The 87112-nt window shown below is 67.4% G+C and carries 72 protein-coding genes and 6 pseudogenes; 41 read left to right on the plus strand and 37 right to left on the minus strand.

Annotation, left to right across the window (positions count from 1 at the left end):
* Positions 1-290 precede the first annotated feature (290 nt).
* Together ACJH7A_RS16185 and ACJH7A_RS16190 are read right to left on the minus strand one after the other, a co-directional pair.
* Positions 291-578: pseudogene (locus tag ACJH7A_RS16185) on the minus strand (transposase); the annotation flags it as partial.
* A gap of 105 nt (positions 579-683) precedes the next feature.
* Positions 684-1340 (minus strand): MspA family porin, encoded by a 657-nt coding sequence (locus ACJH7A_RS16190; protein WP_406802336.1) that lies wholly within the window; start codon positions 1338-1340, stop codon positions 684-686.
* Positions 1341-1832: 492 nt separating this feature from the next.
* Between ACJH7A_RS16190 and ACJH7A_RS16195 the strand changes: the two genes are divergently transcribed.
* A complete protein-coding gene (locus ACJH7A_RS16195) occupies positions 1833-2153 on the plus strand; it encodes a transposase (protein ID WP_406802337.1) in 321 nt (106 codons plus the stop codon).
* A gap of 94 nt (positions 2154-2247) precedes the next feature.
* Here ACJH7A_RS16195 and istB read toward each other — a convergent pair.
* Both istB and istA read right to left on the minus strand, forming a co-directional pair.
* Positions 2248-3186, minus strand: a pseudogene (gene istB / locus ACJH7A_RS16200) (IS21-like element helper ATPase IstB).
* Positions 3187-3233: 47 nt separating this feature from the next.
* A pseudogene (gene istA, locus ACJH7A_RS16205) lies at positions 3234-4852 on the minus strand (IS21 family transposase).
* 169 nt (positions 4853-5021) lie between these two features.
* On the opposite strand from istA, the gene ACJH7A_RS16210 reads away from it, so the two are divergent.
* Positions 5022-5219 (plus strand): hypothetical protein, encoded by a 198-nt coding sequence (locus ACJH7A_RS16210; RefSeq protein ID WP_061006803.1) that lies wholly within the window; start codon positions 5022-5024, stop codon positions 5217-5219.
* 548 nt (positions 5220-5767) lie between these two features.
* Here ACJH7A_RS16210 and ACJH7A_RS16215 read toward each other — a convergent pair.
* The 6 genes and pseudogenes from ACJH7A_RS16215 to rpmF all read right to left on the minus strand — a co-directional run.
* Positions 5768-6666: pseudogene (locus ACJH7A_RS16215) on the minus strand (IS256 family transposase); the annotation flags it as partial.
* A gap of 275 nt (positions 6667-6941) precedes the next feature.
* The gene (locus tag ACJH7A_RS16220; RefSeq protein ID WP_133763292.1) at positions 6942-7466 is read right to left on the minus strand and encodes a molybdenum cofactor biosynthesis protein B; all 525 of its coding nucleotides are present in this window, start codon (positions 7464-7466) and stop codon (positions 6942-6944) included.
* Positions 7467-7486: 20 nt separating this feature from the next.
* Positions 7487-8902: a S1C family serine protease gene (locus ACJH7A_RS16225; RefSeq protein ID WP_406802338.1), complete on the minus strand. Its 1416-nt coding sequence runs from the start codon at positions 8900-8902 to the stop codon at positions 7487-7489.
* Positions 8903-9013: 111 nt separating this feature from the next.
* Positions 9014-10501, minus strand: coding sequence for a HAMP domain-containing sensor histidine kinase (locus tag ACJH7A_RS16230; protein ID WP_133426650.1), 1488 nt, complete (start codon positions 10499-10501; stop codon positions 9014-9016).
* Between the two features lie 53 nt (positions 10502-10554).
* The gene (locus ACJH7A_RS16235; protein WP_020099048.1) at positions 10555-11241 is read right to left on the minus strand and encodes a response regulator transcription factor; all 687 of its coding nucleotides are present in this window, start codon (positions 11239-11241) and stop codon (positions 10555-10557) included.
* 78 nt (positions 11242-11319) lie between these two features.
* The gene (rpmF, locus tag ACJH7A_RS16240; protein ID WP_061005745.1) at positions 11320-11496 is read right to left on the minus strand and encodes a 50S ribosomal protein L32; all 177 of its coding nucleotides are present in this window, start codon (positions 11494-11496) and stop codon (positions 11320-11322) included.
* Positions 11497-11737: 241 nt separating this feature from the next.
* On the opposite strand from rpmF, the gene ACJH7A_RS16245 reads away from it, so the two are divergent.
* The 7 genes from ACJH7A_RS16245 to ACJH7A_RS16275 all read left to right on the plus strand — a co-directional run bounded on the left by ACJH7A_RS16245 (position 11738) and on the right by ACJH7A_RS16275 (position 20757).
* Positions 11738-13438 carry an acyclic terpene utilization AtuA family protein gene (locus ACJH7A_RS16245; RefSeq protein WP_346416137.1) on the plus strand — a complete coding sequence of 567 codons (1701 nt, stop codon included), beginning with the start codon at positions 11738-11740 and terminating at the stop codon, positions 13436-13438.
* Positions 13435-14583: an acyl-CoA dehydrogenase family protein gene (locus tag ACJH7A_RS16250; protein WP_061005709.1), complete on the plus strand. Its 1149-nt coding sequence runs from the start codon at positions 13435-13437 to the stop codon at positions 14581-14583. Before ACJH7A_RS16245 ends, ACJH7A_RS16250 begins: the two co-directional genes overlap by 4 nt.
* Positions 14580-16175 carry an acyl-CoA carboxylase subunit beta gene (locus ACJH7A_RS16255; RefSeq protein ID WP_061005711.1) on the plus strand — a complete coding sequence of 532 codons (1596 nt, stop codon included), beginning with the start codon at positions 14580-14582 and terminating at the stop codon, positions 16173-16175. Before ACJH7A_RS16250 ends, ACJH7A_RS16255 begins: the two co-directional genes overlap by 4 nt.
* Before the next feature lie 8 nt (positions 16176-16183).
* Positions 16184-18142, plus strand: coding sequence for an acetyl/propionyl/methylcrotonyl-CoA carboxylase subunit alpha (locus ACJH7A_RS16260; protein ID WP_406802339.1), 1959 nt, complete (start codon positions 16184-16186; stop codon positions 18140-18142).
* Positions 18139-19302 carry an acyl-CoA dehydrogenase family protein gene (locus ACJH7A_RS16265; RefSeq protein WP_406802340.1) on the plus strand — a complete coding sequence of 388 codons (1164 nt, stop codon included), beginning with the start codon at positions 18139-18141 and terminating at the stop codon, positions 19300-19302. Before ACJH7A_RS16260 ends, ACJH7A_RS16265 begins: the two co-directional genes overlap by 4 nt.
* Before the next feature lie 12 nt (positions 19303-19314).
* Positions 19315-20082, plus strand: a complete 768-nt coding sequence (locus ACJH7A_RS16270; protein ID WP_212812963.1) for an enoyl-CoA hydratase family protein — start codon at positions 19315-19317, stop codon at positions 20080-20082.
* 90 nt (positions 20083-20172) lie between these two features.
* Positions 20173-20757, plus strand: a complete 585-nt coding sequence (locus ACJH7A_RS16275; RefSeq protein WP_133426623.1) for a DUF1707 domain-containing protein — start codon at positions 20173-20175, stop codon at positions 20755-20757.
* Positions 20758-21028: 271 nt separating this feature from the next.
* Here ACJH7A_RS16275 and ACJH7A_RS16280 read toward each other — a convergent pair whose 3' ends face one another.
* Together ACJH7A_RS16280 and ACJH7A_RS16285 are read right to left on the minus strand one after the other, a co-directional pair.
* Positions 21029-22996: a VWA domain-containing protein gene (locus ACJH7A_RS16280; RefSeq protein ID WP_406802341.1), complete on the minus strand. Its 1968-nt coding sequence runs from the start codon at positions 22994-22996 to the stop codon at positions 21029-21031.
* On the minus strand, positions 22989-24383 hold the full coding sequence (locus ACJH7A_RS16285; RefSeq protein ID WP_133426621.1) for a sigma 54-interacting transcriptional regulator: 1395 nt from the start codon (positions 24381-24383) through the stop codon (positions 22989-22991). Before ACJH7A_RS16285 ends, ACJH7A_RS16280 begins: the two co-directional genes overlap by 8 nt.
* A 76-nt stretch (positions 24384-24459) precedes the next feature.
* On the opposite strand from ACJH7A_RS16285, the gene ACJH7A_RS16290 reads away from it, so the two are divergent.
* Positions 24460-25476 (plus strand): alpha/beta hydrolase, encoded by a 1017-nt coding sequence (locus ACJH7A_RS16290; protein ID WP_406802342.1) that lies wholly within the window; start codon positions 24460-24462, stop codon positions 25474-25476.
* 11 nt (positions 25477-25487) lie between these two features.
* On the opposite strand, the gene ACJH7A_RS16295 is transcribed toward ACJH7A_RS16290, so the two are convergent.
* Entirely contained in the window at positions 25488-26393 is a 906-nt protein-coding gene (locus ACJH7A_RS16295; protein WP_406802343.1) for a LysR family transcriptional regulator, read from the minus strand.
* 83 nt (positions 26394-26476) lie between these two features.
* On the opposite strand from ACJH7A_RS16295, the gene ACJH7A_RS16300 reads away from it, so the two are divergent.
* Positions 26477-27895, plus strand: coding sequence for a malate:quinone oxidoreductase (locus ACJH7A_RS16300; RefSeq protein ID WP_406802344.1), 1419 nt, complete (start codon positions 26477-26479; stop codon positions 27893-27895).
* Positions 27896-27958: 63 nt separating this feature from the next.
* On the opposite strand, the gene purH is transcribed toward ACJH7A_RS16300, so the two are convergent.
* From purH to sfnG, 5 genes are all read right to left on the minus strand, one after another.
* Positions 27959-29527 (minus strand): bifunctional phosphoribosylaminoimidazolecarboxamide formyltransferase/IMP cyclohydrolase, encoded by a 1569-nt coding sequence (gene purH / locus ACJH7A_RS16305; RefSeq protein ID WP_406802345.1) that lies wholly within the window; start codon positions 29525-29527, stop codon positions 27959-27961.
* A gap of 1 nt (position 29528) precedes the next feature.
* On the minus strand, positions 29529-30176 hold the full coding sequence (gene purN, locus ACJH7A_RS16310; RefSeq protein WP_318987233.1) for a phosphoribosylglycinamide formyltransferase: 648 nt from the start codon (positions 30174-30176) through the stop codon (positions 29529-29531).
* A gap of 9 nt (positions 30177-30185) precedes the next feature.
* Positions 30186-31703 (minus strand): DUF6350 family protein, encoded by a 1518-nt coding sequence (locus ACJH7A_RS16315; protein WP_073694329.1) that lies wholly within the window; start codon positions 31701-31703, stop codon positions 30186-30188.
* 76 nt (positions 31704-31779) lie between these two features.
* Positions 31780-32733 carry a DUF5336 domain-containing protein gene (locus ACJH7A_RS16320; RefSeq protein ID WP_073694328.1) on the minus strand — a complete coding sequence of 318 codons (954 nt, stop codon included), beginning with the start codon at positions 32731-32733 and terminating at the stop codon, positions 31780-31782.
* A 129-nt stretch (positions 32734-32862) separates the two neighbouring features.
* Complete coding sequence (gene sfnG, locus ACJH7A_RS16325) at positions 32863-33993, minus strand: dimethylsulfone monooxygenase SfnG (protein ID WP_212812982.1); 1131 nt, start codon at positions 33991-33993, stop codon at positions 32863-32865.
* 185 nt (positions 33994-34178) lie between these two features.
* Between sfnG and ACJH7A_RS16330 the strand changes: the two genes are divergently transcribed.
* The gene (locus ACJH7A_RS16330; RefSeq protein ID WP_212812984.1) at positions 34179-35030 is read left to right on the plus strand and encodes an LLM class F420-dependent oxidoreductase; all 852 of its coding nucleotides are present in this window, start codon (positions 34179-34181) and stop codon (positions 35028-35030) included.
* A gap of 80 nt (positions 35031-35110) precedes the next feature.
* Here the strand turns inward: ACJH7A_RS16330 and ACJH7A_RS16335 are convergent, their stop codons facing one another.
* Positions 35111-36640 carry an acetyl-CoA acetyltransferase gene (locus ACJH7A_RS16335; RefSeq protein WP_212812986.1) on the minus strand — a complete coding sequence of 510 codons (1530 nt, stop codon included), beginning with the start codon at positions 36638-36640 and terminating at the stop codon, positions 35111-35113.
* Between the two features lie 175 nt (positions 36641-36815).
* On the opposite strand from ACJH7A_RS16335, the gene ACJH7A_RS16340 reads away from it, so the two are divergent.
* The gene (locus ACJH7A_RS16340; protein WP_346416180.1) at positions 36816-37928 is read left to right on the plus strand and encodes an ATP-binding protein; all 1113 of its coding nucleotides are present in this window, start codon (positions 36816-36818) and stop codon (positions 37926-37928) included.
* A 3-nt stretch (positions 37929-37931) separates the two neighbouring features.
* Positions 37932-39017: a MarR family transcriptional regulator gene (locus ACJH7A_RS16345; RefSeq protein WP_346416131.1), complete on the plus strand. Its 1086-nt coding sequence runs from the start codon at positions 37932-37934 to the stop codon at positions 39015-39017.
* 134 nt (positions 39018-39151) lie between these two features.
* Here ACJH7A_RS16345 and sucD read toward each other — a convergent pair whose 3' ends face one another.
* On the minus strand, positions 39152-40054 hold the full coding sequence (gene sucD / locus ACJH7A_RS16350; protein WP_020099021.1) for a succinate--CoA ligase subunit alpha: 903 nt from the start codon (positions 40052-40054) through the stop codon (positions 39152-39154).
* Positions 40055-40069: 15 nt separating this feature from the next.
* The gene (gene sucC / locus ACJH7A_RS16355) at positions 40070-41233 is read right to left on the minus strand and encodes an ADP-forming succinate--CoA ligase subunit beta (RefSeq protein WP_318987225.1); all 1164 of its coding nucleotides are present in this window, start codon (positions 41231-41233) and stop codon (positions 40070-40072) included.
* Positions 41234-41502: 269 nt separating this feature from the next.
* Between sucC and ACJH7A_RS16360 the strand changes: the two genes are divergently transcribed.
* Together ACJH7A_RS16360 and ACJH7A_RS16365 are read left to right on the plus strand one after the other, a co-directional pair.
* On the plus strand, positions 41503-42597 hold the full coding sequence (locus ACJH7A_RS16360; RefSeq protein ID WP_406802346.1) for a M23 family metallopeptidase: 1095 nt from the start codon (positions 41503-41505) through the stop codon (positions 42595-42597).
* A gap of 3 nt (positions 42598-42600) precedes the next feature.
* Positions 42601-43332: a hypothetical protein gene (locus ACJH7A_RS16365; protein WP_406802347.1), complete on the plus strand. Its 732-nt coding sequence runs from the start codon at positions 42601-42603 to the stop codon at positions 43330-43332.
* Positions 43333-43398: 66 nt separating this feature from the next.
* On the opposite strand, the gene pcrA is transcribed toward ACJH7A_RS16365, so the two are convergent.
* Positions 43399-45738 carry a DNA helicase PcrA gene (pcrA, locus tag ACJH7A_RS16370; RefSeq protein ID WP_406802348.1) on the minus strand — a complete coding sequence of 780 codons (2340 nt, stop codon included), beginning with the start codon at positions 45736-45738 and terminating at the stop codon, positions 43399-43401.
* A 232-nt stretch (positions 45739-45970) separates the two neighbouring features.
* Here pcrA and ACJH7A_RS16375 point away from each other — a divergent pair, with 232 nt between their 5' ends.
* Complete coding sequence (locus tag ACJH7A_RS16375; RefSeq protein ID WP_020099016.1) at positions 45971-46264, plus strand: chorismate mutase; 294 nt, start codon at positions 45971-45973, stop codon at positions 46262-46264.
* A 248-nt stretch (positions 46265-46512) separates the two neighbouring features.
* Here the strand turns inward: ACJH7A_RS16375 and ACJH7A_RS16380 are convergent, their stop codons facing one another.
* Positions 46513-47961, minus strand: coding sequence for an NAD-dependent succinate-semialdehyde dehydrogenase (locus tag ACJH7A_RS16380; RefSeq protein ID WP_406802350.1), 1449 nt, complete (start codon positions 47959-47961; stop codon positions 46513-46515).
* Positions 47962-48011: 50 nt separating this feature from the next.
* On the opposite strand from ACJH7A_RS16380, the gene pgi reads away from it, so the two are divergent.
* Positions 48012-49676, plus strand: coding sequence for a glucose-6-phosphate isomerase (gene pgi / locus ACJH7A_RS16385; RefSeq protein ID WP_406802351.1), 1665 nt, complete (start codon positions 48012-48014; stop codon positions 49674-49676).
* Between the two features lie 130 nt (positions 49677-49806).
* On the plus strand, positions 49807-50247 hold the full coding sequence (locus tag ACJH7A_RS16390; protein WP_406802352.1) for a hypothetical protein: 441 nt from the start codon (positions 49807-49809) through the stop codon (positions 50245-50247).
* Between the two features lie 58 nt (positions 50248-50305).
* On the opposite strand, the gene ACJH7A_RS16395 is transcribed toward ACJH7A_RS16390, so the two are convergent.
* Complete coding sequence (locus ACJH7A_RS16395) at positions 50306-51055, minus strand: SDR family oxidoreductase (RefSeq protein ID WP_406802353.1); 750 nt, start codon at positions 51053-51055, stop codon at positions 50306-50308.
* A 60-nt stretch (positions 51056-51115) separates the two neighbouring features.
* Here ACJH7A_RS16395 and ACJH7A_RS16400 point away from each other — a divergent pair, with 60 nt between their 5' ends.
* Positions 51116-51661: a chorismate mutase gene (locus tag ACJH7A_RS16400; protein WP_406784709.1), complete on the plus strand. Its 546-nt coding sequence runs from the start codon at positions 51116-51118 to the stop codon at positions 51659-51661.
* A gap of 1 nt (position 51662) precedes the next feature.
* Here ACJH7A_RS16400 and ACJH7A_RS16405 read toward each other — a convergent pair whose 3' ends face one another.
* Both ACJH7A_RS16405 and ACJH7A_RS16410 read right to left on the minus strand, forming a co-directional pair.
* The gene (locus tag ACJH7A_RS16405) at positions 51663-52136 is read right to left on the minus strand and encodes a zinc finger domain-containing protein (RefSeq protein WP_346416179.1); all 474 of its coding nucleotides are present in this window, start codon (positions 52134-52136) and stop codon (positions 51663-51665) included.
* Between the two features lie 147 nt (positions 52137-52283).
* Positions 52284-52526: pseudogene (locus ACJH7A_RS16410) on the minus strand (DNA-formamidopyrimidine glycosylase family protein); the annotation flags it as partial.
* Between the two features lie 40 nt (positions 52527-52566).
* On the opposite strand from ACJH7A_RS16410, the gene ACJH7A_RS16415 reads away from it, so the two are divergent.
* Positions 52567-54351, plus strand: a complete 1785-nt coding sequence (locus ACJH7A_RS16415) for an FUSC family protein (protein ID WP_406802354.1) — start codon at positions 52567-52569, stop codon at positions 54349-54351.
* A gap of 51 nt (positions 54352-54402) precedes the next feature.
* Here the strand turns inward: ACJH7A_RS16415 and ACJH7A_RS16420 are convergent, their stop codons facing one another.
* Together ACJH7A_RS16420 and cobF are read right to left on the minus strand one after the other, a co-directional pair.
* Positions 54403-54798, minus strand: coding sequence for a phage holin family protein (locus tag ACJH7A_RS16420; protein ID WP_406802355.1), 396 nt, complete (start codon positions 54796-54798; stop codon positions 54403-54405).
* A complete protein-coding gene (gene cobF / locus ACJH7A_RS16425; protein WP_406802356.1) occupies positions 54795-55541 on the minus strand; it encodes a precorrin-6A synthase (deacetylating) in 747 nt (248 codons plus the stop codon). The genes ACJH7A_RS16420 and cobF overlap by 4 nt, the downstream gene beginning before the upstream one ends.
* Positions 55542-55656: 115 nt before the next feature.
* On the opposite strand from cobF, the gene ACJH7A_RS16430 reads away from it, so the two are divergent.
* A complete protein-coding gene (locus ACJH7A_RS16430) occupies positions 55657-56853 on the plus strand; it encodes a diiron oxygenase (protein ID WP_406802357.1) in 1197 nt (398 codons plus the stop codon).
* A gap of 59 nt (positions 56854-56912) precedes the next feature.
* Positions 56913-57788 carry an LLM class flavin-dependent oxidoreductase gene (locus ACJH7A_RS16435; protein ID WP_318987168.1) on the plus strand — a complete coding sequence of 292 codons (876 nt, stop codon included), beginning with the start codon at positions 56913-56915 and terminating at the stop codon, positions 57786-57788.
* Positions 57789-57794: 6 nt separating this feature from the next.
* On the opposite strand, the gene ACJH7A_RS16440 is transcribed toward ACJH7A_RS16435, so the two are convergent.
* Entirely contained in the window at positions 57795-58157 is a 363-nt protein-coding gene (locus tag ACJH7A_RS16440; RefSeq protein WP_212813011.1) for a DUF5709 domain-containing protein, read from the minus strand.
* A 99-nt stretch (positions 58158-58256) separates the two neighbouring features.
* On the minus strand, positions 58257-59417 hold the full coding sequence (locus ACJH7A_RS16445; protein ID WP_212813013.1) for an acyl-CoA dehydrogenase family protein: 1161 nt from the start codon (positions 59415-59417) through the stop codon (positions 58257-58259).
* Positions 59418-59510: 93 nt separating this feature from the next.
* Between ACJH7A_RS16445 and ACJH7A_RS16450 the strand changes: the two genes are divergently transcribed.
* The 3 genes from ACJH7A_RS16450 to rnhA are packed head-to-tail and all read left to right on the plus strand — an operon-like array spanning position 59511 to position 61191.
* Positions 59511-60089, plus strand: coding sequence for a TetR/AcrR family transcriptional regulator (locus tag ACJH7A_RS16450; RefSeq protein WP_020099003.1), 579 nt, complete (start codon positions 59511-59513; stop codon positions 60087-60089).
* The gene (locus ACJH7A_RS16455; protein WP_212813014.1) at positions 60086-60718 is read left to right on the plus strand and encodes a VOC family protein; all 633 of its coding nucleotides are present in this window, start codon (positions 60086-60088) and stop codon (positions 60716-60718) included. The genes ACJH7A_RS16450 and ACJH7A_RS16455 overlap by 4 nt, the downstream gene beginning before the upstream one ends.
* Complete coding sequence (gene rnhA, locus ACJH7A_RS16460) at positions 60715-61191, plus strand: ribonuclease HI (RefSeq protein WP_212813016.1); 477 nt, start codon at positions 60715-60717, stop codon at positions 61189-61191. The genes ACJH7A_RS16455 and rnhA overlap by 4 nt, the downstream gene beginning before the upstream one ends.
* Before the next feature lie 45 nt (positions 61192-61236).
* On the opposite strand, the gene ligD is transcribed toward rnhA, so the two are convergent.
* A complete protein-coding gene (gene ligD, locus ACJH7A_RS16465; protein WP_406802358.1) occupies positions 61237-63477 on the minus strand; it encodes a non-homologous end-joining DNA ligase in 2241 nt (746 codons plus the stop codon).
* Positions 63478-63523: 46 nt separating this feature from the next.
* Here ligD and ACJH7A_RS16470 point away from each other — a divergent pair, with 46 nt between their 5' ends.
* The 4 genes from ACJH7A_RS16470 (at position 63524) to ACJH7A_RS16485 (ending at position 68286) form a co-directional block, all read left to right on the plus strand.
* Positions 63524-64372, plus strand: a complete 849-nt coding sequence (locus tag ACJH7A_RS16470) for a Ku protein (protein ID WP_318987163.1) — start codon at positions 63524-63526, stop codon at positions 64370-64372.
* Positions 64373-64616: 244 nt separating this feature from the next.
* The gene (locus tag ACJH7A_RS16475; protein ID WP_318987178.1) at positions 64617-65408 is read left to right on the plus strand and encodes an SDR family oxidoreductase; all 792 of its coding nucleotides are present in this window, start codon (positions 64617-64619) and stop codon (positions 65406-65408) included.
* An 11-nt stretch (positions 65409-65419) separates the two neighbouring features.
* A complete protein-coding gene (locus tag ACJH7A_RS16480; protein ID WP_406802359.1) occupies positions 65420-66496 on the plus strand; it encodes a diacylglycerol kinase in 1077 nt (358 codons plus the stop codon).
* Between the two features lie 125 nt (positions 66497-66621).
* Positions 66622-68286 carry a hypothetical protein gene (locus tag ACJH7A_RS16485; RefSeq protein ID WP_406802360.1) on the plus strand — a complete coding sequence of 555 codons (1665 nt, stop codon included), beginning with the start codon at positions 66622-66624 and terminating at the stop codon, positions 68284-68286.
* 68 nt (positions 68287-68354) lie between these two features.
* Here ACJH7A_RS16485 and ACJH7A_RS16490 read toward each other — a convergent pair whose 3' ends face one another.
* Positions 68355-69242, minus strand: a complete 888-nt coding sequence (locus ACJH7A_RS16490; protein WP_406802361.1) for a LysR family transcriptional regulator — start codon at positions 69240-69242, stop codon at positions 68355-68357.
* Between the two features lie 74 nt (positions 69243-69316).
* On the opposite strand from ACJH7A_RS16490, the gene ACJH7A_RS16495 reads away from it, so the two are divergent.
* The gene (locus ACJH7A_RS16495; RefSeq protein ID WP_406802362.1) at positions 69317-71857 is read left to right on the plus strand and encodes an AAA family ATPase; all 2541 of its coding nucleotides are present in this window, start codon (positions 69317-69319) and stop codon (positions 71855-71857) included.
* 73 nt (positions 71858-71930) lie between these two features.
* On the plus strand, positions 71931-73166 hold the full coding sequence (locus tag ACJH7A_RS16500; RefSeq protein WP_406802363.1) for an Nramp family divalent metal transporter: 1236 nt from the start codon (positions 71931-71933) through the stop codon (positions 73164-73166).
* Here the strand turns inward: ACJH7A_RS16500 and ACJH7A_RS16505 are convergent.
* From ACJH7A_RS16505 to ACJH7A_RS16515, 3 genes are read right to left on the minus strand one after another with little or no spacing between them, the layout of a single operon-like run.
* The gene (locus tag ACJH7A_RS16505; RefSeq protein WP_267324939.1) at positions 73156-74358 is read right to left on the minus strand and encodes a lysine N(6)-hydroxylase/L-ornithine N(5)-oxygenase family protein; all 1203 of its coding nucleotides are present in this window, start codon (positions 74356-74358) and stop codon (positions 73156-73158) included. The two genes, ACJH7A_RS16500 and ACJH7A_RS16505, sit on opposite strands and share 11 nt — an antisense overlap.
* A gap of 10 nt (positions 74359-74368) precedes the next feature.
* The gene (locus ACJH7A_RS16510; protein WP_212813029.1) at positions 74369-75178 is read right to left on the minus strand and encodes a GNAT family N-acetyltransferase; all 810 of its coding nucleotides are present in this window, start codon (positions 75176-75178) and stop codon (positions 74369-74371) included.
* A gap of 46 nt (positions 75179-75224) precedes the next feature.
* Positions 75225-76739: an MFS transporter gene (locus ACJH7A_RS16515; protein ID WP_406802366.1), complete on the minus strand. Its 1515-nt coding sequence runs from the start codon at positions 76737-76739 to the stop codon at positions 75225-75227.
* A 64-nt stretch (positions 76740-76803) separates the two neighbouring features.
* Here ACJH7A_RS16515 and ACJH7A_RS16520 point away from each other — a divergent pair, with 64 nt between their 5' ends.
* The gene (locus ACJH7A_RS16520) at positions 76804-77625 is read left to right on the plus strand and encodes a TIGR03621 family F420-dependent LLM class oxidoreductase (protein ID WP_212813033.1); all 822 of its coding nucleotides are present in this window, start codon (positions 76804-76806) and stop codon (positions 77623-77625) included.
* Here ACJH7A_RS16520 and ACJH7A_RS16525 read toward each other — a convergent pair.
* Positions 77606-79294 carry an alpha/beta hydrolase gene (locus ACJH7A_RS16525; protein ID WP_212813035.1) on the minus strand — a complete coding sequence of 563 codons (1689 nt, stop codon included), beginning with the start codon at positions 79292-79294 and terminating at the stop codon, positions 77606-77608. The two genes, ACJH7A_RS16520 and ACJH7A_RS16525, sit on opposite strands and share 20 nt — an antisense overlap.
* Before the next feature lie 143 nt (positions 79295-79437).
* On the opposite strand from ACJH7A_RS16525, the gene ACJH7A_RS16530 reads away from it, so the two are divergent.
* From ACJH7A_RS16530 to ACJH7A_RS16550, 5 genes are all read left to right on the plus strand, one after another.
* On the plus strand, positions 79438-80088 hold the full coding sequence (locus ACJH7A_RS16530) for a TetR/AcrR family transcriptional regulator (protein ID WP_212813037.1): 651 nt from the start codon (positions 79438-79440) through the stop codon (positions 80086-80088).
* Between the two features lie 22 nt (positions 80089-80110).
* The gene (locus tag ACJH7A_RS16535) at positions 80111-80668 is read left to right on the plus strand and encodes a type 1 glutamine amidotransferase domain-containing protein (protein ID WP_060999312.1); all 558 of its coding nucleotides are present in this window, start codon (positions 80111-80113) and stop codon (positions 80666-80668) included.
* A 22-nt stretch (positions 80669-80690) separates the two neighbouring features.
* Positions 80691-82835, plus strand: a complete 2145-nt coding sequence (locus ACJH7A_RS16540; protein WP_406802364.1) for an MDR family MFS transporter — start codon at positions 80691-80693, stop codon at positions 82833-82835.
* Positions 82836-83183: 348 nt separating this feature from the next.
* Positions 83184-83567 carry a heme-binding protein gene (locus ACJH7A_RS16545; RefSeq protein WP_212813041.1) on the plus strand — a complete coding sequence of 128 codons (384 nt, stop codon included), beginning with the start codon at positions 83184-83186 and terminating at the stop codon, positions 83565-83567.
* Between the two features lie 2 nt (positions 83568-83569).
* On the plus strand, positions 83570-85150 hold the full coding sequence (locus ACJH7A_RS16550; protein WP_406802365.1) for an FAD-dependent oxidoreductase: 1581 nt from the start codon (positions 83570-83572) through the stop codon (positions 85148-85150).
* A gap of 11 nt (positions 85151-85161) precedes the next feature.
* Here ACJH7A_RS16550 and ACJH7A_RS16555 read toward each other — a convergent pair whose 3' ends face one another.
* The gene (locus tag ACJH7A_RS16555) at positions 85162-85500 is read right to left on the minus strand and encodes a MerR family transcriptional regulator (protein ID WP_406775486.1); all 339 of its coding nucleotides are present in this window, start codon (positions 85498-85500) and stop codon (positions 85162-85164) included.
* 259 nt (positions 85501-85759) lie between these two features.
* Between ACJH7A_RS16555 and ACJH7A_RS16560 the strand changes: the two genes are divergently transcribed.
* The 3 genes and pseudogenes from ACJH7A_RS16560 to ACJH7A_RS16570 all read left to right on the plus strand — a co-directional run.
* Positions 85760-86047, plus strand: a complete 288-nt coding sequence (locus ACJH7A_RS16560) for a hypothetical protein (protein ID WP_406775487.1) — start codon at positions 85760-85762, stop codon at positions 86045-86047.
* 380 nt (positions 86048-86427) lie between these two features.
* A complete protein-coding gene (locus ACJH7A_RS16565; protein WP_212813049.1) occupies positions 86428-86631 on the plus strand; it encodes a hypothetical protein in 204 nt (67 codons plus the stop codon).
* Between the two features lie 253 nt (positions 86632-86884).
* A pseudogene (locus ACJH7A_RS16570) lies at positions 86885-87112 on the plus strand (hypothetical protein); the annotation flags it as partial.

Below are 87112 nucleotides of genomic sequence, written 5' to 3' on the forward strand. Positions count from 1 at the left end.
TGAAATCACCCTCCTATCAATGACGGGGGTCAAAATTCACCCGTCGACAGGGGGTCAGTTTTCAGGCGTCGTCAACAGGTTCGCTTGCGCTGCACCTTCTGACCTTGCTCGACAAGCCCGCACCGTCTGGCAGTACCGGCACGGCTCGCCTTCTCGGGGCCGCTTGCCACCGCTCACCGTCGTTCCCGGCGATCGGCTGCCCCGATGCTTCCTCAGGCCGCTGCGACGACCCGAAGGAGACGGTCTCTCACCGCCTCTCGATATACCCAGCGCCTCGTGGCGCACAGCTCCCCCGCGAAGAAAGTTGTCGCCGCTTTCAGAATCGCGACATCCTCACGTAGCCTTCGGTTTTCAGCCCTCAGCCGCTTGATTTCCTCGTTCTCCTCCGTGGTGACACCGGGTCGTTGACCATCATCGATCTGGGCCTGCACCACCCAGCGCCGCACCGATTCCTTACCCACCCCAAGCTGACGGGCCACCGCTTCCGAAGCGGCGGTCAACGACGAGTACTCCTGCTGATGCTCGGTCACCAGCCGCACCGCCCGCTCACGCAAGGCAGGATCGATTTTCTTCGGCATGCTGCTCATCCTTCCGGACTCAAACAGCAGCGGCATCAAACCTGGGGCGGTTCAGTCCCACCCCGTCAGGGGTCAACCCCAGGTGTGCACGAAAGTCGGGGCGATTCAGTTCATGTTCCAGGGTTCGCCGTAGGTGGTGACGCTATCACCGGTCTTGGCGATCAGCCGGGCGAAGGGACGCAGAAGAACACCGCCGGCGGCGCCAGTGACCGTGCCATGGGCATTCGAGACGGCAACAGCACCGGCCGGGCCGGACACGTCCACCGAGAACGTCGCGACTTCCTGGATACCCGGACCATTGCCCAGGTCAGCAGAAATCGACACACCCGGGAATAGGTTCGGCGTGATGATGCCACCGGAACCGCTGCCGATGGTGCCCGGGAAGAACGTCGCCGGCGTCACATCATCGAGCAGGATGTTCGGTGTGGTGTAACTGAAATTGATCCCCACACCCAGCGACCATGGGAAACCAATCTGATAACCCAACTCCAACGTGCCCGCGAACCCGTCACAACCCGTACCAGCGCAGTTGTACTTGGCCCGGCCCGAATGGAACCACTCACGCGTCAACCGGTTGCGATCCAGAGGGAACACCCCGTTGAGGAACGTGTCCCACTGCTGCACCGTCAACGTCCGATCCTGACCATCGACCAGGCTCAGCTCATTGTCCAGACCCGCATGGGACGTCCCTGCCCCCGCGCCCAGGAACGGCGACGACACCGCCGCTGCCATCGCCAACAGCACCCGACCAACCACCCTCATGCTCTCCCCAACCTAGCCGGTGGCGCTAATACGCCATCCGTGCAACGGTCGCAAGATGTCCATATGTGTCCGATGGGCGAATTCGCATGTTGCTCTTGCCAATTCCACATCATTGAACACGAAATTCATGGACGGTTCGCGAGCTGGTGGCGGTGGAGCGGGTCAGGAACGTGCGGCCGGGGGTGGCGTCCCGGAAGGCGACCGGGTGGTGGTGGCCTGGGTGAATGCCAGCTTCCATGGAACCTCCGTCAACTAAGTGAAAATTGTTTTCATTAATGGCTGCCGACGATACCCGACACCCAAGGGCTTGTCGAAAATCGTTTCCAATAGGCGGCGCCTCAATGACCTCACGTGGCATGCCGTCCGCCGGTAACGTTTCCACCGTGCCGGAAGCGGCGACGGATGAACTGGCCTCGCTGGGGTTCTTCTCCAGTTGATCCGCCCCTGAACTACCCCAGGTTTTGTTCCGATCCGTATTGGAGGATTGGAATCATGCCGAAGCAGTATCGGCCGGAGATCCGGCACAAAGCGGTCCGCTTGGTGGCGGCGGTCATGGAGGAAGACTCGGTGCTGACCGAGTACGAGGCGATCCGCCGGGTCGCGGCCAAGATGCATGTGGCCGAGGAAACCGTGCGCCGGTGGTTGCGTAAGGCTCAGGTCGACGCTGGCGAGCGTACGGGCACCACCAGCGCCGAGCATGCGGAGATCCGTCGGCTCAAGTGTGAGCTCGCCGAGGCCTGCCGGGCCAACGAGATCCTCAAAGCCGCGTCGGCGTTTTTTGCCGCAGAGCTCGACCGCCCCACGACGAAATGATCGCGTTCATCGACACCTATCGCGGCCAGTTCGGGGTTGAGCTCATCTGCCGCACCCTGGGTGCCACACTCGTGGGCTGGATCACCTCGCGTGGCTATCGTGCCGCCAAATCCCGTGCAGTATCGGCACGTTCGATCAGCGACGCGCAACTGGTCGACACCATCAGGACCCTACACAAGCAGAATTTCTCGGTGTATGGGGTGAAGAAAATGCATGCTGTCGCTTGCCAAGGTGATGGGACCACCTGATTGCCAGGGGGATGGGACCACCGTGGCGCGTTATTGAGGATGCTCGTTGGCCTGGTCTGGGTCAAGCTGGCCGGGCGGGTGCGTTGGCGGTAGGACGGTCCTTCGATGACCAGGGTGTGGGCGGTGGCGGTGAGGCGGTCGATCGCTGATTGAGCCAGCAGGGTGTCGGCGGTCATGGTCAGCCATTCGGCGGGTTCTCGGTTCGAGGTCACGATGGTGGTCTTGGCGCGGTGGCGTTCGACGATGATTTCGTAGAAGTCGCTGGTCTCGGTGGCGCCGAGCGGGCGCAGGGCGAAGTCGTCGATGATGAGGACGTCGATGGCGGTCAGGCGGCGGATTTCGGTGTCGACGGTGTTGTCGAGGCGGGCGGCGCGCAGCCGGGTGAACAGTTTGTCCGATCGGGCGAACAGTACGGTGTGGCGTCGTCGAATTGCCATGTGCCCCAATGCTGTTGCCAGGTGTGTTTTGCCGACGCCGACGGGGCCGAGGATAATCGCGGATTGGCCTGCGTCAAGGAATCGCAGGGAGGTCAGGTCCCCGAGCAGGGTGCGGTCATAGCGCAAGTCCTCTTGTGTGGTCTAGGTGTCGAACCGCATGCTCGGGTCGAGTCCGGCCTTGGCGGATCGTAGTGCCGCGGAACGGGATTCGCGTCGGGTGACCTCGTCGGCGAGCAGTGTTTCGAGGAACCCGATGTGGCTGAGCTTGTGTTGACGGGCCAGGGCGGCGCGGTCGGGCAGTGTGTCGGCCAGGGCACCGAGTTTGAGGGTCTTCAGTAGCCGGAGCAGGTCGGTGCCGACCGGGTCTGCGGCGCTGCGGGGGGGTGCTGGTCATGTCAGTTCTCCTCGGCGGGGGTGTTGGGGACAATGGTCAAAGTGTTTGTGGTGGTGGTGAATTCGGCTGGATCGCGGGCGAATCGGGTGGCGCCCTGCCCGACGGCTTGTGGTAGTGCCGGGGCGGTGTTCTCGGTGGCCCGCTCCAGCATGGAAGCGATCTTGTTGACCGAGACGACATCGAGCTCCAGTGACAGCGCGCACGCCGCCTCGACCCGGTCGGCGCCGTAGCGGCGCACCAAGCCCTGCAGCCGGTAGACGGTGCGCATCCGGGTCCATGGCAGCGGGTCATCCAGGATGCGTTCGGCGTAGATCCCGATGTTCGGACCGGCCGCGGCGCAGGTGGCGATCAGCGCGGACAAGTCCCGCAGTGCGTACCCGGCCTTGTGCTCGGGCAGATCGTCGCGGTCGGTGCTGCGCCCCCCTGGGCGTTGGCGGGGATGGATTTCACCAGTGTGCCGCGGTGGTAGAACTTGACCAGCTCACTGTCGGCACGCACATCCAGCGTGGTGCCGATCCACTGCTCGGGCAGCGAGTACAACGCTTTGCCGACCTCGGCGTGAAAATCCTTGTGCACCTTCACCTGTTTGAACACCGGTACGTCGTAGGCTCCCGGCGCCGGCAGCAGCACCGGGGCTTCCTCGGCGGTGAACACCTCCAGTGGGCGCGCGCAGGTGGTGCCGTGGATACGGCTACCAGCGGTCCGTGCGCACCACGTCGCCGCGGCCTGCTGCGCCGCATCGAGACTGGTGAAAGTCTCACCGTCCCAAAAGTTTCGGCGCACATGCTGCACCACGCGTTCCACCCGGGGTTTGTCTTTCGGGGACCGCACCCGCGCCGGGTCGGTGAGGAACCCGGCATGGGCGGCGTAGTCGAGCCACCCCTGGGTGAATCGCGGATTGAGCGCGTCCGCGGCGGCGATCACCGGTTTCAAGTTGTCGGGGATCAGCACCGCGAACACACCCCCGAAAAACGCCCACGCCGCCTGGGCGCCGGCGATCACCGCGGCCAGGGTCTGCGAATAGGACAGCCACACGAACATGTGACGGGAGTACACGGCGGTGAAGATCAACGCATGCACCCGCCGGCGCCGTCCATCGGTGGCGTCGGTGAGCATCCCGAGATAGCCGAAATCGATCTGGCACTCGATCCCCGGGTCACCGTCAGCGACCCGCACGGTGGTGTCTTTGCGGCCGAAACCGCAACGCTCACTGGCGAATCGGTGCAATGTGCGATACGGCACCACACAGCCCTGCCGGGCTAACAGGGTATGGATCTTGGTGACCGTCAACGGCCGCTGCTCACCCTTACCGGCCACCCACGCGCGGATCTGCTCCTCGAACGCGACGAGTTGCTCCCACGCCGCACCATGGCCGTTCAGACGGGCCGGACGCACCGCTTCGGCGACCGCCCCGACCAACCCGTCATCGATGGCGCTCACGTCGTCACTGCGGCGTAACCCGGCCGCCTGGGCGGCCTCGACGTAGCGGCGCACCGTTTTTCGGTCCACGCCGCAATGAGCGGCGATGGTGCGGTATCCAGGTGCGGGCAGCCCCGCCACCCCCAGCCACACCCGAAGTACTTCCCTGATCTCGTTCACACTGACCTCCCGAAAAGCCATGCCGCCGACCTCCGTGACTTGCGCTGTCACGGCGATCGAACGAACAAATGAAGGGACCACCGACGCGGCGCGCCGGTGGTCCCATAACCGGCAATCCAGGTGGTCCCATCACCCTGGCAAAAATCAGATCAGAGTGGTCCCAAGCTCATGGCAGGCGACACATGCTCTGATGCGGCGGGAAGGCTACGCCGTCGGCCGTGAACAGACCCGCCGGCTGATGCGCCTGGCCGGGGTACGCGGAGTGCACCGCGGGCGGCGGGTGTTCACCACCCACGTCGATCCTGATCTGACCAAACCGAAGGACCTGGTGAAGCGCAATTTCTTTGCCACCCAACCGAATCAGCTGCGGGTGGTCGACATCACCTAATGGGAGAGTCGGATTTCGTTCCGACACGCAGGAGGCGAACCGGCAGGGGTCACTGAGATTTCATCGATCCGGGCGCAGTCTGGCCGGTGAGCTGCCGGCAGGTGATCACTGCATGTGATGACACGGACGCGTCAGAGATCTCTTATGTAGACGGTGACCCTGCCGGTCCGCCACGAGGTACGTGATCGGCTAGTGAGATGCCGCGCCATCGAGCGCTGTCCATTAGGTCGCCGCACCAGCCTCGAGCTCAACGAAGGAGAACACGCGGCAACTGGAACGGAGACAACTACATGACGCTGACCTGCGGGGTCGACTGGGCCGAGGTGGTGCTTGGCCAACGGCCAGATGTGGGACGACATCGCTGCCTGGCCACACCGAGAGCAGGAAAATCCGGCCGCTGCTTGACAACTCACTCGCGTGGGATGTCTACGTCCGATTGGCCGGCGGGGCGTTCGTGGACACCGCGTTCGCCATCGACGCCTACGCCGGGCGGATCGTGGGCTGAGAATGCGCCACCGGCAACACCGACATATTGGTGCGGACCACCATCACCCAGGCCGCAGCACTGCGGGTTGTTCGAGTGCTTCCTTCCAGTTGGTGACCACCTGCCCTTCCACGAGGCGTCCAGGGGCTGTGCGGCCCTGTTTCTGGCCGCGTTCCTTGGCCCGCTCGGCGGCGCGTTTGTCTTCGATGTTGCAGATCGCCAGCCACAGCAATTTGACCACTGCGGCGTCGTTGGGGAACTGGCCGCGGTGCTTGATGATCTTGCGCAACTGATATTCAACGACTCGATTGAGTTGGTCGTGTAGATCACCCGGCGCAGCTCGGGCGGGAACGCCAAAAACGGGATGAACTGCTCCCATGCCCGTTCGAAAACCATTGTCACCGTTGGGTTCTTCTTCCCCAGCTCCGAGGCGGCGAACGCGTCCAACTCGACGCGGGCAGCGTCGGCATCGGCTGCGGTGTAGATCGGCTTGAGCGCCGCGGCCACGGCCTTGCGGTCGGCATAGGACACGAACCGCAGCGCGTTGCGGAGTCAGGTGCACCACGCAGGTCTGCACCGCGGCCTGCGACCAGGTCGCGGCGATCGCCTCCGGAAAGCCCGTGAGCCCGTCGCAGCACACGATCAGCACGTCCTTGACACCCCGATTGGCCAGGTCCGCGCACACCGACGCCCAGAACGAGGCACCTTCATTGGGCTGGACCCAGATCCCCAGAACGTGCTTGACCCCGGCCATATCCACGCCCACCGCGATGTGCGCGGCCTTGTTGCGGGTGTGGCCACCGTCTTTGACCTTCACGATCATCGCGTCGAGGTAGATCACCGGATACAGCGGCTCCAACGGCCGGCGCTGCCAGGCCAGCACCTCATCGGAGATCTCTCGTCGACGATCTTGGAGATCGTCTCATGCGACACTTCGGTCCCGATCGTCGACGCGAGGTGAAATGTTGTTCAGCTGTGGTGCGGCGGGACGTTTTCCCGTAGCCAGCGATCCCGGTCACCCTCCCCGACCGGGGAGGGTTCGTTACATTCGTCCCGGGTAACGTCCGGCAAAACGTCGCCGAACACCTTGTTAACTAGGTCGCGAGAGGGCTGTGTATCGCTCATCACAGCCCTCCCACAGTGTGATCAAGCTCACATTTTTGCCAAATTGAAGGGTCCAGGTGAGACGAACTCATGACCACTCCGTTCGACCTACGAGCCCCAGCGGGGCTCAGCTATCAGATGTCGAGGCTCGACAGCTGCGCGATGATGTACGCCGCCAACGGCCCCAGCGTCGCCATGCCGTCGCGCACCGACGCACGTGAGCCGGCGATGTTGACCACCAGCGTGCTTCCCGAGACTCCGGCGAGGCCACGCGAGAGCCCAGCGTCCGAAATACCTGCGGCGAGACCCGACGAACGCAGCGCCTCGGCGATACCGAGCAATTCGCGATCGAGCATGGTGCGGGTGGCTTCCGGCGTGACATCACGCGGGCTGACGCCGGTGCCACCGACGGAGATGACCAGATCGACGCCGCCGATCACGGCGGTGTTCAGGGCGTTGCGAATCTCGATCTCATCGGCCGGGACCACGACGACGCCGTCGACGAGGAAGCCGGCCTCACCGAGCAGTTCGGTGACCAACGGGCCGCTGTGATCCTCTTCGCCGTGCGCGGTCCGGTCGTCCACGACCACGACGAGCGCGCGCCCGGCCAATTCCCCTGCCTGTTCCATGCCTGTCACCGTATATCCCGCCTCTGACATCGAACTCGGCCCTGCACTCATCACTGTTGCGCCTTTCCCAGGGTCACCTGAACGGTCTGCGGTTTGCCCGCGGTGTCGAGGTAGGTCAGCGTGACCTTGTCGCCGGGCGCCTTCGAGCGCACGGCGGCCACCAGCGCGTCGGCGCTGCTGATCACCCGGTCGTCCACCTTGGTCACCACCACACCACTCGGCAGACCGGCCGACTGGGCCGCCCCACCGTTGGTGACGTCGACGATCTTGGCCCCGTCGATGGCCTTGTCATTACCCACCTGCACGCCGAGCGACGCATGGCTGGCGATGCCGTTCTTGATCAGCTCGTCGGCGATGCGCTTGGCCTGGTCCACCGGAATGGCGAAGCCCAGGCCGATCGAACCGCTCTGCGACTGGCCGGAATCCCCGCCGAGCGTCGCGATCGCCGAGTTGATGCCGACCAGCTCGCCGCTCATGTTGACGAGCGCGCCACCGGAGTTGCCGGGGTTGATCGCGGCGTCGGTCTGGATGGCGTCCAGCACGGTGTTCTGGTTCTTGGCATCGCCGCCGGCGGCGACGGGGCGATTCAGCGAGCTGATGATGCCCTCGGTCACCGTGCCCTGCAGACCCAGCGGCGAACCGACGGCCACCACCTGCTGGCCCACCACCAGGTTGGACGACGATCCCAGCGCGATGGGCGTCAGGCCCGAGACGCCCTTGGCCCGCACGACTGCGATGTCACTGCTCGGATCCGTCCCGACGATCTGGAACGTCGCGGTGCTACCGGTGTTGAACGTGACCTTGGTCTGCACCGGCGGAGCCCCGGGCGGCGGGGCGTCTTTGGCACCGGCCACCACGTGGTTGTTGGTGAGGATGAGCCCGTCGGCGGACAGGATGATGCCCGAGCCCTCCTCGGAGGCCCGGCCCATGTCGGTCTCGAGTTTCACGACACTGGGCACCACCTTGGCGGCGACCTGCTCCACCGAACCGATCGGCGCATTCCCGGCGTGCTGTCCGCGCGCCGAACCGCCCAACGAGGTCGAGCTGCTCGAGTAGTCGGGCTGCGCCAGCATCACGATGCCGCCGCCGATACCCGCGGACACCAGTGCCACCGCCGCCATACCGGCGATCAGAGTCCCTGTGCGGGAACGGTTTTGCGGCCGGGGCGCGATCGAAGGCCGGCCGTTCGGCGACCCGTTGCGATAGGGGTCGTACGGCTGCGTGCCGTACTGGCCCGTCGAGTACTGGCCGGTGGTGTACGAACCGGTCTGGTGCTGCCCCGTCTGGTACTGACCGGTCGAGTAGCTGCCCGTGGGGTACTGCCCGGTGTTCTGTTGCTGGCCGGCGTAGCGCCAGTCGTACGACGACCCCTGCTGCGGCGACGCGCCGTAGCCGGGCGAGGACTGATAGGAATCAGGACGCCGACCGGACTCGGGCTGCTGCGAGTACCTCGGGTGATTCGTCATTACTGGTCGACACTCTTCCTGTATTTCCGATCCGTTGCCGGGACAACGAACGACATGACCGCACGGTGCCCATTCGGGCTGAGAATCCACTGAGACACCACAGGCCGCACCCTAGACTTCCTCCCCCGTCCGGGCAGGTTCATTTTCCGTGGTCACGCCCGTTACGTCCAGCCCAGAAGGTCGGTGTGTTGCGGTGACGCCTGAGGGTCGTCCCGGCAACACGAGATGGATCGACGTGCCCGGTGGCGTCCCGCCCGGCACGGTGTCCTCGATCCGCAGTGCGCCACCGTGTTTGAGCACAACCTGCTTCACGATGGCCAGTCCCAGACCGGAACCGGGCATCGCGCGCGCCGTCGTCGACCGGTAGAAACGCTCGAACACCAGCGCCCGCTCCTGCGGCGGTATGCCGGGGCCCCAGTCGGAGACCACCAGCTCCGCGTGCGTCGGGTTGATGCGCGCGAGCCGGACCCGCACCACCGAGCCGGCCGGACTCCACTTGGCAGCGTTGTCGAGCAGGTTCAGCACCGCCCGGGACAACCCCGCCCCGTCGCCGTACACCTGCCAGCCGGCGATGTCGACGTCGAAGTCAATGTCGTTGCGGCGGCGGCGAACTCGTTCCAGACTGCGCTCGACGACCTCGGCCATCTCGACGGGCTCGTGGACCGTCACCGCGGCGTCGTCGCGGGTCAGGTCGACCAGGTCGCCGACGAGCGTGGACAGCTCCTCGATCTGGGCGATGACGTCGGACTGCAGGCCCGCCATCTCCTCCTCGGGGAACGGCGGCGCGCCGGGTGCCATGGCCGCCATCAGCAGTTCGACATTGGTCCGCAGTGACGTCAGCGGTGTGCGCAACTCATGCCCGGCATCCGACACCAACCGGGCCTGCCGGTCTCTCGACTCGGCGAGCGCCCGCAACATCATGTTGAAAGCCTCTGTCAGCCTGGCCAATTCGTCATTGCCGTACACCGGGATGGGGCGCAGATCATCGGTGCGGGCCACGCGTTCGGTGGCCTCGGTCAACCGGGCCACGGGTCTCAGCCCGGTCCGCGCGACCGTGCCACCGGCGATCGCGGCGACGGCCATGCCGATTCCACCCACGATGAGCAAAATGGTGCCGAGGCGTTTGAGCACCTGGCTGGTGGGCCAGAGGTTCTTGGAGATCAGCAGCGAATTGCCCGACTGCAGGTGGACCGCCAGCACGCGCTGATAGTTGGTGGTGCGCAACGACATCAGGAGCTTGCCGGCGATGACGTCCTTCTCCGGCGTCCCGAGCGGCAGCGTCTGCCCCTGCTGATTCGCGGTGAAGATCGACTGGCCCGGGATGACGTACATCGCGTTGACGTCCGAGTAGGCGGTGCCCTCGATGGCCTTGCCGGGGTCGACGGCCAGGGAACCGCTCTCGATGAGCAGTTGCGCGCGGCTGTGCAACTGGTTGTCGATGTCGCCGTACAGCGCCTTGGACACCACCACGTACACCGCGACCGACATGAGGACGACGACCATCGCCACCATCGACATCGCGAGCAGCATGACGCGCCATTTCAGCGACACCGAGCTGGCGTCGTGTTGCACCGTGCCGTCCGGCGTCGTCGCCGGCATCTGCGGCACTTCCCGCATCTTCCGATCCACGGTTGCGCGAAGCTTGTCGAGCATCAGGGCGGCGTCTCACGCAGCACGTAACCCACGCCGCGCACGGTATGGATCAGGCGTGGTTCTCCCTCGGCCTCGGTCTTGCGGCGCAGGTACCCGACGTAGACCTCGAGGGCATTGCCCGACGTCGGAAAATCGAAGCCCCACACCTCTTCGAGGATCCGGCTGCGGCTGAGTACTCGGCGCGGGTTGTGGATGAGCATCTCGAGCAGCGAGAACTCGGTGCGGGTCAGGCTGATCGACCGGGACCCCCGGGTGACCTCGCGGGTCACCGGATCGAGGCTGAGGTCGGAAAACGTCAACGCCGCCGACTCGGCGCCGTCGGCGGGGCCGGTACGGCGGAGCAGGGCCCGCATCCGGGCCAGGAGCTCCTCGAGCGCGAAAGGCTTCGGCAGGTAATCGTCGGCACCGGCGTCGAGGCCGGCCACCCGCTCATCGATCGAGTCACGGGCGGTCAGCATCAGCACCGGAAGGTCGTCACCGCTGCTGCGCAGCTGACGGCAGACACCGCGCCCATCCAGCCGGGGCATCATGTCGTCGAGCACGACAGCGTCGGGCCGGTCGCTGGAGATGCGCTCCAGCGCCTCGACACCGTCTTGCGCCAGTTCGACCGAGTACCCGTTGAAAGTCAGTGACCGACGCAGTGATTCGCGTACAGCGCGGTCATCGTCGACTACAAGGATTCGCACAGGCACAGTCTCACCCCACCATCTGAGAGCGGACTGAGAAGACGCGCCACGCGGGCGCGAGAAAAACCGTCAGTCGGTTCAGGCGCGGCGGTCGAGGTCGATCAGACCCAGACGCGCGGCCTTGAGCAGGCGACGCGGCACCTTGTGTGCCTGACCTGCGACGTTCACGTTGACCAGGCCAGTGGCCTCGGCCTTCCACTGCGCGCGACGGCTACGGGTGTTCGAGCGCGACATCCTGCGCTTGGGCACAGCCATGATGTGCACCTCTCTGACTAAACGGAATTGCTTGCGGTCGGCCGCGTCGCGAACAAATAGGGCCTGGGGGCGCTCTATTGCTTCTCGCGTGCGCAGCGATTGCACCTCAGGATAGCCGTCGACCTGCGTAGGCTCCAAAACGTCGCCCCAACCGGGCAACACGCAACCCCCAGCCCCCTTGACTCGGTACCGCTAGTACCGACTAACCTCCCTACCGGTTGGTTGAACGACGGGAGTGTGTGTGACATCACCAGCAGTCCGGATCGGTAACTGCTCAGGGTTCTATGGCGACCGGCTGGCGGCGATGCACGAGATGCTCGCCGGGGGGGAGCTGGACTACCTGACCGGCGACTACCTCGCCGAGCTGACCATGCTGATCCTCGCGCGGGACCGGGCCAAGAACCCCGACCTCGGGTACGCCAAGACCTTCCTGCGCCAACTGGAGCAGTCCCTCGGCCTCGCCCTGGACAAGGGCGTGAAGATCGTGGCCAACGCCGGCGGCCTCAATCCGGCGGGCCTGGCAGCAGCGGTACGCGCCCTGGCCGACAAGCTCGGGCTGTCGGTCAACGTGGCACACGTCGAGGGCGACGATCTCGTGGCGCGCGCTGACGAGCTCGGCTTCGGCACCCCGCTGTCGGCCAACGCCTACCTCGGCGCCTGGGGCATCGTGGACTGCCTGAAGTCCGGCGCCGACGTCGTCGTCACCGGCCGGGTCACCGACGCCTCGGTGATCGTCGGACCGGCCGCCGCCCACTTCGGCTGGGCCCGAACCGACTACGACGCACTCGCCGGCGCCATCGCCGCCGGCCACGTCATCGAATGCGGCATGCAGGCCACCGGTGGCAACTTCAGCTTCTTCACCGAGATTCCCGACCTCATCCGCCCCGGTTTCCCGCTGGCGGAGATCTCCGCCGACGGGTCGTCGGTGATCACCAAGCACCCCGGCACCGGCGGACGCGTCAGCGTCGACACCGTCACCGCGCAGCTGCTGTACGAGATCACCGGCGCGCGTTACGCCAACCCCGACGCGACCCTGCGGGTCGACTCGCTGGAGCTGACGTCCGACGGCGCGGACCGGGTCCGCATCTCCGGCGTGCGCGGCGAGGCGCCGCCGCCCACGTTGAAGGTGTCCCTCAACAGCATCGGCGGCTTCCGCAATGCCGCGTCGTTCATCCTCACCGGCCTCGACATCGAGGCGAAGGCCGATCTGCTGCAGCGCCAGCTGGAGGCCGGCATCACGCAGCGCCCGGCCGAGTTGCAGTGGACGCTGGCGCGGACCGATCATCCCGACGCCGACACCGAGGAGCGCGCCAGCGCGCTGCTGCACTGCGTGGTGCGCGACCCCGATCCGGCCAAGGTCGGCCGCCAATTCTCCGCAGCGGCAGTCGAACTCGCGCTGGCCAGCTACCCGGGCTTCACCACCACCGCGCCCCCGGGCGACGGCCAGGTGTACGGCCTGTTCAAGCCCGGCTACGTCGACGCGGCCCTGGTGCCGCACGTGGCAGTACTGGCCGATGGCACCCGCACCAACATCGCGCCGTCCGCCGAGACGGTGACGCTGGGACCGGTCGACGATCCGGCGCTGCCGGAACCCCTGCCCGCCGGGCCGGTCCGTCGCGCACCGCTGGGCACCATCGCCGGGGCCCGCAGCGGCGACAAGGGCGGCTCTGCCAATGTCGGGGTCTGGGTCCGCACGGACGACCAATGGCGTTGGCTGGCAAACGCATTGACGGTCGAGAAGCTGCGCGAGCTCCTGCCCGAGGCAGCCGAGCTGCCCGTGACCCGACACCTGCTGCCCAACCTGCGCGCCATCAACTTCGTCATCGAGGGCATCCTCGGCGAAGGCGTCGCGTATCAGGCCCGATTCGATCCCCAGGCCAAGGGCCTCGGGGAATGGCTACGAACCCGCCATCTCGACATCCCGGAGGAACTGTTTTCGTGAGCATCTGGACCACGCCCGAACGTGACGCACTGCGAAAGACCGTGCGCGCGTTCGCCGAACGCGAGATCCTCCCCCACGTCGACGAATGGGAGCGCAGCGGCGAGCTGCCCCGTTCGCTGCACGAGGCAGCCGGTGCCGCCGGACTGTTGGGCGCCCAGGCGCCCGAGTCCGTTGGCGGCGGGGGCGGCGACGGCGCCGACGCCGTGATCGTCTGCGAGGAGCTGCATTACGCCGGCGTGCCCGGCGGCGTCTTCGCGTCGCTGTTCACCTGCGGCATCTCCACGCCGCACATGATCGCCTCCGGCGACCAGCGACTGATCGACACCTACGTGCGACCGACGTTGCAGGGCAAGATGATCGGCTCCCTGGCCATCACCGAACCCGGCGGCGGCTCGGACGTCGGGCACCTGACCACCCGCGCCGACCGCGACGGTGACGACTTCATCATCAACGGCGCCAAGACCTACATCACCTCGGGTGTGCGTGCCGACTATGTGGTGACAGCGGTGCGCACCGGAGGCCCTGGCGCAGCGGGTGTTTCGCTGATCGTGGTGGACAAGGACACGCCGGGCTTCACCGTCAGCCGCAAGCTGGAGAAGATGGGCTGGCGCTCGTCGGACACCGCCGAGCTGTCCTACGTCGACGTCCGTGTCCCGGCCGCCAACCTGGTCGGGCCCGAGAACTCCGGCTTCCTACAGATCGCCGGCGCCTTCGTCTCCGAGCGGGTCGGCCTTGCCGCGCAGGCGTATGCGAGCGCGCAGCGCTGCCTGGACCTGACCGTGCAGTGGTGCCGGGACCGGGAGACGTTCGGCCGGCCGCTCATCACGCGGCAGTCGGTGCAGAACACCCTCGCCGAGATGGCGCGGCGCATCGACGTCGCCCGGGTGTACACGCATCACCTGGTCGAGCGGGAGCTCGCCGGTGAGACGAACCTGATCGCCGAGGTCTGTTTCGCGAAGAACACGGCCGTCGAGGCCGGTGAGTGGGTGGCCAATGCGGGCGTCCAGTTGTTCGGCGGCATGGGCTACATGGCCGAGTCGGAAATCGAACGGCAGTACCGCGACATGCGCATCATCGGCATCGGCGGCGGCACCACCGAGATTCTCACCTCGCTGGCTGCCAAGACGTTGGGATTCCAGTCATGACCGCCCTCAAATCTCGGCTCGACACCGCGGCGGCGGGCTACACCGAAGCAGCCGCGGCGATGACGGCCAAGCTCACCGAGCTGGATGCCGAACACGCCAAGGCGCTGGCCGGAGGCGGCGCGAAATACGTTGACCGCCACCATGCCCGCGGCAAGCTGACCGCGCGCGAGCGCATCGAGCAGCTCGTGGATCCGGACTCGCCGTTCCTGGAGCTCAGTCCGCTGGCTGCGTGGGGCAGCGACTTCGTCGTCGGGGCCAGCCTCGTCACCGGCATCGGTGTCGTCGAGGGCGTCGAGTGCCTGATCGTCGCCAACGATCCGACCGTCAAGGGCGGCACGAGCAATCCGTGGACGCTCAAGAAGATCCTGCGCGCCAACCAGATTGCCCGCGAGAACCGGCTGCCGGTGATCTCGATGGTCGAGTCGGGCGGCGCGGATCTGCCCACGCAGAAGGAAATCTTCATTCCCGGCGGCGCGATGTTCCGCGACCTGACCCGGCTGTCGGCGGAGGGCATCCCAACCATCGCGTTGGTGTTCGGCAACTCGACCGCCGGCGGCGCCTACATCCCCGGCATGTCCGACCACGTGGTGATGATCAAGGAACGCTCCAAGGTGTTCCTGGCCGGCCCGCCGCTGGTCAAGATGGCCACCGGCGAGGAATCCGACGACGAATCCCTCGGTGGCGCCGAAATGCACTCCCGCACCTCGGGTCTCGGCGACTACTTCGCGCAGGACGAGCTCGACGCCATCCGCATCGGCCGGCGCATCGTGGCCCGGCTGAACTGGCGCAAGCAGGGCCCGACGCCGGCGCCGGTGGTGCCGCCGCTGTATCCCGAAGACGAACTGCTGGGCATCGTCGGCGCCGATCTGCGCATCCCGTTCGATCCGCGCGACGTCATCGCCCGCATCGTCGACGGCTCGGACTTCGACGAGTTCAAGCCGCTGTACGGCTCGTCGCTGGTGACCGGCTGGGCCAACCTGTGGGGCTACCCGGTCGGCATCCTGGCCAACGCGCGCGGCGTGTTGTTCAGCGAGGAATCACAGAAGGCGACCCAGTTCATCCAGCTGGCCAACCGGTCCGACACGCCATTGCTGTTCCTGCACAACACGACCGGCTACATGGTCGGCAAGGCGTACGAGGAAGGCGGGATGATCAAGCACGGCTCGATGATGATCAACGCCGTCTCCAATTCGAAGGTGCCACACATCTCGCTGCTCATCGGCGCCTCCTACGGCGCCGGCCACTACGGCATGTGCGGCCGGGCCTACGACCCACGGTTCCTGTTCGCCTGGCCCAGCGCGAAATCCGCGGTGATGGGCGGCGCGCAGCTGGCCGGCGTGCTTTCCATCGTCAGCCGCGCGGCCACCGAAGCCCGCGGCGGCCAGGTCGACGAAGCCGCCGACGCGGCACTGCGTGCCGCCGTCGAAGCGCAGATCGACGCCGAGTCGCTGCCGGCGTTCCTGTCCGGACGGCTCTACGACGACGGCATAATCGACCCCCGCGACACCCGCACCGTGCTGGGAATGTGCTTGTCCGCCATTGCCAATGCGCCGATCGAGGGGACGTCGAACTTCGGCGTCTTCCGGATGTGAGTAGCTCCATGATCACAAAAGTCCTTGTCGCCAACCGCGGCGAAATCGCCCGCCGGGTGTTCGCCACCTGCCGCCGGCTCGGCATCGGCACCGTCGCGGTGTACACCGACCCCGACGCCGCCGCCCCGCACGTCGCCGAGGCCGACGACCGGGTGCGGCTCGAGGGTCGCACCGGTTATCTCGACGCCACCCAGCTGATCGCCGCGGCCAAGGCGTCCGGCGCCGACGCCATTCACCCCGGCTACGGATTCCTCTCGGAGAACCCGGATTTCGCGGCGGCGGTGCAGGACGCCGGGCTGACGTGGATCGGCCCGCCGGTGGCCGCCGTGCAGGCCATGGGCTCCAAGATCGAGGCCAAGAAGCTGATGTCGGCGGCCGGCGTTCCGGTGCTGACCGAGCTGGACCCCGACACCGTCACCGCAGACCAACTGCCGGTACTGATCAAGGCGTCCGCCGGCGGCGGTGGTCGCGGCATGCGGGTGGTGCGCGAATTGTCCGCGCTACCAGCCGAAGTCGCGGCGGCGCAGCGCGAGGCCCAGTCCGCGTTCGGTGATCCGACGGTGTTCTGCGAGCGCTATCTCGCCAGCGGTCACCACATCGAGGTCCAGGTGATGGCCGATGCGCACGGCACGGTGTGGGCCGTCGGCGAACGCGAATGTTCCATCCAGCGCCGCCACCAGAAGGTCATCGAGGAAGCGCCGTCCCCGCTCGTGGAGCGGACGCCGGGCATGCGCGCCAAGCTGTTCGAGGCGGCCCGGCTGGCGGCCACCGCGATCGGGTACACCGGCGCCGGCACCGTCGAGTTCATGTCCGACGGAGGTGGCGACTTCTTCTTCCTGGAGATGAACACCCGACTGCAGGTCGAGCACCCGGTCACCGAGGAGACCACCGGGCTGGACCTTGTCGAACTGCAATTGGATGTGGCCGACGGCGGTGTGCTCGCGGCGGAACCGCCCGCGACGCACGGACATTCGATCGAGGCCCGGCTCTACGCCGAGGACCCGGCCAAGGACTGGCAGCCGCAGGCCGGGACGGTGCACCGGTTCGACGTACCGGGCGTCCGGACCGAATTCAGCCTTCTGGGTCGGGCCGGAACGCGCGTCGACTCCGGCATCGTCGACGGTTCGGTGGTGTCGGTGTTCTACGACCCGATGCTGGCCAAGGTCATCTCGTTCGCACCGACCCGCGACCGGGCGGCGGCGATCCTCGCCGACGCGCTGTCCCGGGCCCGCATCCACGGCCTGCGCACCAACCGCGACCTGCTGGTGAACGTGTTGCGGCACCCCGCTTTCCTGGCCGGTGACACCGACACCGCGTTCTTCGACACGCACGGACTGGCCGAGCTGGCGGCCCCGGCGGACACCGACGTCACGCTGGCCGCTGTCGCCGCGGCCCTTGCCGACGCCGCGCACAACCGGGCCACGGCAACGGTTTTCGCCGCCGCGCCGAGCGGCTGGCGGAACCTCGCGTCGGGCTACCAGAACCGTTCGTACACCGACGCGGCCGGGGCGGAGCACCAGGTGCGGTACCGGTTCACCCGCGACGGCGTCGACCTGCCCGACCGGGACGACGTCACCGTGGTGACCACCGACCCGGCTCGGGTGGTGTTGTCGGTCAACGGAGTTGAGCGGTCGTTCGACGTCGCGCGTTACGACGCCGACGTGTTCGTCGACTCCTCCGCCGGTGCTGTGCACCTCGTCGCTCAGCCGAGGTTCCCCGACCCGGACTCCGCGGTGGCCCAAGGCTCCCTGCTGGCCCCGATGCCTGGGCTGGTGGTCCGGGTCGGCGCGGCCGTCGGCGACGCGGTCACGGCCGGCCAGCCGCTGATCTGGCTGGAAGCCATGAAAATGGAACACACGATCGCCGCACCGGATTCCGGTGTGCTCACCGAACTCAACGTGCAACCCGGCCAGCAGGTCGATGTCGGCGCTGTGCTGGCCCGCGTAGAAACCCCCGAAGGAGAATGACCGTGTCTTTCATCGAAACCGACGAGCGCAAGGCGCTTCGTGAGGCCGTCGTCGCCATGGCGTCGAAATTCGGCCAGGACTACTTCCTGGAGAAGGCCCGCGCCGGACAGCACACCGACGAATTGTGGTCCGAGGCAGGCAAATTGGGCTTCCTCGGCGTCAACATGCCCGAGGAGTACGGCGGCGGTGGCGCCGGCATGTACGAGCTGAGCCTGGTCATGGAAGAGATGGCTGCCAATGGCTGTCCGCTGCTGATGATGGTGGTCTCGTCGGCCATCAACGGCACCATCATCTCGAAGTACGGCACCGAGGAGCAGAAGAAGCGCTGGGTCCCGGGCCTCGCGGACGGCTCGTTCACCATGGCGTTCGCGATCACCGAACCCGATGCCGGCTCCAACAGCCACCGCATCACCACGACGGCCCGCCGCGACGGCGGCGACTGGATTCTGTCCGGCCAGAAGGTCTTCATCTCGGGCATCGACCAGGCCGACGCCGTGCTGGTCGTCGGCCGCACCGAGGACCACAAGACCGGCAACCTCAAGCCGGCGCTGTTCGTTGTCCCGACCGATGCGCCGGGCCTGAGCTGGACCAAGATCGAGATGGAGATCATCAGCCCCGAGAGCCAGTTCCAGGTGTTCCTGGACGAGGTGCGGCTGCCCGCCGATGCGCTCGTCGGCTCCGAGGACGCCGCGATCGCGCAGCTGTTCGCGGGCCTGAACCCGGAGCGGATCATCGGTGCGGCCATGGCCGTCGGCACCGGCCGGCTGGCGATCCGCACCGCGACCGAGTACGTCAAGACCCGTCAGGTCTGGAAGGTGCCGATCGGTTCGCACCAGGGCATCTCGCACCCGCTGGCGCAGATCCACATCGAACTCGAGCTGGCCAAGCTGATGATGCAGAAGGCCGCCACGCTGTACGACGCCGGTGATGACTTCGGGGCCGCCGAAGCCGCCAACATGGCCAAGTACGCCGCCGGTGAGGCCTCGGTGCGCGCGGTCGACCAGGCCGTGCAGTCGCTCGGCGGCAACGGCCTGACCAAGGAGTACGGCATCGCCGCCGCGGTCACGGCTTCGCGACTGGCACGCATCGCTCCGGTCAGCCGTGAGATGGTGCTTAACTTCGTGGCGCAGACCTCGCTGGGTCTGCCTCGCTCGTACTGACAGGGAAGTCTCATGACCGCACTGGTCCACTACTCCGTCGATAACGGTGTCGCCCGGTTGACGCTGGACTCACCGCACAACCGCAATGCCATGTCGACCGCGCTGGTGGACCAGTTGCGGCAGGGCCTCACCGACGCCGCTGATGATCCGGGGGTGCGCGTCGTGGTCCTCGGCCACACCGGCGGCACCTTCTGCGCCGGGGCCGACCTCAGCGAGGCTGCCGGGCGCGATCCGGGAGACCTGGCCACGGCCCGCGCACTGGAGGCGGCCCGGTTGCTGCGGTCGATCCTGGAGCTGCCGGTTCCGGTGATCGCCGCGATCGACGGTCACGTCCGGGCCGGCGGCATGGGGCTGATCGGCGCCTGCGACCTGGTGGTCGCCGGCGCTGCCAGCACCTTCGCCCTCACCGAGGCCCGGATCGGGGTGGCGCCGTCGATCATCTCCCTGACGCTGCTGCCGAAGCTGACGGCCCGCGCGGCCGGCCGCTACTTCGTCACCGGTGAGAAGTTCGGTGCCGAGGAAGCCGAGCGGATCGGCCTGGTGACCGTCGCGACCGACGACGTGCCGGCGACGGTGGCGAAGCTGACGGACGAGATCACCAAGGGGTCACCGCAGGGTCTGGCCACATCCAAAGCGCTGACCACGGCATCGATCCTGGCCGATTTCGACCGCGACGCCGAAAAGCTGGCCAAGCAGTCGGCGGAGTTGTTCGTCTCCGACGAGGCCCGGGAAGGCATGCTCGCCTTCCTCCAGAAGCGGCAGCCGAACTGGAATAAGTGATCCACATCCCGTAACGGATCCGACATCGATGCGGCCACAGTTTGCAACATCAGCCTTGCAAGTCCCTGTGATCGTCGTAGGCTCGAGTTGATGAGCACCCCAGGTTCGCGCGCACAGATGCGCGTCGTCGATACCGACCGGATACAGGTCGCTCACCTCCTCAGCGACGCGGCCGCGCAGGGACGCCTGCCCATGTCCGAATACGAGGACCGGCTCAACCGCGCCTACTCGGCGCAGACGTACGCCGAGCTGTCGAAATTGAGCGACGATCTGCCATACATCACCACTGCACCGTGGGAAGCGGGCGGCGAATGCCACCCCGCGCCGTCGACGCTGCTGCTGGCGATCATGAGCGGATTCGAGCGCCGGGGCCGCTGGAATGTGCCGCAGCGGCTGACGTCGTTCTCGTTGTTCGGTGGCGGTGTCATCGATCTGCGCTACGCCGATTTCACCTCGCCGGACGTCGAGATCCACTCCTACTCGATCTTCGGCGGGCAGACCATCCTGCTGCCGCCCGAGGTCAACGTCGACGTGCACGGCGTCGGCGTCATGGGCGCGTTCGACCACCTCGGTCAGCAGGGCACCCCCGGCGCCCCGCGCGTCACCATCCGCGGCTTCTCGCTGTGGGGCCGCGTCGGCATCAAGTGCAAGAAGCGCAAGCCGCCGACCACTTAGCTCACTTCCCGCGAGCTCTCATTCCCGCGAGCTCTCATTCCCGCGAGCTCTCATTCCCGCGAGCGGCCGTGTTTGTACGCAACACGCCGCGATTGGCGTGTACTTTGGGGCCGCTCGGAGGCGACGAGCGTGCGCTCAGGTACAGGTGCGGTGGCGTGTCGCGGTACAAACACGGCCGCTCGCGATGAAGTGGTTACCCTCGCGTGAGGTGGTTGACCCGCCGCGAAGTGGTTACCCTCGCCGTGAAGTGGTTGCCCTCGCCGTGGAGTGGTTACCGACGCCGACGCCGCGAGCGGAGGTAGTCGCCGACCACCGCAGCCCCAAGCCCGTCGAGCTCGGGCACGACGACGCGGCCTTCGACGCGCCGGGCCACCTGATCGATGAACCGCGCCAAGCCGGGATCGCTGCCCAACCGGAAGATGGTGATCTGCGCACCCAGCCGGGCCACCTCGTCGAAGCTGCGCACCGTGAAGGCGATGGTGCGCGGGTGCGGCGGGTAGTCGAAGAACGTCTCGGTGCCGTTGCGGTACTGCTCGAGGTGGGCCGTGGGCTCACCGTCGGTGACGACGAGGACGACCGGCTGGGCGTTGGGATGACGCCGCAGATGCCGGCCGGCGAGCAACAGCGCGTGGTGCAGGTTGGTGCCCTGTTCGTAGACGCCTTCCAGCCCCGTCAGTTCGGCCGCCGAGACAGTGCGGGCATGGCGACCAAAAGCAATGATCTGCAACGCATCCGACCGGAACCGGGTGCTGACCAGGTGGTTGAGCGCCAGGGCGGTGCGCTTCATCGGGAGCCACCGGTTCTCCATGACCATCGAGAACGAGGTGTCCACCAACAGCGCCACCACAGCCTGGGTGCGGGTCTCGGTCTCCGAGATCTCCACATCGTCGACGGTGATGCGCAACGGCCCGTCCTGACCCGTACCCGCTTGTCGCAGTACCGCATTGGTCAAGGTGCGGGTGACGTTCCACGGCTCCGTATCGCCGAACTGCCACGGCCGGGTGGCCCCGGTCAGTTCGCCTGCGGCACCGGCGCGACGGGTGTCCCGCTCGCCGTGACGGCCGGAAAGCTGTTGCGCCACATCGCGGAGCGCTGCCTGACCCAACTGTCGCATCGCCTTGGGCGACAACCGCCACTGCCCATCGGAACCACGGTCCAGGAAGCCCTGGTTCATCAGGGTGCGTTCCAGTTCCGCGAGGGCGCGGGCGTCGACGGCGGCCTCGTCTCCCAATTGCCGGGCGAGCATGTCCAGATCGACATCGTCCATCTGTGCACCGGCGTAGCTCTGCGAAAGTTGTTCCGCCAGTTGCTCCAGCTCGGCGATGTCCTCCATCGCCTGTGCGGCCTCCCCCATGCCCAGCGGGTTGTTTCCGGTGAAATTCCGCTCGCCGGTCCAGTCCTCACCCGGGCGCGCGGCCTGCAGATTGGCATCGAGCCGGTCGAGCGCGTTCATCAACGACGGTGACCCGAATGCCTGCTGCGCCAACGCATCCAACTCGGCGCGTTGATCGGGTGAGAGGCTGTTGCGGAACCGCTGCGCGGCGGCGGCCCGCTTGGCCAGGGAGTCCAGCAGGTCGTCGACGTTCTGTGGATTCTCGGGAAAGAACTGGCCGTGCTTGGCCATGAAATCCTGAAAATCCTGTTGGGTGTCTTCGCCGTTGGCGTGCTTCTCCAGCAGGTTGTTCAGGTCGTCGAGCATGTCATTGACGGCTTGACGGTCCTCATCGGTGGCGTTCTGCAGCGCATCTTTCATGCCGGCGAATCGCTGGTCCAGCATCTCCCGGCCCAGCAGATCCTTGATCTGCTCGTACTTCTGCCGGGCTTCGGCCGATCGCCAGTCGTATTCGGACAGCTCCTGCACTGCTTTGGCCGGTGACGGCGACAACGACTCCAACTGCAGTTCGCCGAACCGTGCGTCGTCATCGAGCGCGCGGGCCAGTTCCTTGCGCTCGGCGAGCACCGCTTCGTCGAGCAGCTTCTTGATCTCCTGCAGGGTGCCGTCAAGGTTGTTGCGCGACAGCAACTCCCGACGACGCCGGTTGGCCTCGGCGGCCAGTCGGTCGGCGCCGCGCATGTTCTGGGTGCCACGGCGCAGCAGCTCGGACAGGGCGCGCCGGGGCGACGCGCCCTCCATGACGTCCTGCCCGATCTGCTCCAGCGCCTCCCGCAGGTCGACGGGCGGCGCCAGCGGGTCGGGCCCGCCGGTGTAGCGCGAGTACCGCGAGAGGTGGTTAGCCATATACCGTTTCGCCGTCGTCGGAGGTCTTGTCGATGCGCTTGGCCAGATACAGCGCTTCCAGCGCCAGTTCGACGGCCGCCGCCCGCTCGCCGTCGGACTGCGCGCCCAGCCGGTCGGCGATGGCATCGATCACCGGCAGGTCCGGCAGCGCGGCCAACACGTCCTTGGCCGACACCCGCTCGCCCGTCGTGACCGGTGAATCGCCTTCCACCGCGGCGACCAACGAACCGACGTCGATGCCGCCGAGCAGCCGCTGCGCGGTGTCCGCCGTCGCGCGCCGCAGCAGGTGCTCCAGGACGGCCTGTTCGCGGCCTTCCTCACCGGATTCGAATTCCAGCTTGCCGCGTAGGACGCCGATGATGGTCTGCAGATCGACCACGCGAGCGACCGGATCCTGTTCACCCAGAATCGCGGAGCGGTGTTGGGCCGCGGCGCCGACGGTCTCGGCCGCCGCGATGGCGAAGCGGGCCGAGACGCCCGACCGCTGATCGATCGACTGCGACTCGCGCAGGTACCGGGCGAACCGGGCCAGGATCTGCAGCAGGTACTCCGGGACCTCGGCAGCCAGGTGCGCTTCCTGCCTGATGACGCCGACCTCCGCGTCGAGCTCGAGCGGGTAGTGGGTGCGGATCTCGGCGCCGAAGCGGTCTTTCAGCGGCGTGATGATGCGGCCACGGTTGGTGTAGTCCTCGGGGTTGGCGCTGGCCACCACGAGCACGTCCAGCGGCAGGCGCAGCGTGTAGCCGCGCACCTGGATGTCGCGCTCCTCCATCACGTTGAGCATGGCGACCTGGATGCGCTCGGCGAGGTCGGGCAGCTCGTTGATCGCGACGATGCCGCGGTGCGCCCGCGGGATGAGGCCGTAGGCGATGGTTTCCGGGTCACCCAGACTCCGCCCCTCGGCCACCTTGATGGGGTCGATGTCGCCCACGAGGTCGGCGACGCTGGTGTCGGGCGTCGCCAGCTTCTCGAAGTAGCGCTCGCTGCGGTGTTGCCAGGTGACCGGCAGGTCGTCGCCGGAATCCGCGGCCCGGCGGATCGACTCGGGCGTGATCGGCGAGTACGGGTGCTCACCCAGTTCCGAGCCCGCGATGACGGGCGTCCACTCGTCCAGCAGACCGACCAGACCGCGCAGCAGACGGGTCTTGCCCTGGCCGCGTTCGCCGAGCAGCACGACGTCGTGTCCGGCGATCAGCGCGCGCTCCAGTTGCGGCAGGACGGTGTCCTCGAAGCCGAAGATGCCGGGCCAGACGTCCTTGCCGTCAGCCAGCGCTGCCAGCAGGTTCTCGCGAATCTCGGTCTTGATGCCCCGCTCACGGTGGCCTGAAGCCTTGAGCTCGCCGACGGTCCGCGGCAGGTCGGCTGGAAGGTCGTTAGGTGATGTCACGACCTCCACGCTACGACGGTGCACGGTGAGCGGCAGCCCCTTGGGCTCCGGAGCTTTACCCAGTACCCTCGGTATCGTGAACTCGCTCGACTGGACTCACCGCCCCACCGACCTCGAGTTCGGCCCCGCCGCGTGGCAGAGCCGACTGCTCGGCGGGCTCACCGCGGTGTTCGTCCGACCGGTAATCGCCCTGCTCACGCTCATCGGCCTGGTCGTCAACCGGTTCCATCCGGAACTGGTCCAGCGCGGCCGCTACGACATCATCGACGGGCCCTTCCGCGCGTTCCGCGCCCTGCCCGGCACCACGGTGACCCCGATCAAGCTCGACGACTGCGACGCCGAATGGATCGTCGCGCCGCGCGCCCAGGGTTCCGATCGCGTGATCATCTATTTCCACGGTTCGGCGCTGATCACCCTCGGGCTGAACTCGCACCGGCGGTGGGCCAGCAAGCTCTCGGCCGCGACCGGCGCGCGGGTCCTGAACGTCGGCTATCGACTGGCGCCGCAGGCGCTGATCGAGGACGCCATCGCCGACGGCGTGTGCGCCTACCGCATGGTGCTGGGCGCGGGCGTCGACGCGAAGAAGATCGTCTTCGCGGGCGACTCCGCCGGCGGCCTGATCGCGACCGGCACGGCGCTCGCGGCGCGGGACGCGGGCCTGCAGGTACCCGCCGGCCAGATTCTGCTGTCGCCGCTGACGTCGTCCGACATGAACTTGAAGTACAACGCGATGCTCGAACACCGCGACGTGCTGTTCCCGTTCATGGCGGTGAAGTACCTCTACGACGTCTTCGCGACCAAGAACGGCACGCACCCGGTGCCCGAGATGCCGACCGAGGCCGACCTGCACGGCCTGGGACCGACGCTCCTGCAGGTCGGCAACAACGAGATGCTGCGCAACGACTCGTTCGCGCTCGCCGACGCGTTGCGGGCGGCAGGAGCGCAGGCGTGGGTTCAGGTGTGGGACAAGGCGATGCACATGTTCCAGCTGAGCTTCGACGTCAACCCGGACGCCCGCAAGGCCGTCGACGAGATCGTCGACTTCTTCGAATACGCCACGACCACGCAGCAGTCCGGCGAGGTCGCGTCCTGATTCACGCGGCGTCAGCGGTTGTGGGCGGCCTTGGCCGCCCACTCCGTACGCAGGAAGGCCAGCAGCCTGCGCGCTGCGGGAGTGCCGGCGGTCGGCGCCCACGCCAGCGCGATCTGTCGCTGATAGTTGTTGGGCGTCAACGGGATTTCCCGGACCTTGCGTGAGGTGTGCTCGTCGTGCGGCAGCAGCGCGATGCCCATCCCCCGGCCGACCAGCTCGCGGATGGTCGAGAATTCGGTGATCTCCACGGGCACGTGCGGAACGAAACCCGCGTCACGGCACCAGCTTTCCGTCGCCTGACGCAGGTGATAGCTGGCCTGGTTGGCGATGAAGGTCTCGTCGCGCAGTTCGTCCAGCCGAAGACGACGACGGGCCGCGAGCGGATGGGCCGCCGGTAACACGGCCCGGATGTGTTGTCCGCCGATCACCACATGTTCGACGCCGTCGGGCGGCGGGATCACCACGGCGACGTCGAGTGTTCCGGCCTTCAGATCCGCGGCGAGTTCACTGCCGTGCGCCTGCTTCATCTGCAGCCGGATTCCCGGTGCGCGCCGGTGGAATTCGGTGACCAGGTTCGGCACCACGCCGGCCCCCATCGTCAGGGGGAAGCCGAACCGGATGGTCCCGTGTTCGGGGTCGGCTTCGCCGGCGATCGTCTCGACCGTCGCTTCGAGCTCGCGCAATGGGCGCCGTGACTGTTCGGCAAGCTGCACCGCGACCGGTGTCAGGCGCACCGTCCGCCCCTCCTGGGTGAGCAGCCGGACACCGAGCATCTTCTCCAAGGCGTGGATGCGCCGACTCATCGATGACTGCGGAATACCCAGGCTGTCGGCGGCACGGGTCATGTGCCCGCCCTGGGAGTCGAGCTCTTCGAGCGCCCGAAGCTGCGGCGCGAGCAGGCTCATCCATTGATCCATATTCGGATGATAATCGCCTGAACATTCATTGGACGGATCGAATTCTCGGGGGTGATGCTGGAGTAACGAGACAAGGAGCAACCATGAACACCGTTGAACCGGAAGTCGCCGACGTCGTCCTCATCGGTGGCGGCATCATGTCTGCCACCCTGGGCGCCATGATCAGCACATTGGAACCACAGTGGCGCATTGTGTTGGTGGAGCGGGCATCCGACATCGCCACGGAGAGCAGCGGGCCGTGGAACAACGCCGGCACCGGCCACTCCGGCTACTGCGAACTCAACTACATGCCCGATCCCGAAGACGGCAGCGCGCCCGCGCAGATCGCCGCACAGTTCCAGTTGTCCCGCCGCTGGTGGGCACATCTGGTCGAGCAGGGCCTGCTGGCCCCGGCGACTTTCGTCCACGGCACGCCGCACATGGACGTGGTGTTCGGCGACCACGATGTGGCCTACCTCCGGCGCCGATTCGAAACCCTCAGCTCCGATCCGCTTTTCGCCGATCTGGAATTCAGCGACGACCCCGCGATCATCGCCGAATGGGCCCCGCTGGTGATGGCGGGCCGCGATCCGGCGCAACCGATTGCGGCGACCCGCCACCCCGGCGGCACCGATGTCGACTTCGGAGCGCTCACCCGCGGACTGACCCGCATCATCACCTCGAACGGCGGTGAGGTCCGGCTCGGCCATGAGGTGCGCCGGCTACGCCAGGACCCGGACGGCACCTGGTTGGTCGGCGGCCGACGTACGGAGTCGCACAACAGGTTTCAGCTGAGGGCGCGCCACGTGTTCGTCGGAGCCGGTGGGTTCGCCCTGCGGCTGCTGCAGCGCGCGCACGTTCCCGAGGTCCGCGGCTACGGTGTGCTGCCCGTCGGCGCAGCGTTCCTGCGGTGCGCGCAACCCGACGTCGTCGCACAGCACGATGCCAAGGTGTACGGCCAGGCAGCGATAGGAGCCCCGCCGATGTCGGTGCCGCACTTGGACAAACGCGTCGTCGACGGCAAGGGCTACCTCATGTTCGGCCCGTATGCGACGTTCAGCACCAAGCTACTCAAAGGCGGCAGGCTCACCGACTTCTTCACCACACTGCGGTGGCACAACCTGCATGTGCTGGCCGCCGCGGCCCTGCAGAGCCTGACCCTGGTGCGCTATCTGATCGGTGAGCTGCTCACCCCGCTCGGCGGCAAGATCAAACAGCTGCAACGGTTCTACCCGGAGGCCGACCCCGGCGACTGGGAGCTGATACCGGCCGGACAGCGGGCCCAGCTCGTCACACCGGACCCGAAGCGCGTCGGCGTGTTGCAATCGGGAACCGAGCTCGTCACGTCGGCCGACGGCACCATCGCAGGACTGCTGGGCGCCTCTCCGGGAGCCTCGACCGCCGTGCCGATCATGCTCGGCCTCCTGCAGCGGTGCTTCCCCGAGCGCTGGGCCGCCTCCTGGCAGTCCCGCATGAACGATGCCGTGGCCCCTCGGGACACTGCAGCGCTGCTCAGCCTCTGAACGGCGAATGGCCAGGTTTGCCCGGATCATCTCCGTGCGAACCTGGCCATTCAGCCTGTGAATCTAGTGGGCGAAGTGCCGCGCCCCGGTCAGGTACAGCGTGATGCCCGCAGCCGCGGCGGCCGCGGTCACTTCGTCGTCACGGACCGAACCACCCGGGTGCACAATGGCTTTCACGCCGGCGTTGGTCAGGGTCTGCAGACCGTCCGGGAACGGGAAGAACGCGTCGGAGGCAGCGACGGCGCCCTTGACGCGGTCACCGCCCCGCTCGACCGCCAGCCGCGCCGCGTCGACGCGGTTCACCTGGCCCATGCCGACGCCGACGGTGGCCCCGTTGGCAGCGACCACGATGGCGTTCGACTTCACCGCGCGGCACGCGCGCCAGGCAAACACCAAGTCGGCCAACGTCTCCGGGTCCGCCGGGCTGCCGGTCGCCAGGGTCCAGTTCAGCGGGTCGTCGCCCGTGGCATCGAGCGCGTCACGCTGCTGCACCAGCAGGCCACCGCTGACCTGACGGAACTCGGTGCCGCCGGGCTGCGGTTCGCTCGCCACCAGGATGCGAATGTTCTTCTTGCGGCTGAGGATTTCGACGGCGCCCGGCTCGAAGGCGGGAGCGACGATCACCTCGGTGAAGATGTCCGCGACGGTCTCGGCCATCTCCTCGGTCACGGCCGTGTTGGCCGCGATGACACCACCGAACGCGCTCAGCGGGTCGCACTCGTGGGCCTTGCGGTGCGCATCGGCAACCGAGATCGACGACACCGCAATGCCACACGGGTTGGCGTGCTTGATGATCGCCACGCAGATGTCCTCGTGGTCGAACGCCGCCCGCCACGCCGCGTCGGCGTCGGTGTAGTTGTTGTAGGACATCTCTTTTCCGTGCAGCTGCTCGGCCTGGGCCAGCCCCGGCCAGCCGGCGTCGTCGCTGTAGAGCGCCGCCTTCTGGTGCGGGTTCTCGCCGTAGCGCAGCACGTCAGTGCGACGCCATGTCGAACCGAGCCACGCGGGCATACCGGCGGCGGACGCCTCGTCGTCGCCGGGCACCAGCACCGACCCCATCCAGGATGCGACGGCCACGTCGTACTCGGCGGTGTGACGGAAAGCCAACGACGCCAACTTCTTCCGCTCTTCGAGCGTGAAACCGCCATCCCGGACGGCGGCCAGCACACCGTCGTACCCAAGCGGGTCGACGACGACGGCGACGCTGGGGTGGTTCTTGGCCGCAGCGCGGACCATCGACGGGCCGCCGATGTCGATCTGCTCGACGCACTCGTCCTCGGAGGCGCCCGACGCCACGGTCTGCGTGAACGGATACAGGTTCACCACAACGAGTTCGAACGCCTCGACCCCGAGCTCATCGAGCGCGGCGAGGTGCTCGGCCTTGCGGGTGTCGGCCAGCAGGCCGGCGTGCACGCGCGGGTGCAGCGTCTTGACCCGGCCGTCCAGCACCTCCGGGAAACCGGTGACCTCTTCGACGGGAGTCACCGGGATACCCTCGGCAGCAATGGTTTTCGCTGTCGAACCGGTCGACACCAGGGTCACCCCGGCCTCGTGCAGCCCGCGGGCCAGCTCGGCCAGGCCGGTCTTGTCGTACACGCTGATCAGCGCGCGCCGAATCGGTCGTCGCGTCATCCTATTGCTCCTCACCGCGGCACCCGATGGCCGCCTTTCGCCCACTCCACGTCACACCGCGGAGGGCCACCGCGGCGATCACATCTACCAACAGTCGTCGTTCGACGACTTTGATCCGCTCATGCAGCGACGATTCGTCATCGTCGTCGCGTACCGCCACCGGCTCCTGTGCCAGGATCGGGCCGGTATCGGTGCCGTCGTCGACCAGGTGCACCGTGCTGCCGGTGACCCGAACCCCGTAGGCGAGGGCCTCGGACACCGCGTGTGCGCCCGGAAACGACGGCAGCAGCGCCGGGTGGGTGTTGAGCACCCGTCCCTGGAAGCGCGCAAGAAATGCAGGTCCGAGGATCTTCATGAACCCGGCCGACACCACCAGATCCGGCTCGTGGGCCGCGACGGCGGCAGTCAACGCCGCGTCCCAGGCGGCCCGGTCAGCGTGGTCACGCAGCCGCGTGGTGAACGTCGCCGCCCCGGCGGCCGCCCCGATCTGCAGTGCCGGGCAGTCACGGTCCGCGCCGACGGCCACGACGCGCGCCGGGTAGTCGCCGACCGCCGCGGCAAGCACAGACTCGAGCAGCGAACCGGTCCCGGACGCCAGGACGACGAGCCGCGCCGGCGCAGTCGGGGGCACATGGACCGGTAGCTGCACGGGAGCAGCCTAGTGGCCGTCGTCGTCGACCACGAAATGCGCCTCAGGGTCCTCGTCCGGGTCGAAGGTGACGTGCTCACCGATGCGATCGGTGGTGCCGGATTGATAGGCCTCCGCCGGTGCCGGGGTCATGTCCGGTTCCGGACGTGCCGGCCGGCGTGGTTCGGCGGGTTTGGGCGCGGGTTCAGCATCCGGCTCCGGCGCAGTCTCGGCGGCCGGCTCGAATGCCGGGCCACCGGCGAAGTGCGAGTCGTCGTCCCCGTCCGCCGGGGCGGCCGACACGTCACCGATCAGCTTCTCGGTCACGGGCTCGTCATCGTCGACGACGTCTGCCGCCTCATCTTCGTACGGTTCCTCGTCAACCGGCGGGGCCGGCGCGACGGGTGCCGGCCGGGCCGGACGGCGGGTCAGGCCGCCCGCCATGGCCACCGTGAGACCGCCGATGGAGATGAACCACAGGAAAACCGCAGGCCCGAACGTCGTCTGATCGACGCCGAGCTCACCGAAGTTGCCCAGGCGACCACTGCCTGCGACCGCAAGCAGGACCATCATCACCGCAGCCAGGAGCGACGCCACCGCCAACTTGGCGAATGCAATCGGCCACGGGGCCGGGCGCCGCGAACACTGCTGGCCCACCGCCACGGCCGAGGCCGCCGCGATGATCAGCAGCGCCACCCATACCGGGCCCAGCGGAGGCGACGGCACGGCGGCGAGTACCGGCACGGCGGGCACATCACCGCCGAGCACCGTGAAAGAACTGAACGTGGCCAACCCCACGTGCACGCTCGAACCGACGGCCACCGCGGCGGCGCCGACCATCACGTTCGGGATGTACAGCGCAGACAGCACGGTCAGGCTGAGCTGGCCGAACACCGAATCGGTGATGCCGAAGAGGTCGTGCATGGTCGACCAGTGCACGACCATCGAGCCGACCGCGACCAATCCCGACAGACCGAGCAGCGCCAACACGCCGGCGACGGCCCCGCGCAACGCCTCCGGGAGCCAGTCCGGCAGGTGCGCATCGGTCAGCAGCCGTCCCTGCAGGCGCGAGCCGACACCGATGGCCGCGCCGACCGCGTGCACCGCCAGGACGCAGCCGAATGCCTGGAGGGCACTCGGGGTTTGCAGCTCGGTGAGCACCGACGACGCATCGTGGATCACCGCGATCGCGATCGCCGCGATCAGCAGTGGTCCACCGAGCGCCGACGCGACGATCCACCGGACCACGAACCAGGACGCACCCGGCCGCGTCGCCGCGGCCGTGGTGCGGGCCGTGCCCCAGACCATCGCCAGCAGCGGGGCCAGGGGCATCACGCCGAGCTCGGCGCCGCCGATCGACACCGGGACGCCGTGCACGCCCAGCCACATGCTGGCCATCGCGCCGAACGCGCCGGTCAGGTCGCTGTTGGCGATGACCAGCTGGATCAGCACCAGCGCGGCGATGATCGCCAGGGCGATGCCCGACGGGCCGAACGCAACCCGAAGCAGGTCACGCGCCTGACGCGTACCGACTGGTCGGTTATCCACTAGCTGGGTCACTCCTCGCGAGGTCGTCACTCGCGTGCCGCGAGCGCCCTAGCGATTATGACGAAGCCGGACCCGATTACTGCGGAGCCGGGGGTTGCTGGAAGGTCGTCGTCGGCTCCGAGCCGGATCCCGTCGAGCCCGGAACGCTGGGCGACGAGGTGAACGACGACGATCCGGCCGAGGCCTCGGACGCCGACGGACCCTGGCCCGACGACTGCTGCGGGGACGACGACTGGCCGGCCGACTGCTGCGGCTGACCGAAGGCCGGGAACCCGGTCGGCGGGGTCGGCGGACCCGAGTCGGCGCCGTGCTGCGACGCGCTCTGTGCGCCGGTGTAGCCGCCGATGGGACCGTTCTGGGACTGCGGCTGGTAGCCACCCTGCTGGCCGAAGTGCTGGCCGGTCTGCTGGCCGTACTGCTGCTGAGGCTGCTGGCCGTAGTACTGAGCCTGCGGGTTGTAGCCCTGCGCCGGTCCGCCGTAGTTGTACGGATCGGCCTGCGGACGCGGTGCGGGCGGCTGGATGACGCCGGCGTCCAGCAGCAGCGCCCCGACAGCGCTACCGGCCTGCAGCACCGACAGCGCGAGCACGACATAGAGGCCCCACTCGACCTCGATGCCCTTGGGCGCCTGCACGATCTCGTTGATCACCAGCAGCAGGGCCAGCACCGCGAGGATGGCGACCCACGACTTGAAGCTCTTCTGCTTGGGCAGGAGGCTGACGCCGGCGAGCAGCGCAGCCAGCACGGCGACGACGATCGGCGCCTGGGTCAGGATGCTGCCGGTGCCAGCATCCAGGCCTCCCGCACCCAACTGGGGCGCGAAGTTGAAGCCGAAGATGAGCAGGCCGAGCGCCGCGACCGCGATGGTCAGGTACTCCGGCAGTTTGCTCGGGCCGGCCGGCGCCGCAGGCGCAGCCGGGATCTGCTCGGGCAGACGGTTGAACTGCTGGGTCGGCCCGCCGTACTGGTTGCCGTACTGGCCGGGCTGCTGGGCGGGCGGGTAGCCGGGGTTACCGGGCTGGTACGTCATGACCTCTCCTGTACCTGTCGACTCGACCAACCACGCTAGCGCACTTCACTGAGGTCGCCCCGCATCAGTTCGACCCGCAGTGCACCGCCCTGACCGGCCGCGACGGTCCTGAGCAAACTCGCCGAGCCGTCACGCCGGGACGCGGATCGGCGCCTCCGCGGCGTCCTGTTCCGCCTCCTCGATTTCCCGCACCAACGGCAGCACCTTGGCTCCGAAGTACTCGATCTCCTCCTGGAAATGCAGGAAGCCGCCGAGGATCAGGTCCACGCCCCGTTTGCGGTAGGCAGCAATCCGTTCGGCGATCTGTTCCGGAGTTCCGATCAACTTGGTACGAAAACCGTCGTTGTACTGCACGAGGTCGTCGAAGCTCGAATCCGCCCACATGCCCTTCTTGTCACCGGTGGAGTTGCCGGCCTGCTGCACGGCCTGGCGGAATCCCTCGACGGCGGGCCGGTTGGCCTTCGCGACGATCTCCTTGAGGACCTCTTTCGCCTCTTTCTCGGTGTCGCGCGCGATGATGAATCCGTTCAGCCCGAAGCGGACCTCCCGGGCAACCTGACGGGCGTGGTCGCGGACGTCGACGACTTGCTCGGTCACGCCGTCGAAGTCCTTGCCGTTGGAGAAGTACCAGTCGGCGTAGTAGCCGCCGTTGCGGCGCGCCGCACTCGAGTTGCCGCCCTGGAACAGTTCCGGGTTGGGGCGCTCCGCCGTGTTGAGCGGCTTGGGCTTCAGCGTGAAGTCGTGGATCCGGTAGAAGTCGCCGCGGAAGTCGACGTCGTCCTCGGTCCAGATCTTGCGCAGCACCTGGAGGAATTCGGCGCTGCGGCGGTAGCGCTCGTCGTGTTCCAGCCAGGGCTCGCCCAGGTGCGTGAATTCGTCCTTGAACCAACCGGAGACGACGTTGACGGCGAAACGACCGTTGGAGAGGTGGTCGGCCGTCGCTCCCAGTTTCGCGAGCACCGCCGGCTGCCAGAGGCCGGGGTGAACGGCCGCAATGACTTTCAGCCGTTCCGTTGCCAGGAGCAGCGCGAGGCTGAAGCTCGTCGACTCGTGCTGATATTCGGCGCCGTAGCTGGCCTCGTACCGCACCTGGCTGAGGGCGTACTCGAAGCCGTTGTTCTCTGCGGTCTGCGCGAGCTTCTTGTTGTACTCGTAGTTCCAGTCGGTCCGCTGCTCGATGTCACTGGTCACCAGGCCGCCGCTGACGTTGGGCACCCAGTAGGCGAACTTGACGTGGTCGGCGATGCGTTCGGTCGTCATGGGCCCATGTGAACAAGCAAGCCCAGCCACCGTCGTGGGTAACGTTCGCGATGAAGTTATCTCCGGATCGGTTCACCGGCGCCCAGCGGCTGCACCGTGTCGGAAATTCCCAGGTAATGGGCCCACTTCGGCATTCTTGGCACCCACTCTTGCGCCCCATACTGAAACACGTTCTAATTCACCGTATGGACTACGGGCTCGTACTTTTCACCAGCGACCGCGGCATCAAGCCCGCCGCCGCCGCCAAACTGGCCGACGACCACGGCTTCACCACCTTCTATGTGCCCGAACACACGCACATCCCGATCAAGCGCCAGGCGGCCCACCCCACCACCGGTGACGAGACGCTGCCAGACGACCGCTACATGCGGACGCTGGATCCGTGGGTCGCGCTCGGCTCCGCCGCATCGGTGACGTCGCGGGTGCGGCTGTCGACCGCGGTGGCGCTGCCTGTCGAGCACGACCCGATCACTCTCGCGAAATCGATTGCGACACTGGATCATCTGTCCGGCGGCCGCGTCTCGGTCGGCGTCGGATTCGGTTGGAACACAGACGAACTCCAGGACCACAACGTCCCGCCGGCCCGCCGCCGCACCATGCTGCGCGAGTACCTGGAGGCCATGCGCGCGCTGTGGACCCAGGAAGAAGCCGAGTACGACGGCGAATTCGTGAAGTTCGGTCCGTCGTGGGCCTGGCCGAAGCCGGTCCAGTCGCATGTGCCGATCCTGGTCGGGGCGGCCGGCACCGAGAAGAATTTCAAGTGGATCGCCAAGTCGGCCGACGGCTGGATCACGACACCGCGCGACTTCGACATCGACGAGCCGGTCAAGCTGCTGCAGGACACCTGGGCCGCGGCCGGACGCTCGGGTGCGCCGACCATCGTCGCGCTGGACTTCAAGCCGGACGCCGACAAGTTGGCGCACTGGAAGAAGCTCGGTGTGACCGAGGTGCTGTTCGGGTTGCCGGACAGTGACGAGGCCACCGTGTCGGCGTACGTCGAGAAGCTGGCGAAGAAGTTGAGCGACTTCGGGATCTGAGGTTCTGCCGCGCCGAGATTGACGAATTGGTCGCTAATCTCTTGCAAGAACGACCATTTCGTCGATCTCGGCAACCAAGATCAGGCCATCACAGCCCGATTACCCTCGTCGGTCGAGGTGACGACGATCTTTGCGCCCAGCGGCTCGCCGTCGCACAGCAAGGCCATCAGTTCGGCATCGGTCGTGGTAGCCAGGAACCGGCTCCCGTCGGCGTCAAGGCGCCCGATGATGATGCCCGTGTTGGGAGTCCAGTCGTATCGGACGGTGTAGGTCTCGATGGTCGCGGGGCCGTTCGCATGCTCGGTGACGGCGATCGTCGGCCACGACGCGACCTCTGCGCACAATTCGGCGCTGTTGTCGGCGACCCAATCGGCAGGTTCGGTCGAATAGATGCCGACCGAGAACTTGCTGGCGATGCCGCCGTTCGCGCCCACCAATGCGAATTCGCCTGGGGCTTCCCGCATTCGGGTGACCGCTTCAGCGATGCCATGCAGCGAGTAGTTGTTTCCCGGGCCGCCGAAGTACGGCAGGCCGCCGGTCAATGTCAGACCCCGCGGATCGTCGGTCGCCAGGCCGACGCCGTCACAGATGTTGAACACCGGGAACGGGAAGCAGCTGTACAGGTCGAATGCCGAGACGTCGTCGATTCCAATTCCGGCCACCCGCAACGCTTCCTGCACGGCCAGCACTGATGCCGGGCTGGCACCGACATCGGTACGGTCGAGCAGCTTCTGCTCCTTCATGTCCGCATGACCACGCAAGTAAACCCACTTGGATTCCGGCACACCGAGTTTGCGCGCCGACTCCACGGACATCAGCAATGCGGCCGCACCCATGTTCACTTGGTCGCGGGCCACCATCAGCCGCGGGTAGGGGTCGCAGATCATCCGGTTCTTGTCGGTGACGGTCACCAGCTCGTCGACGGTGCGCTCCACCGGCGCCGACGAATACGGATTCTTGGCCGCGACTTTCGACATCGGGGCGAACAGCTCCCCCATCGCCTGTCGGTAGTCCTGCACGGACAGGCCAAGCCGTGCCCGCCGGGCGTTCTCCAAGAGGCCATACTGCACCGGCGCACCGATCAGCCCGTGCCGGACGGTGTACTCGTCGAAGATGCCGTCGTACCCGTAGCCGCGGTCCTCGAGCTGGCCGTCGATGGTCTCCGAGTGATCGGGCTTGTCATCCCGACCCTTGAAGTAGCGGATGCTGGACGTGTTTTCCGACCCCATGATCATCACGACGTCGGCGCGGCCGGCCACGATCTCGCCGGCGAATTCGGTGATCAGGTGTTGCGGGCTCTGCCCGCCGATGACTTCGAGCACGGCGCGGGCGGGATCAGCGCCGATGCGCTGCGCCACGGAGCGCGGGTAGTTGTTCGATTTGCCGAGCGGCGCCGGAACGTGGCCGGAGATCTCGAACTGCCGGGTGCCCGCGACTGTGTCGATAGCCGCGGCAACTGCGGTGACGTCGGCTCCGGTGTCCTGCAGTGCCGCCTGCGCGGCTGCCGCCGCGAGGTCGACCGAGGACATGCCGCGGTAGTCGGGGTCCTCAAGGCGCTCGGTGAACTGACCGACGCCCACGATCACCGGCGTACGCGGATCGACACCCATTACAAACCTCCAGACAACTGTTAATTCGACAGGCTAACCGATTGGGAGGCGACCGCGCATGACGGGTAGCTGGGCATTTACGCCAGAGCACACGTACAACAATTCAAACGTACAACTATCTAGACGTACAGCTAATTCGACGTACAATTGCCAGATGAATTGGCCCATCAGACCCATGTCCCTCGTGGTCGGCGGCGTCGTCCCGCCCGAGAACGTGGTGGGCCGCGTGCGCGAGCAGCAGGAAATCCTGGCCAGCCTGCCCGACGGTGGCGCTGCTCTCGTCGGCGACCGTCGGCACGGCAAGACGTCCCTGGCCCGACTCGTCGCGCACACCGCGCGGCTGCAGGGCCTGACGGTCGTCTCGGTCAGCGCCGAGCGGCAGACCTATGCCGAGTTCGTCACGGCTCTCGCCGCCGAGCTCGGCCGCGTCGACAACGCCCTGCGCCAGGAGGTCGACCGTTGGAAGGTCGCGGTTGGCACCGGGCCGTTCAAGTTCGAGCGGGTTCGCGCCGACGCCGCTCTCGACGATCTGTTGCAGCGCGCCGTCGCCCGCACCAAGGACGGCCCGTTGGTGCTGTTCATCGACGAGGTCACCGTGCTGGCCCGGAACCTCGAACGCGAAAAGCCGGGCGGCGGAGACGCGTTCCTGCACCTGCTGCGCCGGTTCCGCCAGGAACACTCCGGCCGCCTGGCCACCGTCCTGTCCGGTTCCATTGGCTTCCACCATGTCTCGGAAGACGCGCTCAGTTCGGTCAACGACATCCGCAAGGTCACGGTCGGCCCGATCCGCCACGACCATGCCACTTACCTCGCCGAGTGCCTGCTGCTCGGCGTGAACGTCCGGACCACCGACCGACATCTGGTCGCGGAATCCATTGCGGCGGCGGCAGAGAACGTGCCGTATTACATCCAGCACCTGGTCGCGGGCGCGGCACGAGAAGGGTCCGTCAAACCGGACCGCATCGCGGAGCTACTGTCCGCCGCCATCACCGATCCGCACGATCCCTGGGACCTGCGGCACTACCGCGACCGGCTGCGCAACTACTACGGCGACGACGCCCCTGCCATCGCCGGACTGCTCGACATCTACGCCCATGCCCCAACCCCGTTGAGTGTCAACGCAACACTGCAGTTCCTGAAGACCGAGGGCTCACCCATCACCGATCGCGACCAGTTGGTTTCGTTCATCGAGCGCCTCGAGCAGGACCACTATCTGCGTCGCGTCGGCGACGACGACTGCTTCGCCTCCGGCCTGGTGCAGTCGGCTTGGCGAGCCATGAGGCGGTAGGCCATGACCCACCCTGCGTTCTCACCTGGCACCGTCGACCCCGACGAACTCGACGCCCGCACCGTCGGCCGCGGGCCCCTGCTGAAGCGGTTGACGGATCGCATCGTCAGCTCCGCGCAGGACGGCTCCCGGCCGCACACCTTGCTCATCGCACCTCGCGGCGCTGGTAAGACCCACACGCTTCGGGTCGCGATCCATCGCGCGCTGAAACACCGCAAGGCCGCCAAAGCCACACTGCTGCTGACACTTCCCGAGGACGCCCTGGCCATCGGCAGCTATCCGGACCTGCTCGTCGAACTGCTGCGCACGCAGGGCTCGGAAATACTCGGACGAGCCCAGGAGCTTCGCGGCGACGCACTGGAGCTGGAACGGGAAATCCTCGACCTGGCCGCCGGCCGTATGGTGTTGGTCGCGATCGAAAACGCCGACCGCATCTTCGACGCCATCGGCGAGGCGGGCCAGGGCAGTTTTCGCGCCTGGGTCGAAACATCCACCGCCGTCTTGGTTTTCGCGACGTCTCCGGCGCTGTTCCCGGCAGTCTCGTCCCGCACCCACCCGTGGTACGGCTCGTTCATCATCGAGGAACTACCCGACCTCGCGGACACTGACGTCGCCGAGTTCCTCACGCAGCACGCCCGCGATCGCGGATTGGCCGCGTACGTCGAGACTTCCGAGGGGCGGACCAAGGTCGGCGCGACCGCCCAGATCATCGGCTGGTCACCGCGTAACTGGCAGATCATCGCCGAGACCGTCGACCGCGCCGCACTGGAAAGCGTCACTCCCGCTGCCGACGCGGTATTGGAACAGCTGACGCCGCATTATCAGCAGTTGCTGTGGCAGCTTCCGGCCGGCGAACAACGCCTGATCGTCGAACTGGCCCGCGCCGACGGCGCCCGCACTGTCACCGATCTCTCTGCCGCCGTGGGCATTTCGAACCAGTCGGCGTCAGCGGCGCTGGGCCGCCTCACGGCCGGCGGCTGGGTCCGCGCCGCCAAAGCGGACTCCGGCGACCGTCGCGCCACCTGGTACGACCTCTGCGATCCACTGCTCCGGCACTACGTGCACTACCGCGAGCGCCGCCAGCGCTGACGCGGCCAATGTGCAGCCAGAGCGCCCCACTGCCGGGATCTGCGATCTGTTTGCACACTCGCATCGTCAGCCGCATTCGCGCGAAACACAACAGGCCCCCACCAGAAGGTGGGGGCCTGTTGCGCAGAAAGAAATTACAGCGACTGCAGGATCTCGCGAGCCAGTGCAGCGGTGGCCGACGGGGTCTTGCCGACCTTCACGCCGGCAGCCTCGAGGGCTTCCTGCTTGGCGGCGGCGGTGCCCGACGAGCCCGAGACGATGGCGCCGGCGTGGCCCATGGTCTTGCCCTCCGGAGCGGTGAAGCCCGCGACGTAGCCGACGACCGGCTTGGTGACGTTGGCCTTGATGTAGTCGGCGGCACGCTCTTCGGCGTCGCCACCGATCTCGCCGATCATCACGATGACCTTGGTCTCGGGGTCCTTCTCGAACGCCTCGATGGCGTCGATGTGGGTGGTGCCGATGACCGGGTCGCCGCCGATGCCGATGGCGGTCGAGAAGCCGAAGTCACGCAGCTCGTACATCATCTGGTAGGTCAGGGTGCCGGACTTGGAGACCAGACCGATCGGGCCCTTGCCGGTGATGTTGTTCGGCGTGATGCCGACCAGCGCCTCACCGGGGGTGATGATGCCCGGGCAGTTGGGGCCGATGATGCGGGTCTTCTGACCCTTCTCGACGTTGTAGGCCCACGCGTACGCGCTGTCCTGCACCGGGATGCCCTCGGTGATGACGACCAGCAGCGGGATCTCGGCGTCGATGGCCTCGATGATGGCGTCCTTCGAGAAGGCCGGCGGCACAAAGGCGATCGACACGTCGGCGCCGGTCTCCTTCATGGCCTCGGCCACCGTGGCGAACACGGGCAGCTCGATGTCGTTGCCGTCCTTGTCGACGTGCGAGACCTTGGTGCCGGCCTTGCGGGCGTTCACGCCACCGACGACCTGGGTGCCGGCCTTCAGCATCAGCTTGGTGTGCTTGGTGCCCTCACCGCCGGTGATGCCCTGGACGATGACCTTGGAATCCTTGTTCAGGAAGATAGACATAAGTTGTTGGCTCCCTTACTTGTTCGCCAGCTCGGCGGCTTTGTCGGCACCGGAGTCCATGGTCTCGGCCTGGATCACCAGCGGGTGGTTGGCCTCGGCCAGGATGCGGCGGCCCTCTTCGACGTTGTTGCCGTCGAGACGGACGACCAGCGGCTTGTTGGCCTCGTCGCCCAGCATTTCCAGGGCCTTGACGATGCCGTTGGCGACGGCGTCACACGCGGTGATGCCACCGAAGACGTTGACGAAGACGCTCTTGACCTGGCTGTCGCCCAGGATGACGTCCAGACCGGCGGCCATCACCTCGGCCGAGGCGCCACCACCGATGTCCAGGAAGTTGGCGGGTTTCACGCCGCCGTGGTTCTCGCCGGCGTACGCGACGACGTCCAGCGTCGACATGACCAGGCCGGCACCGTTACCGATGATACCGACGGCGCCGTCGAGCTTGACGTAGTTGAGGTCGTGCTCCTTCGCCTTGAGCTCGAGCGGGTCGGTGGCTTCCTTGTCCTCGAACTCAGCGTGGCCGGGCTGACGGAAGTCGGCGTTGGCGTCCAGGGTGACCTTGCCGTCGAGGGCGAGAATCTGGTCGTCGGGGGTGCGAACCAGCGGGTTGACCTCGACCAGGGTGGCGTCCTCGGCGACGAAGACCTCCCACAGCTTCTGGATGGTCACGGCTGCGGCGTCGAGCACCTCGGCGGGCAGGTGGCCCTTCTCGGCGATCTCGCGGGCGAAGGCCAGGTCAACGCCCTTGACGGCGTTGACGGGAACCTTGGCGAGACGCTCCGGCTTGGTGGCGGCGACCTCTTCGATCTCCATGCCGCCCTCGACAGAGCACATGGCCAGGTAGGTGCGGTTGGCGCGATCGAGCAGGAAGGAGATGTAGTACTCCTCCGCGATGTCGCTGGCCTCCGCGACGAGCAGCTTCTTGACGATGTGGCCCTTGATGTCCAGACCGAGGATGTTCTGCGCGTGCGTGAGGGCGTCCTCCGGGGTGGCGGCGTACTTCACGCCACCGGCCTTGCCACGGCCACCGACCTTGACCTGCGCCTTGATCATGACGGGCTTGCCGATCTCTTCGGCGATCGCCTTGGCGTCATCGGCGGACTCGGTGACCCGGCCCGGTGTAGTAGGGACGTTGTGCTTGGCGAACAGCTCTTTCGCCTGGTACTCGAAGAGATCCATGAGCTCTGAGAAATCCCGTTCTGTCTGCGTTGACGGTTGAATTCACTTCAGCATTGGGCCGCACTGGCTCGCTCGGCACTTTAGCCACGTACTAATGAGTAGCCAGCACCGCCTACTACCCATGTGGTACATCTCACCTGAGAGCAACCAGTGAGGCAAATCACAGTTCCCGGCCAATGACATCTATAGGTTGCCAATCGGTTCTGATTTTCAGTACCGTCATGGGCGGTCTCGGTAACGGTACGGTCACGGAGCAAAGGAATTTTCGGTTGGCTGAGCACGATTCGTCGGTAACTCCCCTCGGAGAGGCGACGAACGCCGGCAACACTGAGAACGCTGCCCGCACCACCATCAAGCTATCCCGCGCTGTGAGCCCTGCTGAAGTGACCGACATCATCCCGTTCAACGAGTTCGGTGACCTGCACGATCTGGACCTCTCCGAGAGCGCGTTCGACCGCGATTCCCGCGTCAACGCCGCCCCCGAGCTCGACGATCTGAACGACACCGACGACGAGACTCCCCTGACTCTGACTGTTCCGGCCGAATTCCGGCAGCCCGAGGGCGCGCAGCGCCTCTCCGCGAGCGCCTACCGCGACAGCCACACCGACACCAGCAACGGTCTCGACGACACGGACGTCATCGATCTGCGCGCGAGCCGTGGCACCCATCGCAAGCCTGAGCCCGTCAATGGCGTGAAGGGCCGCCTGGTCGCCGCCGCCATGGCCGTCGGCGCCACCGCTGCCGCCGGGTACTCGATGATGACCAGCGCCGACCAGCCGACCAGCACGAAGCTGGCCGCCGACCAGGTCGTCCGCGCGGACGGGTCGACCGGATCCTCGGACGGCATCCAGATCGTCAACGTCGAACCCGCCGCCGCGTCCGGCGCGGTGCACGCCCAGGAACTCGCCAACGGCGCGGCGTTCGCGCAGGAACGCGCCGAGCGCGAAGCCCGGCTGGCCCGCCCGCTGTTCGTGATGCCGACCAAGGGCGTGTTCACCTCCGGCTTCGGTTACCGCTGGGGCGCGTTGCACGGCGGTATCGACATCGCCGGCCCGATCGGTACGCCGATCGTCGCCGTCTCCGACGGCGTCGTCGTCGCTGCAGGCCCGACCGCTGGTTACGGCGCGTGGGTCAAGGTCCGTCACTCGGACGGGACCGTCACGCTGTACGGCCACGTCAACACCTGGGTCGTCTCGGTCGGCCAGCGGGTTTTCGCCGGCGACCAGATCGCCACCATCGGCAACCGCGGCAACTCGACCGGCACGCACTGCCACTTCGAGGTGCTCATGGGCGGCAGCCAGCGCATCGACCCCGTGCCGTGGCTGGCACAGCGTGGCCTGAGCCCGGGTAACTACGTCGGCTGATCCGTGACGGACAACAACGCCGACGGGCCAGCCCAGACGCATTCGTCCGACCCCACCCAATCTTTCGGACGTCACTCTGACGACGAACCCAGAACGGGGTTGATCCGGCGCGCGCCGACGGGAGCCTTTCCCGTCACCGACGCACCGCCCACCAGCATCATCCGCCGCACACCCACTGGTTCGATACCCGTCGTCGACGCTCCTCAAACGAGTGTCATCGAGCCCGCGACCGGTCTCATTTCCGCCGAGCCCGCGACCGGCCTGATCCGGGCCGAGGATGCCCCCGCGACCACGTTCATCCCGGCCTCGGGCCCCGCTCCGGCAGCGGCTCCCGAGTCGGCTCCGACGCCGACACCGAAGCCGCCGCCCGGGCCGTTCGCCGCCTGCGCCACTGCCACGGCGTGCATCTTGAGTGGCTGGGCGACGGCCGTCATCGCCACTTCACTGATCGCCGGGTGGTGGCGCACCGATCCGCTGTTCTGCGTCGCCATCGGCTTCCTCGCCGCCGTCGGCTGCGGCGCCACCATCGGCGGGCAGATCGCCGTCCTGCTGCGGCGCCGCACGGGCCGGGTCGTGGTGGTGGTCGGCGCCTTGGTGACGCTGGTGATCTTCGCCAGTTTGTTCGTCGCCGGGGCCAAACTGCCGCCGATCGTCTACGGCATCCCGGTGCTGCCGATCGCCAGCATGGTGCTCGCGATGCTGCCCGTTACCGGCCGCTGGTGCACCAAAACCTGACGCGCCGAAGCGAATCCGGCTAAAAATCAGCGAGATCGCACCGTCCGACTTTCGCGCGCGCCGACGCTAAAGCTTCTGTACCGGAGCGTGGTTGTGCATCAGTTTGACCCGGCCGGAGCTGCCGAAGTCGATGAGCGACATGGCCGATTCGCCGACACCACTGACCTCTTCGACGCGGCCCAGGCCGTACTTGTCGTGCGTGACACGGTCACCTGGCGAGAGCACCACCAACGGCTTGTTGCGGTTCGGCGCCGGCCGCATGGGCGACGGACGTCCACCACCGAGGCCACCACCCGATCCGCCGGACCCGTAACCCCGCGGCGCCGACAGCGATGGTGGCGGCTCGATGCGACGCCAGTCGATGAGCTCCTGCGGAATCTCCTGCAGAAAGCGCGATTCCGGGTTGAGCATGGGCTGCCCCCACGACGAGCGCACCTTGGCGCGGCTGAGGTACAGCCGCTGGCGGGCCCGGGTGATGCCGACGTACGCCAGCCGGCGTTCCTCGGACAATTCGGTCGGGTCGCCGAGGGCCCGCATGTGCGGGAACATGCCGTCTTCCCAGCCGGTCACGAAAACCACGGGGAATTCGAGGCCTTTGGCGGTGTGCAGCGTCATCATCGTGACGACGCCGTCGCCGTCCTCGGGGATTTCGTCGGCGTCCGCCACCAGCGAGACCCGTTCCAGGAACGCGGCCAGCGCTCCGGTGTCGGCGACGTCCTCGTCCAGTTCCTCTTCCTGCAACGCCTGCGCGTTGGCCAGGTCGGTGCTGAATTCGTGTGCGACGCTGACCAATTCGTTCAGGTTGTCGAGCCGCGCCTGGTCCTGCGGGTCGCTGGACGCTTCCAGTTCGCGGCGGTAGCCCGTGCGGTCCAGCACCGTCTCGACCAGGTCACCCAGCTCGCCGTCGAGCCCGCCGCGCAGGCTGTCCATGAGCTCGACGAAACTGGCGATCGCCTTCTCCGAGCGGGAGTTCAGCATCGGCACCCGGCCCTCGGCGGCGGCCTGCAGCGCGTCACTGAAGCTGGCGCCGGTGTTCTCCGCGTACACCGCCACGCAGGCCTCGGCGCGGTCACCGATGCCGCGGCGGGGGGTGTTGAGGATGCGCCGCAGGCTCACCGCGTCGCCGGGATTGTCCAGCACCCGCAGGTACGCGACGATGTCGCGAATCTCCTTGCGCTCGTAGAAGCGCATGCCCCCGACGACTTTGTACGGGATGCCGGCCCGGATGAAGATGTCCTCCACGGACCGCGACGAGTTGTTGGTGCGGTAGAACACCGCGATGTCGCCGTAGCTGTACTTGGTGTCGATACCGCTGCCCTTGGTGGTCAGCGTGTCGATCTCCTCGGCGATGAACCGGGCCTCGTCGTGCTCGTTGTCGGCGACGTAGCCGACGATCAGCTCGCCCTCGCCGGCGTCGGTCCACAGCTTCTTGTCACGGCGTCCGGCGTTGCGGCTGATGACGCCGTTGGCGGCCGACAGGATGTTCTGCGTGGAACGGTAATTCTGTTCCAGCAGAATGGTTTTCGCATTCGGGAAGTCGCGCTCGAAATCCTCGATGTTGCGGATGGTCGCGCCGCGGAACGCGTAGATGGACTGGTCTGCATCACCCACGACGCACAGTTCGGCGGGCGGGACGTCGTCGGCGCCTTCGGGCGCGTGGTGCCCGACGAGCTCGCGCACCAGCACGTACTGGGCGTGGTTGGTGTCCTGGTACTCGTCGACCAGGATGTGCCGGAAGCGCCGCCGGTAGTACTGCGCGATCTGCGGAAAGCTCTGCAGCACAGCGACGGTCTCGCCGATCAGGTCGTCGAAGTCCATGGCGTTCGCCGCCCGCAGCCGGCGCTGGTATTCGCCGTAGACCTCGGCGACGATCTTCGGCAGGTCCTCGTCGGCCTCCGACGCCTCCGACGCCGCCTGCAGCGGGTCGATCAGTTCGTTCTTCAAGTTCGAGATCGCGGTCGCGAGCATGCGCGGCGAGTACCGCTTGACGTCGAGGCCCAGGTCCTTGCCCACCATCATCAACAACCGGCGCGAGTCGTCGGCGTCGTAGATGGAGAAGTTGGAGTTGAGCCCCGGGAGCAGCGAGGCCTGGTTCCGGAGGATGCGGACGCAGGTGGAGTGGAACGTCGACACCCACATGGACTTGGCGCGGGGGCCGATCAACTGGACGACGCGCTCACGCATCTCGGCGGCGGCCTTGTTGGTGAACGTGATGGCCAGGATCTGGCCGACGCCGACGTCGCGGTTGGCCAGCAGGTAGGCGATGCGCCGGGTCAGCACGGCGGTCTTGCCCGAGCCGGCGCCGGCCACGATCAGCAGCGGCGAACCCTCGTGCAGAACCGCTGCACGCTGCTGCGGGTTGAGGCCGTCCAGAAGCTGATCGATGTCGGGGGCTGTGCTCGTCATATCAGCTCAAACTTACCGCCGGGGTGCGACAAGCCACGCATTTCCCCGGTCGCTTCGGTCGCCTCTTTGCGCTGGCACCGGCCGGGATGGCACACTCGGAGCGTGCTCAATGCGCAGCAGCGATTTTTCTACGGGTACCGGACGCCGGTACCCGGGGTTTAGCTGCTTCCCTTCAGCCCCGTGGTCCGCATCCGGATCCGGGGCTCGTTTGTTGTGTGAGGCCTGAATTCGGATGACACCAGAATCCACCAACAGCGAGGAAACCATGTCGACCGAAACTGAACTCCCCAACATCGACGAGCTCCGCCTGGAGATCGACGAGCTGGACGCCACCATCCTGGCGGCCGTCGCCCGTCGCACCGAGGTCTCCAAGATGATCGGCAAGGCCCGCATGGCCTCCGGCGGCACCCGGCTGGTGCACAGCCGCGAGATGAAGGTCATCGAGCGCTACAGCGAGCTGGGCCCCGAGGGCAAAGACCTCGCCATGCTGCTGCTGCGTCTCGGCCGCGGCCGCCTCGGCCACTGACCTCCGCTCACTGACCAAACTTCCCGCACCAAACTTCCCGCGAGCGGCCGTGTCTGTACGGCGACACACCGACTTCGGTGTGTGCTTTGCGCACGTTGGCGCCTGGTGAGCGGCCGTGTCTGTACGGCGACACACCGACTTCGGTGTGTGCTTTGCGCACCCTCGCGGCCGGTGAGCGGCCCCATTTGTACAAGCAACCACGGCGTGTTGCGTACAGACACGGCCGCTCGCGCCAAGGGTGAGGGGCGTCAGGGAGTCAGGGCGATGTACTTGGTGTCGAGGTACTCCTCGATGCCTTCGGTGCCGCCTTCGCGGCCGAAGCCTGACGACTTCACCCCGCCGAACGGCGCCGCCGGGTCCGAGATGACGCCCCGGTTGACGCCGACCATGCCGGACTCCAGCGCCTCGGACACCCGCAGCGCCCGGTCCAGCGACTGCGTGTAGATGTAGGCCGCCAGACCGTACTCGGTGTCGTTGGCCGCAGCGATCGCCTCGTCCTCGGTGTCGAATCCCGTCACGGGAGCGACGGGCCCGAACACCTCCTCCTTGAGGATGCGGGCATCGGCAGGGACGTCGGCCAGGACCGTCGCGGGATAGAAGTAGCCCGGACCGCCCGGGGCCGTGCCGCCGACGGCGACGGTCGCGCCGCGCGACACCGCGTCGGACACCAGGTCGGTGACGGTGCCGAGCTGCTTGGCGTTGATCAGCGGGCCGAGCGTCGCGTTCTCGTCCAGGCCGTTGCCGAGGGTGAACTCGCTCATCCGCTGTACCAGCTTCGTGGTGAACTCCTCCCGCACCGCGTTGGCGACGTGGAAGCGGTTGGCCGCCGTACAGGCCTCGCCGCCGTTGCGCATCTTGGCGAGGATCGCGCCGTCGACAGCCGCATCGATGTCGGCGTCGTCGAACACCACGAACGGCGCGTTGCCGCCGAGCTCCATCGACATGCGCAGCAGCTTCTCGCCACCCTGTTGCACGAGCGCCCGGCCGACGCCCGTCGACCCGGTGAAGGTCAGCTTCCGCAGCCGGCCGTCGTCCATGAGCGCCTTTGTCAGTTCACCCGGGCTGGTGGTGGGCAGCACGGACAGGACGCCCTTGGGCAGGCCGGCGTCGGCCATCAGCTTGGCCAGCAGCAACATGGTCAGCGGCGTTTCGGCGGCGGGCTTGACCAGCATGGTGCAGCCGGCCGCCAGGGCCGGGCCGATCTTGCGGGTCCCCATGGCCAGCGGGAAGTTCCACGGTGTCACCGCGTAGCACGGGCCGACGGGCGACTTGGTGACGACGATGCGCCCGGTGCCGGCCGGGCTCGGGGTGTAGCGGCCGCCGATACGGACGGCCTCTTCGGCGAACCAGCGGAAGAACTCGGCGCCGTATTTCACTTCGCCGCGGCTCTCGGCCAGCACCTTGCCCATCTCGAGCGTCATCAGTGTGGCCACGTCCTCGGCGCGGGCGGTGATGGTCTCGAACACCGACCGCAGGATCTCGCCGCGCTCACGCGCGGGGGTTGCCGCCCACTCCTTTTCGACGGCTGCCGCGGCATCGAGTGCGGCGACGCCGTCCTGCGGGGTGGCGTCGGCGACGTGGGCGATGACGTCCTCGGTAGCCGGGTTGAGCACTTCGAATGTGGATTGACCGGCGCGCTCCTCACCACCGATCCAGAGGCCAGTCGGGACAGACGACAGCAGCGCGGCGATGTCCATACACCCATCATGTACGGCGGCGTTTCCTACGTCACACTAGGGTTTGAGGCATGGCTGATCACTCCCCCGCTGCCGACATCTCGACCACCTCAGCCTGGGAGGCGCTCACCGCGCACCACGCCGCGGTCGAGGCGACCACGCTGCGCGAGCTGTTTGCCGACGACCCGGACCGCGGCCGCGAGCTGACGCTGACCGTCGGCGACCTGTACATCGACTACAGCAAGCACCGGGTGACCAGGGAAACCCTTGCACTGCTGCTGGATCTGGCCCGTGCGGCCGGCCTCGAGGAGCGGCGCGACGCGATGTTCGCCGGTCAGCACATCAACACCTCCGAGGACCGCGCCGTGCTGCACACCGCGCTGCGGCTGCCGCGCGGCGCCTCGTTGGTGGTCGACGGCCAGGACGTCGTCGCCGACGTGCACTCGGTCCTCGACGAAATGGGCACCTTCACCGACCGGCTGCGCAGCGGTGAGTGGACCGGGGCCACCGGTCAGCGCATCACGACCGTCGTCAACATCGGTATCGGTGGTTCCGACCTGGGACCGGTGATGGTCGACCAGGCACTGCGCCACTACGCCGACGCGGGCATCACGGCGCGCTTCGTGTCGAACGTCGACCCGGCCGACCTGGTGGCCAAGCTCGACGGACTCGACCCTGCCACAACACTTTTCATCGTCGCCTCCAAGACGTTCTCGACGCTGGAGACGCTGACGAACGCCACTGCCGCCCGGCGCTGGCTCGTCGCCGCGCTCGGTGATGACGCCGTCGCCAAGCACTTCGTCGCGGTGTCGACCAATGCAAAGCTGGTGTCGGAGTTCGGCATCGACACCGCGAACATGTTCGGTTTCTGGGACTGGGTCGGTGGCCGCTACTCGGTGGACAGCGCCATCGGGCTCTCGGTGATGGCTGTCATCGGCAAGGAGCGGTTCGGTGAGTTCCTGGCCGGCTTCCATCTGGTCGACGAGCATTTCCGCGCCGCGCCGCTGGAGGCGAACGCGCCGGCGCTGCTCGGGCTCATCGGCCTGTGGTACTCGGATTTCTTTGGCGCACAAGCACGTGCGGTGCTCCCCTACTCCAATGACATGGCCCGCTTCGCCGCTTACCTGCAGCAGCTGACCATGGAGTCCAATGGCAAGTCGGTGCGCGCCGACGGCACGCCGGTGAGCACCGACACCGGCGAGATCTTCTGGGGCGAGCCGGGAACCAACGGCCAGCACGCCTTCTACCAACTGCTGCACCAGGGCACCCGGCTCGTGCCGGCGGACTTCATCGGCTTCAGCGAGCCGACCGACGACCTGCCCACCGCCGACGGCACCGGCAGCATGCACGACCTGCTGATGAGCAACTTCTTCGCCCAGACGCAGGTGCTCGCGTTCGGCAAGACCGCCGACGAGATCGCCGCTGAAGGCACGCCGGCCGACGTCGTCCCGCACAAGGTGATGCCCGGAAACCGGCCCACCACTTCGATTTTGGCGACCAAGCTGACGCCGTCGGTGGTCGGTCAGCTGATCGCGCTGTACGAACACCAGGTCTTCACCGAGGGCGTCATCTGGGGCATCGACTCGTTCGATCAGTGGGGCGTCGAACTCGGCAAGACCCAGGCCAAGGCCCTGCTGCCGGTCATCACGTCCGAGGCCGCGCCGGCCCCGCAGTCCGACAGCTCCACCGACGCCCTGGTGCGCCGCTACCGCACCGAGCGCGGCCGCACGGCGTAGCTGGGGCCCTGGCGAGATTTCCTAGGGAGATCCCTTATTTCGCGCAGCCCCGGAGATTCATAGCGTTTGACATGGGCAGGGACCCACCGACACCGCACGGAGTCGGCCCAGCGGACCTGGAGGAACGCACATGTCACGTTCGATTGCGCAAGGAACGGCCGCTCCGGCGGTGTTCGCGGTGATGGTCGCGGGTCTCGGAGGTATCGGCCCCGCGGCCGCGATACCGATGGTGCCGCTGGTGCCGCCATGCGGCCTCCACCACTACTGGCACTTGCCGGATCTTCTGACCATCCACCAGGACAACGACCTCGACGTGCTCGTGACGTTCGAAGGAGGCACACCAGCCCGTGCCCAGTACACCGCCAAAGATGGCCGACTCATCACCGGTCGTGGCGATGCGGAGCGGCGCGGCGAGACAAGCGACTTCCAGTTCGCGATTCGATGGCGCGAAACCGGCGGCTCAAACAACTACAGCGTGCACATCGCCGATGACGGCTCCATGAGCGGCAGCACGATCAACGAGCACTTCGTCAGCAACTACTGGACCGGATCGCCGAAAGCGACGTGCTGACCGCACCCACCTACGCCCCGTTTCCGTGGCGGCGTTCTGCCGCCACGGGCAGAGGGCGTCAGGCGAAGTACTTGGTGAACCGCGGCGGCACCAGCTTCATCACCTCGACCAGCGGCCACCACGGCCAGCCGGGGACGACGGCGCGGCCCTTCTCCTTCTCGATTGCGTCGACCATGGCCTTCACGCCGGTCTCGTTGTCGACCATGAGCATCGTGGAGCCGGCTTTCGCGGTCATCTCCGACTCGATGTAGCCGGGCTCGAGGACCGTGACCTTGATGGGTCCGGACGGGTACTCGGCACGCAGCGACTCACCCAACGACGTGACGCCGGCCTTGCTCGCCGCATACGCGGCCTTGAACCCGGGCACCCCGACATTGCCGAGCACCGACGACACCAGGACCAGATGGCCGCGGCCCGCGGCCTTGAACATCTCCAGTGCCGTTTCGATCTGCACCAGCGCCGCAACGAGATTCGTCTCGATGGTTGCCTTGTTGGCCCACAGCTTGCCACCGCCCAGCGGGTAGCCGTTGCCGATGCCGGCGTTGACGATGACGCAGTCGATACCGCCGAGTTGGTCGGACAGCTCCTCGAACACCTTGGGCACCTGGTCGTGGTCGTTGACGTCCAGCGCCGCGATGGCCACCGTCACCCCGGGGTACTGCGCCGTCAGTTCGGCCTTCAGTTCTTCCAGGTTGTCCAGCCGGCGAGCGCACAGCGCGAGGTCGCGGCCCTTGGCGGCGAACTGCCGGGCCATACCGGCGCCCAGGCCCGAGCTCGCGCCGGTGATGAGGATCTTCTGCCGAGTCATGCCTGCAGCGTAACCAACTCGACACCTGTCAAGAAAGGTTGCATGGTGCAGGATCGAAGGATGAAGCTCGCCGCCCTGTTGATTGCCGCCATGGGCATGACGTGGCTGCCGCTCGCCCACGCCGACGACGATCAGCTGTTCCGGCTGGTTGACACCGCCGCCCAGCGGCTGCAGACCGCCGATCCGGTGGCCGCCGTCAAGTGGATCAGCGGCGGCTCGATCGAGGATCCCGCACGGGTGCAGCAGGTGCTGAATGCGGTCGGCGCCCAGGCCACCGCGTCCGGCGTCGACCCGGTGTTCGTGCGGCAGGTGTTCACCGATCAGATTCACGCCACCGAGGGCATCGAGTACCTGCGGTTCAGCCAGTGGAAGTTCGATCCGGCCGCGGCTCCCACCACCGCCCCGGATCTGTCCGAATCACGCACGGCGATAGACGGTTTCAACCGCACCATGGTCGCCGAGCTGGCGGCACACCAGAGTGTCCTGCACGGCCCTGGATGCCCGGGTGCGGTGGACGCCGCTCGAACACAAGTCACCGAGCAACGGCACCTCGACCCGCTGTACCAGCAGGCACTGGTGGCGGCGACCAAGAACTACTGCAACTGAATCACTTGAGCAGTTTCGACATCCGCCGGTCGGCCAGCACCTTGCCGCCGGTCTGGCACGTCGCGCAGTACTGAAAAGACTTGTCCGCGAAGGACACTTCCCGGACGGTGTCACCGCAGACCGGGCACGGCAGCCCGGTTCGGGCATGGACCCGGAGCCCAGAGCGCTTCTCCCCCTTGAGGGTTGCCGCCCCCTGCCCGACCGATCGGGTCACCGCATCGGTGAGCACCGAGATCATCGCGTCGTGCAGCGCACTCAGTTGTTCGGGCGTCAGCTTGCCCGCGGTCGCGAACGGCGAAAGTTTGGCCACATGCAGAATTTCGTCGCTGTAGGCGTTGCCGATCCCGGCGATCACGCGCTGATCGGTGATGACGTTCTTGATCCGGCCGGTGTTGCCGGCCAGCACCGCTGCCAACTCCGCCGGCCCGAGCGATAGCGCGTCCGGACCCAGCGTGGCGATCTGCGGCACGGCCAATGGATCGTTCACGAGCCAGACCGCCAGCCGCTTCTGGGTCCCCGCCTCGGTGAGGTCGAAACCCGGTGCCTCACCCGGCTTTCCGAGATGCACCCGCAGCGCGATCGGGCCCTTGCCCGGTTTCAGCGGCGCGGCCGCCAGCTTCTCCGACCAGCGCAGCCAGCCCGCCCGTGACAGGTGGGTGATCAGGTGCAGGTCGCCGACCTGCAGCCCCAGGTACTTGCCCCAGCGGTTGGCGCCCGTCACCTCCTTGCCGTACAACGCCGTCGGCGGCGGGTCGAAGGTTTTGAGCACCGACAGGGCGGAGACGTCGACGCGGCCCACCGGCAGTCCGACCGCATGACGACGCAGGTGATCGGCGAGCGCCTCGACCTCGGGAAGTTCCGGCATGGGTTCAGGCTAGCGACTGGATGTACCGCATGCTGTACACATGGCAGACCGCTCGGCGCCCGCCCCGGCCACCAATCCGCTGCGACGCATGCTGGTCATCAACAGCGTGCCGCGTCGCTGGCCGTTCGCACTGCGGGCGTCGATCTGCATGGTGGTGCCGATTCTCGCCGGGTGGGCGGCAGGAGACGTGCCGGCCGGGCTGGTCGCCACCATCGGTGGTTTCACCTCGCTGTACGGCAGCGGACGGCCGTATCTCAACCGTGCGATGTATCTCGGCGCCATCGCGGTCTCGTTCGCGGTGGTCGTGGCGCTCGGCGACTGGGCGGCGGCAACCCCGTGGTCGGCGGTTCTCGTGGTGAGCGTCATCGCGATGGCCGCCGTACTGATCTGCCAGGCCCTGTCGGTCGGACCGCCCGGCGCCTACATGCCAGTGCTGGCGTGCGCGGCGGCGGTCGGGATCGCGGCCGAGCACCTGAGTCCCTGGCGGCTGGGTGCGCTGGTACTGGCCGGCGGCGCGTTCGCCTGGGTGGTGCACATGGCCGGCGTACTGGTCCGCCCCCGCGGGCCCGAGCGCGCTGCGGTGGCCGGTGCCGCCGAAGCGGTGGCCACCTACATCGAAACGTCTTCGCCCGATGCGCGGCACCGCGCCGCTCAACTCTTGCACGAAGCGTGGATCACGCTCGTCACGTTCCAGCCGGTGCACCCCAAGCCTGACGACACCCTGTATCGACTGCGGATGACGAACCGCCGACTACATGTACTGTTCGCCGAGGCCATGGCTGCCGCCGATCACGGCCGGCCGCTGTCCGTCGACAGCGCCGCACTGGCCCGGCAACTGGGCACGGTGCCCGACGACATCGGCGGCAGTTTCGCGGGCCTGATCCCGCTCGGGCGGCCGTCCGTCGCGACGCTGCTGCGCCGGGCGATGACGCCGGGGGCTCCCCCGCTGACCGCGGCCCTGCGCACCGCGGTCGCCGTCGCGATCGCCGGAACCGTCACCGTCGGCCTGAACATGGACCACGCGTACTGGGCGATGGCGGCGGCAGTGCTGATGCTGCACCAGGGCTTCGACTGGCGGCGCACGGTGCAACGCGGCCTCGAACGCACCCTGGGCACGTGGCTCGGCCTGGTGCTGGCCGGGGGCATCTTGATCGCGGCACCGGGTGGACCGTGGCTGGCCCTGATCGTCGGTACGTTGCAGTTCGTCATCGAGATGTTCGTGGTGCGTAACTACACCGTCGCGGTCATCTTCATCACGCCCGCGGCCTTGACCATCGCGTCGGGCGGACACCACATCGCCGACGTGCCCGCCATGCTGCTCGCCCGCGGTATCGACACCGTGATCGGTTGCGCGGTGGCACTTCTGGTGTTGTGGGTGACGCGGCGCGGCCATCCCGCGGCGCGCCCCGCCGAGTCGATCGCGGCCACGCTGGATGCGGTCGCGGTCGTGGTCGGACATCTGGCCGCAGGTCAGGTGACCACCGATCAGGCCCGCAACGACCGTCGCGATCTGCAGGTACGGGCGATGGCCATGCTTCCGGTGTACGACACCGCCATCGGCGGATCGAGCCGCAGTCGGGTTGCGGCAGAACGACTTTGGCCGATCATCGTCGCAACCGAGCAACTGGCCTACCGCACACTCGCCACTGCATGGGCCACGGAGCAGTCCGAAGCACCGTTCACCCCCGCCGACGCCCAGCGACTGACCGCGACGCTCGGCGATCTGGCCGACGCGGTGCGCACCGGACGGCCGGCAGCCGAGATCACCGAGCCACCGGCGTTCGGCGCCAACGAGTTACACGCGATCCGGGCGTCCCTGACGTAGGGATTTGTGCACGTTTTTCCGCGGTCGGCGCGGAAAAACGTGCACAAATCCCTAGCTCTCGATGGCGCGCTGCACCAGACCCAGCGCCCAGCCGACGATTGACAGCAGGATCGCCGCCCAGATCGCCGTGAACCAGAACTGGTCGATCCCCAGGCCCCAGTGGGTGGTGTTCTCGGTGATCCACGAGGTGATCCACAGCATCCAGGCGTTGATGACGATGTGGATGAGGCCGAGCGTGAGGATGTAGAGCGGGATCGCGAACAGCTGCACGATCGGCTTGATGATGGCGTTGACCAACCCGAAGACGAACGCCACCACCAGGATGATGCCGACTCGCCCGAGTTGAGTGGCGCCCACCGGGAAGACGAAATAGATCCCCGACACCATGCGCGTGACCAACCACAACGCCAGGCCGGTCAACCCAGCACGAACCAGCAGCGATTTCATGCTGTCGATTCTGCCCGCAGCAGGTAGGTGTCCATGATCCAGCCGTGCCGCGCCCGGGCGTCGGCCCGCTCCCGCGCGATGCGTTCCCCGACCTCGCCGACGGTCCCGGCGATCAGCATCTCGTCCGGGGTGCCGAGGTAGGCGCCCCACCAAATCCGCGTCTGCGGTGGGCATTCCAGGAACGAGCACTCGCCGTCGAGCATCACCACCGCGGCCCCCGCCAGCCCGTGCTCACGCAGCTGACGCCCCGTCGTGATGAGCACCGGCTCGCCAATGTCGTTGAGCGGGATGCGATGTCGAGCGGTGAGCGCCTGGATGGCGGTGATGCCGGGGATGACGTCGAACTCGAACTCGACGTGTTCGGCGACGCGGTCCAGGATGCGCAGCGTGCTGTCGTAGAGCGACGGGTCGCCCCACGCCAAAAAGGCGCCCACGCCATCCGGCCGCAGTTCGGTCTCGATGGCCTGCGCCCACAGCCGGGCCCGCGCGGCATGCCATTCGGCGACGGCCTCGTGGTACTCGCGATCTTTGGCCCGCTTGGGATCGGGCAGTGCCACGAACCGGTAGCCGGGGTCTTCGATGAAGCGCTCGCAGATCAGCCGGCGCAGCGCGACGAGATCGTCCTTGGTGTCGCCTTTGTCCATCGCGAAGAACACCTGCGTGTCGTTGAGCGCCGCGATGGCTTGGGCGGTGACGTACTCCGGGTCGCCGGCGCCGATACCGATGACGTGGATTGTGCGCATCCGCGAAGGCTAGCGGCCTGAGGCGGCCGCAGTTTTATCCAGTACCGCAGGTATTGACTACCTCTGGTATCGGACGTAGCTTCGGATTACGGACACTTTCGAAGGGATGTCAACGATGACAGCTTCGGTCAAAGGCCAGACGACGCGCGCGGAATTCGCCGAACGCCTGCTCAAAGGCTCGGTACGCAAGTCTTACGCGCCGATCGTCGACATCGACTGGGACGCGCCGATCGACCCGGACAAGTACTTCCTGCCGCCGAAAGTGGTGTCGCTGTACGGCACCCCGCTCTGGGAGTCGATGAGCCGGGCCGAGCAGATCGAGCTGTCACGCCAGGAACTGGTGAACACCCTGTCGGCGGGCATCTGGTTCGAGAACATCCTCAACCAGGCCCTGCTGCGCAAGGCGATGCATCAGGACCCGACGGCGAGTGCCACCCACTACGAGCTGACCGAACTCGGCGACGAGACCCGCCACATGGTGATGTTCGGCAAGGCCATCGAGAAGGTGGGCGCCGACCCGGTACGCCCCAAGTGGTACCAGCGCACCATCATCAACATGCTGCCGTTCGCGTTCCAGGGCTCGGTGCTGTGGGTGGCGGCGCTGATCGGCGAGGAGATTTTCGATTCACTGCAGCGGCAGATGATGGACGATCCCGAGCTGCAGCCGATGGTGCAGCGGCTCATGCGAATTCACGTCACCGAGGAGGCCCGGCACATCCAGTTCGCCCGCGACGGCCTGCGCAAGCGGGCGCCGGAGATGTCGTGGGCCAAGCGCTTCTGGATCGGTAACCTCAACGGCGTGGGCGGCCTGTTCTTCCGGTTCCTGTTCACCAACAAGGTGCAGTACCGCCGCGTCGGATTGGACGCGCGCGCCGCGCGCCGGATGGCGCGGACCTCGCCGCACCGGATCGAGACGCAGATCGCCGGGTTCGCGCCGCTCGCGTCGTTCCTGGAGGAGGTTGGACTCCTCGGCCCCATCGCGCGGCGGTTGTGGCGGCGGAGCGGATTCCTGCCGGGCGGTCCCGTGGCGCCTGCCGCGCGGGCGGAAATTGCGGAGGCCGAAGACCTGTACGACGGACCCGCCACGATCGACGGCCGCGACGTCCGGGTCCGGCTGGCCGGGCACCTCGATCCGATCGACGGCCAGTACCACTGGCGGGGAACGGTTTTCGAGACGCTCGACGAGCTGCCGCGCACTGCCGTCACCGTGACCGTGGGTGAACGTACCGCGACGGCGCGCGTCACCGAGCGCAGCCAGCAGGGCGGCTACGCCATCAGCGGCACGGGGTTGCCGCCCTTCCCGCTGAACTGACGACCACTGAATGGGCCGTACCCGGCCCATGAAACTAGAACACGTTCTAGTATCGCTTCATGAGGTTCACCTACGCCGAAGCGATGACCGACCCGTCCTACTACATCCCGCTGGCCAAGGCGGCGGACGAGGCCGGCTACCACGCGATGACCATCCCGGACAGCATCGCGTACCCCTTCGAGTCCGACTCGACCTACCCGTACACCGCCGACGGCAGCCGCGAGTTCCTCGACGGCAAGTCGTTCATCGAGTCGTTCGCCCTGATCGGCGCCCTCTCCGCGGTCACGACCAAGCTGCACTTCAACATCTTCGTGCTGAAGCTGCCCATCCGGCCGCCGGCGCTGGTGGCCAAGCAGGCCGGCTCGCTGGCCGCGATGTTCGACAACCGCCTGGGCCTGGGCGTGGGCACCAGCCCGTGGCCGGAGGACTACGAGGTCATGGGTGTGCCGTTCGCCCGCCGCGGCAAGCGCATGGACGAGTGCATCGACGTCATCCGCGGCCTGACGCAGGGCGACTACTTCGAGTACCACGGCGAGTTCTACGACATCCCCAAGACCAAGATGACGCCGGCGCCGACCAAGCCGGTGCCGATCCTGGTCGGTGGCCACGCCGACGCCGCACTCAAGCGCGCCGCCCGCAACGACGGCTGGATGCACGGCGGCGGCGATCCCGCCGAGCTCGACCCGCTGCTCAAGAAGCTCGCGCAGTACCGCGAATCCGAAGAGCGCATCGGGCTGTGCGACGAGTTCCAGATCCACGTCATCTCGATCGACGGCTTCACCGTCGACGGCGTGAAGCGCCTCGAGGACAAGGGCGTCACCGACGTCATCGTCGGCTTCCGCGTGCCCTACATCATGGGCGAGGACACCCAGCCGCTCGACGAGAAGATCAAGCACCTGGAGATGTTCGCCGAGAACGTCATCGCCAAGGTCTGAGCGCGACTACTCGTCGATGACGTGGACCGCGGCCTCCTCGGCGGAGGCCGCGCTCCCGTCGATGCCGACGTCCCCCGCGAGCAGCTCGCCGTCCTGCTCGCCGGCCACGAGCCGGCCGGACCGCTGGTCACCGACCTCGTCTTCGCCCCACTGCTCGTCGGGATCGTCACCCTCGTCAAGTTGCAGCGCCGGGTCCGGCTCTTCCTCGGCGAGCAGTTCGTCGAGGGTCTCGTCATCCCGGGGCTCGCGCCACTTGTCCGGCGGCGAGTAGCCCTCGTCCAGCAGGTCATCGACACCGCGGTCGATCAGCATGTCCTCCTGGGTCAGCTGATCCTCATCGTCGACGCTGTACTCATCCGAGGCACTCATGTAATCACCTTGCCACGGATCGCCAAGTCTGGCGAGCAGTCCCCCAGCGGGAGGTGCCCCCAGTTCGCGAGCGGGAAGTGCCCCGGCTCGCTGGCTGGATCACAGCGTGCGGCTGATGATCTCCTTCATGATTTCGCTTGTGCCGCCGTAGATCTTGTTGACGCGTGCCGCGGCATACGCCCGGCCGATCGGATACTCCATCATGTAGCCGTACCCGCCGAAGAACTGCACACAGCGGTCGACGACGGCCACGGCCCGGTCGGCGGCGATCAGCTTGCCCATGGACGCGATCGCCGGATCGTTGTCGCCGTCGATCAGCGACTGCACGCAGTAGTCCACCGTGGTCTTGATCGACAGCACCTCGGCCTTGAGCTCGGCGAGCTGGAATCGGTTGTGCTGGAAGTTGATCAGCGGTTTGCCGAAGGCCTCGCGCTGCTTGGTGTACTTGATGGCCTCCAGCACCGCGGCCTCGGCCATGCCGGCGCAGATCGATCCGATGACGAGCCGCTCGCGGGCCAGCTGCGACATCAGCTGGTAGAAGCCCAGGCCTTCCTGCTCACCGAGCAGGTTGGTGACCGGCACGCGCATGTCGGTGAAGAACAGCTCGCGGGTGTCCTGGCCGTGCTGACCGACCTTCTCCAGCACCCGGCCGCGCTCGAAGCCCGGCAGGTCGTTGACCTCGGCGACGATCAGCGACACCCCGGCCGCACCCTGCGTGGGATCGGTCTTGGCGACGATCACCACCATGTCACACAGAGATCCGTTGGAGATGAAGGTCTTTGAGCCGTTGATGACGTAGTGGTCGCCATCGCGGATGGCGGTGGTGCGGACGGCCTGCAGGTCCGAACCGGTGCCCGGCTCGGTCATCGCGATGGCCAGCACCGTCTCGCCACTGATGATCTTCGGCATCCAGCGGGCCTTCTGCTCCGCGTTGCCGTAGGTGTCGATGTAGTGCGCCACGATCGGCGAGTGCACCGACCAGCCGGAGGCCGAATCATGGGCCAGCGCAAACTCTTCGGCCACCACGGCCGAGAACCCGAAGTCACCGCCCGCGCCGCCGTACTCCTCTGGCAGGTCCAGGCCGAGCAGGCCGGCGTCGCCGAGCTTGTTCCAGAACTCGCGGTCGACCTGGCGGTTCTTGGCCCACCGCTCCTGGTTGGGCGTGGCCTCCTTGGCCAGGAACGCCGCCGCGTGCTGACGCAGCTCGCGGTGCTGGTCGGTCTCCCAGCTGGCCCGGTACTTCGGGAAGAGCTCTGACATTGGTCCACCTCGCTAAATTCTGCGCGCTATACAACTGTATAGGCCCCTGTTCATGTGTACAGTACATTGATCCGGTTGCCGATGGGAGGTCTGATGGTTGATCCGAGGGCAACTGTCGACGACCTGACAGCCAAAGCGCGCATCCGAAACACCGCGCTGGACCTGTACGCCAAACACGGCGAAGACCGAATCTCGTTGCGCGCCATTGCCGCCGAAGCCGGCGTCGCGGTCGGCCTGGTGCAGCACCACTTCAAGACCAAGGCCGGCCTGCGGAACGCGGTGGACCAGCTGGTGGTCGACTACTTCGCGGGCGCCCTGGCCGAGGTGCCCGAAGACGCCTCCACCGCCGTGCGCGACGCCGCCGTCCGCGACATGCTGCGGGCCAATCCGGCGGTGGTCGACTACGTGCGCCGGGCCCTGCTGCAACCGAACGTCGCCGACAGCCACCTGGTCGACGTCATCGTCGACCTCACGCAACGCGAGGTCCGCGCGGCCCGCAAGACCGGTCGCGCCTCGACCACGCGCCGCGAGAACACCCAGGTCGTCGCCGTGCTCGCCCGGCAGATGGGCGAACTACTGTTGGCGCCCATGGTCGACGCGGTGTGGGCACGGGTGGCGCCGGATACGAAACCGCCGCGACTCCGGGTGACGGTCGACGAGGCCGGGCAATGACCGTCACCGTCGATGAGTTCGAGGTCGCCGACCCCGCCGACGCGTGGACCGCGGCCGGCTTCACCGTCGACCCGGACGGCGTATGCCGGGTCGGCGGCGTCCGTATCCGGTTGGTCGGACGTGAACGCGGCACGGGCATCGTCGGATGGGCACTGCGCGGCGTGCCGTCCGACCAGCCGCTCGACGGCATCCCCACCACCAGCTCGGACACGCCGCCGCCGATACCCGCCGAGCACCCCAACGGCGCCGTATCGGTCGACCACGTCGTGCTGCTGTCACCCGATCTGAAACGGACCGTCGCGGCGCTGGCGGCCGTCGACGTCCATCCGCGCCGCGAACGGGACGGCGAACTGGGCGGCCGGCCGATGCGGCAGATCTTCTTCCGGCTGGGCGAGGTGATCCTCGAGGTCGTCGGGTCGCCCGGCGCCACGGGCGACGGCCCGTCTACGTTGTGGGGTCTGACCTACGTCGTCGACGACATCGACGCCACCGCCGCCTCCTTCGGTGACCGCACCGCGCCCGTCAAACCGGCGGTACAACCCGGACGCCGGATCACCACGCTGCGGCATCACGAATTCGGGATGTCGGTCCGCACGGCGATGATCTCGGCACCTATTCTCAGCCGATGAGCGACTCCGCTACCGATGACGTCGTGGTGATCCACACCGACGGCGGCTGCCGCCCCAACCCCGGCCCCGGCGGCTGGGGTGCGGTGCTGCGCATGCGCCATCACGTGCGCGAAATGTTCGGCGGTGAGGCCGGTGAAACCAGCAACAACCGCATGGAGCTGATGGCGCCGATCATGGCGCTCGAGGCGTTGACGCGGCCCGTCGTGGTGCACCTGCACACCGACAGCACCTACGTCCGCAACGGCATCACCAAGTGGGTGTACGGCTGGGAGCGCAACGGCTGGATGACGGCGTCGAAGCAGCCCGTGAAGAACGTCGATCTGTGGCAGCGGCTGCAGGCGGCCTGCGCCCGGCACCAGGTCGAGTGGTTCTGGGTGAAGGGGCACTCCGGCATCACCGACAACGAGTTGGCCGATCAGCTGGCGACGCGCGGGCTGGAAGAGGCCGTCGCCGCCGCACTCTGCCTGCCGTGATTTGTGCACGAAAATCCGCGCCTGCCGCGGAAAATCGTGCACAAATCACTCCCAGGTGACCTCCCCCGGCGTCTTGTCGGGGCGTAGGCCACGCCAACTGGGCTGACGCAGCCGATTGTCCGAGGTGCGCTCGCTGTAGCGCACCTCGCCCACGAGCTCGGGCCGCACGTAGGTCACGCCTTTGGCATCCACGGTGGAAAGCGGTGCGGTAAAAGGTGATTCGCGGGTCTCGAGCGGCTTGAGCATCGCCTTCAGATCAGCCAGCATCTTGTCGGTGAACCCGGTACCGACGCGGCCGACGAACTGCAGGCCGTCGTTTTCGGGAACTCCGATCAGCAGCGCCCCGATACCGCTGGTGCGGCCGCCCTCCCCGGCCCGCCAGCCGCCGATCACCACTTCCTGTGTGCGCCAGAACTTGTCCTTCACCCAGGCCTCCGACCGCCCCGGCCGGTAGCCCGAATCCCATTTCTTCGCCACCACCCCTTCGTAGCCGCGCTCATCGGCGAACTTCAGGGGGTCATCCGCCGGCAGCAGTGGCGGTACCGTCAGCGCGCCGTCAGAGGCCAGGGTTTCCAACAACTTTCGCCGGTCCCGGTACTTCGCGCGGGTCAGGTCGCGTCCGTCGAGGGACAGGATGTCGAAACACCAGAATTCGATGTGGCTGCCGGAACCGCGGTTCTGCATGGCCTGGAAGCTCGGCACACCGTCCTGCAACGCCACCACCTCGCCGTCGAGGATCACGTGGTGGTCGGCGAGATCGGCTGCCAACGACTGCAGTTGCGGGAATTCTCCCGTGACGTCACGGCCGCTGCGAGCGGTCAGCCGAATTCGGCCGTGGTCGGCGTCGACCAGGAGCCGGTAGCCGTCCCACTTTCCTTCGAAGGCCCAGTGGTCCGGAGACAGCCGGCCCACCGAGCCGTGCGTGGCCAGCATGGGTTGCAGCCGTTGCTCTTTCATCCGGCGCACCAGCCAGTTCTTACCTTCGGTCTGGATCAGCACGTAGCGCCCGGAGACCCGGCTGCCGTGGAGGTTGACGATGACCTCGCCGTTTTCGCCTGGGTCCCGGAACTTTTCGGTGTCGTAGGTGCCCGAATCCCAGATCGTGACGTGCCCGCCGCCGTATTCGCCCTTGGGGATGTCGCCTTCGAAGGTGGCGTACTCCAGCGGGTGGTCTTCGGTGTGCACCGCCAGGTGGTTGACGGTCGAGGTGTCCGGAAGGTTCTTCGGGACAGCCCAACTGACCAGCACGCCGTCGCGTTCGAGCCGGAAGTCGTAGTGCAGCCGGCGGGCGTGGTGTTCTTGGATGACGAAGCGGTTGTTGAGACCCGATGCGGGCGGGGCCGCGGGCACCGGCTCCGGCGTGCGACCGGGGTCCCGCATGCTGCGGTAGGTGGTGAGCCGGTCGGCCACCGGCGCGTCGCCGTCCATGTCCGCGAGCAGATCGCCGTCGCCGGCCAGGCGGGCCAGCACCTCGTCGAACCGCAGCTGGCGTAACTCGGGATCGTCGAGTTCCTCCCAGGTGCGCGGCGCGGCCACCGTCGGCTCGTCGCGGCCGCGCAACGAGTACGGGGCCACCGTCGTCTTGGCCGCGGAGTTCTGGCTCCAGTCCAGGAACACCTTGCCGGCCCGCAGACTGCGGGTCATGGTCGCGGTGACCAGCCCACCCATCGACGATTCGAGTTGCTGGGCAACACGTTTGGCGACAGCCGACGCACCGCGGGAGCTGACGGGCGAGGCCAGCGGCACATACAGGTGTAAACCCTTACTGCCGCTGGTCACCGGATGGGCCTCCAGATCCATGCCGGCGACGAGTTCGCGGACGGCACGCGCCACCTCGCACAACTGCGCCATCGTGACACCCTCGCCCGGATCCAGGTCGAACACGATGCGTGTCGCGGGCCCGGGCGCCGGGGCCTCGCCCGGCCCGCCGCCCCCACCGACAAAGCGCCATTGCGGCACATGCACTTCCAACGACGCCTGTTGGGCGATCCAGGCCAGCCCCTCGGGCGTGTCGATGATCGGATAGACGGTGGTTCCGCTGCGATGCGTGATGGCGCCGCGCTCCAGCCACTCCGGCGCCGACGACGCCAGCTGCTTCTCGAAGAACGGCTGCTGCGCAACACCATTGGGCCACCGTTTACGGGTGACGGGACGGCCCGCGATGTGCGGCAACATCGCGCCGGCGACGGCGAGGTAATAGTCGAAAACGTCGGCCTTGGTGGTGCCGGTCGCCGGATAGAGCACCTTGTCGGGGTTGGTCAGCCGCACCCGTCCGAATTGCTCCACACCTCAAGTATCCAAGCCACGGCGCGATCATGGGCCATACTGGGGTATGCGGTCCATCTGGAAGGGGTCAGTCGCCTTCGGTCTGGTCAATGTGCCGGTGAAGGTGTACAGCGCCACTGAGGATCACGACATCAAGTTTCATCAGGTGCACGCCAAGGACAACGGCCGCATCCGATACAAGCGGGTGTGCGAGGTCTGCGGCGAGGTCGTCGAGTTTCGGGATATCGCCAAGTCTTTCGAATCGGAGGACGGCCAGACCGTCATCATCACCGACGAGGACATCGCCACGCTGCCGGAAGAGCGCAGCCGCGAGATCGAGGTCGTCGAGTTCGTCCCGGCCGAGCAGATCGATCCGCTCATGTACGACCGCAGTTATTTCCTCGAGCCGGACTCGAAGTCCTCGAAGTCGTACGTGCTGCTGGCCCAGACGTTGGCGCAGACCGACCGCGTGGCCATCGTGCATTTCTCGCTGCGTAACAAGACGCGGCTGGCGGCGTTGCGCGTCAAGGATTTCGGCAAGCGCAACGTGATGATCGTGCACACGCTGCTGTGGCCCGACGAGATTCGCGATCCGGATTTCCCGGTGCTGGACAAGGAAGTCGAGATCAAGAAGGCCGAGCTGACGATGGCCGGCCAGGTGGTGGACTCGATGACCGAGGACTTCCAGCCCGAGCAGTTCCACGACACCTACCGCGAGCAGATGGAAGAGCTCATCGAAGCCAAGATCGCGGGCGGCGAGGCGTTCACCACCGAGGAAGCGGCGACCGAGCTGGACGCGACCGAGGACGTCTCCGATCTGCTGGCCAAGCTGGAGGCCAGCGTGAAGTCGCGGAAGTCCACCGCCAAGGCCGGCTCGAAGTCCGGCGCCAAGTCCAGCGCGAAGTCGCGGTCCTGAGCGGTCGGCGGTCTCTCACCGGGGCCGCCCGCGCGTCCTACGACGAACGTGTCGCTTTTGTCTGGTTTCGCCCGCCGATCCGGTCCAAACCCGCACGCTCGCCATAGCACCCCACGTGTACGTATCAGCCGGAGCGGTCAACGCATTCGCAGCAATTGAAACGTGTTCTAGAAATTCGTTCCCGCGGCGTCCCAAACTTGCTAGCGTGCCTAACAACGACCACGACGACGCGAGTGAGGCACACGTGATTCTGGACAGATTCCGGCTCGACGACCAGGTAGCGGTGGTGACCGGCGCGGGCCGCGGCCTCGGCGCGGCCATTGCCGTCGCATTCGCCGAAGCCGGTGCTGACGTGCTGATTGCCGCGCGGACCGAGTCTCAGTTGCACGAGGTCGCCGCGCAGGTCGAGGCCGCCGGCCGCAAGGCGCACGTCATCGCCGCCGACCTCGCCCACCCGGACGAGACCGCCAAGCTCGCCGCCGCGGCGGTCGAGGCGTTCGGCCGACTAGATGTCGTCGTCAACAACGTCGGCGGCACCATGCCCGGGCCGCTGATGTACACCTCGCCGCAGGATCTCAAAGACGCCTTCACCTTCAACGTCGCCACCGCGCACGCGCTGACACAGGCGGCGGTCCCGCTGATGCTGGAGCACGCCGGCGGCGGCAGCGTCATCAACATCACCTCGGCCGTCGGCCGGCTGGCGGGCCGCGGATTCGCCGCGTACGGCACCGCCAAGGCGGCACTCGCGCACTACACCAAGCTCGCCGCCATGGACCTGTGCCCGAAGATCCGGGTCAACGGCATCGCGCCCGGCTCGATCCTGACCTCCGCGCTGGACATCGTCGCCTCCAACGAGGCGTTGCGCGACCCCATGGAGAAGGCCACCCCGATGCGCCGCCTCGGCGACCCGGAGGACATCGCGGCCGCCGCGCTGTACCTGGCCTCCCCGGCCGGCGCCTATGTCACCGGCAAGGTGCTGGAGGTCGACGGCGGCCTCACGTTTCCCAACCTTGATCTCCCCATCCCGGACCTGTGAGGAACGTCTGCATGCCCATCAAAGTCGCCGCAGTCGGCACTGGCAACGTCGGCCGCCATGCCCTGACTCAGCTAATCAATGACCCCGCCTACGAACTGACCGGCGTCTGGGTGTCCTCTGCCGCCAAGGCCGGCAAAGACGCCGGAGAGCTTGCCGGACTTGATATTTCGACCGGCGTCACGGCCACCGACGACCTCGACGCCATCTTGGCGAGCAAGCCCGACTGCGTCGTCTACACGGCGATGGCAGACAACCGGCTGCCCGAGGCGCTGGAGGACTACCGCCGCATCCTGGCCGCCGGGATCAACGTCGTCGCCAGTGCGGCGGTGTTCCTGCAGTATCCGTGGCAGGTGCTGCCCGCCGAACTGATCGCGCCGCTCGAAGACGCCGCGCAACAAGGCGGTTCGTCGCTGTTTGTGAACGGCATCGACCCGGGCTTCGCCAATGACCTTCTCCCCCTTGCCCTCATGGGCACCTGTCAGAGCGTCGAGCAGGTCCGGTGCATGGAGATCGTCGACTACGCCACCTACGACAGCGCGACGGTGATGTTCGACGTGATGGGCTTCGGGAAGCCCATCGATGAGTTACCGATGCTGCTGCAGCCCGGCGTGCTGAGCCTGGCGTGGGGTTCGGTCGTGCGGCAGTTGGCCGCGGGTCTCGGCATCGAACTCGACGAGGTGACCGAGACGCACACCCGGGTGCCCGCGCCCGAGGACTTCGACATCGCGTCGGGCCACATCCCGGCGGGCACGACGGCAGCCATGCGGTTCGAGGTGCGTGGCATGAAGGACGGCCACCCGGCCGTCGTGCTCGAGCACATCACCCGCCTCCGTGACGATCTCTGCCCCGACTGGCCCCAGCCCGCGCAGGAGGGCGGCTCGTACCGCGTCGAGGTGACCGGCGAGCCGTCGTACGCCCTGGACCTGTGCCTGAGCAGCGGCAAGGGCGACCACAATCACGCCGGACTCGTTGCCACCGCTGCCCGCGTCGTGAACGCGATCCCGGCGGTCGTGGCCGCCGAGCCGGGCCTCCGCACGACGTTGGATCTGCCGCTCATCACCGGGAAAGGGCTGTACCGGCGCGTCTGACGCCGTCGAAAATAGAGTCATTCGTCGCTAGCGGGCGACCCACCTCTCGAAGCCAGAATCAGGGCGAACTTACGCGAAAGTCAGTTCGCCGAATGTCCGATTCTGAGCCTTTGAAAGGGCCCGCCATGCACACCGCCGCTCGACCGTTCGCTTCCGTCGGCGTGTCCCTGGCCGGGGCCGCGGCTATCGCCGTCGCCCCGGTCATGGCGCCGACCGTCAGTACCCAGATTCACCACATGGAAGCTCAGATCGAGCGCACCGCGGTACGTCTGACCGCCACCATCAACCCCTTCGAGGCGTACGCGCAGGCGTTCAACAACACCGTCGCCAGTCTGCAGACCATCGTGAGCACGGCACAGACCAACGGGCCGACGCCGATCCTGACCGCGGCCCTCAACAACCAACTCGCCGCGCTGCAGGACCTGCTGAAGCTGGTGTCGTCGCCGGGTTCGGTCAAGGTCGACCCGACTCCGCAGCCGGCGGTGCCGTTCGCACCGGCGCCGCCGCTGTTGAACGCGCTGGGCAGCACCCTCGGCCAGATCGGGACCAACCTGACGACCGCCGTGCCACCGCTGTTGGCGGCCGCCGTCAACGATCTGACGAAGGGCAACGTCGAGGATGCGACGAATCAGCTGCTCCTGGTCGGGCTGAACGCGCTGATCCCGCTGACCAATCTGCTGGCGCCGGCGCTCAACTCCATCGCCTACCCGCTGCAGGGCCTCGTCAGCGCGATCGACAAGCTCGGCCCGCTGGGCGTCATCGCCGCCAACCCACTGCAGAACGCGGTCAACGTCCTCAACACCCTGAACCAGGGCTTCGGCGGGCTGCAACCGTCGAACGCCCTCGTCATCGTCGGCGGCCTCCTCGGCCCGCTGATCCAGGCGCCTGCTGCGCTGGGCGCCGCCGTGCAGGACGTCATCGACGCCACGCGCACCGGCGATCTCGGCAAGGTCGCCACCTCGCTCATCTCGATTCCCGCCACCGTCCTCAACGGTGTCCTCAACGGCGGCTACGGCCCGGACCTGTCGACCGTGATCGATACCGGGCTCCCCGGCGTGCCGCTGTACGCGGGCGGGCTGCTGACCTCGTTCGGCATCAACATCGGTGACGGACCACTGGGCTTCACCGTCAATCTGCCCGGTCCAGTGGCCGCGCTGCAGCTGCTGCAGAAGCTGGTTGCGGGTGCGCTCAAGCCGCCGCCGATCACGACGACCAAGACGGCGGCGGCCAACGCCGTTCCGGCCACCGATGCGACGACGATCGCCCTGCCGGCAGCGACCACCGTGAAGGCGCTGCCCGCCAAGGCAGCAACGGAGACCGCACAGCCGGCTGACCGGCCCACGACGAAGACCGACACCACGAAGACGGATACCCCGAAGACGGATCCGACCAGCTCGGCGGACACCGCCACGAAACCGGCTGTGACAAAACCGGATTCGTCGACGGGTACCGGCGCGGATGGCGGCAAGGACACCGCGACCGACACCAGCGGCGCGGCCAAGCCCGCGGACACCAGCGGCGGCACGTCCGGCAACAGCGGAACCGCAGCCACCGGCACCGGCAGCGGCAAGACGCCCACCACGGGACAAGGCAAGGGCGCTGACCACGCCGCAGGTGGGGACTCCTCGTCCGGCGCCGACGGCGGCGACACCAAGGCCGGCACCAAGGGCAGCACCCCGGGCGGAACGAAGACCGAAACCAAGCCGGCCAAGACCGGAACCAAGAAGCCCGCCAAGGCATCCCACGATGCCGGGCACACCAAGGAGAGCACGGGCACGCACGCCAAGTAGCAGTCGAATGTTGGCTTGTGGTCGAGGATCTCGACGATCGTCGACCACAAGCCGACACTCCCGACGAGCTAGCCTGGCGCCGCCTGGATCAGCATGTCGGCCAGGGCCGCGGTGGCCGGCGTCAAGCGGTCCCTGGGCTGCGAGGCCAGATAGACCTGCCACCTGACAGATTGCCGCAATTCGATGGCGCGCAGATCGTCGAACTGTGCGCATTCCGACGCGGGCATGAAGGTGGTCCCGAGCCCCTGGCGAACCAGTTCACCGATGACGGAGAAGCCGGCAGGAATCACATGGACGGGACGCGATTGGACGCCTGCGGCCAGAAAAGCGTTGTCCAGCAAGGACCGGAAGCCCCAGTCGGGTGGGAACCCGATCAGGTCCTCCCCCGCCAGTTCGAGCAGACCGGCCACGTTCTGGGCTGCCATCGGGTGATCGTCGCGGCACACGAACACCATCGGTTCCTCGAACATCAGCCGCATCTCGAGCTGTGGCGGGAATCTGTTGGGCACCGAGACCAGCGCCAGGTCCAACGAGCCGTCGACGAGTGCCGAGAGGTATGCCGAGGCGCCAGATTGATTGAGTTGCAATCGAAGTCGTACAAAGGGGTGCTCTCGATGGAACTCTCCGAGCACCTGGGCGACATTCATCGGCCCGTAGGAGATCAATGACCCGAATTCGACGCTGCCCATCAGCCGGCCGCGACTGGACGCGACCGATTCGGCGGCTGAGCCCGCGACGCGCAACAGTTCGTGCGCCTGGGCGAGAAATCGTTCGCCGGCGACCGTGAGTTCGATCTGCTGACGGGAGCGATCGAACAACTGCACACCGAGCTCACGTTCCAGCTTCGCGATCGATGTCGAGACGGCGGACTGCACGACGTGGACGCGGCGGGCCGCGCGGGTGAAGCTGCGCTCGACGGCGACCGCCACGAAATGCTCCACCTGCCGTAACTCCACGCGCCAGATTATCTACGGCGTAGATGGAACTTATCAATATCTGTCGTTAGACGTGCTGACCGATCGGATGTCTCATGGTGCGTGTGAATACCGCGTCGACGCAGCTGATCGGCCGCGACGCGGAACTCACGGTCCTGCGGAACGCCATCGCCACACCACCGCACGGGCAGGTGATCGTCATCTCCGGGGCCTTGGGCTCGGGCAAGACGTCCCTGCTCACGATCGCCCAGCAACAAGCAGCCGCGTCGGGTCATCGCGTCCTCGGGATCGCCGGATTACCCGGAGAGACCGGCACTCCGCTGGGCGGCCTGCACCGGCTACTGCGGGCGTTGAACGGCGCCGAGGCCAACCCCTACGGGCGTGCCGACATCATCGAGACCCTTTTCAGCACACCACTGTTCGGCGATCAGATCCACACCGCGCGACTGGCCACGGCGCTGCTCGAACTCTTGGACGCGGTGCCGCGGCGACAGCCGGTCCTGGTCACTGTCGACGACGCGCATTGGCTCGATGACCAATCCCGCAGCGTCCTCTTGTTCGCCGCCCGACGCAGTGCCGGCCGCCCGGTCACCGTGGCGCTGACCCTGCCCGACACCGTCGCGGCAACGGGTCTGGCAGGCCGATCCGCCGTCGAAATCCCGCTCAAACCAATGAATCTCGATCAGTCGCTCAGGCTGTTGGAGGCGCAACCCACACCGCCGAGCGGAGTCCTGCGCGAGCAGATCGTGAAGCAATCCGCGGGTAATGCCGCGGCGATCATCCACTTTTCCAGTGCGACCGCCGGCCCGGCGGCCATGGCCGGCCAGGCCCCGGACCCCCTGCCCCTGCCGATCAACGTGCAAGCCATCTACGCGCAGCATCTGGCGCATCTGCCCGCGGCCACGCGTGCGGCGCTCGTCGTCGTCGCCGCGGCGTCCGCCGCAGATCTGCGCGTGCTGCCCCCGGGCGCGCTGGCCGACCCGGCTGCCCTGGCGCCGGCGGAGACCGCGGGCATCATGCGGATCGAGGCGGCGCGCATCAGCCCCGTCAACCCGCTCATCCGCTCCGCGGCCTACTACGGCGCGCCGCTGACCGCCCGGCAGGACGCACACCAACTCCTGGCCGATGCGCTGAATGCGTTGCCGCAGCGCAAGACTTGGCACCAGGCCCATGCCGCGTCCGCCACCTCGCGCAGTCCGCATGACCGGATTCGCGCACTGACCGCCCACGGGATGGCGATGATGTGGAACGACGGGCGGGCCGCGGCCGCGTCGCTGCTGGCCGCGGCGGACGACGCGCTCCAGCTGGAACCCGCACTGACCTGGGAGCCGCTGCGTGTGGCGGCCGCCGCGGCCTTCCTGTCCGGTGATCCGGCCGCCTATCAGGACACAGCGAAAACGCTTCAGCGACTTGATGACTCGATACCGGCGGCCACAAGGAGCTCATCGACGTCACGGCTGTGGGTCCGGGCGGTGACCGACGCTCCGCGCGCACGCGCCGAGTTGGCGTCTTTCAGCACCCGGCCGATCGACGGATTCGGAGTGCTGGATTTGAGCCTGATCGGGCTCGCCGCCGGGGTCACCGACGAGTCAGAGCTCGGCATCCGGACGCTACGTGCCGCCCAATCCCTGATGACGCAACATGATTCGACGACGGGGCATGCCCTCACGACGGCGATGCTGGCGTGGTCGTGCGTCGACACCGGGCGCTGGGACGAGGCGCTTCGCATCACGGGCCACTTGCGCACGCTCGGGGCCGTCAGTGATCAGCCGTTGGTCACCGCCACCGGGGACCTGATCAGAGCAACGGTCACCGCGCGGCGCGGCGACACCACGTCCGCGCGAGATCAGCTGACCGCTGCCCTCGATGTGCTGGATTTCCACGACAACCGCCTGCACTCTGCGCGGGCACACCACGTCCTCGGGTTGATCAATCTCGTCGACGGCAACGATCTCGGGGCCTACGGCCATCTGGCCGAGCTGTTCACCGACTCCGGTGCACCGCTGCACCCGCACGTCTCCTTCCCCGCCCTCGTCGACTACGCCGAGGCGGCCGTGCGGACGGGCATGGCCGAGGACGCGCGACGCCGATTCACCGCAGCACTGGACCACCTCCCACAGCCGCACTCCACGCGCGTCGACCAGGTGGTGAACCATGCCTCGGCCCTGCTCGGCATCGGGAACCCCGGCGACATCCTGGCCCGGACCCTGGCCGACACCGCGGGTGAACGGTGGCCGTTCGAACGCGCGCGGGTGCAACTCAGCTACTCGGGGTGGCTTCGGCGCAGCCGACGACGCAAGGAAGCGCGCCGGCACATCTCCGCCGCACTGGCGACCTTCGAAACGCTCGGTGCCAGACCGTGGCTGGACATCTGCGCCCGGGAGCTGCGGGCGTCCGGCGTCCCGACGACAACACCGGCGCTGCCGGCCACCGGGCGGTTGAGTCCCCAGGAGCATCAGGTCGTCTATCTGGCCGGCCGCGGTTTGACCAACCCGCAGATCGCGGCGCGACTCCAACTCTCGACGCGCACGGTTTCCGGATACCTCTACCGGTCATTTCCGAAGCTGGGCGTCACCAGCCGGCATCAGATCCGCGACATCCCGCCGCCGCCTGACGGGCACTCGAGCGCGGGCTGACCAGGTTTCCACAATCACCAGATTTCGGCTAACCTAACTTTTCTATTCGCAAACCCGGATAGAGAGTGAGTGCATGCTGACCGAGACCCGCGCACCGTCGCGCTCGTCGCGCCCGACCTGGTCCCTGTTGGGTCCCGCGTTCGTCGCTGCCATCGCCTATGTGGATCCGGGCAACGTCGCGGCCAACATCAGCGCCGGCGCGAAGTTCGGCTTCCTGCTGGTGTGGGTGATCCTGTTGGCCAACGTCATGGCCGGCCTGGTGCAGTACCTGTCGGCCAAGCTCGGCCTGACGACCGGCCGTTCCCTGCCGGAGCTGGTCGCCGAGAACTGCCGCACCCCAACCCGGCTGGCGTTCTGGATACAGGCCGAAATGGTGGCCGTGGCAACCGATCTCGCCGAAGTGGTGGGCGGCGCCATCGCGCTGCAGCTGTTGTTCGGGCTGCCCATGCTGGTGGGCGGCGTGATCACCGGCGTGGTCTCCATGTGCCTGCTGTCGGTACAGAACCGGGGCAGCCAGCGCGCATTCGAACGGATCATCGCGGGACTGCTGATGATCATCACCATCGGCTTCCTCACCAGCCTGATCGTCGACCCGCCCGCGCCCGGCGCCGTGCTCGGCGGCGTGGTGCCGCACTTCGCCGGACCCGAGAGCCTCCTGCTGGCCACCGCGATCCTGGGTGCGACGGTCATGCCGCACGTCGTCTACCTGCACTCCGGCCTGGCCCGTGACCGGCACGGGAAGCCCGAGTCCGGCGCCCCGCTGCGCCGCATGCTGCGCGTCACGCGCTTCGACGTCGGCCTGGCGATGGTGGTCGCGGGCGCGGTGAACCTGTCGATGTTGCTGGTCGCGGCAACGCACCTGCAGGGGGTGGCAGGCACCGACACCATCGCCGGCGCGCACGCCGCCGTCGGCCATGCCCTGGGCCCGGCGGTCGCGCTGTGCTTCGCGGTCGGCCTGCTGGCTTCGGGCCTGGCGTCGTCGTCGGTCGGCGCGTACGCCGGCGCGATGATCATGCAGGGCCTGCTGAACCGGTCGTACCCGCTGTTGCTGCGGCGCGCCGTCACGGTCATTCCGGCGTTGGTTGTGTTGGCCATCGGATTCGACCCGACACGCGCGCTGGTCATCTCCCAGGTGGTGCTGTCGTTCGGCATCCCGTTCGCGCTCATCCCGTTGGTCCGCCTCACCAGCAACCGTGCCGTGATGGGCGAGAACATCAACCACCGCATTGTCACGACACTGGGATGGGCTGTGGCCGTGCTGATTTCGGTGCTGAACGTGGTGCTGATCTACCTGACCGTCAGGGGCTGATCGCCGCCGCGATCTCGCCGCCGCGGACGGCGACGTTCGACAGCAGCGTCGCACCGAGCCCGTGGCTGTGCTCGACGGTCGCGCCGTTGAGGTAGATGTCACCGGGCGCGCCCGGCCGGGCCACCAACTTGTAGTCACGGGTGGCCAGTGGGCGGCCCTGTTCATCGAACTCGTAGCAGGACGCCAGCTCGCCCAGGAACGCCGGCACATCCATCGGCGCATAACCGGTCGCGTAGACCACGGCATCGCAGCGCACGGTCTCGGTCGTGTTGTCGATGAGGTTGCGCACGCCGAGCCGGACCTCCGCGTCGTCTTCGTCGGCACCGGTGACGCGGCAGGCGCGGTGCAGGAACAGCCGGCGGGCCCCGCTCACGCGTTCGTCGTACTCGCGCTCGTACAGGTCAGCAATGAGGTCGACGTCGACCGCGGAGTAGTTGGCCGACCGGTGGTAGTCGAGCAGCCGCTGACGCTCCGCGCTGTCCGCGCCGTAGAACTCGTCGACCGCGGCGGGATCGAAGATGCGGTTCACGAAGGCGCTGTCGTCGGCGAGGCTGTACCCGTACCGGCCGAACACCGCGTGCACCTCGGCGCGCGGGTAGGTGCGATGGAGGTAGGAAACCACCTCGGCGGCACTCTGCCCCGCGCCCACCACGGCGAACCGGCCGCGTTCCACCGGACCGAGGGCAGCCACAGCACTGAGCAACTGGTGGCTGTGCCATTGCCGCAGACTCGGGTGCGTGCTCGGCGGCAACACCGGATGCAGGCCCGTACCCAGCACCAGGACGCGCGTCGAGATGGTCTCGCCGGGTTCCAGCCGCACCCCGAAACCGTCCTCGTTTCCCGTCACCCCGACCACGCGGTGGCCGTAGCGCACGTCGGCGGCGAACTGATCGGCGGCCCACTGCAGGTAGTCATGGAACTCGTGCCGGCTGGGAAACACGTCATGGCGGCCGATGAAGTCGACGAGCCGGCCCCGGGCACTCAGGTAGTTCACGAACGTGAACGCGCTCTGCGGATTGCGCAGCGTCGCCAGGTCTTTGAGAAAGGGGATCTGCATCCGGGTGCCGGGTAACAACATGTCGCGGTGCCAGCCGAACCGCGGCTGGGCGTCGACGAAGCGGCCGCGCACGCCGCGCTCGGCCAGGGCCACCGCCAGCGCCAGGTTCGACGGCCCGAACCCGACCCCCAGCATGTCGGCGGGCTCAGGTCTGGACATGGTTGCGGGTGAGCCGAGCAAGGTAGAGCTGATGCACCATGTCCCGATTGATCAGCACCACGAAGTCGGCCATGTCGAATTCCAGGTCGTACGACGGTTCCCCACAGATCACACCGCCGATCCGCAGGCTGCCGGCCACCATCGGCGGAATCCGCACCCGACCGGGATCGGGCAGCTCGGCGAGGGGTATTCCGTTGACCTGCACCGGGTTTCGTGGTGTCACGCGAAACTCCGGCGGCGCCGGATGCTGCCGGTACGCCCGGTCGAGAACGCCGCGCACCAGCGCACCACGCGAACCGCCGTCCGCCATGCGCACCGAGAGGCTGCCGATCGCCCACTGGTAGCCGGTGAGTTCCTGGTAGCGCAGGATGCCGGCCCACAGCATCGCCATGACCGCGCCACTGCGATGGTCGGGATGCACGCTGGCCCGGCCCAACTCGACCAGCGACGGCCGCAACGCGTCGATGCCGGCACCGAGCTCGAAGTTGGTGTCGGTGAAGATGCCGCCGGCCGCCCGCGCGCCGTCCGGGGGCACTAGCCGATAGCAGCCGACGATCGCCCCGGTCTGTTCGTCCCGGGCCAGCAGGTGATCGCTGTAGGCGTCGAAGCGGTCGATGTCGATCATCTCGCCGGTGCGCGGTCCGCGAATCGCTTGTGGCAGTGCGGCCCCCAGCTCTTCGGCGAACGTCTGGTACCGCAGGCGCTGCGCCGCTTCGATCTCATCGGGGTCGTCGGAGATGACGATGCTGTAGCGGCCGGAATCGGTCGCTGGGATGAGAACAGCAGCGCCGAACATAAGATTCGAAACTATCCGCATTGCGGCGCGGCCGTAGCAACTTCGGCTAATCCACAGACTCTGCACGGATTGTTTGCCGGGTGCCAGTCCGGATGAGCAGCGCCACGAACAGCGTGGCCGTGGTGGCGGCGAGCGCGGCAGCGGTCAACGCGGACTGCAGGCCGGCGGCACTGGCTTCCCGTGCGAGCGTCGCGAGCGCGGGGCGCAGCCTGTCGGGCACGGCCTCGAGCGCCCGCAACCCGGCGCCGGCCGCCAACCCGTCACTGAGCTGCCGGCGCGCTTCGGCGCCGAGTCCCGGTACTGCGGAAAGCCGAGACGTGGCAAGGTCGCCCGCGTGTCGGCTGAACAAGGCTCCGAGCCCGGCCACGCCGGCCAGAATCCCGACCTGCCGCGCCGTGCTGACCGTCCCCGTCGCCATCCCGGCGTCGGCGACCGGCACGAAGCGCAGCGCCGCGTCCGACGTCAACGCGGACAGCCCGCCGAGTCCCAGCCCGGCCACGACCGACCCCGAGACGAAGTGCGTCCACGTCGTGTTCGCGTTTACTGCGGTCATCATCCACATACCCGCGGCAATCAATGCGACGCCGGCCGGGATGGTGGCGGCCACCGGTATCCGCCGCGCCGCGACCATCGCCATCGGGGCACCCAGGACGATGGCCAGCGTCAGCGGCAGCGAGCGCAACCCGGCCCCAAAGGGACTGAACCCCAACGTGTTCATGAAGTACAGCGCCAGGTAGTTCGTCGACGCGATCAGCGTCCCGGTCGCGGCGAACGCGGCCAGGGAGACACCCGCGAAACCGGGACCGGCGAGCAGCCGCACGTCGAGCATCGGCTCGGCCAGGCGGGACTCGCGCAGCCCGAAGGCGGCCAGCGCGACGACACAGAAAGCACTCAGTCCCAACATGATCGGGCTGCCCCAGCCGAAGTGGTTGCCCTCGATCAGCACGTACACGCCCGCGAACAGCGCCGCTGTCAGCACCACCGTGCCCCAGATGTCGACCGGACGGGACCGCGGGACGACGCTTTCGGGGACAGCGAAGATGACGATGTACAGCGCGACCACGCCGACCGGCAGGTTGATCAGAAAGATCGACGGCCACCCGTACGCGGTGACGAGCGCACCGCCCAGCAGCGGCCCGACGGCACCGCCCGCCCCCATCGCCGCTCCGTACGCCGCGATGGCGCCCGCCCGCTGCCGCGCATCGGGGAACGCGGCCGCGAGCATCGGCAACGACACCCCGAGCAGCACCGCGCCGGCCGCGCCCTGCACTGCCCGCAGCCCGTTGAGCGCATCGATGTTGCGGGCGAGCGCGCACCCGGCCGACGCGAACATGAACACCACGAGGCCACCGAGGTACAACCGCCGCCGTCCCAGCCGGTCCCCCACCGTCGCCGCCGTGAGCAGCAATCCGGCCATCGGCAGGGCGTACGCGTCGACGACCCACTGCAATCCGGACAGCGGCGCGTGCAGGGCAGCCTGCATGTCGGCCAATGCCGCGGCGACGATCGTCATGTCGAGCAGCAGCATGAACACCACCACGCAGACCGCGGTCAGTGTCAGTCTGGGGCGCACACCTGCAGTTTGCACCGGCGTGCACGCCCCGCGCGTCCGTAAGGTCGAACCCATGACGAGAGATTTCCGTTTCGGCGTCGGCCTGCGGCACACCGACAGCCGGTCAGCGGTCCAGGAGGCGGCGCGCCGCGGTGAGGGCCTCGGCTACGACGTCCTCCTGGTGCCCGACCATCTGGGCGCTCCGGCGCCGTTTCCGGTGCTGGCGACCGCCGCCGCGGCGAGCAGCACGCTGCACCTGGGCACCTTCGTGTTCAACGCGTGCTTCTACAAGCCCGCGCTGCTGGCCCGCGACATCGCGGCCATGCGCGACCTGACCGAGGGACGTTTCGAGACGGGCCTCGGTGCCGGGTACGTCAAGGAAGAGTTCGATGCCGCCGAACTGCCGTTCCCCAGTGCCGGGAAACGGGTGGAGTACACCGCGCACGTCACCTCGTATCTGCGCACCCACCTGCCCGAGGTGCCGGTGATGATCGCCGGTGCCGGCGACAAGCTGCTGACGGTCGCCGCCCAGCAGGCACAGATAATCGGGCTGACCGGCGGCGGCCCGCCATCCGCCGACCACGACCCGCTCGCTGAGCGAATCTCGTTCGTGCGCAACGCCGCCGGCGACCGGTTCGATGAGCTGGAGCTGAACCTGGCCATCACCGCGGTGCCGACCGACGGGTCCGGGATACCGAACCTGTCCATGACCCGGCGCTTCCAGCCCGACCTCAGCGACGCCGAGTTGTTGACGACACCGGGCGCCCTCAGCGGCAGCACCACCGACATGGCCGACCGGATCCGCGACCTGCGGGATCGCTACGGGGTGAGCTACTTCATTGTCCAGCAACAGCATTCGGAGGCCTTCGCGAAGGTCATCGCAGAACTGCGCTGACGGCGCGCGCAGGGCTCGGCTGCGCCATGGGCTCGTAGACGGCGAACTGCAGCACGGTGTTGAGGATCAGCTGCGCGAGGCCGTCCCACGGCGTGGCCTGCACGGGCCGAGTGGACGCGAACGGCAACGCCACCGCGGTGGCCGGTCCGGCTTTGGTGTCGATCGTGATGGTCTGCCCTGGCGCGCCATAGATTCCGGTCTGGGTACCGGCGAACATGTCGTTGATCCAGCCGATGGCGAGCGTCTTCTCGGCCTCGATATTCGGTGACCGCGAGAAGCCGGCCACGACGTACTCGGCGAATTGCAGCACGGGGTTCGCGCCCTGCAGCGCATCGATGTGCCGGCCCCCGACCAGCATGACCCCGTTGAACTGCCCGGGCCGAGCCGCTTCGAGCTCCCGCCCGACCAGACCGTCGATGTTCCATACATACGGCTCGGACGAAATGTCGTAAATCGGGCGGTAATTGGCGCCGCTCAGCTTCTGCAGCGCGGCGGGCACCACACCGTTCAGATCGACCGAATCCATCAACACCACCCCCTCCAGATTCGCGACCGCACCGTTGTCCACCATGCGGCCGGCGGCCGAACTCACCAGCGCGCCGCCGAGCGAATGGCCGACCAGGATGAACTTCGTGGGTAGCGTCACCTCGTGTCCGGCTGCGGCGCCGGCACTTTCGGTCAGTGACGCGCGATCACCGGCGAACAGGTCGGCCACCGCCTGCTGGTCTGCCGAACCGCCGAGCCACCGCGCCTTGGAATCAAACGCGTTGGAGGACAACGTCGGAGCCACCACGATGCTGTTGGTGCCCTGCGCCAGTGCGGCCAGCGTGTAGCTGTACATCGGGGCGACGGCCATGAAGCCGTGCTGGAAATAGATCACCCGGGTCGCCGAATCCGCGTGCTCCGGGAAATACCAGTTCGCCTGGACCTTCTGCCCGGTGCCCGGCATGGCCAGGCTGGACACCTTGACCGTGACTGTGCTGCCCCGCGGCAGCACCGGCGGGCCGGCGAACGCGAGCATGGCGCTGCCGATCACGTTGAACACGAACGACCCGATGACGTTGATCAGGCTGGGCCGTGCGGTTTTCACCGCCGCGGTCGGGGTGTCGGTGGTCGTGGCACCGGTGGTCACGGCGCTCGTGGTCGTGGCGCTGGTGGTCGTGGCTGCGGCTGCCGCCGTCTTGACCACGGCACTCGGCTGCGATGCCGTCGCTGAAACCGGTTGCGCAGCGGAGACGGCTGGAACCTGAGACCGCTTGGCCGGCAACGCGTTCGGAAGCTTCACCGCCGGCAGTGTCGGCTTGGGTCGAGCCGCCTGCGCCCGGACCGCTTTCTCCGGCGCGGTGGGTCGCGTCACCGAGGCCTTGTCGGGCGCGCCCTTGTCGGGTTTGGTGGCGTCTTTGGCCTTCTTGGTCCGCGAGGAATGGTCGGCGGACTTGCGCGCATGCGGATCAGTCGCGGGCTTCGACTTCCCGGCCGGCGCCGCCCCAGCCTGTGACGCCGTCCCTGCCGGTGACGTCGTCGGCTGCGAAGCGGTGGGGTGCGACGCGTCCCCCACGCTGTGCGCGGCACCGGATGCATCGTCGGCCCACACCGGCGCCATCGGCAGCCACAGCGCCAGACACCCCGCGGCCAGCATCACCCAAACCGCTCTCGACCACCCCGTCATCAACCGCACGCTAGCCCGCAGCGCGGCGCGTGGGAGGAAAATGAACAAATTGGTTCAGATGTTGCATTAGCGCACGGGGCGCCCCACTTGCCTGCGGCATACTGGTGATCCCCATCGCTCCCAATCCCCGACAGGACAGTCGAGTGTCAGCACCGCAGCGCAGGCCCCGCGGGCGTCCGGTCGGTGGCGGCAACAACACCGAGCAGGCCCGGCAGGTACTGCTCGACGCCGCGGAGCAGTTCTTCATCGACGGTGGCAGCGGGACCTTCACCATGGAGGTCATCGCCGCCGAAGCCGGCTACTCGCGCAGCGCGATCTACCGGCAGTTCGCCACCCGGAAAGAACTGATCGCAGCGTTGGTGCAACGCACCACCCAACGGCACATGCTGACGATGCTGCAGCAGGTGGCCGCCGACGCCACGCCGGTCGATCTGCTGATCGACAGCCTCGTCATCGTCGCGACGCAGCTGGTGCACGATCCACTGCTGCAAACCATCGCCGACCAGACGCCCGACGGCGCCGTCGCCATGCTCATCGCCAACGACGGCTCGCTGACCAGGACGGTCCAGTCGATGGTCGAAGGCATGCTCGCCAACAGCACGACGGGCCAGTTCCGGCCCGGCCTGCATCCGCATGACCTTGCGCAGTTCCTCATCTCGACGGCACTGAGCCTGCTGCTGGACGTGGTGCCCGGCAGCAGCGATCCGACGGTGGCGCGGAACTACCTCCGGACCTTCGTGTTGCCGGCAATTGTCGACAGTCCCCCACCGGCGACGCGCGTGTTTCCGGAGTAGCCGACACGGGTAGCCCACCCAGGTGCTCAAGGAACTGCAAGGCCGCCGGATCGCCATCCTGGCCGCCGACGGGGTCGAGAGAGTCGAGCTCGAGGAACCGCGCGCCGCGGTGGAGGAGGCCGGCGGCGCCGTCGAGGTGTTGTCGATCAAGGCCGGTGAAATCCAGGCCCGCAATCACGACCTCGAACCGGCGGGCAGCATCGCGGTGGACCGCACCGTCGGTGAGGTGCGCGTCGACGCATTCGACGCGCTGATCCTGCCGGGCGGCACGGTGAACCCCGACAAGTTGCGGGTCGACGACACCGCGGTGGCGTTCGTCGGCGACTTCGTGCGCTCCGGCAAGCCCGTCGCCGCCATCTGTCACGGCCCGTGGACCCTCGTCGAGGCCGATGTCGTGCGCGACCGCAAGGTGACCAGCTACCCGAGTGTGCGCACCGATCTGCGTAACGCCGGGGCCACCGTCGTCGATGAAGCAGTGTGTATCGACGGCAATCTCATCACCAGCCGTTCGCCCTCCGATCTACCGGCGTTCTGCGAGGCCATCACCGAGGCATTGGCGAGCAGTCCGGCCCAGACCTGAGGTCAGCCGGCTCATGACAGCCATGACCACACAGAACCCCGCTGAGGTGCCGGACGCAGCTCCCGGTATCCGCCAGCGCAACTTCGTCTTCCTGGCCGTCGTCCTCGGGATGCTGCTGGCCGCGCTCGACCAGACCATCGTGGCGACAGCCCTGCCGACCGTCGTCGCCGACCTCGGCGGCGCCGGCCATCAGTCCTGGGTCGTCACCAGTTACCTGCTCGCCTCGACGATCGTGACCGCGGTGGTCGGCAAGCTCGGTGACATCTTCGGCCGCAAGAAGGTGTTCCAGGTCGCGATCCTGCTGTTCCTGGCCGGCTCGGTCCTGTGTGGGCTCTCGGGATCGATGGGGATGCTCGTCGCGTCGCGGGCACTGCAGGGCCTGGGTGGTGGCGCCATCACCGTGACGGCCGTCGCGGTGATCGGTGAGGTCATCCCGCTGCGCGAAAGAGGCAAGTACCAAGGCGCTTTGGGCGCGGTGTTCGGTGTCACGACCGTCGTCGGCCCGTTGCTCGGCGGGCTGTTCACCGACCATCTGGGGTGGCGGTGGGCGTTCTGGATCAACGTGCCGGTGGCGGTGGTGGTCATCGGGATCGCGGCAGTTGCCATACCCGAACTGGCGCGCGCCGGGCGACCCGTCGTCGACTACGCGGGCATCGTGCTGGTCGGCCTCGGCGCTGCCGGCCTGACGCTGGCGACCAGCTGGGGCGGCACCACGTATGCCTGGGGCTCGGCGACGATCATCGGATTGTTCGTCGCCTCGGCCGTGGCCATCGCAGGCTTCGTCATGGTGGAACGCCGTGCGCCCGAACCGATTCTGCCGATCCGTCTGTTCGCGAACCCGGTCTTCACGGTGTGCTGTGTGCTGTCGTTCGTCGTCGGGTTTGCGATGCTGGGTGCGCTGACGTTCCTGCCGACCTACATGCAGTTCGTCGACGGTGTTTCGGCAACCGCGTCCGGGCTGCGGACCTTGCCCATGGTGGCCGGTCTGCTCGTCACCTCGCTGGGCAGCGGCGCGATCGTGGGCCGCACAGGGCAATACCGGATCTTCCCGATCGCCGGTACGGCCATCATGGCGCTGGGGTTCGTGCTGCTGTCACGGATGGACGCCGACACCTCGACGCTGACCCAGTCACTGTTCCTGCTGATCCTCGGCACCGGTATCGGGCTCAGCATGCAGGTGCTGATTCTCGTGGTGCAGAACACCGTCGACTTCGCCGACCTGGGTGTCGCCACCTCCGGTGTGACGTTCTTCCGCACCATCGGAAGTTCCTTTGGTGCCGCGATTTTCGGCTCGATGTTTGCGAACTTCCTCGGCGACAGGGTCCCGTCGGCCATGCGATCGAGCGGCGCGCCACCCGACGCGGCGACGTCCCCGAAAGTGCTGCACAGCCTTCCGCACGACACCGCCGCCCCGATCATCAACGCCTACGCCGATTCCCTGAGCCAGGTGTTCCTGTTGGCGGCGCCCGTCGCGATCGTCGGCTTCGTCCTGGCGCTGTTCCTCAAACAGGTGCCGCTGCGTGACGCTGCCGCCAGTGGCAGCACCGACATGGGCGAGGGCTTCGGCATGCCGACCACCGAGTCGCCGGAGAAACTCATCGAAGTCGCCGTCGGCCGGTTGTTGCAGCGCAGCAACGGCATCGATCTCGAAGCCGTGGCCCGCACCACGAACAGCCGCCTGGGGACGGCGCAACTGTGGGCACTGATGCTGATCTACCGCTATGCCTCAGTGACCGGGGCCGCGGATCTGCTCGACATCGCAGACGATCGACGGGTGCCACGTCAGGTCCTCGAACCGACCTTCGATCGCCTGGTGGCCACCGGATTCGCGACGCACTCCGGAACCGAATACTCGCTGACGCCGGCCGGTTCCGCCGAGGTGGGTGCGGCCCGCAACGTGATCACGAGTTGGATCACCGAAACCCTCACGCAGTCAGACGAATTCCAGGGCGTGCCCGAGCGCATCCATGTCCAGAGCGCGCTCGAGCGCATCGCCCGTGGTCTGCTGACCGAACGGGAGTCGGCCCGGCCGGAGCGGCGGCCGACGAAACTCGGTCCGCCCCAACAGTTTATCGCCGAGCAACCCACGACCCGCATGCGCGCGGCGCGGCCCGACGAACCCCCGACCCGGCCGTTCCGCCCCCACGCGACGCTGCCGCGCGGCTGACCGGACCGGCGTCGTCCCCACACATGGTGGCCGGGACGGTCCTGTTTGCAGCTGAACCGTCCCGGCGGTGCCAGTACGGAGCGACCGGGCGCCCGGATCTGTGGACCGGAGAGAGCGACGGCGATGTCTGAGCCACTCCGGCGGGGCGTCGCGATCGGATCCAACTGACGGTGGCTGAATACCCGCTCGGCCGCTTTGAAACACGCACTGTGGATGAGAGACAGCAAAAGCCGATGGGTTCAGATTCGCCACCGCGGGTATATGACGACCGACGCCTGGCGGATGCCGTCCAGCCGTAACGGCCGATCTGCGTTCCAGTCGGCAACGAAACACCGAGGAGGACATGTCATGACGCTTTCAACTCGACTCGCGGGCCTGATCCCGGTACTGGCCGCCGTACCGGTGTGTCTGAGCCTGGTCACCCCCGCGACGGCCGTCGCAGAAACCGACTGCAGCCCGGAATCTGTTGCGAACACCGTCAGTTCGGCCACCGGCGCGGCGAGCAACTACCTGACAGCGCATCCGGATGCCAATCAGGTTGTGGTGGCGTCGTATTCGCAGCCGCGGCCGGTGGCGTCGGCCAATCTCCGGGCCTACTTCACGGCCCACCCCCAGCAGTACCAGGACCTGCGCGGAATTCTGGCGCCGATCGGTGACACTCAGCAGCGGTGCAACGTGACGGTGCTGTCACCCGAAATGGCCTCCGCCTACGCCGAATTCATGGCCGGCTAAGCATGGCGGTGACCGGACCTCCCGAAGGTTGCCACCTGACCTCGTTGTGGTTGGCCGACCGTGAGATGTCGCCGTCCTCGTCGCCGGCGCCGGAGTCGACCGACATGGCGTCTCCCGCCGACGTGGTCGTGATCGGCGCCGGCATCACCGGGCTGACCACTGCCGTGCTCCTGGCCCGGGCGGGTAAGAACGTCACGGTTGTCGAGGCACGGCATGTGGGTGCCGGCACGACCGGCAACACCACCGGCAAATTGAGCGTCTTGCAGGGCAGCAAGCTGGCGCGCATCGCCGCCAAGCACAACGCGGATGTGCTGCGCGACTATGTCCGCGGCAACGCCGAGGGGCGTGACTGGCTGGTGCGGCATTGCGAGAACCACGCGATCCCGTGGCAGGCCGAAGCCGACCACGCCTACGCCCAGACGTTCTCCGGCGTCGCCACCGCGCGCGACACGTTCAGCGCCTGCCAGGAAGCGGGATTGACGCAAGCGCAGTGGGTCGACTCCGCCGATGTGCCGTTCCCCTTCCATGGCGGCGTGCGGCTACCCGCACAGGCGCAGCTCGACCCGATGCCCCTGCTGAACAGTCTGGCGGTGGAACTCGAGAGCCACGGCGGCACGCTGCTACAGGGTGTCCGCGCGCTGTCGGTGGCCGACGACGGCTTGGTGCGCGTGGCATTGCAGGCCACACATCCGACGGTCGACACCGCCGGTTCCGACATGTCGGTCACGGCGCACCGGTGCATCCTGGCGACCGGAACGCCGATCCTGGACCGCGGCGGCTTCTTCGCGCGGCTGACGGCGAAACGCTCCTACTGCTTGGCATTCGACATCACGCGCGAGGCGACGGGCGGCATGTTCATCTCGGTCGATTCGCCCACCCGGTCGGTGCGTTACGCGCCATCCGCGAGCGGTGAGAAGCTCATCGTCGGTGGCGCCGGCCATCCGGTGCGCCGCGCCCACGCGCCCGCCCACGACGTGGCCGAGCTCGCCAAGTGGGCGGAACTGCACTACCCGGGTGCCCACCCGACGCACTTCTGGTCGGCCCAGGACTATTCGCCCATCGACGAGTTGCCGTACGTCGGACCACTACTCCCGGGCTACGAAAAGATCCGGGTGGCAACGGGTTTCGACAAGTGGGGGCTGACCAACGGCGTCGCGGCGGCGCTGGTCCTGGCCGCGCAGATGCTCGGCGGCCACATCGAGTGGGCTCGCGCGTTCGACAGTTGGAGTCCGCACGAGCTGCGCGGGATGACCGCCGCCCTGCGCGCGAATCTCGAGGTCGGACTCAATCTGGCCAAAGGCTGGATCACGCCGATCGCCACGTCGCCGGATGGCCTCTGCGAAGGCGGCGGGGTGGTCAGCGGGCTCCCGTGGCAGCTACGCGCCGACAGCCTGGTCGACGGGAAACAACACACCGTGTCGGCGATCTGTCCGCACCTGGGCGGCGTGGTGCGGTGGAACGACGCCGACCGGGCCTGGGAGTGTCCGCTGCACGGCTCGCGGTTCGCACCGGACGGGCGGCTCCTGGAGGGGCCCGCCACCCGAGGTCTCGCGGCGAAAACCCGGGCACGACAACCGAGCTGATCAGCCGCCCGTCACTTGGAGCGGTTGCGCCGATCGGCGGCGCTGCGCAGCGCGCTGTTGGCGTCCTCCAATTCGAGGATCCTGCTGATTCCCGCGATGTTGACGCCCGAGGCGACCAGGTCGACGATCCGTCCGATCCGGGCCACGTCGTCGGCGCTGTAGCGGCGGGTGCCGCCGTCGGTGCGCGCCGGAGTGAGGAGCCCGTGACGCTCCCACAGCCGCAGTGATTGCGTTGGCGCACCGGACAGTTCCGCCGCGACCGTGATCCCGTACACCGCATGATCGGATGCCGGGCCCGCGGCCGCGGGTCCTGCGCTCGGCGGCACCGGCCGGCGATCTGCATCGTTCATGAGATTCCCTGTTCCACCACTTGCATTGAATCATGTACCAGTGCTATATAGAAATCTATGTCAGTTGCCATAGATAAGCTACCCTGAATCGCACAAGTGGTAAAGGAAAGGACAGTGAGGTGACTGCCGGAGGGCCCGGCCTTCCCGGTTGAGCTGACGAGCATGAGCTTGTGTGCCAGATCTGGGCTGGATTTGGCACACAAACTCAGCTTCGGCGCCCGAATCGGTGATCACCTCAGGGACGCTTGGAGCAGAAGAGATGTCAGCAGAGAAGCAGGAAATGCACCTCGCGTACATCGAGCGCATCAGCGCGGCTCATCAGGCGCTGCGTGCGGCCCAGAGTGAACTGCGCGATGCTGTCCAAGCGGCACATGCCGCCGGCCACACCTGGGACGTCATCGCGACGGCGCTGAGCGACACCACACATCCCGCGACCGACGGGTTCGAGGAGATCCCCAGTATCGATGCTGTCGTTCAGACAGTTCTCGGCATAGACCGGAAGGCCGGACCACCTGACCACCAGGACTCCGTTGCCGGTCTGCAGTGACAGCGCTCAACCCGCGTGGTGGTGCGCGGTTTCAGCGCCCTGTGAACGTCAGCCGCTGTGCAGCACCGGCACGATGTTGAGATGACCTGATACCCGGGCCCATGGCCCGCTGCTCACGCTCGAAGTTCTCGAGGTCATATCGTCCGAGTCGGCGCCCAGGACCTTGATGGCGCAGCGAGCCGGAATGGGGTCACCCGCGGAAAATTGCTGCCCCTTTGTTCCTCAGGGACAACGATTCGGGCCAGATCGCCAAAAGATTGTCTCGGCGGTACCTGGGTCGCCGCATGCCCGCGCCGTACCGTTCTGGTATCGGCTTCCCCGTTGAGAAAACACCAAATATCAACGGAACAAACATATTTCACCAACCCAGGAGCACAGCCATGTTCGAGCCCGCTTTCATCTTCGACGCCATCGTCCTCTTCGCCATCGGCCTGTGGCCGCTGCTGCTGGTCGTCGGCGCCGCCGGCATCCGCTGGTTCAACGCCCGCCGCACCGCGGCCGCGGCCGCTGTCCACTCGGTGGCATTGCCGCACGTCGCCGCGCCCGCACGTGCGCGCACCCTGGCCTACGCCACCGGCCAGTAACAAATTGACGATTCAGTCAGTCGCGGGTCGCGCCCGCATTCCCAGATAGCGCGCCGCTGGGACGCGGGAGCCGGCAGGCGTCGCAGGACTCCGCCAATCGCATCGCCCCGCCCACCCCACGGCAGCACCGGGCGCACCGCCTCGGCCAACCACCGCGCCGAGAACGCGGCCTCGCGCGAGTTTGCCAGGCCCATGGCCACGCCCACCTCACCCCGACAGCGATGAGTGGTGCCCCGACCCTCCCGGCGGGTACGTGCGCACCAACCCGAGGTTCAATTCCAGCGCCCGCGAGCTGCACCTGCACGTCAACTCGGTGAAGTACTGCAGCCAACTCGCCATCGCGCGGCTCGGCAGACCGATCGAAGAAGACCACATAGACGTGGAAGTCACACTGCTGCTTTGCCGGCTAAGTCCCCTGGGGTGGTGGGAATTCGGGGACGGGGCTGAGGTGGGCGGAGATGTTCAGGCCGTGTCGGTGCCG

It is taken from the genome of Mycobacterium sp. SMC-17, from assembly GCF_045310915.1.
Lineage (GTDB): Bacteria > Actinomycetota > Actinomycetes > Mycobacteriales > Mycobacteriaceae > Mycobacterium.

Excerpts from the sequence above, each read along its gene's own strand:
- ACJH7A_RS16340 (WP_346416180.1), top strand. The coding sequence starts at position 36,816 with ATGTCCCTCGTGGTCGGCGGCGTCGTCCCGCCCGAGAACGTGGTGGGC.
- ACJH7A_RS16455 (WP_212813014.1), top strand. The coding sequence starts at position 60,086 with ATGACCGTCACCGTCGATGAGTTCGAGGTCGCCGACCCCGCCGACGCG.
- ACJH7A_RS16450 (WP_020099003.1), top strand. The coding sequence starts at position 59,511 with ATGGTTGATCCGAGGGCAACTGTCGACGACCTGACAGCCAAAGCGCGC.
- ACJH7A_RS16415 (WP_406802354.1), top strand. The coding sequence starts at position 52,567 with ATGGCAGACCGCTCGGCGCCCGCCCCGGCCACCAATCCGCTGCGACGC.
- pcrA (WP_406802348.1), bottom strand. The coding sequence starts at position 45,738 with ATGACGAGCACAGCCCCCGACATCGATCAGCTTCTGGACGGCCTCAAC.
- ACJH7A_RS16485 (WP_406802360.1), top strand. The coding sequence starts at position 66,622 with ATGCACACCGCCGCTCGACCGTTCGCTTCCGTCGGCGTGTCCCTGGCC.
- ACJH7A_RS16560 (WP_406775487.1), top strand. The coding sequence starts at position 85,760 with ATGTCAGCAGAGAAGCAGGAAATGCACCTCGCGTACATCGAGCGCATC.
- ACJH7A_RS16435 (WP_318987168.1), top strand. The coding sequence starts at position 56,913 with ATGAGGTTCACCTACGCCGAAGCGATGACCGACCCGTCCTACTACATC.
- ACJH7A_RS16565 (WP_212813049.1), top strand. The coding sequence starts at position 86,428 with ATGTTCGAGCCCGCTTTCATCTTCGACGCCATCGTCCTCTTCGCCATC.
- ACJH7A_RS16420 (WP_406802355.1), bottom strand. The coding sequence starts at position 54,798 with ATGAAATCGCTGCTGGTTCGTGCTGGGTTGACCGGCCTGGCGTTGTGG.
- ACJH7A_RS16225 (WP_406802338.1), bottom strand. The coding sequence starts at position 8,902 with ATGACGAATCACCCGAGGTACTCGCAGCAGCCCGAGTCCGGTCGGCGT.
- pgi (WP_406802351.1), top strand. The coding sequence starts at position 48,012 with ATGGCTGATCACTCCCCCGCTGCCGACATCTCGACCACCTCAGCCTGG.
- purH (WP_406802345.1), bottom strand. The coding sequence starts at position 29,527 with ATGACGCGACGACCGATTCGGCGCGCGCTGATCAGCGTGTACGACAAG.
- ACJH7A_RS16260 (WP_406802339.1), top strand. The coding sequence starts at position 16,184 with ATGATCACAAAAGTCCTTGTCGCCAACCGCGGCGAAATCGCCCGCCGG.
- ACJH7A_RS16190 (WP_406802336.1), bottom strand. The coding sequence starts at position 1,340 with ATGAGGGTGGTTGGTCGGGTGCTGTTGGCGATGGCAGCGGCGGTGTCG.
- cobF (WP_406802356.1), bottom strand. The coding sequence starts at position 55,541 with ATGCGCACAATCCACGTCATCGGTATCGGCGCCGGCGACCCGGAGTAC.
- ACJH7A_RS16380 (WP_406802350.1), bottom strand. The coding sequence starts at position 47,961 with ATGGACATCGCCGCGCTGCTGTCGTCTGTCCCGACTGGCCTCTGGATC.
- ACJH7A_RS16400 (WP_406784709.1), top strand. The coding sequence starts at position 51,116 with ATGAAGCTCGCCGCCCTGTTGATTGCCGCCATGGGCATGACGTGGCTG.
- ACJH7A_RS16470 (WP_318987163.1), top strand. The coding sequence starts at position 63,524 with ATGCGGTCCATCTGGAAGGGGTCAGTCGCCTTCGGTCTGGTCAATGTG.
- ACJH7A_RS16270 (WP_212812963.1), top strand. The coding sequence starts at position 19,315 with ATGACCGCACTGGTCCACTACTCCGTCGATAACGGTGTCGCCCGGTTG.
- ACJH7A_RS16375 (WP_020099016.1), top strand. The coding sequence starts at position 45,971 with ATGACACCAGAATCCACCAACAGCGAGGAAACCATGTCGACCGAAACT.
- ACJH7A_RS16210 (WP_061006803.1), top strand. The coding sequence starts at position 5,022 with ATGCGGCGGGAAGGCTACGCCGTCGGCCGTGAACAGACCCGCCGGCTG.
- ACJH7A_RS16525 (WP_212813035.1), bottom strand. The coding sequence starts at position 79,294 with ATGACGGGGTGGTCGAGAGCGGTTTGGGTGATGCTGGCCGCGGGGTGT.
- ACJH7A_RS16195 (WP_406802337.1), top strand. The coding sequence starts at position 1,833 with ATGCCGAAGCAGTATCGGCCGGAGATCCGGCACAAAGCGGTCCGCTTG.
- ACJH7A_RS16230 (WP_133426650.1), bottom strand. The coding sequence starts at position 10,501 with ATGCCGGCGACGACGCCGGACGGCACGGTGCAACACGACGCCAGCTCG.
- ACJH7A_RS16395 (WP_406802353.1), bottom strand. The coding sequence starts at position 51,055 with ATGACTCGGCAGAAGATCCTCATCACCGGCGCGAGCTCGGGCCTGGGC.
- ACJH7A_RS16330 (WP_212812984.1), top strand. The coding sequence starts at position 34,179 with ATGGACTACGGGCTCGTACTTTTCACCAGCGACCGCGGCATCAAGCCC.
- ACJH7A_RS16255 (WP_061005711.1), top strand. The coding sequence starts at position 14,580 with ATGACCGCCCTCAAATCTCGGCTCGACACCGCGGCGGCGGGCTACACC.
- ACJH7A_RS16495 (WP_406802362.1), top strand. The coding sequence starts at position 69,317 with ATGGTGCGTGTGAATACCGCGTCGACGCAGCTGATCGGCCGCGACGCG.
- ACJH7A_RS16500 (WP_406802363.1), top strand. The coding sequence starts at position 71,931 with ATGCTGACCGAGACCCGCGCACCGTCGCGCTCGTCGCGCCCGACCTGG.
- ACJH7A_RS16275 (WP_133426623.1), top strand. The coding sequence starts at position 20,173 with ATGAGCACCCCAGGTTCGCGCGCACAGATGCGCGTCGTCGATACCGAC.
- sucD (WP_020099021.1), bottom strand. The coding sequence starts at position 40,054 with ATGTCTATCTTCCTGAACAAGGATTCCAAGGTCATCGTCCAGGGCATC.
- rpmF (WP_061005745.1), bottom strand. The coding sequence starts at position 11,496 with ATGGCTGTGCCCAAGCGCAGGATGTCGCGCTCGAACACCCGTAGCCGT.
- ACJH7A_RS16390 (WP_406802352.1), top strand. The coding sequence starts at position 49,807 with ATGTCACGTTCGATTGCGCAAGGAACGGCCGCTCCGGCGGTGTTCGCG.
- ACJH7A_RS16300 (WP_406802344.1), top strand. The coding sequence starts at position 26,477 with ATGAACACCGTTGAACCGGAAGTCGCCGACGTCGTCCTCATCGGTGGC.
- ACJH7A_RS16505 (WP_267324939.1), bottom strand. The coding sequence starts at position 74,358 with ATGCTGGGGGTCGGGTTCGGGCCGTCGAACCTGGCGCTGGCGGTGGCC.
- ACJH7A_RS16430 (WP_406802357.1), top strand. The coding sequence starts at position 55,657 with ATGACAGCTTCGGTCAAAGGCCAGACGACGCGCGCGGAATTCGCCGAA.
- ACJH7A_RS16335 (WP_212812986.1), bottom strand. The coding sequence starts at position 36,640 with ATGGGTGTCGATCCGCGTACGCCGGTGATCGTGGGCGTCGGTCAGTTC.
- sucC (WP_318987225.1), bottom strand. The coding sequence starts at position 41,233 with ATGGATCTCTTCGAGTACCAGGCGAAAGAGCTGTTCGCCAAGCACAAC.
- ACJH7A_RS16345 (WP_346416131.1), top strand. The coding sequence starts at position 37,932 with ATGACCCACCCTGCGTTCTCACCTGGCACCGTCGACCCCGACGAACTC.
- ACJH7A_RS16540 (WP_406802364.1), top strand. The coding sequence starts at position 80,691 with ATGACCACACAGAACCCCGCTGAGGTGCCGGACGCAGCTCCCGGTATC.
- ACJH7A_RS16550 (WP_406802365.1), top strand. The coding sequence starts at position 83,570 with ATGGCGGTGACCGGACCTCCCGAAGGTTGCCACCTGACCTCGTTGTGG.
- ACJH7A_RS16545 (WP_212813041.1), top strand. The coding sequence starts at position 83,184 with ATGACGCTTTCAACTCGACTCGCGGGCCTGATCCCGGTACTGGCCGCC.
- ACJH7A_RS16520 (WP_212813033.1), top strand. The coding sequence starts at position 76,804 with ATGACGAGAGATTTCCGTTTCGGCGTCGGCCTGCGGCACACCGACAGC.
- ACJH7A_RS16280 (WP_406802341.1), bottom strand. The coding sequence starts at position 22,996 with ATGGCTAACCACCTCTCGCGGTACTCGCGCTACACCGGCGGGCCCGAC.
- ACJH7A_RS16440 (WP_212813011.1), bottom strand. The coding sequence starts at position 58,157 with ATGAGTGCCTCGGATGAGTACAGCGTCGACGATGAGGATCAGCTGACC.
- ACJH7A_RS16295 (WP_406802343.1), bottom strand. The coding sequence starts at position 26,393 with ATGGATCAATGGATGAGCCTGCTCGCGCCGCAGCTTCGGGCGCTCGAA.
- ACJH7A_RS16220 (WP_133763292.1), bottom strand. The coding sequence starts at position 7,466 with ATGTCAGAGGCGGGATATACGGTGACAGGCATGGAACAGGCAGGGGAA.
- ACJH7A_RS16445 (WP_212813013.1), bottom strand. The coding sequence starts at position 59,417 with ATGTCAGAGCTCTTCCCGAAGTACCGGGCCAGCTGGGAGACCGACCAG.
- ACJH7A_RS16480 (WP_406802359.1), top strand. The coding sequence starts at position 65,420 with ATGCCCATCAAAGTCGCCGCAGTCGGCACTGGCAACGTCGGCCGCCAT.
- sfnG (WP_212812982.1), bottom strand. The coding sequence starts at position 33,993 with ATGACGACCGAACGCATCGCCGACCACGTCAAGTTCGCCTACTGGGTG.
- ACJH7A_RS16320 (WP_073694328.1), bottom strand. The coding sequence starts at position 32,733 with ATGACGTACCAGCCCGGTAACCCCGGCTACCCGCCCGCCCAGCAGCCC.
- ACJH7A_RS16510 (WP_212813029.1), bottom strand. The coding sequence starts at position 75,178 with ATGTTCGGCGCTGCTGTTCTCATCCCAGCGACCGATTCCGGCCGCTAC.
- rnhA (WP_212813016.1), top strand. The coding sequence starts at position 60,715 with ATGAGCGACTCCGCTACCGATGACGTCGTGGTGATCCACACCGACGGC.
- ACJH7A_RS16555 (WP_406775486.1), bottom strand. The coding sequence starts at position 85,500 with ATGAACGATGCAGATCGCCGGCCGGTGCCGCCGAGCGCAGGACCCGCG.
- ACJH7A_RS16265 (WP_406802340.1), top strand. The coding sequence starts at position 18,139 with ATGACCGTGTCTTTCATCGAAACCGACGAGCGCAAGGCGCTTCGTGAG.